Below are 115,343 nucleotides of genomic sequence, written 5' to 3'. Positions count from 1 at the left end.
CCTTTTATGGCGGTTACGACACCATGTGGGGCAATGATGGTAACGATGTTTTCAACGTAAACAACCAAGGCACCGTGTATGGCGGAACAGGCGACGATAAAATAACCGTAACCAATAGCAATGCTAAATTAAACTCATGGCTGGAAGGCGGCTTTGGCTCCGATACTATTATCTCGGGCGCTGGCAATGACACTTTATTTTCCGGTTATGGCTTTGACACCTTACAAGGCGGCGCAGGCAACGATAATTACGTGATGACCTTTGACGGCATGAAGGACACGCTTATTGAAAAACCCGCCGGAGGTACCGACACCGTCTATTTCATCCGCGATTTTAAAGACGATGGCCGTGATGATGATAAAGATGATACCGGTAAAGAACTTGATCCACCTGATTCCGGCACTACCGCTTATAACTTTAATGTCTTCTTGCCCACCAATATTGAAAACGGCGTACTGGATGACCAGACCTATATGTTTAATCCCAACCAGGTGCATTATGAGGTTGCCTGGCTGACCGGAAATGCACTCAATAATCGCCTGCAAGGAAGCTCGCTGGATGACATATTGGACGGTGGCGCAGGCAATGACACTATTATGGCAGGGGATGGCGATGATGTTATTTTTGTGGGCAAAGGTACTGATATCGTTAATGGCGGCGCGGGGGTTGATCTTGTCGCTTCCAGGGTTAGTTTTAACTTGTCTGGCCAAGCCACAGGCGTTGAAGACATTGATCTGCTCGATAGCGCCGGTGCAGCAAAAGCCATCGGAACCACGGGTAATAATCTCATTATAGGCAACCAGTTTGCCAATATCCTGGAAGGGGGTGCAGGCGACGATATATTGGATGGTTTTTATTCCAAAGACTTCGAACTTAAGGCTGATACGCTTAAAGCCACCGGAATCGACAAGCTGACTGGCGGTACGGGCAGCGATCTTTACCGTATTGATTCGGTGGAAGATAAGGTTATCGAAAATGCACCGCTTGAAGGCGTTGATACCGTCGAATTTAAAGGCGCGGGTTCTACGCCTACCGATACGTATGTTCTCCCTGCTGGCGTAGAGAACTTGAAAATACTGGGCAATTTAAAAGAAGGTGACGGTAACAATCTCAATAACCGCATTATTGGTGATGGTACGAATAACATCCTTAAAGGCGGTTATGGTGATGATTTTCTGGATGGTGGTTCAGGTGATGACCGCTTTGAAGGCGGTTATGGCGACGATACCTTTTTGGTTGATGATCTAGATGAAATTATTAAGGAAGTTGCTGGACAAGGCAATGACTGGGTTCAATCGGATAAAATCAATCTGGACTTGGGTACTCAGGGCAATTGGGTGGACATTGAAAATGCCCGGCTCACCGGCAGCAGCAATCTTAATGTAACCGGACGGGAAACCGATAATACCTTGATTGGCAACAAAGGCACCAATGTACTAGATGGCGGTAACGGTATTGATAGCTTGGAGGGCGGCCTAGGCAATGATACTTATGTAGTCGATAGCACCACGGATAAGCTGAATGAAGTCAATAATGAGCTGAACAACAAAAAAGAAATTAAGGACGGCTGGATCGATACCGTACAAAGTGAAATTACTTTCGATATATCCAAATTGGTCAATTTCGAAAACTTGTCACTGACCGGCAGCACAGCTATTAATGGCACAGGTAACCTCAATAATAACGAAATTCGCGGCAATGACAGCGTTAATATCTTAAAAGGGCTGGCCGGTAATGATATTCTTGATGGTGCGGGTGGCGTAGATACCTTAATGGGCGGTGTCGGCGATGATACTTATCGTCTATCCAATGATGGCGATATTATTAAAGAATTAACAGGCGAAGGCACGGATACCATTGAAATTCAAAATACTTTTTCCCTGTCGTCAGCTGACCTTAAAAACAATATAGAAAACCTGACCTTGATGGGGACTATCGCTATTGATGGCACAGGTACTGGCGGCAATAACGTATTAACAGGTAACTCAGCAAGCAATATGCTGACGGGGCTTGGTGGTGCTGATACACTCCTGGGTAAAGACGGCGCGGACACCTTAATTGGTGGCAAGGGTGCAGATACCTTAGATTTAACCGAATCGAAAGCGGATAAAGATGTCGTGCGCTTTGCCGCTGGCGATAGCATTGCCAGTGTTACTGAAGCTGACAAAATCATTAAGTTTGCCCTATTTTATGACACCCTGGATTTGGCTGGCAGTATTAAAATTGCAGCCACTTCAGCGGCCATAGACGGTGAAGATGCAGGCACCATAAAAAGCCATAAGATTGACAACGGCATTATCAAATTTGATGATACGGATTCTTTTGTGAGTACCTTGCCCATCTCTACCAATAACTTGAGCAATGCCATTGAATACCTTAAACAAAACATTACCGATAACGCTATTGTGGCTTTTCAGGCGGGCTCTGATATGTGGGTGTTTCAGGATAGCGGTTCAACCGACACACTGATTACTTTAGTGGGTGTATCGGGTGCTAACAGCCTGTCAACCGGCGGTTTTTCAGGTAACGCAATTCATATCGCATAAATTTGCTGCGACAAAATCCGCTTTTCAAGGTAAAGTTTGGTACACACCCCATGTACCAAACCCCGCGAGTTAATACAGGTGCAACGACATTATTTAATTGATAACGCTAAAATTACCTTAATGTTTTTGGTAGTGTTTGGGCATTGTCTTGAGCTAACGCACAATAGCACCATCCTGCATAACTTGTACCTGCTGATTTACAGCTTTCATATCCCTATGTTTGTGCTAATTTCTGGCATGTTGGCTAAAGCTGATATATCCAGTAAAGACCTTTTCAAACAAGTCTCATCACTGCTTATTCCACTGCTGATATTTGAGCTTATGTATGAAGTGCTGGAAGTCGCACGTTTTGGTAGCTTAAGTCATTACTCGCTTAACCTTCAACCTTACTGGCTACTGTGGTTCTTGTGGAGCTTATTTATCTGGAAATTAGGCTTACCGATTATTTCGTGGTTTAGATTTCCGGTGATTTTAAGCTTGATTATTGCCGTGGCCGCGGGTTATTCCACACAAATAGGTTATTTTCTGGGGCTGTCCAGAACACTCACTTTTTTTCCTTTTTTTGTATTGGGATATACACTCAAACCGGTGTTTTTTCAGCACTTGCAAAAGTATCATTGGCTGTTTTTTACAGCCATTATTTTGTTAGCTGGTGCATTATTAAATTATTTTAATAATATTGACGCACGCTGGTTTTATGGGAGTTTGTCCTATTCGGCTTTAGGTGTTGAGCAATGGTATGCGGGCTTTATTCGCCTTTTTATGTATGGATTTTCTTTTCTGGTGGGCATTGCCGTTATTGCGCTGATACCTAATACAGCATTAAAAATATCAGGGTATGGTGAGCGTACCTTGTATGTTTATATGTGGCACGGATTTTTTATTTTATCCATCAAGGCAATTGGCTTAGTTGATACCATAAGTATTTTAGGTCCGTGGACTACGCTGTTAATATTACTACTATTATCCGTGCTGATAACTACTGCGCTGGCTTCAAAACTGCTAAGCTCAATAACTGAAAAATTATTATTTGTACCCGTTAGAAAAATCTTCTTGAAAGTGCCTAACATCAGTTGATATTCAAAGGAGTCAGAGCGGACAGAGCCAACTGCTCTTGTCTGAATTCATTTATCTCATTATTATCAACACGCTCATAAATATCTTCAATAGCCAGCGTTAATTCAATAGAATCAAGGGTAATGGAATCACCCAAACTGTATTCTTCCGGTTTCCAATCATTTTTTTTACGAAGCACTTGCACCCGAACAATATCTTGCTCTATCAATACATATTCCAATAAAGAAGGTAAATTAATATACTGGATAAGTTTTGTTGTAAGGTCACGCTTTCTAGTCGATTTGGATAATACCTCAACAATAATCACTGGAGCATCCGTCAAGCCATCCTTATTGGTGTTATTACAATCAACCAACACATCAGGGTAGACATAATCTTTTGACACTTTTACCCTCAAGTCAGATTGCACTGCCTCACAAGGTGTGCCTTTCAGATGATTTCTCAATTCACCGAGAACATTTGCCGATATGCTGATATGATTTCTTGTTGCCCCAGCCATTGCATAAGCGTAGCCATCAATATATTCACGCCTTATCTCAGAATGCGGCTCACTCGCCAGATATTGTGCTTCGGTCATGCAAATGCCTTCAGATTTAAATTTGGATGGTAAGGCCATGACGTTATTCTCCGGTTTATTAGCTGAATGATGAAGTCTTTTGTATTTTAAATCTAAAAGTACATGTACCTGCCTAAGCTTAGGAACGTGCATGAAATAAGTTGAACAACTTAAACATCGCTTCCGTTCATGCTTGTCGAAGCATGAACTTGGCCAAGTTAATTCGTGCATGTTCCTTAGTAGTATTTGGCGTTATGATGTCGTATCATCTTATCACTTTACAAAACCACCTGTTAACAGCCAGAAACACTGTTTTGAATATTAAAACCCTATGAAGACAACAGAACAGTACAGCGGCGGTTATTCACCGTTAATTATCGACCAATTTAAACAGCGCTCGTTTGCTAAACAAGGTGCGTTTGTACAACCCTATTTAACAGCGGGTTTAAGCGTTTTAGATTGCGGCTGTGGCCCTGGCTCCATGACCTTGGATATTGCCGAATTAGTCAGTCCGGGTACTGTGTCTGGCATTGATTACAGCCCAATTCAAATTGAACAAGCTTTATTATTGCAGCAGCAGCGCGGTATCACCAACGCCAGCTTTACGACCGGCTCAGCGTATCAATTGCCGTTTGATGATGAGCAATTTGATGTGGTCTTTGCCCATGCCGTACTGTATCACCTGCAACAGCCTGAACAGGTGTTGGCAGAATTTCGGCGCGTATTAAAGCCAGATGGCTTAGTGGCTTTACGTGATGCCTGTCACACCGGCGACATGATGATGCCGTGGAATACTGATTTAGCCGCTGCGTGGGACACCATAAACAAAGTATTTTGTCATCAGGGCGGCAATATTTATTTTGGTTCCCGGCATAAGCAGCTATTACTTGACCAAGATTTTAAAGATATTGCCGTAAGTTGCAGTTACGATACCTTCGCTAGCAATGCCGAAAAAGACAGTATCCGCAGCTATTGGCAGCAGTTTTTAAACACCGATCACCGGCAACTTATTTTAGAACAGCAATGGCTGACGGCAGAACAATTGGATCAACAATGTGCGGCATTGGAGCAATGGTGCACTAATCCGGCCAGTTTTTTTGCAAGAGCCCGTTGCGAGGCCATTGCCCGTAAATGAAGCGCGATTACACTACGGTTTTACAGCTCACCGATCTGCATTTATTTGCGCAATCCAATGGCCACTTTAACAACATCAATACCCGCGATAGTTTTAATGAGGTGATAAACCATGTGCAACAGCACTATGATAATCCTGACATCATTATCATTACCGGTGATTTAGCCCACGATGACGAACCGGCCACCTACCAATTTATTGCCGAGGCTTTAAAAATCTTTAACGCGCCGGTGTATTGCGTGTTGGGCAACCACGATCACCAGGAAAATGCCTATACGGTTTACCCATTAGCGCCGGTTACTACAGACTTACATTGTGTGCTGGGCTGCTGGCACATTATTCTGCTTGATTCCAATCATCAGCCTATGCCTGACAATTATCAGGGTGAAGTCAGCCAAGCTGAATTGCAGCGGGTAAATGAGTTAATCGCCAAGCACCCTGACAAATGGGCACTGATTGCCATGCATCATAATTTACCGCATCATGATGATCGTGGCGTCATGCTGGAAGTACGTAATCATGAGCAGGTAATGGATTATTTTGAACAACAGCCCACTATCAAGCTGGTATTGTCGGGTCATGTCCATCAAGAATTTGTTATTGTGCAAAACGGAATTTGCTATTTATCAACACCGGCTACCGGTTATCAATCCACTTCTAAATCCGGTCAGATCACTGGCGAAGCGCCCGGCTATCGCTGGTTAAAACTTTACGATAATGGCCGTTTTGAAACCGATGTCAGGCGGGTGACGTATTGGGTGTCATGAATTATAAAATCGGTAACGGAAATTTTAATAGGACCAATAAAAACAATAATTTGCATGGTTATGCGCCCCCTCTACGGCTTACCCAAAGGGCGTAAGGGAGAGGGCTAGGGTGAGGAGAATACAATCAACACGTTATATTTCCCCTCATCCCAACCTTCTCCCTCTGGAGAAGGAGCTTAAAACTTGTGTAGACACTTATGTCTTGAACACGACTTTTCGCAATTCAAAACTTTATAACCGTTAAGCTCAGCCTATCAATGATGTATACTGATTGCCATTTTTTTAGCAAAGAGACTAACGATTATGGAAGAGCATTTCGCCAAAATTATTGAAGCAGTGGGTGAAGATATAACCCGTGAAGGCTTGATCGATACGCCAAAACGTGCCGCTAAAGCCTTTAAATTTCTTAATAATGGTTACGAAAAAACCTTGGAAGAAGTCTTAAACGGCGCTATTTTTACGGCTGACACGGAAGATATGGTGATCGTAAAAGATATTGAGCTGTACTCTTTATGTGAGCATCATTTACTGCCGTTTATTGGCAAATGTCACATCGGTTATTTACCGCAGGGAAAAGTGCTAGGTCTATCTAAACTTGCCCGTATTGTTGATATGTACGCCCGCCGCTTGCAAATCCAGGAAAAACTGACCAAACAGATCGCGGATGCTATTTCTCTGGCTATTAATGCCAAAGGCGTGGCAGTGGTTATTGAAGCCAAACATTTGTGCATGATGATGCGCGGGGTAGAAAAGCAAAATTCAGTAATGACCACTTCCGTGATGACCGGTATTTTTCGTAAATCCATCAGTACCCGTTCCGAGTTTTTAAATCTAATTAACAGATAACGTTTTAATAGTTCATCTGGTATTCCCTATTCTTAAATAGATAAGAGCTAACGCAATGAAAGAAACAATCTTACAAATGTGGGCTAATCTTCCTTGGCCCGAAGTTAAAGCCAGCCCGTTTATCAGTAAAGAAAACGGGGTACTTGATGAAAGCGCGTTTAATGTGATCGAAGTAGATAAGCTTTTTGATGCTGTAAACCACGCATCAACCACATTGGGCCAAGCTATCTTATATCGTTCGTTATCGCACCCCAGTGCTGATTTGCAAACCCTCAAAGACAAGCAGCAAGCGCTTGAAGAATTGCGTAATAATCCAGAATTAAAGCAGGCAGTTGAGCACATTGTCGAGACTGCGATTGCCGGTGAAAAAAGCCTATATTTGTTATTTTTTGGCAAATTTGTGGGCTCATTTACCTCAGCACGAAACATTGATGAAATTGAAGGCTACGGCTATTTGCAGTACAAAAGAGCCGTAGCTTTTATGCTGAATCTAGTGGCACAAACCAAAGCCCTGCCCTCAGCACAAAGTGTTTATTTGAATGAACTTTTCGACACCCTAAAATCTTTTGCACACACCCGACCTTATGCCCTGATGGAAGGCCCCGTTTATTTCAGCGAAAAAGGCATACAAACCAAACAGGAACGTGTTGGCTTGTTTCCATTTCCAGTCATCTTTAAGCCGCGTATTTTCAAACCGTTGTTGCTGGCATTAATATTTGTCGTGTTTTGCGTGCTGTTGTACTTTGTAGCCTCCGTTATTCCTGGTTCAATGGCATTTTTGTTCCCCTTTCTGCTGATTTATTTTCCTATTGTGGGTGGATATGATCGCGATAATTGCATTATTCCATTACGTAAAGAATTCAAAAACTCTCCTGAACTGGCAAAAACCCTGGATGCGCTCGGCCAACTCGATGAATTATTGGCGTTTATGAAATTTGCCGACAATTTTGGCCATGCGACCGTTTTACCCACATTGCTTGATGCTGATCATCACCGCATCAATCTTGTCGATGCGAAAAATCCAATCCTGGCGAAACAAAATAGTGCGTATGTTGGCAACGATTTTAGCTTGGAAGACGAAAAACTGGTGTTGGTTACCGGCCCCAACAGCGGCGGTAAAACAGCATTTTGTAAAACACTGACTCAAGTGCAACTGTTAGCGCAAATTGGTTGTTATGTGCCCGCCAAAGCAGCAGCGCTGACTGTAGCTGATAAAATATTCTACCAATCACCTGAAATTAGCCATTTAAATGATGGTGAAGGTCGTTTTGGTACCGAATTAAAACGCACCAAAGCTATTTTCTTGGCAACAACCGCCAAAAGTTTAGTTGTTCTGGATGAGTTGTCGGAAGGCACGACCTTTGAAGAAAGAATGGAATCGTCCTCTAACGTGTTAAACGGCTTTTACCGCAAAGGCAATAGCACGATTTTAATTACCCATAACCATCAGTTAGTTGATGATATTGTTAAGGCAGGCATTGGCTTAGCCAAGCAAGTGGAGTTTGCCAATGAGGCGCCTACTTTCAAATTAATACCCGGCATTTCACGGGTTAGTCATGCGGATCGAGTAGCCAAAAAAATTGGTTTTTCCAAAGAAGACATTGATAACTATTTGAATGAGTCCAAATGAAAATAGGCACAGCATTATCTAACTCCGCAACCAAAGCCTTACTTTTAGGCAGCGGCGAGTTAGGCAAAGAATTGACTATCGCATTGCAACGCTACGGCATAGAAGTTATTGCTGTGGATCGCTACGCAAACGCACCGGCTCATCACGTCGCCCATCGCAGCCATGTTATTGATATGACTGACAGTGAGGCTATCAAAAAAATCATTGCCCTGGAAGAGCCGGACTTTATTATTCCAGAAATTGAAGCCATTGCCACACAAGCCTTAGTGGAAATTGAACAACAAGGCATTAGCGTTGTTGTGCCTAACGCAAGAGCTATACAATTGACGATGAACCGTGAAGGCATAAGGGCTTTAGCGGCTGAAAAATTGAATATACCCACCTCAAAATACGCATTTGCGGAAACTTTTACCGAATTAAAAACCGCCGTTGAAAATAATATAGGCTATCCTTGTTTTATAAAGCCAACAATGTCATCGTCCGGTAAAGGACAATCGATGGTTAAAAGTGTTGGCCAACTGCAAGCGGCATGGGATTACGCCAAATCCAGTGGCCGCGTCGATACCGGTAAAGTGATTGCGGAAGCCAAGATCGATTTTGATTTTGAAATCACCTTGTTGGTGGTGCGGGCATTAAACGCTCACGGCAAGATTGAAACACACTATTGTGAGCCCATAGGGCATTACCAGGAAAATGGCGATTATCGGGAAAGCTGGCAACCGCAGGCAATGAATCCGGCAGCACTAAAAACAGCGCAAGACATTGCCTTTAAAGTAACAGAAGAGATTGGCGGCTTGGGCTTATTTGGTGTCGAGTTATTTGTACAGGGTGAAAATGTCTGGTTTAGTGAAGTCAGTCCAAGACCTCATGATACCGGCATGGTGACGATGGTAACACAGCAACAAAATGAATTTGAATTACATGCTAGAGCTATTTTAGGGTTACCGGTAAATACTCGATTACACACGGCAGGAGCCAGTGTACCTATCTTAAGCAACCTAGTAGCAAAAGATGTGGTGTATGAAGGGCTGGATAAAGCACTGGCTGTGCCGAATACTGAAATCAGATTATTTGCTAAACCGGAAGCGCTAATAAACAGGCGGATGGGGGTTGCGCTGGCAACTGCAGATACGGTTGAGGCAGCCAGAAAAAAAGCGGTGTCATCCGCAAAATCCGTAGGTATTCGCCCTGCATATTAGGTAGTCAACATGATAAGAATGACAGTTTTTTTAGGCACATTGCTGGTTTCCAATAATCTGTTAGCCGAGAGCTATTACCGGTATCAAAATGCCACTGGGGGTATTTTATTCACCAATAAATCGGCGGGGCTTAGTAACGATTGGAAGTTGACGGATCATAGAAAAATCAAGACACGCTCAGAAGACTCCAGCATTAAATCCCGGCCTTTTTCTTATAACCGCACGGCAGTGTCGTCAACAGGCACACTGGGCTTTATGCATTACGGTGAGCGCGAACGCTTGAATGCTCCTCGCCAGGATCCCTCGTGCGGCGCGGCCAAGGTATCTCATGATGCCCGCGGTTTAACAACAATATCTATACGCTCCTGTGAACCAAAAACCTCAACTTGGCCGAAAAGCAATCCCTATAGCGCCTCCCGTTCTGCAAAAAAATCTCAGTTTAACGAATTAATTACCCTAGCCGCACAACGCCATCAGGTGGATGAAAAACTGGTGCATGCCGTCATTCAAACCGAATCAGCTTACAATGCCAACGCCATTTCCTCTGCCGGTGCGGTGGGATTAATGCAGCTAATGCCCGGAACCGCAAGGCAATACGGTGTGACCGACCGTCATGACCCAGGACAAAATATTAATGGTGGAACAAAGTACTTACGGTATTTACTGGATTTGTTTAACTCGAATATGGACTTGGCAGTCGCCGCTTACAATGCCGGGGAAAATGCGGTAATGAAACACCATAACTCTATTCCGCCTTACCCTGAAACCCGCAATTATGTACGCCAAGTGTTATCCTTGTATAATAGGTAGACACGCTATCTGGCATAGTGCAAGTCATCAAGGTTTTTTGTCAAATAGTGTCAATAAAATTAACATCTTAGAGTTATAACTCTGTATAGACACCATTTAAACACCTTTGGGTGTTCCATTCTAATATATATCAAAACTCTCTCATTCGTAAGCTAATGAATTAATGTAGGTTACGCAATACTTCCTGCTAATTTTTTCTATTAGCAACCCACAAAAATGTAGTTATTTTTTACACTAATCTGCCAATAACTTCGCTCTTTTACTCCGCAAAACAATTTAAATCAATAACTGATTGATTTGATATAAAAATAAATACAAGGCATGAATTTTGCTTTATATTTTGAGTGTGCATAATTCATTAAACTCTTCGAGTTAAAATAATTTAAAATTCCTAAACCAAGAATTTCGATAACTTGCTCAGCCATTACCGTCATAAATGGAGAAAAAACCCCCTCTATTATTTTTTGAAAATTAGTTAACAATTCCAATCGACTAAAAGCTGTTAGCTGGGCGACAAGCTTGAAAATTATCTCGCTTTTTTAGAGCGATTGAAATAAACATCGCTTTATTTCCATGGATAAGGCGATAATCATCCTTAAATAAAATAACCCCCGGGAAGCTCACTATGTTTGCTGTCTTCTTTCTGAAGAAAATTGTCGTTTGGTGTGTACTCAGTAGTTTTATTATTTTATGCGCAGGCTGTGCATCAAATAGTAAGACCGACCTAAATCTTGTTGCAAATGAACAGGTAAAAGTCCAGCAAGATGCAGTAAAAATTAACCCATCAAAAATTGACGCTACGTTACAGCCAGAAAATATGACGGAGGTAAAATCTTCACAAGCTAAATTCAAAAAAATTTACAGCAAATACAACGCAAGCTCAGAAAGCTTACCCAAACTTCAAAAACAAAATGGCACCGATACTAAACAATTTCTGGCAAACAACCGTAATATTATTGAACAATATCAAAAAATTCATAAATCACTAGGCCAGCAACCGACCAGATTCATAGAAGGCGAATGCCTAGATGGACTTAGAAATACGGCTCTTAGAGGTAAGCATTGGAAACCCATAGCGTATAAAAAAGCCAAAATGCAGATACCTTATTCCACGGCACAAATCCGGTCTTATTTTTATAATCGGCTCCATAGCACTTCAATAAGTAAACTAAACTCACTGCATGCTAGCGGACGGGGCACACTGAATTTTGGCAGAAATATACCCAGAAGCTCAACAAAGCTGCTTAACCATGAAAGAATTTTGACAACTATTTCAACAGGCCCGTGTGCGCCGAAAACAATGTTCCTGACAAAAAGCAGCAGTTTCAACCCATCCCAATCTGAAAAAAAGTCACAATTTAATCACTTAATTGCCCAAGCTGCACAACGACATCAGGTAGATGAAAAATTGGTGCATGCGGTCATTCAAACCGAATCGGCTTACAATGCCAATGCAACGTCTTCTGCGGGTGCAGTGGGTTTAATGCAGTTAATGCCTGGAACAGCTAAACAATATGGGGTAACAAACCGAAACGATCCCACTCAAAATATTAATGGCGGCACCCGCTACTTGCGCTATTTGCTGGATTTGTTTAACTCGAATATGGACTTAGCCGTCGCCGCTTACAATGCGGGTGAGCATACCGTGATGAAATACAACAACTCCATTCCACCTTATCCTGAAACACGCAATTACGTTCGACAGGTGTTATCGTTATACAATCGATAAGCTATAAATCACTTATTGCAGATATTTTTTTCAAATTACTTCTACTGCAATGGTATTTTCAACCTCGACGCCAAGCATGGTATTTAGCCAAAATACGCAGTAAAAGTTGCGGTGCATGCTGGCGCTTCCAAACACCCGCGGCATTTTTGTTGGCTTCGGCAAGCGTCGGGTAAATATGGATGGTTCCCAGAATCTTGTTTAAGCCAATGCCATGCTTCATGGCCAGAACGAATTCGGCCATCAAATCACCGGCATGCTCACCCACAATAGTAACGCCCAGGATTTTATCCTTACCGGGCTGCGTCAAAATTTTCACGAAACCCTGCGCCTCACCGTCGGCAATGGCTCGATCAAGCTCATCAATGCCGTAAGTCGTCACTTCATAAGCAATGCCTTGTTTTTTGGCCTCTTGCTCGTTCAAGCCGACTCGTGCCACTTCCGGATCAGTAAATGTCGACCACGGAATGACTGAATAATCGGTACGGAATCTTTTGAACTGACCGAACAACGCATTGACGGCGGCATACCAAGCCTGATGTGAAGCAGTATGGGTAAATTGGTAAGGCCCTGCAACATCGCCTACGGCATAGATATTAGGATAATTAGTTTCCTGAAAACCATTGGTAGCAATAGTTTTGTGAGCCGATACGGCAATATCCAGCTCTTCTAATCCGTAGTCTTTAATATTGGCACTTCGACCTAGCGCAAACAGCACTTGATCAAACGGTATTTTAACGCTTTGACCTTTATGTTCGGCAATGAGGATTTTTTCGCCGTTTTCAATAATAAATTCTTTGGCGACGTGTTCGAGGCGTAGATCCATGCCCTCTTCCCGAAAACGTATCATTAGCATTTCCGCTGCATCCAAGTCTTCCCGCACCAACAACCGTGAGGCCATTTCCACTTGCGTCACCTGACTGTTGAACCGAGCAAAGCATTGCGCTAATTCACAGCCAATGGGGCCACCCCCCAATACCAACAGGCGTTTGGGTAATTCGCGCAAAGCCCAGATATTTTCTGAAGTAAGCGGTTGAATGTTTTCAATACCCGGTATAGGCGGCACCAAAGGCCTCGAACCTGTCGCAATGACAATAGATCGGGTCGTTAACGTTTTAACGCCCTCAGCCATTTTGACTTCAACTTGCCACGGAGAAATTATCTTAGCTTCCCCGGTAATTACATTGACCCCTAACTCAGTGTAGCGCTGAATAGAATCATGAGGCTCGACAATTTTAATGACCGATTGCACCCGCTCCATGACATCGGCGAAATCAAAATCGGCACTGGCCTGTTTAATACCAAATTCTTTCGAACGTTTTAAATGCGACAACCATTTCGCAGACCGGATCAACGCTTTGGAAGGTACGCAACCGGTATTCAAACAATCGCCACCCATTTTATGTTTTTCAATCAAAGTGACTTTAGCTTTAACGGCTGCGGCGATATAAGCCGTAACCAAACCGCCTGAACCTGCCCCTATGACAATCAGGTTGTTGTCAAATTGCTTGGGTTTTTGCCATTGGTGTGAGTCGCTCATGATTTAATAGCCTCCAGCATTTTTTTGGCTAATAGTGGGAAAACACCTAATAAAACAAAGGAAGCTACCAAGGGCGGGGACAAAATTCCGGATAAGGAATCAACTTTGGCCAACTGTGTACCGGCATTCACATACACCAGCGTTCCGGCCAGCATGCCCACTTGGCTGACCCAGTAAAATGTCCAGGTTTTTATTGCCGTCAAGCCCATTGCCAGATTAATCATAAAAAACGGAAACAACGGAACTAAGCGTAAGGTAAACAAATAAAACGGCCCTTCCCTCTGAATGCCTTCATCAATGGCCTGTAACCGTGTGCCAAAGCGTGAGTTAACGACATCCTGAAACAAAAACCGTGCCGCCAAAAATGCCAGTGTCGCGCCAGTACTGGAGGCAAAGGACACTATCAACGTTCCCCACCACAAACCAAACACTGCGCCACCGGCTAGCGTCAAGATGGTGGCACCGGGTAACGATAAGCCGGTTACCGCTATGTAGATCACGCTATAAATAGCCACTATCAAAACAGGATGGGCATTGCGGTAAGTTTCAATACTGGCTTGCTGGGATTTCAACGCCTCTAAAGTTAAATAGCGCTGAAGATCAAAACTGAAAAAAATGATGATTAAAACGACGATCACTGCAAACAACACAATTTTGGGGGTTTTCATAATACAACTCCTGTTTGCTTGAGTAATTGATTTTACATGTTTGATGCTATTTGGCCGATGTTTTATTCAAAAATATATTATCGATTATTTGAATCAGATAAATCGCATTTGATTTTTTCGCATATCAGATGGATACCGTTTTCTACGGATTGGATATTGCCGATATAATATCCAAGCGCCTCTAAACCCTTAGCTTTCAATTCATCCGCCGAAAAATAATGCCGTCTGGCTAACTCCAGAATATCTTCAACATCTTGCTCCGAAAAGCGCGCTATTTTGGAAAGCGCCAAATCAATTGGGGCTAGACAATACAACTGAATAACACTGTCGTTGTGACTGATGGGTGCTCCTTCAATCTGCGCTTCAGAATAAAGGACAATATCCTCTTCATAATTTTCGTGCATTAACGAAAGTGTGGGCGTGTAATTAGTATCAAAATAAATAAAACCTTCTGAACCGTCTTCCCGAATGTAATTGACCAGCAAATCTTCATAGGGCAATAATATTTTTCGTGAAAATACCGCATCTACATCTTCAGTGTATCGAGTGCCACAATAATAATTCATGGCCATTCCCCCCGCCAAAATCATTTTGACAGGCTCACCCCGGTAACCGTAAGACTGGAGCACCGTTGCTATTTTTTCGACCATGACTTTGAGGGCGTTATGCAAACATACTTGGCTAGCATTCATAGTTTGAACCCTTGTCCATCAAACTGAATTTGTTTTTTTAGCATGCCGGAAAAACGCGCACAATCGAACCGATATTGTTTAACCAGAACCGGCAATTGTTTTAATTCTAAGCCCCATTGATAACATACCATCCCCAATTCCTGATCCCTTTTGTACCAAGTCGTGCCCTTAAGAAACAATGCTGCTACCTTTAACTGTTCGGAAATATGGCTTAATGAAATCCAGTCATCCACTTTAAACTCACGGTATTGTTGTCTGCAAAAATCAATCAATACCTTATCATCCTCTCTCATTAATTTCTCCTGAGCCGTATATAAAACATGAGCTTAAGTTTGGAATGTAACCTTTTGTTGGCGCACCAAAGCTAATCTAAAACTGACCGGTTATTTGTTTTTATCAATGTTCTAAACTTAAAGGCTTGTACAAAATCGTCTCATCCGCACCAAGCTTACAGGCATTCTCACTGAGATGCCGCCGCCACAATCTACCCCCTGGCATACCATGAAACAAGCCCAAAATATGCCGCGACACACTGTTTAAACGCACACCGGCTTTAAGTTGCCGTTGAACATAAGGTATTAATAACTCTAAAATAGCCTCACGTGATGGCGGTTCAGCCTGTACCCCAAAAAATCGCCTATCCACCTCAGCCAATAAATAAGGATTATGATAGGCTTCCCGCCCCATCATTACGCCATCAATATGCCGCAACACTTCTTCAGCCTGATCTAGTGATGTAATCCCGCCGTTAAGGATAATTTCAAGCTGCGGAAAATCCGTTTTTAATTGATACACTACATCGTAGCGTAACGGCGGAACCTCCCTATTTTCCTTAGGCGACAAACCACTTAACCAGGCTTTTCTGGCATGGACAATAAACGTCTCGCAACCCGCCTTGGCAATGGTGCTCACAAACACACACAGCTCTTCATACGAATCCTTATCATCCACACCAATTCTGGATTTAACGGTAACTGGGATAGCAACCGCCTGCTTCATTGCCGCCACACAATCGGCAACCAGATCAGGTTCCACCATTAAACAAGCCCCAAAACGACCATTTTGCACCCGCTCACTGGGGCAACCGACATTCAGGTTCACTTCGTCATAACCGTAATCTTCGGCCATTTTTGCGCAAGTGGCTAAATCTTGTGGATTGCTGCCGCCCAATTGCAAAGCCAGCGGATTTTCCTCAGGATTAAATTGCAAAAATCGGTGGCTGTCGCCATGAATTAACGCACCCGTCGTCACCATTTCGGTGTACAACAGCGCATGTTGTGACATCAGCCGATGAAAATAACGGCAATGCCGATCAGTCCAATCCATCATCGGTGCAACGCAAAAGCTTCTGTTTAGGGGCGGGTTAATCGTCATGCTTTAAAAATTCCAAAAACAAAATATTTTAACACACGGGGTGTGCGGGTTCTTTCATGGAATAAAATGCAACAGCTATGGACTTATCACTAAGCCAATGCCTTTTGGCTTCACACTATAACGCCGTGTGCTAAACAAGCGCTTGTTGTTAGGTTTATTTTTAGCATAGAATCGCTTTTTAATACAGGCAGTGAGATAAACCAATGGCTCATGCAGCAACTGTTGAACCCATGACAACTGATGATTTCTTGAGCTGGGAAGCTAATCAGCCGACCCGACACGAATTTGTTGATAACGAAATTTTTGCAATGGTTGGAGTAACACGCCAACATGCAACGGTGGCGGGTAATGTGTTTGCCGTACTTAAGCAGCATCTTAAAGGCACGCCTTGCCGTGTTTACATGGCGGATATGAAAGTAAAGCTGCAAACGGCCAATGCTTTTTTTTATCCTGATGTGTTTGTAACATGTTCGGAACAAGACCATCAAGCCGAGCTTTTTATGTCTGAACCCCGCTTGATTGTTGAGGTGCTATCGGAATCAACCGAAGCGTATGATCGGGGTGATAAGTTTGAGAAATACCGGCAGTTTGCTTCCTTGCAGGAATATATGCTGATTAACCCGATTAAACGCAAGGTGGATAGCTTCCGTTTGGATAATACCGGCCATTGGGTGCTGTATGAGTTTGATGGCGATGCGCCAATTGAGTTTGAGAGCGTTGGGTTGGTGTTGGATAACATTGTGCTTTATGAGGATGTTTAGCGCAGAATTAGCCAGTGAATTTACCCGCCGTATGGTTGGATAACATTGTGCTTTATGAGGATGTTTAGCGAGCCCAACTTATAAGGTGGTTTCGCGACAGCAAACCGCCATGCCCAATACATTGCAATGGCCAAAATAACGCATTTTCTTGCAAGCACTCAATTTACCCACCAATGATCTCCTAGGTAACTTCAAAGCCTCCCTAAAAAACCGATTGGAAGTTCAAGTAAGACGAGACCATTAGTTTGCCGCCAATTGATTGCAACGGCATCAATAGCCGAATATAGCCAAATCCCCGCATTTTCGATTTACATCCCCCTAAGCCCCGCTATATTGCCCGACTAAAGCTGAATATTCCCCCAAATTTGGATACAATGAAAACACACCTATCCAAAAACCCATAACCGAGCAGCCTTGCATGACCAAACAAACCGTATTAACCGGCATCACCACCACTGGCACACCGCATTTAGGCAATTACGTCGGTGCAATCCGCCCCGCCATCGCCGCCAGCAAAGATGCCAACTTCGCACCGTTTTATTTTCTGGCTGATTACCATGCCCTCATCAAATGCCACGAACCCGAAAAAGTGCGCCAGTCCAGCCTTGAAATTGCCGCTACCTGGCTGGCTTTAGGGTTAGATACCTCCAATGCCGTGTTTTACAGACAGTCCGATGTCCCCGAAACCATGGAATTAACCTGGATGCTGACCTGCGTAACCGCCAAAGGGCTAATGAACAGATCGCATGCCTACAAAGCTTCGGTAGCCGATAATGAAAACAACGCTGAGAATGATCCCGATAAAGGCATTACTATGGGTTTGTTCAGTTACCCTATTTTAATGGCGGCGGATATTCTTATATTTAACGCCCATAAAGTGCCGGTGGGTAAAGATCAAATTCAGCATATTGAAATGGCACGGGATATTGCCGGACGCTTTAACCACATTTACGGTGAACATTTTGTACTGCCAGAGGCCATAATTGATGCCAATACTGCAACTTTAGCCGGTTTGGATGGTCGGAAGATGAGCAAGAGCTATAACAACACCATTCCTTTGTTTGAGCCGGAAAAAAAGTTGAAAAAACTGATTAACAAAATCAAAACCAACTCACAAGAACCTGGCGAACCCAAAGATCCGACATATTGCACGTTGTTCAGTATTTACCAAGCGTTTGCCACGGCCGATGAAGTTGCCGCCGTAAAACTGCGTTACGCTGAAGGCATAGCTTGGGGCGAAATGAAACAGCTGTTGTTTGACTACATTAATGCCCATGTTGCACCGGCAAGAGAGATCTATGATGAACTGATGCAAAAGCCCCAACACATTGAAGAACAATTACAAGAGGGAGCTCGTAAAGCACGCGCCATCAGTGCTCCTTTTATAAAAGAACTGCGCGAAGCCGTTGGAATTTCAAGGATTGCATTGTGAATAAAGTAGAAACATTTGGCGGATGGCTGCAACAGTCATTATTATTTATTAAACTTGCGCCTTGGGTTTGGGGCGGCTACACGGCATTTGTGGCAGTGCTGCTAACGATAGGCAAAGTCTCTATGGCGCTGGGTGTATTAGGTGCAGTGGCCTCCTTATTTGTGGGTGTAGGTGTTAGCAAATACATAGACATGAGGCACAATGGGGAAACCAACCAGCCAGTGTCCTGGGCCATTAACAAAAGCTTGCCTTTAGCTTTATTGGCAGGCGTTGGCATTATGGTCTGCTGGTTTGTGTTTATGGTGTTTGCTAATTTGCTATCGGGTGAATATGACAAAATACTGGATTTTTTCCTTCAGTTAGATTTTTCCGATGTCCATTTAAAACGCAGATCAGTACGGGAAATTGCCAGCTGGCTATACGATTATGCTACGGTTGCCTTGATGTTTACCCTGCTTATGCTGTGTACGCTAGGCAGCTGGTTTAGTTATCCGCTAATGTTATTCCAGGATTACACTTGGAGCCGCGCCAAAAGCTTGGGTAAAAGCACGCTCGCCACCCGTAAAAAGGCACTCTATAACATGCTGGGTTTTATCTTTTTTGAAGCCTTGATGTGTGGGGCTTTTACACCGCTGTTAACCCCTGTTTTGTATATGCTGACATCCACCTTGATGTATGTTTCTTACAAAAACCTGTTTGAAATTAAAGCATAGCGATGCAGTTCGGAAAAGACTGGAATAAGGGATGGGTATTTTCAGCAGGAAGTTGAATGACCAACTGAATTTGTCCACCAAACTCTTGCTTTAAAATAACCCCATCGAGTTTTTTTAACAGAAACTCCAGGGGTTGTAGCTGTTGGTAATCCAGGGTCAACTGAATGCTAGCCAATTCAATATAAGGCGATATTTGCGCAGCCTCAATCACATCTCTGGCAGTATTGCCATAGGCTCGCATTAATCCCCCAGCGCCCAATTTAATACCACCAAAATACCGAATCACGGCAATGGTAAGGTTAATTAGATTTTTGCCTTCAATATGCTGAAATATAGGTTTTCCCGCCGTACCGGTAGGTTCACCGGCATCATAAAAACGATAAATCAAACCGTTTTCTGTTTTAAGCCGGTAAGCAAAAGCGATGTGGCTGGCATCAGCGTATTCAAGCGCTAATTGTTTAAGGCTGTTTTGTACCTCCTGCACATCAATACACGGTATAACGACCCCAATAAAACGGGATTTTTTTATGTTATTTTCAAGGCTATGTTTGGTTTTTATGCAGTACACGCTTATCTTTAAAAGTATTGGGTTTAATCATAGTAACTCAGTGAGCGCACAGCTATAAAAGTTTGGCATTTGGGTTGGGGTTAAACAATTAAGTTACCATACAATCATGTAAATTAAATTTTGCTTCAGCTGAGGTTAAGTTAATTATGCTATAGTCAAGCCGCAAAACTTTGCAAAAGATGTCATTTTAATTTAGCTGTATTCTATTCAGCTGACTATATAAAGCTAAATCGCACCTAGATATTCATAAACTAAAAAGGTAAAAACAATGATAAAAAAAATCTTGCTTGTAGCTATGAGTAGTACATTTCTTTTAACGGCTTGCGTCACCGATCCTAATACTGGGCAATCACGGGTTGGCAATACGGCCAAAGGCGGCGGCATAGGTGCTGTGCTGGGTGCTGCAACTGGAACCGCATTTGGCGGCAACGATCTTAAAAATGCCGGTTGGGGCGCTTTAGCCGGTGGCGCAGTAGGCGCGGCGGTAGGTGCTTATATGGATCACCAACAAAAAGAAATGCAGCAATCTTTGCAAGGTACCGGTATTGTGGTAGAAAGAACGGCCGAAAATACTCTGAATCTTAATATGCCGAGTAGCATTACCTTTGGCTTTGATTCCTCGAATCTTACTTCACAAGCTACAAGCTCATTAGATTCTGTCGCTAACGTATTAAATAAATATCCGGATTCAAATATTACAGTTACTGGCCACACCGACGATAAAGGTGCAGATGCCTATAACCAGAATTTATCTGAAAGACGTGCGGGCAGTGTTGCAGGTTATCTGTCCCAGCACGGCGTTAGCAGTTCGCGTTTAACCCAGCAAGGCATGGGTGAAAGGCAGCCTTTAGAGAATAACACCACCGAAGAAAATCGGGCTAAAAATCGCCGTGTAGAGCTAAAAATTGTTGCTAACAACAATGCAGGCGGGGGGCAAGGTGGTGGAACTCAACAGCAAGGCTATCCACAACAACAACCGCAAAACTACCCGCCACAACAGGGTTATCCGCAGCAGCAAGGCTATCCTCAACAACAAGGTTATCCGCAGCAGCAAGGCTACCCACAGTAAAATCTAATCGCTTTTTTCTGTAGCGCCTTGTGGCGCTACAGTTTTTAAATCATTTGCCCTAAGGCAAACGCCCCCAAATACGTGGTAACAAAATAAAATGAGGCCAGGGCAATACTGGCCGCCATATTGATGATAATGGCTCGCTTAAAAATATACGCGACTACCGCAAAATCCCATAACGCAAGGACGCCTAACAAATAATAACTTAAAGGGTCTTCAGTGACTGTCAACCAAACCATTACTGGAACAATTGCAACTGAAATAACATTGGCAGAAAATAAAACCGCTGTTGTTATTTGAATGTAAACGTAGAGCGTTTTATTTAAAAACAGTACTAAGCCAATAAACATAAGCGTCAAAACAGTTTCAATTCCCACTTCAAAAAACGCTTCGACGGGATCATCCGTCATATTAGCCTGCATCAGGTATTGGACTACAAAAGAAAACAGCAAATTTTGTCTAAAAAAAGCCATCGACCGGGGTAAGTCAAGAGGATTGCTTTTTAGCCAGCAAAGAGGCCAATACTGTTTTAAAAGATCCATAACATAGTTAGTCTGGTTACACGGTATTTATGATTATTTTATCGAATAGCCTTTTAAAATCCGTTTTTATAATTGCACTTGATCTCGGTAATTACTAAAGCTGTCATTTAATGATTGCACTAACTCTTTGGTTTTATCAGACAGCTGCATTAATCGGGCTCTGGTTTTTTTATTCCAGCCTACCGGCTCGGAAAGCGGCAGCATAATACGAGAAAAGGTCAGATTCTTTTCAAAAAGTCCGGATAAGCTTTCTATTAATTTTAATTCTTTCTGGCGCGTATTTAAGCGTTCAATGGTAAATTTTGCATAGAGCCTATTAAACATAAAGTGCAACGGTATCATAATGGCTACTAGCACCGCGAGTACTATAGGGCCTATGATGGGATCAATTAAAAGATCCAGCACGCCAATTTGCACCTCGGCCAGAACCAGCAAACTTGCGATGAAGCCTAGCACAATTAAGCTTGACATGTTCGATCTATCTTTCCAAACAGCAATGCCTTGCTTAACCTCCGGTATAAGCACGCTGTCAAGTTCACGGATGTTTAAGTCCAGCGCATGCAAAATACGATAAGACCGGTTATGGTCAGCATTGGCCATGCGCTGGTCTATTTCGGCAAAATCCAGCCTATTCGTTGCACTACTAAGGCTTTGTTGATTAGGGACAACAATAAACTGTCCGGTATCCAGACCCAACTCGGCGAGCCTTCTTTGCCAGGAGGCAATAAGATCATCGTGTCGTGTAGGGTAAAACGTTGGCGCCGGCCCATCTATCAGGTAAACAAATTTATTAAGATTTTGCTGACGAATAATATGGGCTATTAACTCTTCAATTAACGGCGTGGAGGAATCAAAAACGTCAGTAAATATAAATACCAGATCGGAGTTTTCAAGGACGTGTTGCGTTAATAATGAAATGATCGGATTACTCACGGCAGCACTCATATTGGGTGCATCAATAAATAATCTATTTTTTAAGCGCTCACTATTAAGCGTGCGTAGTTCTAAATAAGCGTTAATACGCTCACCTTCCCCCGCCTGCTGTTCTTCAATCTTATGGCTGATCTGATAAAAAGGATAACGGTAATCGACATCCAACGCCGTGCCGGGCAAAATAGTGGAAGCAGATTGGTTACTGTGTAATAAAGCAGTAAATTTGTGATGAGAGGCCTGAATGCCAGAAAATAATAGCTCTGAACCAAAATAACTATTAATAAACCTCGACTTCGCGGTAGAATTGCCGCCGATCAAACTAACGATAGGCCACCATGAGTTTTTTCTGGCGGTTGTTTCATCCATGTCGATAAGCCCCAAATCATATTCAACCTGATCTAACTCATGAAAAACTTTTGCTGCTTTTAACAAGAGTGGATTATCACTGGCAAAATGTTTTTCGAGATTGATCAGGTATTTGCTTACCGTCTTTTCAGTCATGATTGTGGATCCTTGTTCGTTAGATTTTTATAGCTGTAAACAAATAAGCTGAGGTTTTTACGCTCAAAAGTAACCTGATAATACAAAAAACCCGAACAATGTTAAAGGTATTTTATTGCAGTAGAGCAACAAGCGTTAGCGCAGCTTTTTTTTCTACCCTCTTAAACTCGATAAATAATACCTTAGGCTTATAAAATGTACCGCACTCACCCCATAAAAAACGTTTGGCCTACTCAAAACAAGCACAGTATCAATTATAGACATTTCAGCCTATTACTATTCTGTATCGTCGCAATGCCAGGCTGCTCCTCATTAAGTTTTAATAGTTATGGTGCAAATGGACTGCCTCACAAAGAATTTGTCCGCTACGTGGAAGAAGTCTTTCGATTGGAAAATAGGATGACCAGCGAAATGATGCTCTTATCTGAAGATGGGAATTCAGAGTTAGTGCTATTACAGGCAGAACAACACATGCACAAACTGTGTGCATCACTTAACGAATATGTGTCCCGTGATATTGATGGCTTATATAAAGGATATTTTTTACGCAGGCGCGTTGAAGATTCGGCGATGGACTGTGAAAAAGCGGCTCGTGCGCTTGAAGCATTGTTAAACAGTAGTAAAAGCTGATATTCAGTCATCGAACTTGCAGACCCTGTTTCGCAAGTCAAAATTAACCCAATATGCACGAGTTTTGAGCTGCCCATAGATTCAGTCTGATTTTTGATATCTACTATAATACTTAAGAAACATGCGCTAAATTTAAAATAATTAGCTCAGCTTATCCCTTTCTTAGTTTTTTGAGATGATATGTAATGACTGCAATTGCCGAAGAAATCCCATCACCTTGCAATGATAAATGTTTTGTTAACGATGATGATATTTGCACCGGGTGTTTTCGATCGTTTGTCGAAGTGCTTACCTGGACAAAAGTAGACGAAACCACGCGTGAATTTTTTATGTTAAATATAGAAGAGCGTAGAAAAAAATATAGCGACAGTTAGCACAATGCAGCTGTCGCTTAATAAGCCACCATAACGATGAAAATGGCTTTATTATCTTTCAAGCCATTGATGCAAAGACAGGAAGGTATCATTAGCGGCAGCGACAACTTCAGAAGTTTCAGTCGAGTCCTCATCAAATTGGCTAGCCATAAAATGCTGAAAGCCTTTCCATTCAGTGCCTACATTTTCCCCGTAGCAACTGTAAAAATTCAATTTATCATAAATGCCTTCGCCTAAATGTTCTTTGAGCCGCTTGGAAATAATGCGCCCACCTAAAACAGAACCTTCCAAAACATAAAGAGCTCCCATTCGTTTGGCAAATGAGTTTAATTCAGGTAACTTGTCACACACGGGAAGCTGTTTTAGTTCAGTTTCATCTATGCCCAGAAGATTGAGGTCTTTTATTAACAAATCGGTTTTTACTTTATGGCCTAAAATTGATCTATGCGCCTCAGTCAGATCATCGAATATTAAAGGCTCAATGGCTGAGAAAAAACCATAAAAATAACAGAGTAATGCTTGATAGTCCTCCAGGGAATAAACAGGCTCAAACAACTTGCTAAAACATTTGGTACGTTCTAACTGCTTGTGCGCAACAGTGGTTTCTGTTTTAAGCATTGACATAATCAGCGGCGGCTCTTCGGTAGCTGATCCATTAGTAGGTGTGCTGTAGTTAGGTTTCATAAGATGATTTAATCAGTACAAGAATTTAGAGGAAAAAATTAAACAGTGCGTTTCAAATATCCAAGGATACATAATTAATGGTAGACCATTATTAAATCTTTACAAAATATCTAATATTAATGGAAAGATTTAAATGTGCCCTACCCCCCAGTGTCAACTTATACAGCTCAAACCCTTGCCGTTTGAGTTTTGAGTCCACTTTGTCGGCTACCAACTTAAGACGGGAGAATTTAAAAAAAGCCGTTCGTGGTGAGCTTGTCGAACCATGAACAACAAACCCTTCGACAAGCTCAGGGCGAACGGATGTCCCGTCTTAAGTTGGTAGCCACTTTGTCCAGGAAGTTTTTTTACGTTTTTGGAAATAATTTTTGAAATTTTCTCTGGCAGAGATGATCATAAATTGAGTCAGACAAAATTTCTCATTGTTAGCCCACACAGGAAAACACTATGCTTTTCATTATTATATCCGTTGCCATACAAATGGCTCTTGCTATACATGTCCTTAGAACAAATCGAAAACCTGCGTGGGTACTTATTATTTCTTTTGTACCTATACTGGGCTGTCTTGCTTATATTTTTGTGGAATTAATGCCAGGATGGCTAGACTCTCGTTCCGGCCAGCCGGGGCAAAAGAAAATCCGGTACTCTAAAGATTCCGATAAGGCGCTAAAAGAAGCCATTGCTGATGTTGAACTGGCAGATACGCCGAGAAATCGCATGAAACTGGCAGAACATTATTTGATAAGAGAGCAATTTCAAGAGGCAAAAGAGCAATATCAAAAATGTTTGGTCGGCATTAATAAAACTGACCCGGCGCTTATGCTAGGGCTGGCAAGCGCTGATTTCGGTTTAACACATTATGCACAAACCATAGAGACTCTGGAAGCGCTAAAACTGGCAAACCCTGATTTCAAATCGCCACCAGGCCATCTTATCTATGCCCGAGCGCAAGAACACATCGGTAATATTGATGCAGCCAGTAATGAATACGAAGCCTTAATTCAGTACTATCCAAGCCCCGAGCCTACCTGCCGATTTGCTCTGTTGCTTAAAAACCATGGCGATATAGCGCGTGCGCAAGAATTATTTATGAAAGTTGTCGATTACAGCGAAAATGCGGGTAGGCAATACAATTATGTCCATGAAGAGTGGGTAACAATGGCTAAGCGAGAGGCCCGCAGTTAAGCTTTCGCAAAAAATATCTTCCGGAATTATCACGTCATTCTACGTAGAGACGCAAAATTTTGCGTCTCTACGTGCCATCAAATCCTGCATAAATCTATAGCTTGCTGTGGCTAACCCAGATAGGGCAAATAATTGCGCATTATGTGCGACAGCGTACAGATTAGTAACAAAGTGTTATGTCATAATTTTTCCATAGTAAATTCCTTGGAGCTTTATCATGAACTTTTCTACTACTTCCACCGCTGACGACCTGGACTATGGACGTTCAGAACTCATACAATCATCTCCAAGCGCTGTTTCATGGGGAGCAATTGTGGCAGGCGCCTCCGCTGCAGCGGCTTTATCCTTGATTCTTTTAATATTAGGAACAGGTTTGGGGCTGTCTTCGGTATCGCCTTGGGCCTATAACGGGGTATCGGCAACGACTTTCGGTGTATCGACCATTTTATGGCTCACCTTTACACAGCTCGTTGCTTCTGGTATTGGCGGTTATCTTGCTGGCCGCTTAAGAACCAAATGGATTGCAGTGCATACCGATGAAGTGTACTTTCGTGATACGGCTCACGGCTTTTTAGCTTGGGCTTTAGCATCGCTGGTCACCGCCGCGTTACTGACTTCTGCGGTGGGATCAATTGTTAATACGGGCATTCAAGCGGGAGCTTCTGTAGCAGGTGGCGCAACTACTGCTGCCGTGGGTGCAACTGCGTTCGGTGCAGACATGCCAAAACCTAAAGGCAATAATGAGGTGATGGGCTACTTTGTAGATTCCTTATTTAGAAAGGATATGAGTGCAGCCCCCGCCGGAAGTATCATGGAGCCTGAAGATAGAAGAGCTGGGGAATATGCACCCGAAGTGTCCCGTATCTTTTTAAATACCATTCGTAACCAACCGTTGTCTCCTGAAGATGTTCGTTATGTAGGCCAGTTGGTTGCACAACGTACCGGTCTGTCTCAACAACAAGCAGAAAAACGGGTTACTGATACTTATGCCCGAGCGCAAGCAAAATTGCGTGATGCAGAAACAGCTGCCAAAGAAGCTGCCGACAAAGCCCGCAAAGCTTCGGCTTATGCGGCACTGTGGTTATTCATCTCATTACTTGTGGGCGCATTTGCGGCTAGCTATGCAGCTACCGTAGGCGGCCAACAGCGTGATATGTAATACTTATACTTCTAACCTACCGAGGAAACAATCATGCGATCCATACTTTTATACTTAATTGGTATTCCTATCCCTATCATTATTTTGATTGCGTTATTTACTTAAAGCATTCAAATAATCCTGCTGCTGAGGGACTCAAATCCCTCAGCCTGTCCGAACATTAAAATTTTTGCCACCACAATTCTTAGCTATTTTACTAAGACATTCAATTTTAAAATATACCCTCTAGGGCTTATCCAAATAAGTCTTTTATAAATGATAGTCCTTAAGCTTTACTCATCAAAATGACACAGCCCCTTGAATTGCAAGATACTGCTGATAAACCTACCAGCTCGCCCTTAGGTCAGTTGAATCAGCTATTTCATCAAGAATATCAGCATTGGCAAAATCTAGCGCAGCAAAAAATAGCTACCGGTGAAATACCCGTTGCAATAAGGCTGGATGATCGCTTGGTTTTAGTATTAGCTAACCAGGAACATGTTTATCAAATCAATACAGACCGCTATCACGAACTTAAAGCCTTAAGCCACATTCCGCTTGCAATCTACTTCATTGTAGCCCGATCCCCCAGCGACTTGCACAGCCTATCCGCCATTAAAGAACAACTGGCGGCACTCTCTGATATTCTGGATGCTTTAAATGTGTATACCGATCCTATTCGATGCGCTTTAGATGAACTTGCAGAGTCTGTTTCTGTGAACAGTGGTGTATTAGCTTATGACGCGGTAAAAGACTTTGCTCGCCATCTTAAGCCTAATTTTCAAAAGCTACTGGCGGAAGCCGCTGATGATGAAATTACCCAGTTAATGGCAGCTATGTCGGCCATTAAATTAATCGTTGGCGATACTGAACAATGCGCAGAGATGTTTTTGGTTATCTGCGGTGGCCATCAGCCGCGCTATAAGCAGATCAGCAAACAATTTTTTGAACGTTGGCTGCGCCAGGAAACCAATTCCGACACTGAAACCACGCATCGCGTTATTTATGCGGAAAGTTGCAAAACGTTGGACGAAGCTATCAAGCTTGTTTCAACGCGCATAGTCAGTGCCAATTTAGGCGAAGTTTTTTTACATAGCCCGTTAAGCCTAGATGAAGATGTGTTAGGCAATGCCGGTATTGCGGCCATGGATCGTTTATTAAACAATTAAACCAATGACTGAATGCCAACCAATATGAACTGACAGCTTGCAGATGAACCTATTACCTAGATTGCTATTTTTAGATGACATTTTAAGTGCGATACCGTACAGAGATAAAATCTCATAAGCGTATTGTATGCTCATAGAAGTAATCAAGTGAATGAAAGCCAAGGTAATAATGGCAGATAAATTTAAAAGTACATTAATTGCCCCTGGGTGTCACAAATAATTGATTTAATTTTCAAATGCAGCAGGAAACCTCATGCTAATTAAAAATGCTCTCGCTAGCGTAGCCGTAAAAGACCTGAGTTTATCTATAAAATGGTATGAAAAGTTGTTTGGTTGCCAGGCAGACTCTATGCCCATGCCTGAGGTTGCTGAATGGAAATTTGAGCTCGGTGGCTGGATACAAGTCTATCAAAACAAAGAGCGCATGGGTTCAAGTTCCGTAACTTTCAGTGTAAACAATCTGAGCGAGCAAATTACTGCGCTCAAGAATCTTGGTATTGATCCTGGCCCACAAATGAACAATGATAAGGTAAAAGCAGTAATGATTAAAGATCCGGATGGCAATAGCATTGCGTTTGCCGAGGCACTTGATCCGAATATAGCTAAGTAATACTAAATATAATGTTAATTTCTCGGCCAGCATTAATTGAGTTTTACCAGCGCGTTCGAAAAGCATCGGAAGCCATCTGTGCGCCCTTGTATCCAGACGATTATCAAACTCAAAGCATCGCTGAAACCAGTCCGCCTAAATGGCATTTGGCGCACGTAACCTGGTTTTTTGAAACTTTCTTGCTTAAAAATTTTCTACCTGACTACCAAGCAGTTAACGAAAGTTATAACTATTTGTTTAACTCTTACTACCAAACTATTGGCAGTATGCACGCACGCGCGGAACGTGGCGTACTGTCCCGCCCCACTGTTGAGCAAGTTTACAATTATCGTGCAGAGATAGATAAGCGCATGCTGGATTTACTTGCAAATAGCGCTGAAAATCAATGGCCCGAAGTGGCTTCCAGGGTTATTTTAGGGCTAAACCATGAACAGCAACATCAAGAACTGCTGTTTATGGATATCAAACACAACTTGTGGAGCAACCCTTTACGGCCAGCTTATCTGCAACGCCCAGAACAAAGCATTTATGTTTTCTCAACATTAAACTGGGAAGATCGGCAGGAAGGTTTGGTAAGCATTGGCTCTGATGCAGACAGCTTTGCTTTTGACAACGAACGTTCTCGGCATAAAGTCTGGCTGGATGCACACCGTTTAAGTTCTCGGTTAATCACTAATGCCGAATATCAGAATTTTATCGATGATAACGCTTATCAACGCCCTGAACTATGGCTGGCAGATGGTTGGCATCATATTCAAAAAAACCAATGGCAGTCGCCGCTTTATTGGCAAAAACAGGAAAACCAATGGTATGAATTTACTTTATATGGCCTTGAAGCTTTAAATCCTACAGCACCTGTGGCTCATATCAGTTATTACGAAGCCGATGCTTTTGCCCATTGGGCCGGAAAACGCCTGCCGTCTGAAGCAGAGCTGGAAGGCAAATTGCTGGAAACTCCACTACAAGGACATTTTAGCGACAACAGCGTTTTTCATCCGCAAGCCGGTGTAGGCCAATATTATGGCTCATTATGGGAATGGACAGCTTCTCCTTATACTGCCTATCCACGTTTTAAAGCCTTACCCGGTAGCATGGGTGAATACAATGGCAAGTTTATGTGTAACCAATGGGTATTACGCGGAGGTTCCTGCGTTACCCCTTTAGATCACATCCGACCGACGTACCGTAACTTTTTTTATCCACATGATCGCTGGCAATTTGCCGGTATCCGATTAGCAGAGGATTTATGAACGCACTCAGAAAAAAAATCAGTTTCCACGATTTTCAACCTCAAGTTGAAAGTTTTCGCCAAGCGGTATTTGATGGGCTTTCTCGCAAAAGAAAGCAAATTTCGCCTAAATTTTTTTATGATGAAAGCGGTTCCAAACTTTTTGAAGCCATTCTCGAGCAACCCGAATATTACATTCCCAGCATCGAAAGAGAATTGCTACAAAAACATGCGAACGAGTTTGCCGAGCTGATTCAGCCTGGCGCCATATTGATTGAACCGGGTAGCGGCAGCTGCGAGAAAGTGCAATTACTACTGGACAGTGTTATCCCAGCCGCCTATGTGCCTATGGATATTTCAGGCGATTTTCTTCAGCAATCGGCTTATGATTTAGGTGAAAAATTTCCCTGGTTACCTATTTATGCAACCTGCCTTGATTTTACCCACAAAATGGTTTTGCCGAAAGGTGTGCCACAAGGTCGGCGTGTGGTTTTTATCCCAGGTTCCAGTTTAGGTAATTTTGATCCCCTCGACGTCCAATACTTTCTGGCTGGAATTCACCGGTTAATAGATAAAAACGGTGGATTGCTGGTGGGGATTGACCGCAAAAAAGAACATGCAACCTTGAACGCCGCTTACAATGATTCAGCAGGTATTACCGCACAGTTCAATCTTAACCTGCTAAGCCGCATTAACAATGAACTGGATGGTAACTTTAATCATGCTAAGTTTGAGCATTATGCTTATTACAACGATAAGCTGGGGCGAATTGAGATGCACCTAGTCAGCTTGGAAGATCAGGAAATTACTATTTTTGGGCAAGCTTTCAGTTTTACAAAAGATGAGCGTATCCACACCGAAAATTCTTATAAATACAGTCCGGATGAATTTATAAATTTAGCCAATGCCGCAGGCTTCAAGCATCGGCAAATATGGTCAGATGATAATGATTTTTTCAGTATTTACTTTCTTGAGGCGTATTAAAGCAAATACCGTAATGGGGGGGGGTAAATTGGATTGAAATTTTAAGGGATTTTTCGGTGTTAATAAACGCCTACAGCGTTTTCAGGTAAGTATTCACCTCCCGATCGAGGGGGATTCATTTTAAAAATCTCCCCTAACCCCTCTTTTTCAAAGAGGGAGACTGAATGATTACGTTTTCAGTATCGATTAGTTATATTCGAGGGAATACAAACCTAGGTTTGTACTCCACTACTAATAATTAAGGTTATTTACCTGATATGAAGACGCTGTATGTTTTAATGATGGTTAATCAAAATTATTTTCACCGAGATACAGATCATTGCTATGAGACACCCAGAATTCCCCTTATCTGAGCAATTAATTTACCTTAATCATGCGGCCATAGCGCCTTGGCCGCAAAGAACCAGCACAGCAGTCAGCAAATTTGCCGAGCAAAATACGCTTTTTGGCTCTTATTTTTACTCGGAATGGCTGGAAAAGGAATCTGAATGTCGCACACAATTACAGAGTTTATTAAATGCCCCCTCGGCAGATGACATCGCCTTGGTCAAAAATACCTCAGAAGCCTTATCTTTTGTTGCCTATGGTTTGGATTGGCATAACGGCGACAATATTGTCTCCAGTAGTGAAGAATTCCCCTCCAACAGGTTGCCGTGGGAATCTTTAAAAACGCAAGGCGTAGAGTTTCGCCAAGCTGATCTAAACAGTGCCAAAACACCTGAAGAGGCCTTATTTGCCTTAGTGGATAACCACACCCGCTTATTAACCCTAAGTTCCATACAATTTGCTTCTGGGCTACGTATGGATTTGGAAAAAATAGGCGCATTTTGCAAACGCCATAATATTTTATTTTGTATTGATGCCATTCAAAGCCTGGGTGCTGTTCAATTTGATGTACAGGCCTGTCAGGCAGATTTTGTTATGGCCGATGGGCACAAATGGATGTTCGGCCCTGAAGGTCTGGCGGTTTTTTACACAACACCTGAAGCCAGAGATAAATTAAGCTTAACGCAGTACGGCTGGCACATGATGAAAGATATTCATAATTATGAAAACCAACCGTGGGAAGTCCACCCTAGTGCGCGACGCTTTGAATGCGGCAGTCCAAACATGCTCGGTATTCATGCCTTTTCTGCCAGCCTGTCTTTGTTGCTGGAAATGGGAATGCCGACTATCGAAACCTTGGTTATTGAAAAATCAGATTATTTAATCGAAGAAATTAATAAAAACACCCAGCTGACTTTATTGTCTCAACCACGAAAGTTACTTAAATCGGGCATTGTTACCTTTAAACATAACACTATTGGCAATGATGATGTCTATAAGTATTTACAGAAAAATGGAGTGGTTTGCGCCTTACGCGGCGGCGGTATAAGATTTTCTCCCCATTTTTATAATACTCAAGAAGAAATGGCTGAGGCTTTAGCGTTATTTGCGAAAATAACCGCTTAGCCCAAAATCCACAGCAATGGTATTAGGCAAATAAATAATCCGTTAAATAGGTGTTCGTCCATTGTTCACCAAAACTACGGTTCATTAACCGAATACCCGGTGAATTAACTTTATGGTGTATTTTGTAGTTTTCCAAGTAAGTTTTATGTACTTGAGCTTGTTTTTTATCAAAAATTTCAGCCGATTTAAACAAATTGGTCAAACTTTCAATCAAAGACAAATGTGTCTCTCCTAGCGTAGCAAACGCATTGATGTCATTAGGGCGGATGAAGAACTCATCACCTGATCGACATTCCTCAAACCATAATGGCATAGTCTCTTGCTGGCTAAATTCAGGGTAGGCAGCATGTGCTGAATCCATAATTTTTTTGACTAACCTTGTTACTGACATTTGCTCAATTAAACATGCGGTGTCCATAAGCGCAATAATGGGTTTTTGACCCAACATGACAAATTCCATGCTGTATACCGGTAATTGATAGGTGTATTCGGGGAAAAAAAATACCGCAATAATATTGATTTTTGGCGCATGCGTATGAGCAATGCGCAATTGGCCCCAGTCAGAAATTTGGAAAAAATGATTCTCCAGTGTTAAAACCCCTTCCTGCTCCGTGTGTTCAATTTTGGAAAATTGATCAGGTAAAGCAATTTTTTGATAAGGACAGGCCGCAAAAATAGAGGCCGTTTTTTCTATTAAGTAGTGAAAAGCCATAGTTTTTTTGATTACTCAATGCTGGTCGGATCTTGTAATTGCTCTTTACACCATAACAAGGCAGAAATACTGACGTCTGTGAAGTAAGCCGGTGGATGTAGTTTTTGTACCCTGGCTATAGACTGAAACAAAGACTCGTTATGGACATAATTGATAGCCGCCGCTGCCACTAGCGGGGAGCGCGCCAAGCCGCGATGGCAAAAAATACCGGTTGGAACCTGATTTTCAAATTGCGTAATTAGCGTTTTAACGGCTGCTAATAAAGCTAATCGATGTATCAGTTCCGAAACATTCTCATAAACCTCAATAGGGATATGTTTTAATTCTGAAAAATCCACAAGTTTTTTCCCATCAGTAAAAACATCCGCAAAATTAAATTGCGAAATGGAATATACCGATAAGGCGGGCATCGGGTAGATTTGGTTAATATCTATTCCCGACACATTGATCCAATGTTGGACATGGGTAACATGATGAAACCGCGCTAACTCATGTAAAGACGGCAGACTGGATATATATAATTTAGGGGTAATACACAAAACTAAACAGGACTCAGAACGGGGAAATTATTGAGTAAATCACGCAAAATAGATTCACGCACTTTGTTTTCGGGTAACTGTCTGTTGGGATGATTAAATAAATGAAAACCCTTCCATTTATCTTTGCTTAGGCATTGATCTTTAACCAATGATTCGGTTAATGCCAGCAATGCTGCGTTTGGAAAATCAGCCACATCCCATACAATTGAGAAATCACTCATTAACGAGTAAGCATCGGCAAACTGCGCACCGTCGTTAATATGAATCAACACGGTCACATCATCTACAGGGCTATCTACAGTTGCCACCACAGAAAGCGCCGCCACCAGCGCATCGACTGATGCCTTAGGATTAGGCGCTAAAATAATAGGTGTATTGATATTTTTGGCGCGATAAGCCAATTTGTGCAGCTGCGCATTGGGCTGTAAAAGTTCTATGAGACCTTTATGGCGCTGTTCACTTCGGTCAAAAACTGCGGCAAACTTAGATTCTGTTGACAGTTCCACAAGCAATGGATTTTTGGCTTTTATCAAGCCTAATGCTTCGAGTTGATAAATTGACCAGACGTGCGAATAAAATAAACAATGAACGGATCTTGATAGGGCCATCTTATGAATCCTGGTTATTAAAAATTGTAATAATGGTTTTATTTGCTTCAATAAAATCCACTGTGACGATGTACAAACCGTCGAATGACACAGCAAATTTTGTGGTAGTTTGGGTGAAACTTCCCCTTATTTTGTGCTTAAGATCAGCGCCACAGCAATATAATTCAGCGTGTTCCGTTAACCAAAAAATAGTATTGGCTACACAACTTATTTGTTTTATTTTTTCAGCTAAAACCTGTGCTTTAGTCTCTTGTGAGTCTTGAAAACACCAGATCGAATATTTATTTTGGTCTTTAACATTCAAGGAAGCGCCAAGAAGATAATGGTCTACGCGTTGCGTCATGGCAACGAGAGGACCATCCAGTAGCCATTCGGATAAAATAGTTCCGCTACTGTCCCGTTTGACCAATTTTTCGTTAGCCATGCCTTCGCTCATACAAAAGCCGCCATTCTCAAACACACTTATTTTGGGATCAAATAGATAGGAAGATGAACGAAAATAAAAGTCAGTGTCCTGGCTTAAATCGTAATAAGAAACGTTAAAATCATCGGTAAATAACAAAATATTGTTATCAAAATAAAACTTTTTAGAGCCGTTGATTTTTTCTATGAGCGTAGTTGAAACCATACGCTCTAAATCAAATTGTTGAATGCGCGTTGGGGTTGCATAAACCAGCGATGCCGATCCAGTCACTTGAATCGAATGCGTATGGACTAGCGTTTTTATTACTGAATTGGGATATTTTGGGTCGATGATATCGGTATAGTTTAAATAGGTTAAACCGATTAACATCCGATCAGCGGTATGAAAACAGTGCGCTGCCAACAGATTATCGTCAATGGACAGATTTAACTGTTGCAGCTTAAGCCCGTTTTGTTTTAAAGCACTGGAACAGCTCGCTTTATCTTGTTGCGGTAATGCTGTGGTTTTTAGTGTTGAACGCGTGATGTCATATTGAATTTGTAATTTCTTTAAATATGAACACGCTAAACTGGCGCTCTCGAGTCTTTTTTGCGGCGATTTCGTTAATAAATGATCGATCAAATCCCGTAAAGGTGAGTATTCGATAATTTCCAACGAAGGAATTTGGGATAAATTAGCCTGGGTAATTTCTTCAACGCTGCCTATGAAAGGTCGAAAACCTGTACATAATTCAAAAGCAACCACACCCAAGCTGTATAAATCACTGTTAAAAAAAAACTGATTACGTATGCGTTCAGGAGCGATATAAGCCGGTGTACCTGTAACATGACGGCCTTCTTGCGCTTCACGTAGAAAACAGGCAGCACCTAAATCGCCTAAAACAAACTCAACATTGCCATCTGCGTTGGAGCGCAAAAAAATATTTTCCGGCTTAATATCGCAATGTATGCGGTTAAACCCATGCAGGTAAATAAGTGCTTGCAGAATATCGTGCAAACAGCGAAAAACCAGCGCAATGCTTAAAACCCCTGTCGACTCTAAAAAATCGGCCAGGTTTCCATCCGGAAAATATTCATAAACCAGACAAGAATCCCCGTCGGCGCGATGAAAAGTATTTAAACAACGCACCAAGTGAGGATGTCTTAAGTCATAAACGGCGCCTATTTCCCGTAAATAAGCCCCTTTTATGGTTTGCTTAAAACACTTGATAATCACCTTACACGCCAATTGCTCGTCAAAACATACCAAGACGCTACTGACTGAGCTTTCGCTTAGAATTTCCAGGACGCTGTATTGTTCTGGAAAAAGGCTATTATCAGGTAAAACGCAATCTTGCCAAGGCTTCATTAGGACTTAACTCATGTGCAAAACCGGATTGCTCTAAGGTATCAATACGCGCCTTAGCACTGATCAAAAACTCACTGGAATCGCTGCCAGTGGTTTCATAGCTGACTTGTATGCAGCTTAAATCATGGCCACTGATTGTCGAGAATATACCCTGCAACATCCCGGCTATCATAAATTCAACAGGGGTATTGATGTGTTTTAAGGTTTCTGCAAACAAGCTGTTTTTAAGCTTGGCTCTTATGATGCCCTGGGTTTCAGCATCATCCAGATAAAACTGCATTTTGCCCCAGCCATGACTGGAAAAATAGCTCTCAAGCAACTGAATAAAACTGTCAACATTCAGTTGTCCCATCTTTTGCTGAGCAACGACATTCACTTCTTTATCTAATGAGGCACTGATTCTTTCCCCCCAAATAATACCGCAGTTTTTGAGTATTAATGACCAGGCATCCCCGGCTTCATATTTCAAAACATCGTAAATACTGCGAATAACATCAGAGGATAAATAGATAATTCTGACATCGGTAATACTGAGAACGGTACCTTTATTAAGATCAAAATTCAGCGAACTGTCGCCAAAGAGTTTATCCAGAACCTGTGTGCTCAGCTGCCCACTGTGTTGTGGATTTGAAACAGTATTGCTTGTTGTATTCATGGCATTGATCTCAGTCTGATGAAAGTATGTCAACGGCCAACTGCAGATGGGGCCTAATCATGTTAAATGTCTGTGGAGAAAGCACTTCTTGATAGTTGACGATCAACCGTGAATAAGTTTCGTAAATTGAACGCCGACCTTTAGGAGGGATAGTATCGGCATGTTCTGTTATTTCCGGATGGGGCAACGGCTGACGTGCTGCAGCAGTTGTCGGATCTGTTTCTTCACGTGCGGGATAAGAAAAGGACTGCAAAATAGTTTTTAACCAAATTAACAGCTTATCCCGAAACCAATCAGGATCATCTTGCAGCATGCTGTGGGTTGCATAAACGCTGACATAACCAATATCCCTGAGCGCCTTTTCCAAAGCGTTTTCATGGTGTTTTGGATAAGGATACATGGAAAAAATCTGTTTAACCGTTTTGGACACAACCGCTAGTTGAACGTCCATTATTTCACGGGCAGCGACTTCCCGGCTTTTGAACTGTGGAGCCAACATACTGTATTGGTTAAACTCCTCTGCCGTAAGATGCCTGCTTTCCGCCGTCAAGAAAAGACTTCTTATCCGAGCATCATCTCTGAGTTTTGATCTCATCTCTGTTTCAGCTGTACTCATAAGTTTATTCCTAATTAAATGCTATAAATGATTCGTTGTGTGCTTGGTAACAATTTTTAACGCGGGCCATCCCAGGGTAACGAACTAAAAAATGTATCGATTTTCTTATTGCCCTGCTGGCTATTAAGCAAGTGAGATTTTTGGGCGGCCAGCAAAGCAGACTGACTCGCTGCTGAAAAAATACTGGCGATGTCATCATTACCCCTATCTGCAACCCCTTGAAAGGCAGCGATTGCCACAATAGGTTTATCTTGCCACGGTAAAGACTGAAAATAACGGCCTACCGGTTGGTTTAGTTCAAAAATTTGTGAGGCTGCAAAGAGATCGGTTTGATGATCGGGCTTATCTTGATTCGCACTAAGCTCAGTGTGCTGGCCATTAACCCGAATGACATTGGCATGTAACCAAGGCATGTCGGAAAAAAAACTTTTTGCAGTCTGCCCATATATACCTGTAGCGGCGCTGTCAGCAAGATTAGTCAGATTTAAATCAACAACATTCTTAGGGGTTGCGATGTACGGCTGTGGACTTGTAATACTGGGTGAGAGAGGGCTTCTAACCGGCGGCTGTATCCAAGGCAATTCTTCAAAAAAGCTTCTAGCAGAAAGACCACTATGGCTCAGCGCAGAACTAATCTGAGTTATTGGTGACTGCACGTCTGTTGCACCTAAAGTATCAGCAATAGACTCAACTTTCTGGCCTATAACTTGAGCTGCCCAGGGTAATTCTGAAAAAAAACTACGAGTGATTCGAGTATCTACCGTTGATAGATGAATCTCTTTGGGATGCTCACGGCTTGTTATTTCAACGACATTGCTGACATGATTAACGACCCCTTGTTCTTCAACACCAACGACTAGCTTGCTAGATTGATCGGAACTTACGTCTTTCTTTTTTGAAAACCAGCCGAGTCCAGAAAAAATATGTTTGACTTTAGGTTCATTCGGTTCGATTGAAGATGGAACGCTTTGCGTTGTTGCGTAAGCATCAATTTTTAGCGAAGCCTTGGCATCGGTTTCGTCAAAAATTACATGGGATGATTTCTGGTCGATATTTCCAGTATCGACTGAAGAGATATCCTTAGAAATGACTTGGCCACCTTGTTCTACGCTGTTTGCCAATAATGCCAATGCAGATCGGAAAAAAGCTAACTGAGCAGAGGTATAATATTGCGTCATGATGCTTTATGCCTATGTCTTAATAATTAAAGAAGTTTTTCCATAATTTCTTTGGCATTAGCGCCTTCTTTGCGCCAAAACTCAACCGCATTCACTTGTTTTTGACTGCCTATAAGAAACTTGCAGACATCATTGCCCATGGCATAGCATTGAATTTCAATACCGCCTCTTTCCGCTTTGTCCAGAAAAGAGAATACGCCGGCAAATAAGCCTGCATACATGTGACATACCGGTTTGCCGGCTAGCTCCATGGATTGGGCAATAGCAGAATTTCTTAGCTCGACGACAATTAAACCATGATTTTCAAAGCTGGTATTTAAGCGCCAATCACCAAAACCTTGAATAATCAGCGGCCACCACCAGGTTTCCAAAACAAAACGTCTGTTCATTTGCCAAATATCGGTTTTGCCGCCGCCAAATTCATGGCGCATGCGTTCACTGAAGCGTTTCATATCACGAAGCGCCCATTGATGACCGCAACGGTACATGAGAAGTCCAGCCGAATCACCGACCTCCTCTTCCATGCCTAAATGTAAGCCATTAATAAACGATTCGCTTACCTTGGCCGCTCTTTCGCCATCACGCAGATACAACGCGCCTTTTTCAGGGTCAGCCGTGAAAAACTCTTCTGGAACATAATAATTGTGGTAACCATCAAAACCACCTTCAACAACACTTATAGCCATATTGTGCCTCTCTTTATTTTTAATGTAGTTCGGTTTCTAAAGATCTGTAATAACAGTTTGCAGGTTGCACACTGTCTTTTTGTTGCTTACGCACATAAAGGCTTTAGTGTTGATTTTTAGCATCGGTATATTTAACTTTTGATATTTCAAAATCCAGGTTTTTCAATTCTTCCACAATGGTGCGGATAATAATTTTATTGGCCGCAACAAGAATATCGCCGGTTACAGGATGCAGAATCGGCACTTGAGTGCGCTGCCCAATCAGTTGCTCTAAAGATTCGAAAGAATCGATATATAATCCTTCCGGGAAGGCAAGTTCAATGTCATCACCGATAACATGGGCTTGGCAGGCTAAGCGGCTGTTCGCTCTGGCTCCTGTCAAAACCGCTAACGTTAAAGATTCTTTAGAGGTTGGTGGCGTTAAATGCTCAGGGTTCTTAACAACATAAACATGGCAGGTCGCGCACAGACCTCGGCCACCGCAAAGCATTTTTACTCCCACATCACGGGACAGCAAAGCATCCAATAATCGCGATTGCGAACTGACATCTATTGTTTGCAGACCTTCAGCGTTAAATTTTATTTTCATTTAGCCTCAATGAGCTCTAACTTTAAGGGTATGTTTAAATATACATTTAGCCTATCTTCGATTGATACCACGTCTGCCAAGCCGATTTTTTAGGGCTTTTATTCACAGGAATAACATTAGAATCAATTTTATTAAATACGGCATTGACGCTAGTGGGTTCAATAGCTTTATCAGATAACGGCTTACTAATTACGAATTGTGCGTCGGTATTCCAGGGCTTACTAGTGACCGCTATGGTTTTATTAACATCTCTTATCGCGGCTAAAAAATACCAAACACGTTTGCCCAGCTCATCATCAATATCTATAAGTAAATATTCCGCATCAATGTGCGAACCCATTGTATTTATGGTTTCATTCGCATCGTAATTACTGGTATATAACCACTTACTATTCAGATTTTTTTGACAATTTGCCAAGAGTTTTTTAAAACCTTCGACCTGTTCATCAGGCATTCCAACGCTAGCAATTTTGGTTTTTTCCACATTCGCATGCTGACTACTGAATATAGATTTCATATATCACCATGAATAAAACCAAATAATAGTTATTTAAAATCAATATATTATGATCATTATATTTCAAAACCGTATATTGCCCCGACCATTTTCAATAGAAAAAACCTATGTTTTTTTAGAATAGCCTATTAAGAATAAAAGTAGACGAGACCTTGGTTTTTTTCAAGTCAGTAGCGACATTTTTGTGGTCAATTGTAAATCGAAATTTACAGGCTGCCTGTTAGTGGCTAAAACGATGTTAGGGGATGAATAGACTTTTTGGCTAGATTACCTGTTGCTTGGTAATCCAGTATTTGCAGCGAGTTGAGGGAATTAAAGGCAAGAACCAACGAATATCGCCCCGATGGATCCACGGCGATTTTTATCAGACATTAGGAAAACTCTTGGTGAAAGAGTTAAGTCAGCTATGAACAGTGAGGAGTTGTATATCAGGAAAACCAAGAAAGATTCTGCGCAAATCTTATCTTGTTTATAACCCTATTAATAGGCGATTAACCCAAGGCTGTGTTAAGTCGAAAACTTCAGCCAGTTTAGCCTTCGAAAGTGTTTGTAGCTTTTCTACTAATTCTGTTTGCTCCCATCGACACAGGATTTCTCAAGTTCCCACACTGGAACCATCAATGCTTATTCATATCCTCAGTCCAATCCCGCCAAATAGACATCAACACTGCCATTAACGTAGGGCCTAAAAACAAACCCAGTAAACCAAAGTTTTCAAGGCCGCCAAAAATACCCAGCAGCGTCCATATAAAAGGCAATTGTACGGAGCCGCCAATTAATAGCGGGCGTACATAGTTATCTGCCAGTAAAATAACAACCACCCCAAAAATAGCCAAGGCAACCCCTGCGCCCATGCTACCTTCTGCCACTAACACCAGTACACAAGACAGCACAATTAACTTGGCGGCAAACGGAATCATCGCGAAGACGCCGGTCAATGCACCCAAAATGGCAGGGTGGCTAAAACCTGCAAACGCATACCCTACCCCCAGCAACAGGCCTTCTCCTAAACCGACCAATACCAATCCATTCACTGTGGCACGCACAGCGGCAGCCGCATGTGTGGCGTAATGAATGCCGGTTTCACCGAACAATTTTCGACTGATAGCCAAAATTTGTCGCCCTAAGCTATCACCGTGTCGATATACAAAAAACAATACTACCAAAGTCAGTAAAAACCCCAAAAACCGGTGCATCAGTTGGCTAGCAAAACTTTTGGTATAAGTGATAGCCCCGCCAGTGCTCAACCAATGCAGCGACTCTTCAGCTGCCGCAGGACTGCCGACACTTTTCATCCAAAAGCCGCTCGCCCAATCCCCTAACACCGGCAATGCTTTTAACCATGTTGGGACGGGGATACCGGTATTTTTAATATCAATAGCCAACTGACCCAAAGATTGCGCTTCGTCAATCAATCGACTGAATCCATACCCTAAAGGCACTAAAATAACAGCACCCATCAGCAGCGTTAAGCCTAAAGCTACCCAGGTGACGTTACCGTGAAATTGAGACGCATTTAATAAGCGTCGATAAATAGGCCAAGTGGTGATTGCCAGCACTACCGCCCAAATCAATAATGCCAAAAAACTGTGTAAAACCCAAGCGCCCAGTAACAATAAAACAAAACCGCCAATAAGACGCGCCCTAACTTCCTGATTATTTATCATAGTGTTTGTTGAATAATATACGAGGCTAAATAGTTACAGCGTTTTCAGTATCGATTAGCTATATTCGAGGGAATACAAACCTAGGTTTGTATTCCACTACTAATAATTAATGTTATTCACCTGATATGAAAACACTGTATATTGAATTGTTAATAAATAGAACAGGAAAATACCCGTTAGCTAATCTTAAACCGTTTGGGTTTTAGTCGATATACGCGTCCGCGTTTCAAATAATGCGACTATTAATAGATAAACGGCCATCATCATACTCGCCGATATCCAAGGTGCCCAATTGACCTTCTGCAACAACAATTGCTGCCCCAGATACAAGTCTACCCCTAGCCCGATGTAAGTCAGTACCCGAACCACATCGTAATTAACCGGATAATATTTACGCCCCAATAGATACGACATAACCGCCATACTGGCATAACACAGCAATGTTGCACACGACGAACCCACATACCCGTAATGAGGTATCCAAATAATATTCAATACTATCGTGAGTACTGCACCTAAAAAGGACACAACTGCACCCAGTAGGGTTTTATCGGTAAGCTTGTACCATATCGACAAGTTAACGTAGATCCCTAAAAACAAATTGGCCAACAACAGAATCGGCACTACATTCAGGCCACTGCGAAAATCCTTGCCCAGAAAGTATTTGAAAAAATCAATATACAAAGTGACCAGCAAGAAAATGAACATGCAGAAAATCACAAAGAATTTCAAGACTTTCGCGTAAATAACCCTGGCATCGCTTTTATCAGCATAGGAAAAGAAAAACGGTTCTGCCGCATACCGGAACGCCTGTATAAACAATGACATTAAAATGGACAGCTTGTAACAGGCGCTGTAAATACCCAGCATCTGCATATTGGTTTTCAAGTCGTAAGGCAATAAGTGTTTAAGTAGAACACGCCCCAGCATTTCATCAATGATGCCAGTAAAACCAATAAACACCATGGGCAAGGAATAACGCCACATGCGTGCAAACAGCGCACGATCAAATCCCCAGCGAATATTGAGAAGTTGCGGGGATAACAGTGCAAACTTACAGATACTGGCAATCAAATTGGCAATAAACACATAACCTATACCAATTTCTGGCCGATATAGCTTACTGAGCCAAAAATCTGGGTATTGCGAATAAAGTTTAGGCCAATAAATAATGAAAAATAGGCTAAGCAATACGGTAATCAGAATCTCACAAATTTTGACACCGGCAAAACGTAGCGCCTTATTCTCTGCACGTAAGCGCGCAAACGGTATCGCTGCAATCGCATCGAGAATTAATATAACAGTGAAATACAAGACGTATTCAGGGTGATCGGCGTAATTGAGCGCCGGTGATAATCGGCTATTAATTGCCAATATGGCCAGAAAGAAACCAATATTAACTAAAACAACGAAGATTAACGCGGTTGAATAGGCAGTATCTTTACCGGTATTTTCTTTGTCTCTGAATCGAAAATAGCCGGTTTCAAAGCCAAATAACAAAAATACCGAGAAAAATCCGGCGTACGCGTAAAACTCGGAGACTACGCCGTACTCCGCTGCGGAATAATGGTAGGTAACCAGTGGAACAAGGAGATAGTTAAGAAAGCGCCCAAATATACTGCTCAGGCCATATACCGCTGTTTGAGATACCAGCTTTCTGATGATGCTCATGGTGCGGTTATACTCTTGATGTTGTGAAGATAAGGCTAAACAAAATATTAATTATATAGACAAGTACAAAGGCTTAAAACACCGCCCCCACTGACAATAACTACTTAACCAAGTTTAACAACACACCCGCAGCCACCGCAGACCCAATAACACCGGCAACATTCGGTCCCATCGCGTGCATGAGCAAGAAATTATGCGGATTACTTTCCAAACCGATTTTATTAGCTACTCGCGCCGCCATAGGTACTGCCGACACACCGGCTGCGCCAATCAATGGATTAATTAACGTTGTGCTAAAGCGGTTCATAATTTTGGCCATAATCACGCCCGCTGCGGTGCCAATGGCAAACGCAACAGCGCCCAGCGCCAAAATACCCAGGGTTTCCATTTGCAAAAACGCGTGCGCACTTAATTTAGAACCCACCGACAGCCCTAGAAAAATAGTGACAATATTGATTAGTTCGTTTTGCGCCGTTTGGCTTAAGCGTTCAACCACACCACAAGCATTCATTAAATTACCGAGTGCAAACATACCGATTAAGGGTGTAGACGAAGGTAACAACAGTGTGGAAAGTACCAATAGCATGAGCGGGAAAACAATTTTTTCGGTCTTGCTGACGGCACGCATTTGCTTCATTTCAATCTTGCGTTCCGCTTCTGTAGTCAAAGCCCGCATGATGGGTGGTTGAATTAAAGGTACTAAAGCCATGTAAGAATAGGCTGCTACTGCAATGGCACCCAATAAATCAGGCGCAAGTTTTGAGGCCACATAAATAGCCGTAGGCCCATCTGCACCGCCAATAATACCGATGGCAGCGGCATCTTTTAAGGAGAACTCTAAACCCGGCACTACATTAAGCGCCAATGCCCCCAATAACGACGCAAAAATACCAAATTGCGCAGCAGCACCTAATAACAAAGTTTTTGGATTAGCTATCATGGGGCCAAAATCGGTCATAGCGCCTACCCCCATAAAAATGAGTAACGGAAATATGCCGGATTTAATACCAAAATATAAATAATAAAGTATGCCACCTTCTTCTGCGATACCGGCAATAGGAATATTGCTCAAAACGGCGCCAAAACCAATCGGCAATAATAATAGCGGTTCAAAGTCTTTTTTAATAGCGAGAAATAATAACAAAAAACCAACCAGCATCATAAATACCTGTCCACTGGTAAAATTATAAATGCCGGTGCTATGCCAAAGTAAAATTAAGTTTTCCATGATTTTTTTTATTTTTCTGTATTTATAAGGACACTAAAGCATTACCGCCTGCAACTGCACCGCCCTCCTTGATATGGACAGCACTGACGATACCCGCATATTTGGAGCGTACTTCGGTTTCCATTTTCATCGCTTCCATAACCACGACCACTTCACCTTCAGCCACGAAGCTACCAATATTAACCATAATTTTTAGAATATTACCGGCCATCGGCGCATAAATAACCGCGCCGCTAGCAATCGCCGGCGTACTGGTATTAAGCACGGCAGGAGCGGCTTGAATATTTAAAGCGCCATTACTCGGCCCAACCGATACATTGTAAATTCTGCCATCCACATTAACAGCATAGCTTTCGGTAGCATTATCCGCAGCAAGACTATTGATTTTGGCAGGTGCAGCCGCTATTTCAGTGCTCGGCATAGGTTCAAAGGCAGAAGGATTGCCTCGATTAGCCAAAAACTTCCAGCCTACCTGGGCAAACATGCCGTTAATTAACGCATCTTCTTCCGGATGACCAGTAAGCTTAACGCCTTCGGCCTGGGCTTTTTCTTGAACATCGGCAATCAATTTATCCATTTCCGGCGCAATAAGATCGGCAGGGCGACAGGTAATGGCTTGCTCACCCGCTAACACTTTATCTTGCAGCGCTTTATTGACAGGCGCAGGTGTTGCACCGTATTCGCCTTTTAAAACGCCGGCGGTTTCTTTGGTAATGGTTTTATAGCGCTCGCCATTCATTACATTTATAACGGCTTGCGAACCGACTATTTGTGAAGTTGGCGTGACCAGTGGAATAAAGCCTAAATCTTCCCGTACACGCGGAATTTCTTTAAGCACTTCATCAAATTTATCACTGGCGCCTTGCTCTTTCAGCTGGCTTTCCATATTGGTAAGCATGCCGCCCGGCACTTGTGACACCAAAATTCGACTGTCCACGCCTTTCAGGCTGCCTTCAAACTCCGCGTATTTTTTACGTATTTCTCTAAAGTAAGAGGCAATTTCTTCCAGCTTAATTAAATCCAGGCCTGTTGCACGCCCAGTATCTTCAAGCGCCGCGACAATAGTTTCTGTGGCGCTGTGGCCGTATGTCATGCTCAGTGATGAAATAGCGGTATCGACATTATCAATACCCGCTTCAGCGGCCTTAATTAAAGTCGCGACACTCAATCCGGTGGTGGCGTGGCTGTGCAACTGAATAGGAATGCTGGTACTTTTTTTCAAGCGACTGATTAATTCAAAGGCTTCATAAGGCTTCAGCAAACCCGCCATATCTTTAATGCAAATGGAGTGTGCGCCCATATCTTCAATTTGCTTACCTAAACTCACCCACATATCAATAGTATGTACTGGGCTAGTGGTATAAGACATGGTGCCTTGCGCATGAGCATCGGTAGTTAACACGGCTTTAACAGCGTGTTCGATATTACGCATATCATTCATGGCATCAAAGATACGAAACACATCTATGCCGTTAATTACGCAACGCTCAACAAACTTGTCGACTACATCATCGGCATAATGCCGGTAACCTAAAATATTTTGTCCGCGCAACAACATTTGCTGAGGCGTATTGGGCATGGCCGCTTTTAATAAACGTAATCTTTCCCAGGGGTCTTCACCTAAGTAACGAATACAGGCATCAAAAGTAGCCCCACCCCATGATTCAATAGACCAATAGCCAATTTGATCGAGCTTTTCACAAATGGGCAGCATGTCTTCAACACGCACTCGCGTCGCTAATATTGATTGATGCGCATCCCGCAAGACAACTTCAGTGATTGCTAAAGGCTTTTTTTTATCGTTGGCCATTCTTTCCATTTCTCCAAAAAACCGCGTGGGTATTTTTACTTATGTCTATTTCGGTGTTGATGTATTGCGGCAGTAATAGCGGCAACAACGCTTTTATCAAGGCTAGTGGAAAGTATAGGATTGGACGGCACAGGCGCTTCAGGAAAAAACCGCTGTACTAACGCAGACATGACATTAATAGCAACGACCAGCATAGCTAAAAACAAAAACACAATACCCATTCCGACAAACATTAATTCCAGCCCAAGGCTTAATTCTTCTGTCATTGCTTCGACCTTGATAACACTTAAAATACTTGAATTTATGAACACATTATCCATAAAATTCGACTTCTAAACAAACTAAACATCACAAGTGTCCCCTGAAGTGTAGATTGTCGGAGACTTTGTTTTACGGCCACTCAACGGTAAACGCAAGCAACCAAGTTAATTGGACAATATAAGCAATTGAAATACCAAGCAAAGGTAATATGAAGCCGCTATTTTGATTTTTAGCGCCACTAAAAATTGAAAAAACCTGTTGGTGAAGCCAGTTAAACCCTAAATCGCTAAAACTCATCAGCCGTTAAGGTATCAAGATCGTATTCTGCGGTGGCTTACTGTTATCCAGCTCTGGATAGTCCAAGGTATAATGCAGCCCCCTACTCTCTTTACGTAACTGGGCACAACGCACGATTAACTCAGCAACAATCACTAAGTTACGCAACTCCAGCAAATCACTGGTGACCCGAAAGTTACCGTAATATTCCGCAATTTCTTTTTGAAGCAATTCTATGCGGCTCATGGCGCGGTGCAAGCGCTTGTCAGTTCTGACGATGCCCACGTAATCCCACATAAAGTGACGCAATTCATTCCAATTGTGGGATACCACCACCTCTTCGTCAGAATCACTGACCTGAGATTCATCCCAATCGGCAATGTCACCAATAGGTAAAATGGAAGGAAGCTTTCGTAAAATATCCTCACTGGCTCTTTCTGCAAATACCAGGCATTCAAGCAATGAATTACTGGCCATGCGGTTAGCACCATGCAATCCGGTACTAGCAACCTCGCCAACCGCATATAAATTAGCAATATCAGTACGCGCATGGCTGTCTGTGAGTACGCCGCCACAGGTATAGTGTGCGGCAGGCACTACGGGAATAGGTTGCTTGGTAATGTCTATACCAAATTCCAAGCATTGCTGGTAAATCATGGGGAAATGTTCACGAATAAACGCTTCTGGTTTATAACTGATGTCCAAATAAACACAATCTATACCGCGTTTTTTCATTTCATGATCAATAGCGCGGGCAACAATATCTCTCGGTGCCAATTCGCCTCTGGCATCAAAATGCTGCATAAAAGGCGAGCCGTCCGGTAAAATTAATTTAGCGCCCTCCCCTCGCAACGCCTCGCTAATTAAAAACGAACTGCCTTTAGGATCATAAAGACAAGTAGGATGGAACTGCATGAATTCCATATTACTGACACGACAGCCTGCACGCCACGCCAAGGCAATGCCGTCACCTGTTGAACTCTGTGGATTAGTACTGTAAAGATAAACCTTGCTGGCACCGCCTGTGGCCAAAACCACAACACGCGCAGCTAACGTTTTAACGTGTTGGTGTTCATTATCCAAAACATAAGCGCCCAACACCCTTATCTCAGCGCCATCTGTGGGCTCAGAAGTAATTAACTCAACTGCGTTATGATCTTCCAGTAAATCAATATTGCTATGCTCGCGGGCGCGTTCAATCAGCGAGAGAGAAACCGCTTTACCGGTTGCATCCGCCGCATGTACCACCCGGCGATGCGAATGTCCGCCTTCTCGGGTTAAATGCAGCTTTGTTTCACCGGACTGGGTATGTTCTTCGGTAAAATTGACGCCTTGCTGGCGTAACCAATCGATAGAAGCCTTACCTTGAGTCACGGTCAGCCGCACTATTTCTGGATCACACAGCCCTGCACCGGCATTAAGCGTATCTTCAATATGCGATTCAATCGAATCATCGGCATCAAAAACGGCCGATATGCCGCCTTGCGCATAATGTGTACTGCCTGCTGTTAAAGCGAACTTGGATAAAACCGCAACGCGTGTGTCATATTCAGCAAGTTTAAGCGCTAAACTTAAGCCCGCCGCACCGCTGCCAATAATCAGAATATCGTAATGTGTCAAAGAAGGCATAAAAACAAAAATTACCACCACGCTTGTGGCTTAGTTACACTAGTTCATGGATAATAAAGCTTTTTAAATTGATAGCAATTTTTTTTTGTCTCGATAGAACTTCTGCAATTTAATTCTGTCTCTCTAAATATGAAAAGATAATCGTGAATAGTTACAGTAAAAAAAGTGAACAGCTCGACGAAGACCTAGTGTTAAAAGTGCAACAGGGGGATAAAAAGTCCTATGATCTGTTAGTACTAAAATACCAACACAGAATTATTCAACTGGTTAATCGTTACGTTAAAGATCCCAGCGAAGCCCAAGATGTAGCACAAGAAGCCTTTATTAAAGCTTATAGAGCATTAGGTAGCTTTAGGGGGGACTCTGCTTTTTATACGTGGCTATACCGTATCGCCATTAATACCGCTAAAAATTATTTAGTGGCGCGAACACGGCGTAGTTCTGATTATGAAGTCGACATCCAAGATGCAGAAGCCAGTGAAAATGCGCCTCAACTGCAAGGTATGGAAACACCTGAACGCTTATTAATAAGCCAGGAGATAGTCGACACAATTAAGACAGCAATAGAAAAATTACCTGAGGATATGCGCATAGCCATCATGCTGCGCGAATTTGAGGGTATGAGTTACGAGGAAATTGCTGAAACAATGGATTGTCCTGTAGGCACGGTACGATCGCGCCTTTTTAGAGCGCGTGAAGCGATCGATAGTAAGTTAAACCCTTTGCTTGATTAGCGGTGATTTTTAATGCACGAACATACCCATGAAAAAATTTCTCAGTTTCTTGATAACGAGCTTGCAGCTGACGAGGCGTTAATATTGATGAGACAAATGACGCTTGACGGCGAATTACGCAACACATTTTTACGTTATGAAGCCATCGGTCATGCGCTAAAAACAGAAACTTATATAGCGCCCAGAGCTGATTTTTTAGATCGCATTCATCAAGAAATTGAACACGATGCTGTTTACTTTTTACCCCAACGTAAGCAGGCTAAATTCAAACCCCAACACAAAATATTGGCCTTGGTCGCTTCCGCTGCCCTTGTTGCCGTAATTTTACCAAAAGACGTTACCCGTATAAATGGCGCCCAAATGAAAGCATCTTCCGGTATCAGCCTAGCGCAGCAGACGCAAAAAAGGTCGGAAAATGTTATTAAGCAATTGCCGCATGCTGAATTAATGCCACTCAATGCGCAAATAAATGATTATCTGCAAGCTCACCCGAAAAATACAACTGTTGCCGGTAGTGACAATGCCGCTTCCATTGCAAACATAACAGCTTATGGTCAAAAATAGCCAATCCAACAATTTGCCAAACGATAAAATGAGAGATTAACATCTCTACTGCAATCTGCAAATGTGTAAAAATACCGTTTGCTGATTGCAGGAAATTGTTAGACTGTATTATTTAAAATCAACACTCTTAATCCAAATCACGCTAATTCAATAAACTTTTCTTTACTCCTAAAAACCGACATTAAACTCGGAATCATAGCAATCACCGCCCCCGCATAATAAAATTTTCATTGGTGTTATTTTTTACGACCTATCGCAAAAAACAGACGGTGGACTAAAAATGAATATTCCAAATATAAAAGAAAACAATTATTTCTTCGGGGACAGGGATTAATAAATTACAACAACATGGGAAACTGCCCCCCTTAAATAGATAGCCTTGAAATGTATCGACCCTATTAATAAATCAGCATTATACTGTAGAAGAAGATTAGAGCTTCTGCGTGCGTTACCTGTGTAACATTTATATTTATATTATCACTGCTTGTAGATGAGGAATTTATGCTTAAAAAGCTAAGTTGGTGTTTTTTTCTGGTTATTTTGTTCTCTGAACCGACAATTGCCGATTTGCCCGATTTTACCCAAATGGTAAAAGCGAATGGTACGGCGATAGTCAATATCAGCACAACGCAAAAGGCTGCACCTGAGGTGGATGCAGGGCTAAGGCAACAACTACCTGAAGGTATCCCGCCTGAAATGGAAGAGTTATTTAAACATTTCCTGGAAAACCCTAATGGCGCACCCGGCGGCGGAGGCGGTGGGGGGCTTGGTCCTGAAGAAATGCAATCACTAGGCTCTGGCTTTATTATTTCTCCTGATGGCTTTATTTTAACCAATCACCATGTCGTTAAAGATGCCTCGGAAATTATGGTGAGGTTGACTGACAGAAGAGAATTAATCGCTAAATTAATTGGTTCTGATGCCCGTACCGATATCGCTTTGCTAAAAGTGGATGCAACGGGCTTACCGGTAGTAAAAATAGGCTCTCCTGCTCAACTTCAGGTTGGGGAATGGGTTTTAGCCATCGGTTCACCTTTTGGATTTGAACAATCGGCAACTGCGGGTATCGTCAGCGCCAAAGGACGCAGCTTACCCGGCGGCAACTATGTGCCCTTCATTCAAACCGATGTCGCGATAAACCCCGGAAACTCCGGTGGCCCTCTCTTTAATATGAAAGGCGAAGTTGTCGGCATAAATTCGCAAATTTATAGCCGCACCGGGGGATTTATGGGGTTATCTTTCTCCATTCCTATGGATATCGCTATGAATGTTGTCAATCAGATTAAATCCCACGGTAAAGCATCGCATGGCTGGTTAGGCGTACAAATCCAGGATGTCACAAGGCAATTGGCTGAATCATTTGGCATGAAAAGACCGCAAGGCGCGTTAGTTTCTAAAATATTACCTAGCAGCCCCGCTGAAAAAGCCGGTTTGCAAATTGGCGATATTATTACCGAATTTAACGGCCAACAAATTGAAAAGTCTGGTGATCTACCGCCAATGGTGGGTGTGACCCCTATTAACGAGTCAGCGACTTTAACCATTATTAGGCAAGGCGATACTGAAAAAGTTGACTTTAAAGTGGGCTTATTACCTGAGCAAGATGAAAAAATAATTGAAAGCAAAGTAGAAAAAAAGCCCACCAATAAACTAGGTATCAGCGTTAGCGATTTAACACCTGAGCAAAGAGAAGCCTTGCAGAATATCAATGGCGGTGTGTTAGTTCAAGATGTCACCAAAGGTGCTGCAAGAGATGCTGGCATTATGCGGGGTGATATTATTTTACGTATTCAAAATACTGTTATTGCTGATGTTGATGACTTTAATAAAATGATTAAGAAGTTTGATGCGGGTAAATCGGTAGCACTTTTAGTGCAACGCCGCGGTAGTCCGATATTCCTGGCGTTAAAAATCGCTAAATAAGCTGTATAACTCTGAATTACCCGTTATACGCTCATGTATCTTACTTTAACGGTAAGGTGCATGAGCACTCAAATTTTGCACTGCTCCGACCCGCAACTTTTTGTACCTAATTCAGGCAATTGATGTTAGATTAAGCAAAATATTAAGCTGATCCTAACTTAATTAACTGTTGTTTTTACTGGATGAATTATAATGGCAATTAAACATCTTTTTGCGCCTTGCACACTGATGGTTTTACTAACGGGTTGTGCCAACGACTATTACCAAGCTCAGTATCCTGCACCTGTTTATGGTGGCCAATCCCCTATCAATACCCAGCTACCCCCGCCTGTTGCTAAGCCCTTGCCTGATGAAAGTACTGTTGTTACCAAACCCTTAAAAGAGTTTAAACCTCGGTCGGTTCCTATGGAAATACCTGACCGTGTTATACAGGAGCCAGAACCGGAGCCTGTTCCAGAAGAAAAAGTAGAAGAGCTTCCCCCGCTCGTGGAAGATGCACCGGCACCAGAACCTCAAGTAACACAAGAACCTGAGGCAGATACCTCTTTTACCCCTTTAGAATCCAATGCGCATTTATCAGCACCTGTCAGTGCTTTAGTTTTGGCGGCTAAGCAAAATACTGACAGCGGCAATCCAGAAGCCGCAGGAGCTGCTATTGAACGAGCGATACGTATTGAACCTAGAAATGCGACGCTGTATTACAAACTGGCAGTAGCAAGACTTAATCAATCGCAACCGCGTTTGGCGGAAGATTTAGCTAAAAAAGCCGCGTTGTTGGCATCGAATGATCGGGAATTGAAAAAACACAGCTGGCTATTAATTGCCAAGGCAAGAGAATTACTGAGTAATCCTGAAGGGGCTAAATTGGCAAGGAAGAAAGCAGGCAGTTTTGATTAATAAGCAATTAATTTTATGCCGTTATTTAGTTATCGAAACACAATAAATGTAAATTCAATTAAACAGATTTGATTATTATTGGCCCAAATATTAATCAAATCTGTGTCATTTTTATCGTAAAGCAAGATTTTTTTATCAGCAATAACTGATTACCGCTTATTAGCAATCATATTCCAGGCACAAAGCCACGTTTGAGATTGATACGCATCGGCTTTTTTATTTAACTCACCGGATAATACTAAGCGCAAAGTATTATTTACAATCCCAAAAAAATGCGCATTTACCAGTGCCGAATCAAGATTACGAATTTCTCCTGCTTTAATACCGGCTTGAATTATTTTGATAATCTTAACAAAAGCAGCCGTTTCTACTATCGGCTTTTCATCGGGTAAAAATTCATCAAATTTTGAAAATAACAAAAACCGCATCACATCAGGCGCATCGTCAGTCAATTTAAATAATAAATCGACAATGTCATGTAATTGTTCAGATGATTTTTGATTTCTACGCCGGATATCTTCAATAGATATATTCAAACTATCGATAATGTTTGCGTATAACGCCGACGCAATGGCTTGTTTGCTGGAAAAATGTTGATAGATGATAGGCAAGGTTTTTATACCCGCAGCCTGTTTGATATCAATTAACGAGGTATTAAAATAGCCTTTTTCAGTAAATAACTTTAAAGCAGCTAGTAATATATGATCCTGCGTTTCAACGGTTGTGTGTGTATCTAGTTTTTCTTGATCCATTCTTCTTCTGTCGTATCGTATCCAATGGGCTATATAGGTTTTTATAAAGCCCAAAGGCTTATTTTATCTTTTCCTATACAGTAATTAGGCTTAACGCAAAGGCATCAATCCGAAGCTTTTAATGTGTTAATTATTTTCTGATAACACCAAAAATGCTGCTTTTAAATAGCTAATCATAGACCATAATGTCAGTATGGCCGCGATATACAGCAAAGTATACCCGCAATAATTGATAGGAATACCTAGCAGGTCTTCACGGTACAGCAACATACCAATGGCGAGCATCTGCGCCGAGGTTTTCCATTTACCTAATTGCGAGACCTTAACCGTACCTTGTTGGCCGATTTCTGCCATCCATTCCCGTAGCGATGCAATCGTAATTTCTCTACCGATAATAATCGCCGCAGGAATGGCTAAAGCCGCACTGGCTTGTTGCTGAACCAACAACACCAATACAATCGCAACCATCAATTTATCAGCGACAGGATCTAAAAAAGCACCAAACGGGGTTTCCAGCTGCATTTTTCGGGCAAGATAACCGTCTAGCCAATCGGTAATGCCCGCAGCCAAAAAAATCAACATGCAGGCTACATTGGTATATTGCCAAGGCAGATAAAAAACCACCGCTAACAAAGGTATTAACGCGATCCTTAGGAGTGTTAAATTGGTTGGTAAGTTAAATTCAATTTTCATCTTGGTGAAATAATGCGTAAATGCGTTGTGCCAATTGCCGGCTAATACCGTCTATACTGCAAAGCGCATCAATTCCCGCGCCTGCTACCCCTTGCAGCCCCCCAAACTGTTTCAATAAAAGCTGACGGCGCTTAGGCCCTAATCCGGCCACTTCTTCCAATACCGATTGCTGCATGGCTTTGGCGCGGCGCTGTTTATGGCCGGTTATGGCAAAACGATGCGCTTCGTCGCGGATATGCTGGATTAATAACAGCGCGCTGGCGCGGGGATTAATATCCAGGGGCTGCTGCTGTCCCACCACAATCATTTTTTCCATGCCTGCTTTTCTGTCAGGCCCCTTAGAAACGCCGACTATCATAACACTGTTTATGTCTAATTCTATCAATGCCTTTTGCGCGGCGGCGACCTGTCCTTTACCTCCATCAATAAACAAAATATCCGGCGCGACAATTTCATTTTGCTTAATGCGCTTAAAGCGCCGGTATACTGCCTGATGGATAGCTGCATAATCATCGCCAGCGGTGATGCCTTCAATATTAAAAATCCGATAAGCCGACTTTACTGGGCCTTCGCGATCAAATACCACGCAAGAGGCCACGGTTTGCTGACCCTGGGTGTGGCTAATATCAAAACATTCAAGTCGCTTGGGCAGTTCTTGCATGCCCAACACTTCTTGCAGGCTTAGAAAACGTGCATAACTGTCCTGCTTGTTGGCCAGCTTGCTGAGCAACGTATTTTCGGCATTGGTTATTGTCATCTGCAACCATTTTAACCGCTCTCCGCGCACACGTGCTGAAATCGTCACCGCGTGTTTGGCTTGGCCAGCCAAAACTTCGGCTAATAAGCTGGCTTCTTCCAGCTCATGGCTGACAATAAACTCATGCGGCACGGGCTTGTCAAAGTAATATTGCGCGATAAACGCCTGGATAACAGCAGCAGGATCGTTTTCGTCGGTCATTTTAGGGAAGAAGGCTTTGTTGCCCAAATGCTGGCCGTTGCGAATAAAAAATACCTGAATACAGGCGAGATTGGCTTTGGTCGCACAAGCAATGATATCGACATCGCCTTTCTCGCCCTCGATAAAATTTTGCTCCAACACCAGCCGCAGCTTGATAATTTGATCCCTAAAGCTGGCGGCCAGCTCATAATTCAGTTCCGTCGCGGCATTTTCCATGTTCACTATCAACTGATCAACCAGTACACCGCCCTTGCCTTCTAAAAATAAGATTGTATTATCAACATCATGGCCATAACTTATTTTGTCGATTAAGCCCACGCACGGCCCCGTGCAGCGTTTAATCTGGTATTGTAGACAAGGCCGCGTACGGTTGTTGTACACTGAGTCATCGCACTGGCGGAGCGGGAAAATCTTTTGTAGCATCTTCAGGCTGTCTTTGGCGGCACTGGCGCTGGGATACGGGCCAAAATACTGACCGGATTTTTTCTTGGCACCACGGTGCAGGCCAATTTGCGGAAATTCGTGACTGGATAAATGGATATACGGGTAAGAGCGGTCATCACGCAAACAGATGTTATAGCGTGGCTTGTGCCGCCTGATTTGCTGGGCTTCCAGCAACAGCGCCTCGGTTTCGGTGTGGGTGACGGTGACCTCAATGCTGGTTATCTTGGTGACCATCGCCTGCTGTTTTGGCGAGGTGCTTTGCGCCCTGAAATAATTCGACACCCGATTTTTCAGGTTTTTGGCTTTACCAATATAAATAATGTCGCCCTGAACATTGAGCATTTTATAAATGCCTGGCCGTGTGGTCAGGTTTTTTAAAAATGTCGGAATATCAATCGGCGTTTCTGGGGTTTCAGCGTTCACACAGCCTCACGATTCTTAAACAGATCACTCAAGATATTGGTAATCTTTTACACAGTGTTCTACCATGAGCGGAAAATCGCAACACAGCATCTCGTATTCTTCAGTGACGCAATGACAAATTTAGAAAAAATCTTCAGCGCCGATGGCGCATTATCACACAGCATAGACGGTTATCAGCCCCGCGCAGCACAGACCGAAATGGCAAACGCCGTCGCCTTGGCTATTGATGACAACCACAACTTAATTGCGGAAGCAGGTACTGGCACCGGCAAAACCTTTGCTTATTTAATTCCGGCTATTTTATCCGAAAAGAAAGTCATCATTTCAACCGGCACCAAAAATTTGCAAGACCAATTGTTTAACAACGATGTGCCGATTATCCGCAAAGCGTTGAACGTGCCGTTTAGCGCCGCGTTACTTAAAGGCCGTAGTAATTATCTGTGCAAATACCGCTTAAGAGATGCCTTGGACTATATCCGTGGCTACAATAAAGAAGAAGCAGTCGCGCTGTCGAAAATTAAGCTATGGGCAAAAAAAACCAAGATTGGCGATATAGCCGAAGTCGCCGACATTGCAGAAGGCGATCCGGTGTGGCAACACGCCACCTCCACACAAGACAATTGTTTAGGCCAAGAGTGCCCCGATTATGATGATTGCTTTCTGGTGAAAGCGCGTAGGCGGGCGCAAGAATGCGATGTGCTAGTCATTAACCATCATTTGCTATGCGCCGATTGGTCGATCAAAGACAGTGGTTTTGGCGAATTATTACCCGAAGCCGAAGTGATTATTATCGACGAAGCCCATCAACTGGCTGATACTGCGTCCAATTTTTTAGGCATCAGTATCGGCAGTAAAAAACTGCTGGATCTGGCCAGTGATACCTTGCAAGAATATTTCAAAGATGCCACCGATATGCCGGTATTACGCAGTGCCTCGGAAGATTTGGAAAGTGAGGTGAAAAATTTACGGCTGGCATTTGGTGTGGAACAGAAACGCGGCGACTGGCAAGATATTGCTAATAACCCTAAAATCCTTGCTAGCCTTAATAAAGTCAAAACCCAGTTACAATGCTTAACCAATCAGTTGGAATTGGCTTCAGTGAAAACTAAAGGCCTGGAATCGTGCTTTAAACGCGCCGATGAACTCATGCAGCAGCTCACTGTCATTATGGACGACAAGAGCGGCCAATGGATACGCTGGTACGAAACTTATAAAAAATCCTTTACCCTCAGCCGTACGCCACTGGATATTGCCTCGGAATTTCGCAATTTTATGCAATATTACCAGGCAAGCTGGATATTTACCTCCGCGACCTTAAGCGTGGCCAATACCTTTGATTATTTCGCTAACAGTTTAGGGCTTAGCAACACCGTCAGCAAAAGCTGGGATAGCCCGTTTGATTATCCCAATCAATCGTTGTTTTATCACCCCAAAGGCTTGCCGCTGCCTAATTCAGCGAATTTTGTAGCGGATATTATCGACTTTGCCTTGCCGGTATTGCAAGCCAGCCGTGGGCGGGCGTTTTTTCTGTTCACCAGCCACCGCGCCTTAAAACAGGCGGCGGATATTTTGGCCGACCAACTCGACTACCCGTTATTGATCCAAGGCAGCCAGCCCAAAACCCAGTTATTGGCAGAGTTCAAGCAACTTGGCAATGCGGTCTTGCTAGGCACATCCAGTTTTTGGGAAGGTATCGACGTGCGGGGCGAGGCCTTGTCGTGTGTTATTATAGATAAATTGCCGTTCGCCTCGCCTGGCGATCCGGTGTTAAAAGCGCGGCTGGATACGCTAAGCCAACAAGGCCGTAATGCGTTTTTTGAGCATCAATTGCCGGTGGCCATTATTGCTTTACGGCAAGGCATTGGCCGGTTAATCCGCGATGTCAATGACCGTGGCGTATTGATGATCTGTGACCGGCGCTTGTTGAAAAGCAGCTACGGGCAATTATTTTTAGACAGCATCCCCGCCATGAAACGCACCCGCAATATCGACGAAGTTTATGATTTTTTCCAAAACCAGCCTACCGAATGAAATTATTAGCCGTAGAAACCGCCACCGAAGCTTGTTCCGCTGCCCTTTTTGTTGATGGCGAGATGCTGGAACGTTTTGAAATCGCCCCGCAGCAACACACCAAGCTTATTTTGCCGATGATTGATTCGTTGTTGGCCCAAGCGGGTTTAAAACCTGCTGATCTGGATGCGTTGGCGTTTGGTTGTGGTCCAGGTTCATTTACTGGCGTTAGAATTGCTACCGGTGTTATTCAAGGCATAGCATTTGGGCTGGATATTCCAGTCGTACCGGTATCTACTTTGGCAGCATTGGCGCAAGGCTTTTTCAACCACAATGCTGCGGATTTGGATGTGGTATTTTCGGCAATGGATGCACGTCTTGGTGAGATTTTTTGGGGAGTTTATCAGCGTGATGGCCAAGGTTTTGCACAGTTAATCGGCCAAGAAGCGGTGACACCTGCCAGTTCCGTTATTTCCTCTGAAGTACAAGGCGTGGGAGTTGGCTCTGCTTGGGCTGTGTATCAAGATGAGTTGAAAATTTGCTTAGGCGATAAGGTGAATTATTACGAAACGCAGCATTTACCGAGTGCTGGTAACGTTGCACAATTAGGAGTGTATGGTTTTGAGCAAGGTTTGGCCGTTAGCGCAGAATCGGCTATCCCCGTGTATTTAAGAGATAAAGTGGCAAAAACAGAACTAGAACGCAAAGCCCTTATCCCGTAAAAAAGCTTTAATAAGGTAAATCAATAACGCCGCTACAAATTATGCCGCACACTTTTCTAGCTAATAGCAAGCTTATGGTATAATGTACAAATTTAAATAACTCAAGAGAATACAAATGGCTAAAGAAGATCAAATTGAAATGGAAGGCAAGGTTATTGATACCCTACCTAATACCATGTTTCGTGTCCAGCTTGAAAACGGTCACATTGTTACTGCACATATTTCCGGCAAAATGCGTAAACATTACATACGCATATTAACTGGCGATAGCGTTAAAGTAGAAATGACCCCTTATGATTTATCCAAGGGGCGCATCTCGTTCCGTATGCGCTAAAGCACTTAACTATTTTCAGAGACAATCAACTCCTTGTTTTCAATATCAAGGCTAAGATCGTTATTCTCTACATAAATACGCACGTTACCGCCGCTCACCAACTTGCCAAATAACAAATCATTCGCCAGTGGCTTTTTGATTTTTTCCTGAATCAATCTTGCCATCGGTCTTGCCCCCATGTCTGGACTGCAACCGTGCTCGGCTAGCCACAAACGCGCGTCAGCATCTAACGTTAGAGTGACGTGCTTGTCTGCCAGCAATGCTTCCAGTTCAAAGATGAACTTGTCAACAACAGACCCAACAATCGAAATATCCAAAGGCTTAAACTGAATAATGGCATCAAGACGGTTACGAAATTCCGGAGAAAAGGTTCTTTCGATCACTTTCAAACTGTCTGTAACATGATCTTGGTGCGTAAAGCCAATGGAAGCGCGACTGCCTTCCGCTGCCCCAGCATTCGTGGTCATCACCATAATAATATTACGGAAATCCGCTTTACGGCCGTTAGTATCGGTTAAAGTACCATGATCCATTACTTGTAATAATAGATTAAATACATCAGGGTGGGCTTTTTCTACTTCATCAAGCAGTAAAACGGCATAAGGATGCTTAGTAATCTGCTCCGTTAACAAGCCACCTTGATCAAAACCCACATAACCTGGAGGTGCGCCGATTAACCGGGACACGGTGTGACGTTCCATATATTCGGACATATCAAAACGAATCAACTCCACGCCCAGTACCTTGGCCAGTTGGCGCGTCACTTCAGTTTTACCGACACCCGTAGGGCCTGCAAATAAAAATGCACCAATCGTTTTCTGAGTTTCTCTAAGCCCTGCACGGGATAGCTTAATGGCTGACGTTAATGCAGAAATGGCTTCATCTTGTCCAAAAACCAGCATTTTGAGGTTTTTATCCAAGTTACCCAGCTTATCCACTTCATTAGAAGACACTGACTTGGCGGGCACTCTGGCCATTTTTGACACAATATCCTCGATTTCAGTGACATCAATAACGGGCACACGCTCAGCCTCAAGCTTCATCCGCTGTCTTGCTCCGGCTTCATCAATCACATCAATAGCTTTATCCGGCAAATGTCGGTCGGTGATATATCGATCCGATAATTCCGCAGCTACCCGTAATGCGTCAGGCGAATATTTCACATTATGGTGTTCTTCAAAACGCGTTTTAAGGCCTTTTAAAATCAAAATAGTTTCTTCAACAGAAGGCTCTAATATGTCAACCTTCTGGAATCTACGCACCAAGGCATGATCTTTTTCAAAAATACCGCGATACTCTTGATAAGTGGTAGAACCAATACAGCGCAACTGTCCTGAGGCCAATATCGGTTTAATCAGATTAGACGCATCCATAACCCCGCCTGATGCAGAACCTGCACCAATAATGGTATGGATTTCGTCTATAAACAAAATCGAATCTGGCTCATTTTTTAACTGGTTAACCAAATCTTTCAAGCGTTTTTCAAAATCGCCACGGTATTTGGTTCCGGCAACCAATGCGCCTAAATCCAAGGCATAGATCACACTCTTCATCAAAATTTCAGGGACACTGTTTTCGACAATTCTTTTTGCCAAACCTTCAGCAATTGCGGTTTTACCGACACCCGCTTCTCCGACCAATAACGGATTATTTTTGCGTCTGCGACAGAGAATTTGAATTGTTCTTTCCACCTCAGCTTCTCGACCCACTAAAGGATCGATTCTACCTTTTAAAGCTTCATCGTTAAGATTAGTAGCATATTTTTCCAGCGGAGTACTGGAAGCTTCAGCATCGTTATTATTCATTTTGGGAGCTTGTTCGGGTGATAACGCATGATCCTGATCGTTTTTGGAAATGCCGTGTGCAACATAATTAACCACGTCCAACCTTGATACATCTTGCTTATTTAGTAAATACACGGCATGGGAATCTTGTTCACTGAACAAGGCGACAAATAAATTGGCACCGGATACTTCTTTTTTATCGGAAGCCTGTACATGAAAAACCGCCCGTTGCAATACCCGCTGAAAACCTAACGTGGGTTGCGTCTCACGGTGAATACCTTCAGGGATCAGCGAAATAGTTTCATCAATAAACTGTTCTAACTGCGCACGCAGCACTTTAATATTGCAACCACAGGCTTTCATGATCGCTTCTGCAGAGGAATTATCCGTTAAGGCCAGCAGTAAATGCTCGACGGTAATAAACTCGTGACGCTGATCGTAGGCTTTTTTAAAAGCCATGTTTAAGGTAATTTCCAGTTCTTTACTTAACATACACTCTCCAACTACAGTTCTTCCATTGAGCACAGCAGTGGATGCTGGTGCTGTTTTGAATATTCGTTAACAATGTAGACTTTGGTTTCGGCAACGTCTTTAGAATAAGTGCCACATACGCCGACCCCCTGCGTATGTATTTGTAACATAACTTGCGTTGCTTTATTGGTTGACATCGCAAAAAATTGTATTAGAAGCTCAATTACAAAATGCATCGGCGTAAAGTCGTCATTTAATAAAATAACTTTGTACAAAGGCGGCCTTTTAAGCTTAGGCTGCGCCTCTTGTACACTTACATCGTTATCATCGTCTCTTAGTGGATCAAAATCGGACATAGTCACTCGTAAACATAAAGTATTCTGACCTTTAACATAATGCCAATATAAAAATATTTCAAGACTTTGTGCATAAGAAAATCTAATTACCTCATACGTTAAACAAACCAACAGCATAAACAGCCTATTGTGAAAACTTAATTATTTAGCTTATTTTCAGCAATTTGCCGGTCAATTTAAAGCTATGATCATTTCTTAGTACATTAAGTTGCATGAAATGAAAAGTCACTTAATTATAAATCTTAGCCGCCATAATACCGCTAAATCCAGTAGAATATTCGCTTTATTCATTTGGAATCACATTGATGGTTTGGAAACCCAACGTAACCGTTGCGGCAGTGATTAGACAAGATGACCGATTTCTCTTTGTTGAAGAAGAAACCTCTAGCGGTCTTCAGTTTAATCAACCCGCAGGACACCTTGAAGAAAACGAAGACTTGATTGCGGCGGTCAAACGTGAAGTCAATGAAGAAACCGCGTGGCATTTCGAACCAGAAGCCATTATCTCTGTTCAGCTATGGCGACAAAATCCCGAGGCAACCAGCTTTATTCGCTTTTGCTTTGCAGGCAGTTGCCACAGCCACGACGCCAGCCAAAAACTCGATGACGGCATTGTAGCCACCCATTGGTTAACGCATGAGGAAATCATCGCCAGACAAATGCGCTTACGCAGCCCTTTAGTACGCCTGTGCGTGGAAGAATACCTCAGCGGTCAACGCTATCCTTTAACGTTGCTCAAATCTTTGCTCGATATTAACCATGCGTAAAAACATTATCGTGGGCATGTCTGGCGGAGTTGATTCTTCGGTCACTGCGCTGTTATTACTCGAGCAAGGTCATGAGGTTACTGGCCTATTCATGAAAAACTGGGAAGAGGACGATGGTACAGAGTACTGTACTGCCATGCAAGATTTGGCCGATGCCCAACAAGTCTGCGACAAACTGGGCATTGTGCTTAAAACCGTCAATTTTGCCAGCGAATATTGGGATGAAGTCTTTGAGGTGTTTTTATCAGAATTTAAAGCCGGCAGAACGCCCAATCCGGATATTCTATGTAACAAACACGTCAAGTTTAAAGCCTTCTTAAACTACGCCACTGAGGATTTGGGCGCAGAATACATCGCCACTGGCCACTATGCACGGGTTAATGAAAAAAACGGCGAGTATTTTTTGCTGAAAGGCTTAGATCCTAATAAAGAGCAAAGTTATTTTCTGTATACCATGGGGCAAAAACAGTTAGCGAAAACACTGTTTCCGATTGGCCATTTGCACAAACCGGAAATTCGCGCTCTGGCTACCAAAGCTGGTTTTGCCAACCATAAGAAAAAAGACAGTACCGGCATTTGCTTTATTGGCGAACGTAAATTTACCGAATTTTTGCAACGCTATTTGCCCACGCAGCCAGGGGAAATGCGTACACCGGAAGGTCAGTTAATCGGTAAACATCATGGCTTGATGTATTACACCTTTGGCCAACGCCAAGGTTTGGGTATTGGTGGCGTAAAAGATGCACCCGATGAACCGTGGTATGTTTTGGACAAAGATTTGGACAATAACCGTCTAATCGTAGGCCAAGGACATGACCACCCCTTAATGTTGCACAATACGCTGGAAGCCAGTCAACTCGACTGGTGCAGCAATAAACCGCTCACAAATCCTATAACCTGCTACGCGAAAACCCGCTACCGTCAGGTCGATCAAGCCTGTAGGGTCACACCGTTATCGGATAACCAGGTACGCTGCGTTTTCGATGAACCGCAACGTGCCATCACACCTGGGCAATCCGTGGTTTTTTACGATGGCGAGATTTGTTTGGGCGGCGGCATTATCGAATCAAAAACCAATCAATAATTTAGTAATTTCTGGACACACACATGACCCATTTTGCTTTAACCGCCATCTCTCCTATTGATGGCCGCTACGCCGACAAAGTAGCCGCTTTACAACCTATTTTCAGTGAATATGGACTGATTCGTTTTCGGGTTATTGTTGAAATTCGCTGGTTACAAGCTTTAGCAAAAAATCTGTTAATTGTCGAAGTTAAGCCATTTTCTGGTACGGCAAACCAGTTACTTAACAACATCGTCGCAGAGTTTTCTGAAGCCGATGCCCAGCGCGTCAAAGACATTGAAAAAACCACCAATCATGACGTTAAAGCGGTTGAATATTTCTTAAAAGAAAAGATCACTGGCAACTCAGAATTGGAACAGATCAGTGAATTTATCCATTTTGCCTGTACCTCAGAAGATATTAATAACTTGTCTTACGCCTTAATGTTAAAAGAAGGCCGTGACGTTATCTCAAACCAAATCAGCGATTGCATCAATGCCATTAAAAAAATAGCCACCGATACCGCCGATCAACCCATGTTATCGCGCACCCATGGCCAATCTGCAACGCCCACTACCGTAGGTAAAGAATTTGCCAACGTTGCTGCCAGAATGCAACGCCAGCACGCACAACTGCAAGCGGTTGAGTTGCTCGGTAAAATCAATGGTGCAGTGGGTAATTATAACGCGCACACCGTGGCTTACCCTGATGTCGACTGGGCTGAATTTGCCAAAAACTTTGTCGAGTCTTTAGGATTGCAATTTAATCCTTACACCATTCAAATTGAACCACACGATTATATTGCAGAATTTTTCCATGCCTTATCGCGTTTTAACACTATATTGCTGGATTTTGATCGCGATATCTGGGGTTATATCAGCCTGGGGTATTTCAAACAAAGAACCATCGCCGGTGAAATTGGTTCATCCACTATGCCGCACAAAGTCAATCCGATAGACTTTGAAAACTCCGAAGGTAATTTAGGCATAGCCAATGCTTTGTTTACGTTTTTGGCGGAAAAATTGCCGATGTCACGTTGGCAGCGCGACTTGACCGATTCCACTGTATTGCGCAATATCGGTGTAGGTATTGCCCATACCAGCATTGCCATACAGGCCAGTTTAAAAGGTATTTCCAAGTTACAACTTAATGTCGATGCACTTGAAGCCGATTTAGATAACAATTGGGAAGTGCTTGCCGAACCCATACAAACCGTGATGCGGCGTTATGGCATAGAAAAACCTTATGAAAAGCTGAAAAACCTTACACGCGGACAACGGATTACTCAAGAAGCTATGCTAGCTTTTATTGAAACACTGGAAATTCCGACCGAGGCCAAAACGACTTTGTTGCAGTTAACACCAAGAACTTACACCGGCTATGCGGAAAAACTGGCAAGAAACATTTAATTTTGTGACGTAGTTCACAACACAAAATTTTAATTTGTGCCATAATTAAACCGTGATAGAAAGTTTCTTTGGCGGACTCCTTAGGTTGACTTTTTCATCACATTTAAAGGCCGTACCAGCCCTACGGCCTTTATTCTTTTTAGCTCCCCTATATTAAAAGCATAAAATCCCCTTAGAAACTATTTGTTACACGGCTTGTTTTGGGCTTCATACGAACTTTCATGATCTGCAAATTTTAACCTGATCATCTTAAATGCTCAGATAAATGTCTGGCAAAACGCTCCACTTACCTCTGATTTTTTTGATCATCTTCAATTCTTGCCAGCTCCATCTAAATCACTTTGTCACTCAGTAATAATCTGACGTTTGGCGCTTTATTTTTTGCGCAGCGCTGTTTAATCCATTAAATTTTAATAATTTGTACTAAAATATTTTTTACAAGTTAATGGCAAATATAAATTTCAGTCGCTTCCACCTGACAACAAATTACAATTAAATTAGCAATGACAATATGCTACATTGATCCAGTTGTTTTAATCGGCTACCCACTTTTAAGACGGAACAGTTTAAAAAGCCGTTTGTGGTGAGCCATTCGACAAGCTCATGAGAGCCTTGTCGAACCATGAACAACAAACCCTTCGACAAGGGTGAACGGATGTCCCGTCTTAAATGGGTAGCCTTTTAAGCTAAGCATTTTTCCCTCGTACTAAAAAGGGATTTTATTTAATGATTGTCTTTATACCGCCTAGTTAATCTTTGTATTTTTCAAATTTGATTGTAAGCCACTACGTAAAAGCCTATGAAATTTCCAGCCAGTCTTGAGAAGCGAAGTAAACCCTTTTGGATAATAGTAGGACTTATACTCGCTGCTGAAATAGGCATCCTTGACTTTCTTAGCGGGCATGAACTTGCATTTTCGCTATTCTATTTATTTCCTATTTCTCTCGTTACTTGGTTTGCCAACCGACGAACTGCAATTGTGCTGGCCATTATGTGCGCATGGGTATGGTTTGTCGCTGATGTAGCGGCTGGAAGCTCATATTCACATTACTTTATATATATCTGGAATACCCTTATCTGCCTTAGTTTTTTTATGGTAACTGTATTGCTTTTATCCGCTTTAAAACGGGCGCTGGCTCGCGAAAAACTATTAACGCTTATAGACCACTTAACGGGAGCCGTCAATTCCGGTCGTTTTTATGATTTGGTACAGGTAGAAATTGATCGTTTTCAAAGGCACAAACATCCTTTCACTTTAATCTATATTGATATCGACAATTTTAAGGCAGTGAATGAGAAATTGGGTTATCCGATTGGTGACCAGGTTTTATGCGCTATAGTGAGGTATGCGCAAAAACATTTACGAAAAATAGACGTGATTGCGCGACTTGACGGTGATAAATTTGGATTGTTATTGACTAAAACCAGCCAAGGTTCCGCATGTATTGTTCTGGCAAAATTTCAATGTGGTCTTCTGCAAGAAATGAAACGCAACAATTGGCCGGTAACGTTCAGTATTGGGGTGGTGACTTGCAATACCTCGCCATCAAAAACTAATGAGTTAATGACCATGGTGGATGAGTTAATGTATTCCGTGAAACGCGGCAGTAAAAATGCAGTTAAATACGCAAGCTATACGGGATAAAACTGGTTACGCCGCAAATCATTGGTTGGATTTTGCCTTTGTATTATCCCCCTATAAAATTGTTTTATACTGGAATTTACGATTGATGGTTAAATTCGCCGTGTTATAAAATGGTTTTTATGCAATGATTTATTAAAGGGATTTGATGGCATCCCGTTTTTTATTGCTATCGCACAATGAGAAATAACTATGAAAACAAGTCGGTTAAAAATTCTAAATTTTAAAGTGTGGCTTCTATTAGTGCTAATGTTTACCACGAGTTCTGTATTCGCGTGGTCTGCAACATCTCTCGGTGGTGGAAATTGGGCCATAACCTGTGCAAATGGCACATCATGGAGCTACAGCGGTAGTTCCGCAGGGCTAGACGTAGTGGGACCTGCATTGTGTCCTGCTGGAATAGTGGTCGTAAATCCAAATGGCAATCTGCCAAAAGGCGTAACTCGTGGCGTTTCCCAAAAGGTTAATCAAGATATTATAAGAAATACAAAAGAGATTGGAGACAATAAACCGCAAGGCCTTAGAAGATACCCACCACATGGTTATCCTTGCCTTGGCTGTGTACCCTGCCCTCCGGATTATTGTGATGATGCAAAAAAGAACACAGTGTTTATTGCACCACCATATTCTGTGTTTATTACGCCGCAAGCGAAAGCAATAGTAACAACGCCTGTTAGCCCCGCCAAATAGCGATCAAGTTTTAATTTTTCGTTAGAGTGTGAAGATAACGAGTAAATTTCGTTATCTTCACTTAACAACTATCCGTCGTACGGTCGCTTTGATTGCCGCGCCTTAGTCACTCTGGGTGTTGAACGCGACTGAATCCGCATCACCCCAATCAGCAAAGAGACACTCAGCAATAAAGCCGCAAAGAAAATCGCGAACAAGTTGCCGTTAAACATAACAACGCATGACACCACGATATAAATAACCGGCGAAAGCTCATACCAAACTTTTTCTAACATAATAGTCATCCTTTTTAGTTAAGTTAGAGGTGTGCGGCCATAAATTTATATGGCCTATAGCCATTGTCTATTGCTTTAACTCCTTGCACAATAAGTAAAAATACCTAGAGAGAATGGCAGTCAAACTTTAAGTCAACCGTTTTAATAAACACCCTCCCCTAAGCCTATTTTGCCGAATCGATATACTGTCAAAACTAAAACTTCTTCTGCCAGTGTTACAATTACTATTTTTTGCACACGGATTTTTGAAGATGTCATGTTAGTACACATTAAAACCCTCGGCTGTCGCCTGAATGAAGCCGAACTTGAAACCTGGGCACAGAGCTTTCAAAAGTCCGGCCATCACATCACCCAACAAGCACAAGCGGCCGATCTGATTGTCATTAATTCCTGTGCCGTAACCCACGATGCCGCGAGAAAATCACGCAACCTGATACGCCGCGTACACCGTGACAATCCCAAGGCAAAATTAGTGGTCAGCGGTTGCTATGCTACTTTAGATGAAGAAGAAGCCGCATCCATAATGGGTGTTGATATGGTGGTTCGCAATGCCGATAAAGACCAATTAGTCGAAAGAGCCCTGACTGAACTCAACATGGAAACTATGCCGGAAATGTCTTCAGATCCGGGGGAATCATCGTTATTTACCCGTGGAAGGCAGCGCGCATTTGTTAAAGTACAAGATGGCTGTCGTTACCGCTGTACGTTTTGCATCGTTACCATTGCCCGTGGCGAAGAAGCCAGCCGTCCTATTGATAGTGTCATCGACGACATCAACGCCTTACACGCACAAGGCATTAATGAAATTATCCTTACCGGCGTACATTTGGGCGGTTATGGTAGCGATCTGGGTTACACACTGTGCGATTTAATCAAAGCCATTTTACAACGCACTGCGATTCCAAGATTACGCCTGGGTTCGCTGGAACCGTGGGAATTTTCCGGCGAGTTCTTTGAATTATTCAACAATCCACGGCTGATGCCACACTTGCATTTACCGTTACAAAGTGGCGCTGATTCTGTATTACGCAGAATGGCGCGGCGCTGCAAAACCGAAGAATTTGCCGCTATTGTTCAGCAATTACGCCAACACGTTGCGCACTTTAATATTACTACCGATATTATCGTCGGCTTTCCTGGCGAAACCGAAGACGAGTGGCAACAAAGTTTAAATTTCATCCAAAAAATCGGCTTTGGCCATATTCATATCTTTACCTATTCCAGCCGCAAAGGTACTAAAGCTGCCAGTTTGCCTGATCACATTGGCAGTGATATTAAAAAACAACGCAGCCAGCAGCTACACAAAATAGCCAATGCGATGAAACTTGAGTTTTACCAGGACAATATTGGCCAAGAATTTCCGGTGTTATGGGAAGCTTACAGCGAAGGTTGTGACGACAGTAACAAACGCGTGTTTGGTTATACGCCCAATTATCTTCGCGCTGCGGTTATCATCAACAACCATGAGTCCCTGGAAAATCAGTTAGTCAACACCAGACTAACTCAGGTTAACGAGGATTATATTTTCGGGGAAATGGCCACATCTACTGAATTTAGGCTTATAAATAAGCCAGCCAACGAATTTCAGGATGTTGTTGTTTAAATCGCGCATAGCGACAGCACATTAAATACAGCGGTATTAATAACAAAACCCAGGCTATGTAGACTGTTAGCAGGTTATGTTGGTACTCCGATACCTGAATATTGATCTTAAAACTCACCTCGCGTGCCCCAACAGCAGCCCCGTGTATGAGTATAAGATGAATCAGGTAGAAAAATAACGGTACTTTGCCGAACACAATGAAAGGCTTGCTAAATTGATACCGCTTAGCGGACTCAAAAACTACTAGACCTAATAACATAGGTCCCAAAGTCATCAGTAAATACAATAGCGATGGCGGATATTTTTCGCAGTTTAAAATAGCCAACAAGGTGAACAAAGTATTTTTTTGCACAAACCAGGACGGATTGCCGTAAATATTGTTCAGGCGCAGCACTAAAAAACCAGTGACTAAAACGACTCCCAAGATTAACAATAGCGTTTTTCGAGGTTTTGCTGTCCATAAAAATACCGGAGCTAGCCAATACCCTGCTGCCATCACGCCTAACCAAGGAATGAGCGGGTAAAGGATAAATAAAGAATAGCCCGGCAGGTAGTCAATACGCCCAGGCACATGCAAAATTGTCCATAACCACCCCCATGTTCCCAAATCGGCAGGTTGAATCGTATCAAACAGATTGTGACCTGTAATGATAACCACGGCAAACAAGCCTATAGCCCAGCGCGGCAAAAAAACCACGCCTGCCAAAACAATCATTGACCATCCCAATGCCCAGATCACTGCACCGTATAGATCATGATAATTCCAACTGAACCCCCAACCAAAACGCACTATCGTCAGTTCCAAAACAATCAGCCACGCACCGCGCGTGAGTAAATATTTAGCCAGTTGCCCTGTTGTCAGAGCGTAGCGCACGGTATATAAATACGCACTGAGACCTGTCAAAAATATAAAAATAGGCGCACAAAAGTGAGTGATCCAGCGGGTAAAAAACAGCGCCACCGTAGTTTGGCTTAAATCGGTAGGAGAAAACGGCACACTGGAGAAAAAATCACGGGTATGATCCAACGCCATTAACGCCATTACCAAGCCACGCATTAAATCGATTGATTCAATACGCTGCAAAACCGGCGTGAGTTTAATGTCTATAGGCATCGGGGATAAAGAATCGCTTTTAAGTGTTTGGCTCGTTTCTGTCATCATCAGCAATATAACGTAATACTCTAAAAAATTCGGTATTTAAGCTTGTTCTTCAGGCTTATCCCTTAAGATGTTAATGTGTACGGCGGTATGAGAGTAGCTTTTATATCCAAAAAATGGAATTTAATCTACTCAATTAGCATATTAAAAACAACAATATTACTCTTGGCTGGCAGTTCTGTGGCAAGATGCAGCATACTAATCATTAAATATATTCTTTCAGCTGTCAAAAGCCGACTTCGCTCTTCTCATCAAAAATTTAACAAAAAATTATGCAAATTCAGTGGTATCCCGGACACATGTGCAAAGCCGGCAAAGAAATTAAAGATATGTTGCCGAACGTTGACGTCATCATTGAAGTTATTGATGCACGCATTCCGTTTAGCAGCCAAAATCCTTTGTTAGCAGAACTCCGCGGCAATAAACCCTGCATTAAAGTCTTCACTAAAAGCGATCTGGCTGACGCGGATGTAACCGCGCAATGGCAAGCCTATTTAGAGCAAGAACACGATGTAAAAACCTTGGCAGTCACTACCGATCATCCGGAAAAAATACGCCAGCTTATTGATTTATGCCACAAGATGTACCCGAATGTTTCGGCGGCTAACAAACGCACACAAGTGTTAATTATGGGGATTCCGAATGTCGGTAAATCGACGCTGATTAATATTTTGGCCGAGCGAATTATTGCTAAAACCGGCAATGAACCTGCTATTACCAAAGGCCAACAACGCATTAATATTGGTGAAGATATCGTGCTATGGGATACGCCTGGTATGCTGTGGCCTAATATTGAAAACCGGCACAGCGGTTATAGACTCGCTATTACCGGTGCTATTAAAGACACCGCGATAGATCATTTGGACGTTGTGATGGTGGCGGCAGAATATCTGTTACAACACTACCCTGATGCGCTTATGGAACGATTTCAACTCGATACGCTACCCGAAAATGAGCACGCCTTACTGGTCGCTATTGGCACGCATCGCGGCTGTCTTCGTACCGGCGGTGCTATTGAAATGGATAGAGTTGCTAAAATTTTTCTTACCGAATTTCGCGCGGGTTTATTAGGCAAAATCAGTTTGGAAACACCGGATATGATGGAGCAGGAACTCATTGAAGTTGAGGTTATCCGTGAGCAAAAAGCCGCCAAAAAATTGCTGCGTAAGCAAAAGTTTATAGGCGACAAGACGACTGAAAGTAAGCTAGAAAAATAGACAAGCAAAGGATTGCAGACCCAATTCAGATGACGTTAATAATTTCGGCTACCTACCTAAGTCGGAGCAAGGTGAAGGTGTGCCGTTCGTGGTGAGATTGTCGAACCATGAGTGGCACACCGCCCACCCTTCGACAAAAGCCTCTAGTCATGGGCGCGCCGCTGAAGGATCCGAAGCGTAAAATTATGGGTATGCAATAAACTTAACAGTACAAACAACAACCAACAGAGGCAGAAAATGAACGCAGTCGAATTTCAAACGACCGTCCATAACGGTGCTATTAAATTACCCGACGATCAAAAATCTTGGGATGGCAAAAAAATTAGAGTTATTTTGTTAGACGAAGCCAGTCTTGACACAACAGACCTATCAGCAACCGAAGCCACACCTGTTATTGATTTTTTTAGCTACGCGGGCATTTGGGAAAACAGAGAGATTAATCAGGACACAATACGCACTAAGGCATGGCGAGATACCAAAAGATGATTCTTTGTGATACCAATATCCTCATTGAATTCTATAAAGCCAATCCAAGCGTTACACAAACTTTGCAGCGTATTGGCTCAGCTAATATTGCCGTCAGTGTTATCACGAAAGCTGAGTTATTTTATGGCGCAAGAGACAAACAAGAACTCGCCCAAATTAAACATCACCTATCTGCATGTTATTGTTATGAGCTTAATGATTCCATTTCGACACATTTTATAAAAATGATGAGTCGTTACTCACTGAGCCACAAAGTTTCAATTCCCGATATGTTAATAGCTGCAACAGCTATTAACCATGATCTTGAGCTTTATACTCTGAATATCAAAGACTTTAAGTTTATCCCTGAGATTAATTTGTATCCCATTGAATCATAAATGTACATCACCGCTAAACAAGATTTTCAGGGAACGGTGTCACCTGCCCCGTCTCTCGAAATGTTTTGTAATGACTAAGCACTAGCCCGTGATCAAATGCCAATTTGTCGGGTAATTCATCCAAATTAAAAATCCGGCAATTTTTGGCATCATCGGCAGCCACCGGTGTGCCTGACGCTTCGACAACATAAACAGCGGTAACGGTATGGCCACGGGTGTCACGGGCAGGGTCGGAATAAAGTCCAAGCAAAACAATCAGCTTAACATTTAGCCCGACTTCTTCTTGCGCTTCACGTACCGCTGCCTGTTCAATTCTCTCACCGACATCAACAAAGCCGCCAGGAATCGCCCAGCCATACGGCGGGTTCGCCCGTTCAATCAACACAATGGGGCGACCAGGATAATCGATTAACTCGATAATGGTGTCGGCGGCAAGTAATGGCGTAACAGGTTTGTACATATGATTTTCCAAGATTATGAGTTATGGCTTGCTAACAAAAAAGCAGATATATCATCGTGTTAGTTTTTAAAACCCAGCGCAGGCTTAACATCAAACGCCACACAAACCCGTTCCTGGTCAGCATGAAACGGCACGGTGCGATGAAACAAGGATGAAGGAAACAACACCAAATCACCCACCTGTATATCGACAATCCGGCTGGGGAAATTATCGTGTAAGCGCGGGTAATCATCGCCATCGGTACTGTAGGCAAAACTGCCTTCGTGTGTAGTGTTTTTTTCAGGTAACTTTAAGTAAATACAGCCACTGATCCAGCCTTCTTCATGGATATGAGAGGTCAAATACCCGCCTTGCTTCATGCGTAAATACCAGGAGCTGGCAAATTCAATGTCGCGCGGGAAGCTCAAAATAAGCTCCCAGTCGCTGTCAGCAAAGTGTTGCCGATACGCCAGCACCTTATTACGAATAATCGCGGCCAGTTTTTGAAAGGAAGCTTCGGTACGCATCAACAAATTTCCGGCAGATTGCATGCCATAATACAAACGTCCCTGCTTACGTTCAGCAATCGCCAGATGTTGAATATTATGTAATAGTTCCGCTAAGAAGTGGCTATCGGGTGCAATCAGCTCATCAATACGCGACTGCAACACATAATCCATAGGGTTTTTGCAGAAGTTATAGGTATTTCCCACCCCAAAATTAGTCGCATAATGCGTAGATAACGTACCCAGCAAAACTGAGGTATGCCGATTGTTTGCGGTGAACTGGTCGAATTTGTGCTTAAACACCTCAAATTGCCGAGTTTTATAATAACACTGTAAAGCTCGTTCCTTGGCATCGGCAAAATCGGAATTTTCAAAGTAGGCAATGGCATCCTGCAAACGATTTATTAGACAGAAATATTCACCTAAATTGTATTGGGCACGGCCATGATTAGGCTGCACCGCCAGCGCCTGTTCATAACACCGGATAGCGTCATCCATTGCCCCGCGATCACGCAAAGTTTCACCCAGACTGTTCCAGGCATCGGCAAACTGTGCATCGAGTTGAACAGCCTCCCGAAACGCCGAAATAGCCGCATCGTGCTTACCCTGATCGTACAAAGTAGTGCCCAGATTAAAATAACCCCGCGCATCCGCGCGTAACGCCAAAGCCTTACGGTAACATTGCTCGGCCTCTTCTAATTGGCCGCCTTGCTGCAACACCGTACCCAAATTAGCCAAAGCTTCAACAAATCCAGGCTCCATAGCAATGGCTTTACGGTAATGGCCATCGGCATCTTTTAATTGATTTCGCGCCTGTAACAAAATAGCCAGATTAAAATGCGCCACCGTAAAGTTAGGCTTCATCTGCACGGCTTTACGATAACTGGCGATAGCCTCATTCGAATCGCCCAGCTGCGCCAGGATTACGCCTAGGTTAAAATGGATTTCAGCAATGCGGGGTTCCAACGCCACCATCTTGCGAAAACTGGCCACGGCCTCACGGTATTTACCTTGTGCCTGCTGACTTAAACCTAGAAAATTATACAAAGCCAGCATTTTAGGAGATGCCGCCAGTAACGCTTTAGCTTTAGCTTCTGCTTTAGAAAATTGGCCAGTTTGGAAAAGTTGCTCCACTGCCTGCATATCAGCAGGGCTGGGTTGCCGAGTTGTTTTGAGCTGCATTGTCATGAAAATTGTCTCTTATAAAGCCACGCATTTTACAGGGCTAATCTGCTATCATTATCTCGCAACTTAAAGCTCAGATTGAATGGATTTTATTTTTATAGGCATAATCTGTGTTTCAATTATAAGCTTTGAGTAGTCACTGCAATTTTATAACTCCTAATTAAAAGAAAAAAATGTCAGAATTTAATAATGTATCGGTAGTAAAAAAAGCTAATGTTTATTTTGGCGGCAATGTCAGCAGCCGTACTATTCATTTTGCCGATGGTTCGGTAAAAACTTTGGGCTTCATGTTACCCGGCGAATATACCTTTAATACCGCTGATCCAGAAATCATGGAAATCATTGACGGTGATCTGGATGTCCTGCTACCCGGATCAGAAAACTGGTTAGCCATAACTGGTGGACAATCGTTTGAAGTACCGGCCAACGCAAAATTTACGGTTAACATTAAAACCCCTACCGATTATTGCTGTTCGTTCCTCAAATAAGCCACATTGCAGAACGCTAATGGAACGGGTCGCTATTTTTGTTGATGTACAAAATATTTACTACACGGTAAAGCAATGCTATCAAAAGCATTTTAATTACCAGGCGTTCTGGAATCAGGCCACCCAAAACAGAAAAGTCGTTGCTGCCTTTGCGTACGCCATTGACAAAAATGATCCCAAGCAACAAAACTTTCAACAAATCCTTCGAAGCATTGGTTTTGTCGTTAAACTAAAGCCCTACATCCAGCGCAGTGATGGCTCTGCCAAAGGCGATTGGGATGTAGGGATTACTTTAGATGTCATTGAGTATGCGCCTAAAGTCGATAGCATTATCCTGCTATCCGGTGATGGCGACTTCGACATGCTGCTCGATAAAGTCAGCACTTCATACGCCGTGACTACTGAAGTGTATGGCGTGCCACTACTCACAGCGCCCTCTCTAATTAATGCAGCCAGCGGCTTTATTGCGATTAATGACAATCTTCTCTTGTAACATGAACTTGCAATCCGTACTTAACGGCGCTCATGATGGTCATTATTCATCTGGTAGAATTTTAAATTATTTGTGTTATATTCAACCCCACACTATTTAAGAAGTGCATTTTAAATGCTTTACAAGGCCTGCTTGGGTCACCTACTTAATTTAAAAAATAACGGTTGGCACGTGGTAGTGCAGTAACTTATGCGATGTCCGTTTTGCGGTGTACAAGATACGCGCGTACTCGATTCCAGGCTGGCTAATGAAGGCGACCAAGTACGTAGGCGTCGCGAGTGTAATGTTTGCAAAGAGCGCTTTACTACCTTTGAAGTCGCCGAATTAACCTTACCGCGTGTTGTAAAACGCGAAGGCATACGTGAGCATTTTAACGAAAGTAAACTGCGTTCCGGTATGCTCAAGGCCTTGGAAAAACGGCCTGTCAACAGCGATGCGATTGAAGATGCCGTCAATCGCATTAAAAAAGAATTGATGGCCAGTGGTGAAAGAGAAATCTCAACCCATGAATTAGGTGAAAAAGTCATGAAAGAATTAAGCGGTCTCGATCATGTCGCCTTTGTACGCTTTGCGTCTGTGTACCGTAGTTTTCAGGATGTCAGCGAATTTACCGATATGATTGAACACTTACAAAAAAAATAATGTCTGCACAAGATGCCCTGTACATGGCAAGAGCGCTTGTTCTGGCAAGACAGGGAATTTATAGCACCGATCCTAATCCACGGGTGGGCTGTGTCTTAGTCAAGAATAACGCCATTATTGGTGAAGGCTGGCATGTTAAAGCGGGCTTTCCACATGCAGAAGCTGAAGCCTTAAAAAACACCCAGGATGCCAAAGGTGCTACCGCGTACGTCACCCTGGAACCGTGCAGCCATTATGGCCGAACACCGCCGTGTTGTGATGCGTTAATTGCTGCGGGTATAAGCCGCGTTGTTGTCGCTATGCAAGATCCGAATCCTTTAGTGGCAGGACAAGGCCTTAAAAAGCTCCAGGCAGCAGGTATTGAAGTCATCTGTGGCGTGTTGCAACATGATGCCGAACTGTTAAACCGTGGCTTTATTACCCGGATGACTCAACACAAGCCCTTTGTACGCAGCAAACTGGCCATGAGCCTGGATGGGCGCACGGCTATGGCATCCGGTGAAAGTAAATGGATTACCTCGGCGGAATCACGACGTGATGCGCACAGGCTTAGAGCAGAAAGCTCAGCAGTTTTAACTGGCATTAATACGGTGTTAGCCGATGACCCGGCGCTTAACGCGCGTGTTGATGTTGATGTTGAACAACCGATCAGAGTGGTGCTAGATTCACAGCTCAGAATGCCAGTGACCGCGCAAATAGCCAGTTTGCCAGGCCGGTGTTTAATTTTGACCTGTAGTCAGGATAACCTTAAACGTCAGGCCTTGGAAAAAGCAGGATTTGAAGTTTTTTATTTTGACAACATCAATGCTCAGCCTGATTTACAAACGGTTATGGCTTTTTTGGCCGACCAGCAAATCAACAACCTATTGATAGAAGCTGGGGCTATCCTGAATGGTGCGCTACTTTCAGAGCAATTGATCGACGAATACATCATTTATATGGCACCTTGTGTGTTAGGCGACCAAGGTCGCGGATTATTTTCCCTGCCGAACCTACACCGTATGGCCGATAAAAAAACATTCAAACTGAACGATGTCAGGTCTATTGGCCCTGACTTAAGATTAACGCTAACTCCAACATAACATAGGGTATTCATGTTTACAGGCATCATCTTAGCCATTGGGAAAATAGCACAAATCGAGCCTAATAAAGGCGATTATCGCTTAAAAATTGATACGGGTAGCTTGTCCCTGGATGGCTGCGCGCTTGGCGATAGCATTGCGGTAAACGGCGTTTGTTTAACAGCCGTTGAGCTTGGACAGCATTATTTTTGGGCGGACGTCTCCAATGAAACGCTATCACGCACTACGCTTGCTAACGCCATCCAAGGCAGTCGCGTTAATCTTGAACTGGCGCTTACTCCTTCAACGCGCATGGGCGGTCATATCGTCAGTGGCCATGTGGACGGCATCGGTACTATTATTGACAGAAAAACCGATGCCCGCTCTATCCGCTTTAAAATCAAAACGCCCGATGATCTGGCCAAATACATTGCTGAAAAAGGCTCTATTTGCATCAACGGCATTAGCCTTACCGTCAACGAAGTTAATGGCTCGATGTTTGGCGTCAATATAGTCCCACACACCCTTGAAAAAACAACATTAAATGAAGCCACGACCGGAACCTCTGTCAACCTAGAAGTAGATTTATTAGCGCGGTATATGGAACGCTTACTGCAAAACGAAACGACATCCAAAAACAGCAATAACATAACGGAAGCGTTATTGCGCAGGAGTGGTTTTTAAGGAGTATCCCTTGAGTAACATTATGATTAACCATCGCACCACGCCCGCAAGGGGCGTAAAAGAAAGGAACATGCCCTTTCTTATGGCTTATAAGCCTATAGAAATACTATTTTTACCACTATTATTTTCAGCTTGCTTTTACAGCGGCGACTTGTGGTTATTGCTCAACTTACCGTTTGGCATGACCAATCTGTCTTTGTTTTTGCAGGCCTTTTTAATAATCGCATTGGCAGCACCTTTAGTGGCTTTTTGGGCCATAAATCGCCATGGGACTTTTGTTATTGGTGCTGATAAAAAAGGCATTTATTACAAAAAACTGGACGACAGCTCACAGTTTGTTTTTATCGGCTGGGAATCCATTAATACCCTCAGCATCAGTGAGACCGGCAAAAAAATCCTCGTTATTGAAACCCACTACAACAAATTCAAAAAAAATAAGTTGCCCATACCCTGTAACGGTTCGGTTTATTTCTTAAAATCTGGTACTATTTGTCTGGAATTTAACACCTGTTTTTCCTACAAAACGGCGCATATTCTAAAAAATCTTAATGAATTAAAACGCGGTTACTTTATTAAAAAGGCTGAGCTTAACAATACGTGAATAGCATAGAAGACATTATAGAAGACTTAAGGCTAGGTAAAATGGTTATCATCATGGATGATGAAGACCGCGAAAATGAAGGCGATCTGGTTATGGCGGCCGCTTTCACACGTCCCGAAGACGTTAATTTCATGGCACGTTATGGACGAGGGCTGATCTGTTTAACATTAACTGCCGAACGCTGCTATCAACTGCGTTTGCCGTTAATGACCAATGAAAATAAAACCGCACATTCCACCAATTTTACAGTATCTATAGAAGCTGCCACCGGCGTTACTACCGGCATTTCTGCCGCTGACCGCGCACGCACTATTCAATGTGCCGTGGCATCCGATGCCAAAGCCGATGACCTGGTACAACCGGGACATATCTTCCCTCTAATGGCCAAATCCGGCGGTGTTTTAAACCGCGCCGGCCACACTGAAGCCGGTTGTGATCTAGCCCGTTTAGCGGGTGTTGAGCCTGCGGCAGTGATTGTTGAAATTCTTAATGAAGATGGCTCCATGGCCAGACGGCCGGATCTGGAAATCTTCGCACAGCAACACAATCTAAAAATCGGTACCATTGCCGATTTAATTCATTACCGCATTCAACATGAAAACACCCTGGAACGCATTAGTGAATGCATTTTCCCCACCGAATTTGGCGATTTTCGCTTGTATGCCTATCAGGACAGAAACGACAATAATCTACATCTGGCGCTGGTGATGGGAATAGTTTCTGGCGATGAACCGGTTTTAGTCAGGGTTCACGCCCGCAATTTACTGGATGATGTGTTTGCCTCCAAACGAGGTGATGGCAGTATTTCTGTGCGTATGGCTATGCAGAAAATAGCCGCCGAAGGCCGCGGAGTGTTAGTTATTATCCGGCAGGCGGATGGTAATAAGGCTTTAATAGAATTAATCCATCGCTACCAATTAGAAGATCACGGTGTTATCAATACTAAAACAGCTGCTGATCTTCCCGATGGGCGCATGACCGGCACCGGTGCTAGAATACTTGCCGATTTAGGTGTGCATAAAATGAAAGTCTTAGGTACGCAAAAAAAATACGTCGGCCTATCTGGGTTTGATCTGGAAGTTGCCGAGCATGTGGGGTAAAAAAATTCACTAAACTATAGATTTTTTACCCGAAATTCTCACTTTAACGTAAACTTATAATTTAAGTTAAAGGACAAGAGAAAATTTACCCAGACATGAAAAAAAGACTTCCTAAAAAACTTAATAAAGAACCATTACTTGAGGCATTACTTGAGGTGCGGTTCACATGTGATTTATCTGCATCCACTATTCTACCTGGCTTATTATTCGGTAAGCTTGACGGTAATAAATCCATCGAACAGCTCTCTACTGCGCAAATTCCTACAGCAATACGGGAAGCGGATCCTAATTTGAGATTTGCGCCCGTATATAGGCTAATTTGGAAACAATTTCACATAAATATTGGTGATAAAAGTATTTCTATTGGTTGTCAATCTCCTGATTACCCAGGATGGGTTGAATTTAAAAAGGCAATTCTAGACGTAGTAGATATATTAATAGGCACAAATATCATCCATTCTATAGAACGCTATTCTATTAAATATGTAAACCTTATTCCCGCTGACAGTCTCGAAGAACAAGCCTCCCTAATTAATTGTGATATAGCAATAGCCAGTCATAAGGTTTCAAAAGACGCTTTCCAGCTACGTGTTGAGATTCATGAAGATAACTTTATTAACATAATCAGCGTAATGTCGTCTGCTGAGATATTATTGCCAGATCATTCTATCAAAAAGGGCGTGGTTGTTGATATCGACACTATAGTTGTAATCAGCAATGAACCGCTAGATAAAGTATTTGAGAATTTAGAAAGCACTAGGCAGTTAAATAAAGCAAAGTTTTTTGACTGCTTAACTCAAAAAACTATCGACTCATTGGAGCCAACCTATGAATAAATTTAGCTTAAACCAACAATCAAGCACATTTGGCTCTGTCATCATAATGTGGGGTATATTAGCTTGTCAGTTATTGCCAATTTCAGAAAATAAAACTAATTCAGCTAGAGAATTTAAAAAAGAAAATAATATTTCAGATAACAGTAACTCAACTTACAGTGAATATAATAGCTTTACTAAAAGTAACTTTAAATATGAAATAGTAAATGCTAATTTTGAACAAATTATCAGCGAATTTTATTCCAAATTTCTTATAAACCAAGAGCCTTTGGGAGAAGAGTTTGAAAGTATTTTATTTAATAATTTGTGGGATTTGTACGAAAGCTAAAATGATTGTGAATAATGATTCTATAAGCACTCAAATTCCATATTATTTAACTCAAGAAGCAAAACAAGGGCTCATCAAGGCTCTGAAAGATTTTCCTGAAAAAACGAATTATTTTACAAACCTTTATCCTAACGAACTTTTGCAAGGTGACGGAATAAAATCTCTTGAAGTTCTTCGTTTTGAAGATGGCAGCAGAAAATCTATAAAAGGAATTTTATTAACGAATTCCTGTGATATGGATCTTAAAAATAAGCGTGAATTTCCTATAAAACTTACTTTTGCGCCACTTATCAAGCTGGATAATTATATTAATCTCCTAAAACAGCACAATTTAGATTCAGAGAAAATTGACAACAAAATCTGTTCTATTAAAGAGCAAAAAATAACGTATATTTTTTATCTACCCAAAGACAGTTATCTTGAAGATGACCATATAGCCTTACTTAATGATCTGCATACAATTCCATTATCCGCCCTTGAAAAAGTTGATAAAAATTCAAAACTATTTACATTAAGTCAAGTCGGATTTTACCTATTTATATTCAAACTATCAGTTCATTTTTGTCGATTCCATGAAAATGTAGAGAGATAACTAATAAATTACACTACACGTAAATTTTCAATGCAAATAAATTCAATTGCAACATTATTACAGAGAGAACCATGTCAACAGTAAAGACATTTGAAGGCACATTATCAGCACAAGGCGGCAAATTTTGCTTAGTCGTATCGCGCTTTAACAGTTTTATTGTCGACCAACTGGAAGCCGGTGCTATCGATGCCTTAGTGCGTCATGGTGCCAATAAAGATGATATTCATCTTGTTAAAGCACCGGGCGCTTTTGAATTACCTTTAGTGATACAGCGTGTCGCTGCCAGCAAAAAATATGATGCTATTATTGCCTTAGGCGCTGTTATTCGTGGCGGCACACCGCATTTTGAATATGTAGCGGGTGAGTGCGTAAAAGGCATTGGCCACGCGGCTTTGCAATATAATATTCCGGTTAGCTTTGGGGTATTAACGGTGGATACTATTGAGCAAGCCATAGAACGTGCAGGTACTAAAGCTGGCAATAAAGGTGCAGAAGCTGCTTTATCTGCCATTGAAATGGTCAGTTTGCTTAAAAACCTGGAAGTATAATGAGCCAAGCACGTACCAATGCCAGAAAAGCCGCTGTACAAGCCTTATACCAATGGCAAATGACCGGACAAAATCTCACTGAAATTGAAGTCCAATTTCATGAAGAAGACCGCCTTAAAGACAGCCAAAAAAGCTACTTCGCAGAACTGTTTCACGGCGTACCTGAACATCTGGACACTATTGATAAAGCCTTAACTGAATTTGTCGATAGGCCGGTAGATACCATTGATCCTGTCGAAAGAGCTATCCTAAGACTCAGTGTTTATGAATTATTGCACCGACTGGATATGCCCTACCGTGTGGTCATAAATGAAGGTATTAATCTGGCCAAACTGTTTGGTGCCGATGGCAGCCACAAGTATGTTAATGGCATTTTAGATAAAATTGCCCAGCAAAGCCGAGCGGTTGAAATCAAGATGAAAGCCGCCGCCAAATAATGTCGCTATCCGAGTTTGGCCTGATTGAGCGTTTTTTTTGCCAGCAAACACTAAAAAATAGCACCACTCAATTAGGCATAGGCGATGACTGTGCGCTATTAAACATTCCTTCTGGGTTTGAATTAGCCATCACCACCGATACCATGGTGGAAAACGTGCATTTTTTTGCCGGTACTGATCCTGAACAACTTGGCCACAAATTGCTTGCCGTAAATTTGAGTGATTTGGCCGCCATGGGTGCAAAACCTATCTCGGTAACCCTGGCACTCACCTTACCCAAAGTAAATGAAGACTGGCTTGCAGCTTTTGCCAAAGGTTTTTTAAACTTAGCGCAGCACTATGGTGTTGAGCTAATCGGTGGCGATACCACGTCAGGACCATTGACTTTAACGGTGCAAGCGTTAGGTTTGGTACCACAAGGCAAAGCCTTAAAGAGATCATCAGCCAAAGTGGGCGATTTTATTTACGTTACAGGACATTTGGGCGATGCCGGATTGGGTCTAAAAATAACTCAGGGCTATGCCTGTAACCATCCAGATGAAGCGCTAAAACACTTCAACTGCCCCAATCCTCAAATTGAAACGGGCCTGGTCTTAATCGGAGTTGCCAATGCCTGTATTGATATATCAGACGGTTTGGCGGCTGATTTAGGCCATATCTTGCAAAAAAGCCAGGTCGGGGCATGCCTTGACTGGGAGGCATTGCCGCTGTCATCTGCCGTACAAACTTATATAATTGATACCGATGACTGGCTTTTGCCATTAAATGCAGGCGATGACTATGAGTTATGCTTTACGGTAAGCCCCGAAAAAGCCGCACAATTAAGCGTGCTCTGCCATAAAATTGGTATCATAGAAGCTCAATCGGGGTTACGGCTCCATAAATCAGGTACACTTTCGCCCTTGGAGATGACAGGTTTTGAGCACTTTAATTAATGCAACATACGGTAAAAACCAGCTCACCCCCAAACAGATTCTAACCGACCCGGTTTTATTTTTAGCTTTCGGTTTTGGCTCCGGCTTAGCTAAAAAAGCCCCAGGAACTTGCGGCACGGTAGCCGCCATTCCTGTGTATTTACTTTTCGCACAAACGCCATTATTGGTTTACAGCATTCTGACTATAATCCTAACGCTAATCGGTATTAGCGTGTGTGGTATTGCTGCCGACAAATTGGGCGAACACGATTTTGGCGGCATCGTTTGGGATGAAGTGGCAGGCTACCTGATTACACTATGGTTTGTGCCTTTTAGCTGGCAAGCTACTCTAGTCGGTTTTGTATTATTCAGAATTTTCGATATTATCAAACCCTGGCCCATTAAATGGGTCGATCAAAAAGTACACGGCGGTTTTGGCATTATGCTGGATGATGTGCTGGCGGGAATTTTTGCAGGCTTGATATTGATGTGGATTTTTTAAGCCATTGTTTGCACCCCTAGATTGTCTATCGTATCGTTTGCCGGTTTATGAATAATCTTTTGCCGATCATTATCGCTTTGTTGCTAGTCGCCCTCAACGGCTTCTTTGTGGCCGCTGAGTTCGGTCTTGTCAAGCTGCGGCAAACGCGTCTTCGGGCCATAGTTAAAACCCAAGGATTTCGTGGTCGTATTCTAGGCAAAGTACATGCAAAACTTGATGCCTACTTATCCGCATGCCAGTTGGGTATTACCTTGGCTTCGCTAGGTTTGGGCTGGGTTGGCGAACCCGCCTTTGCCAACCTGTTAGAACCATTATTCATCAGGATAGGTGTCATTTCACCAGAGCTGATACACGGCATTGCATTTACTTTTGCGTTTTCGACAATCTCATTTTTACACATTGTAGTGGGTGAGCTTGCACCTAAATCGATCGCGATTCGTAACCCGGAAAAAATAGGCTTATGGAGCGCTGTGCCGCTATATGCGTTTTATTGGCTCATGTATCCGGCTATTTGGTTACTCAATTCCAGTGCCAATTTGATATTGTACGTATTTCGTTTAAATAATGCCCACGGCAATGATGCGCATTATTCCTCGGACGAACTTAAGATTATTTTGCGTAACAATTGTCCAGATGATCGCTTTAGCCGCGACGAATGGAATATTCTAGCCAAAACACTCGATTTCAGTGAACTGGAGGTATCTGACCTCATGCGCCCCATCCACGAGCTTACTGCCTTACACCGTAACAAGTCCTTGCAGGAAAATCTAAAAACCATAGCTCAAAACCGCTACAGCCGTTACCCTTATTTTGACACTAATAATGTTGACGTTTTAGGAGTGATTCATTTGAAAGATTTGTTTTTCGCCCAGCAAGAAGACAAAACAATTGACGACTTAGATAACTACCTGCGGCCGATTCAATATATTTCACCCAGCACTCCTTCGCTTGAGTTATTCCGTCATTTTCGTATGGGCGCGTCCCATTTTGCCATCATTGGCCAAAAAGGCCACAAACCGCAAGGCTTTATCACATTAGATAATTTGTTAAGTGCCATGGTTGGAGAAATACGCGATGAATTCCGTCAAAATAACCAGGACTGGATACGGCTTGATGACGGCACACTGACGGGCAAAGGCAGTTTACCCATTTTCTCATTGGAACGGATTTTAGGCATCGACATTGAGAACGAAGAACTTGAACTGGAGGATGAGGTTTCTATAGGTGGGCTTATTATGGCTAAATTGCGTGATATCCCTTTGGAAGGCCAAGAGATTGAATTTAAACAATTTAATGTCCTCATCACAAAAATGAATGGTTCACGCGTCGCTTTTGTCAAAATCTACCCCATTGAGACAATGGACTTAGATGACGTTTAAATTTACGCCGATGTAGACAATACCTAAGATAACTCATAGGGCATTTCGTGGTTAGCCTGATAGTGCTATCTTTTTGATAGTCTCAACCCAATCATCACCGCTGTTCAGGCTTTCGACCAATTGAATTTTTTCACCACCATGTTTGTGAAAAATTTCTTGATATTCTATGCCAATCTCATAAAGTGTTTCCAGGCAATCGGCTGTAAATGCCGGCGAAAAAACCAGCAGTTTTTTAGCGCCTTTTACCCCCAGTTCTTCAATAATTTTATCCGTAAACGGCGTTAACCATTTATTATTCAAGCGGCTTTGAAAACTCAAAGTATATTTATCTTGAGGTATATTAAGTTTTTCAACAATGGCCTTGGTAGTTTGGTAACACGCGGCTTTGTAGCAATAATAATTGCTGTCGGTTAAACCGTCTTCGCAGTGGTGATGTTTGCATAAAGCACCATCGTTATAGACTTTATCAACTTGTCTTTCCGGCAAACCGTGATAGCTAAAAATAATATGGTCGTATTGAGTAAGATCATATTTTTTAGCCCGATTGACGATGCAATTGATAAAATCGTCGTTATCAAAATATTGCGAAACCATTTTAATTTCCGGAATCACCCACCATTTGCTGACAATTTCCATAAAACGCTGCAAGGCACTGCCAGTACTGCTGGAGGCATATTGAGGAAACAACGGAAAAACAATAATCTTATGATAGCCTTGCTGGCGCATACGCTCCAATACAACATCCATACCAGGATTCTTGTAGCGCATGGCCATTTCTACGCTAATGCCATCGCCCACGGCTGCCTGTAATTTTTTTTGCAATGCCAGCGTATTCATCAATAAAGGTGAGCCGGTTTCCTTATCCCAAATAGCTTTATAGAGTTTTGAGGAATTACCCGCCCGAAACGGCACAATAATACAGTTGACCAGTATTTTTCTAGCTAACCAGGGAATATCAATAACTCTTGGGTCATTGAGAAATTGGCCTAAATAACGCCTTACATGCCAGCGGCTGGGGCTATCGGGGGTACCTAAATTTAAAAGCAGTATGGCGGTTTTTTGTTTCATTGATGGTTTGCCTTTTCAACGCTGCGTCACAAAGAGGTTTTATTGAAATTATACTCGAATAGCAAGATGCTAAGGGGATGAAACAGATTGGTTTTAAAAACTAAGATTCCCTGCAATCATCAGACAATTACGGCAAAACAATAATCTCCCGCAACAATGCTGTTGCATAACACCCCGCAGGCAAACTAAACTCAAGCTCTAATGTAATATCATCTACAAACTGCCAGTGCAAATCCTGCACATTAATGCGCAAAGCACGCCGAGCCATTTCTACGCCGCAAGCAAGCAAACCCTGAGCAAGCTCCGGATAACAATCAATCACCGCCTGTTCCAGCCTATTCAAAGGCAGCATCGGCTTGGCTATACCCCACAAGATACCCGTCGGATGTATGGCTTGTTCTGCAAGTCGGCGGACAATCTCAGCATCGGGTTGTTCTGCTTTAAAACTGCTGTGCGAACCATCAAACATATAAGTATCATCGGCCAAAGCCTGATTCCAGCTGCCATCAACCACACGAGCACCTAGAATCTGATTGAACAAAAACGACCGTGCCGCAGAAAGATAAAGGCTACGCTGCTCTCGCCCCACTTTTGCGCCTTGAAACATCGCCAAGGCCTTATTGATATTTTGCCCGTCGTGGCCAAACCGCTGCGAACCGTAATAATTGGCAATACCTTGCACCTTCATGGCTTCCAGTTGTTGCAACGTTTTTACTTTATCGCCTTGCCAATCCCGCACGGTGATCTTAAAACTATTGCCGGACAACACGCCGCGCTTTAGTTTTCGTGCATGACGCACTGACTGCAACACCTTAATTTTATCCGATTCCAATAGCATCCAATCTAGATCAGCCTTTCCTGGCAACCAGACACTAAACCATTGTGTGGTCACGGCATGACGATCTTTAAGACCCGCATAACCAATATCACGTTGCCGGACATCGGCAAATCTGGCTAATTGCCTTGCCACAAACTCGGTATTTTCACCGGTTTTTTGTAATTGCAAGAAGGCATGTTCACCGCTACCGGAAGGCACAAACGACAAATTTTCCATCACGACAAAATCTTCCGGCACGATACGGATGTTGCCAGTGCCTGAAGGTGAGCCATTAACATACGGCCAAGTAGGTAAATCAATATTCATAGCGACTCAAAAAGATAAAATCTAGTAACGGCTGGGCCGCTAAAAAGACAACACGAATCAAAGATTGGGCTACCAAGACGGAACAATTTAAAAAAGCCGTTCGTGGTGAGCTTGTCGAACCATGAACAAACAAACCCTTCGACAAGGGCGAACGGATGTCCCGTCTTAGTTGGTAGCCAAAGATTGAATGGCTATGGTTGAAATGCCAATAATCCATGTATCAAGCACGTTCTTGGCTTTTAAATAAAAACGTGGGAAATTATTACAACTGAACTTGAAAATTATTATTTTTTTGAGTCATAACATCGACGCTTTATGATTCCTGACTAAATACCTACTATCACACAGCGATTAAACATCATTGATACCTAACCTGCGCATTTTCTCAAGTGCATACTGCTGTAATGACTCTAAAATACTGTGATCAACACCATCAGCATTTTTTAATGCCTGTAACCGGGCAAAGTAATCTTTAAAAGTACTGCTGGCACTGGGTAAATCACCTATTAAACGGGCGCGACAAAAATTTTGCCATTGTTGCTGCTCATTCGTATTAAGCGTTTCAGGATAATTACGGGCACGATAGCGGAACAACATTTCTTCTAGCCGAGCGTCAGTAAAGCTAAAACCCTTAGTCGCCAGTTGCTCCGGCGCTATCGTGCGAATTTTAGCCATTTCCTGTTTATCAGCTTCAGAAAAAAAGCCACCTGTGTAGATTGCTAAATCAGGATCGGATATATCATCCCATTCGCCATAGCTACTGGTAAATACCGCAGACAACTTTTCTGCCAAACCACTGGCTTGCTGGATTTTATCGATGTGCTTTTGGCACAGCGCCAAATCAATCTCCAAGCGCTGCGCATCTTCTGGCCTGATGACAGAAATCGGCGCCAATACCGGACATTTATTAATATGCACAGTTTTAAGCGGGATGCGCCCAACACCTTCGGGTAAATCTACTTTTGCAGTAAAAATGCGGCGCTGAATTTCCTCCACTGATAACGACAACATCGGTTCCGGATCAACCGAAAGGTCATAAACCACCATGCCATTGGTATTGGTAGGGTGACGACACACCGGCAGCACAATCGCCAGACAATTTTTACGTGCAGGATATTTGCCAGAAATATGTACAACGGGCTTAAAACTGCCGAATTGCAACAAGTTAATCGCTTCTGATTTTAGGCGATGCAGCCAAAGAAATTGGTATAGCTTAGGTTGCGCGGCCTTTACCAATTTGGCGATGGCAATGGTGGCATACACATCGGACAGCGCATCGTGCGCCCTCTCATGGGCAATATTATTTGCTTTAGTCAGCCCTTCCAGTTTAAAGCTGGGGCGGTCTTCCTCGTGATTATATGGCCAAACGATACCCTCAGGGCGCAAGGCTTTGGCAGCCCGAACGATATCAATCAAATCCCAGCGGGAGTTACCGTTTTTATATTCGCGTTCATAGGGATCGTAAAAATTACGGTACAGGCAGTTGCGGGTGAACTCATCATCAAAACGCAGGGTGTTATACCCTAATACACAGGTGTTGGGTTTTGAAAACAGTGCATACACACGCTGAATAAATTCTGCTTCACAGACACCTTGCTGCTCAGCTAACTGTGGCGTAATACCGGTAACCAGACAAGCATCCGGTTGCGGCAAATAATCCGCTGGCGGCTTGCAATAAAAGCTTGTGGGTTCATCAATGATATTGAAATCGGCATCGGTACGAATACCAGCAAATTGCGAAGGCCTATCACGCTGCGGGTCTATACCAAAGGTTTCGTAGTCGTGCCAAAAAAAACTGTGTGCTTCAGCCATTACATTTCAAACACATGAAAGCATGAGGTAATCAAATTTCTACCTGACCTTCCGCTTCTACTTTTTTTCGGGCTGCGCATTTTTTAAGACACACACAAGCCGCACTATTAACACCGCCACAAGAACCTTTAATGGCGCGACGTCCAAACATAACGCCTATCGCCATTAAACCGATAACAATTAGCATGAATACAAAAGTTACAAGAAAATAAGTCATGATGACACCTGAATAAGTAATTAAAACATTGTTATAGTATAACGCATCAATTACGGCCACGCCCCAAGTCTCTAATTTCTTTTAGCTGGTCATTTTCAAAGCGTAGATATTGGCGCAGGCGGGAATGGCCAAAATCATATATCCATTCATCTACCAGTATATCTACTTCCTGCCCGTACGCTTGGCCATAATTGAACCTATTATTTTGAAATTGGCGGTTATTACCGAAACCAAATTGTCTGATGTGAGCATCATTGAAAACTTGCCGTCTTTCCACATGAAATGAAGCAGAGGCAGGCTCACCGCATAAATCGTAAACGAATTGTTTAAAATCACCCGGTTCCACTATTCTGTGTTCGCATTTTAAAGCGAATAGCTGTTGTGAAAACGACATACACAATAAAAAGATAAATCCATGCAAACCCTTCATCGTAGCACCTATTCAGCTGTATTAATTCCGAGCAAAACCCATTTTATTTTACAATACCTAGATCATATTACGTTATTAATATGAATAAGAGCTGAACTTAAAACAAGCGTTCACTCTCTTTTGAAAAATATACAGGGTAAACCCAACAATAAATAACTTTTATTCCCTCTAAAAAAACACCCATGCACCCTTAGTAATTTACCCATAAAAAAAGCCCTGTACTTAAGTACAGGGTTTTCATTAAGCATTCATCTAAAACAATCACTAATTTACATAGCGTCCTGCTTAACCGCCAAAATCATCCAGCATAATGCTTTCAGGTTCCACGCCGTTGTCGATCAACATCTTGATCACAGCGGTGTTCATCATAGGCGGCCCACACAGATAGTATTCACAATCTTCGGGGGCTGGATGGTTTTTCAAATAGTTTTCAAACAACACGTTATGGATAAAACCCTTATAACCTGTCCAGTTGTCTTCAGGCAAGGCATCCGACAAACCGACATGCCAGGTAAAATTGGGGTTTTCCTTGGCCAACATATCAAAATCTTCCACATAGAACATTTCGCGTTTGCTACGAGCGCCATACCAAAAAGACATCTTACGCTTGGATTTAATCCGGCGTAACTGGTCAAAAATGTGCGAACGCATCGGTGCCATACCTGCACCACCACCGACAAAGATCATCTCAGCCTCAGTCTCCTTGGCAAAAAACTCACCATAAGGCCCTGAAATAGTACATTTGTCACCGGGTTTCAAATCAAAGATATATGATGACATAATGCCCGGCGGTACGCTTTCATCAGCACGCGGCGGCGGTGTTGCAATCCGCACGTTAAGCATGATTTCTTTTTCGACTGGGTAACTCGCCATCGAATAAGCACGCAACGCGGGTTCTTTCACTGTGGATACATAGCGCCACAAATTGAATTTATCCCAGTCTTCACGGTACTCTTCTTCAACATCAAAATTGCTGTACTTAGCCACATGCGGCGGACATTCAATCTGAATAAATCCACCGGCACGGTAGTTAATGGCTTCGCCTTCTGGCAAATCCAACACCAATTCTTTAATAAAAGTGGCCACGTTATTGTTGGACTTAACGGTGCATTCCCATTTTTTAATACCGAACACTTCGTCTTCGACTTCAATGTTCATATTGTGCTTAACAGACACCTGGCAAGACAGACGCTCACCGTGGGCAGCTTCTCGCTTGGTGATGTGGCTTAACTCAGTTGGCAAGATTTCGCCGCCACCTGAGTGTATCTTTACTTTACACTGGCCACAGGTACCGCCGCCGCCGCACGCAGAGGACACAAATAAACCGTTATCCGCCAACGCACCCAATAATTTTGATCCTACAGGGACGTGAATTTTCTTTTCATTATTAATGAGAATTTCAACGTCACCTTCTGCCACTAATTTACTCTTTGCACCGATAATACCAAACACCAGTGCAATCACGAATCCCGTGAAAATAATAATCCCTAACAAAATTTCCAGCATGACAGCCCCTTAAAGTTGGATTCCAGAGAAAGCCATGAAGCCAAGCGACATCAGACCTGCGGTAATAAACGTAATACCCAGACCTTGTAAACCTACGGGGATATCACTGTATTTAAGTTTTTCGCGCACGCCTGCCATCACGGTAATTGCCAATGCCCAACCTAGGCCACTGCCAACACCGTAAGTGACGCTTTCGCCAAAGTTATAATCGCGTTCAATCATGAACAAACTGCCGCCTAAAATCGCGCAGTTTACCGTGATTAACGGTAAGAAAATACCCAGAGCAAAATACAAGGCGGGGAAAAACTTGTCTAACACCATTTCTAAAATTTGCACCAGCGCTGCAATCATACCGATGCAGCTTAGCAACGCCAAAAAGCTTAAATCCACACCTTTAATGCCCATCCACGACAGAGCATCTTCTTGCAACAAGGCATGGTAAACAAAGTTGTTGGCCGGTACAGTAATGGCTTGCACCACCATAACCGCTACACCTAAACCCATTGCGGTAGAAATCTTTTTGGACACCGCAATAAACGTACACATGCCTAAAAAGAAGGACAGCGCCAAATTTTCAATAAAAACCGCTTTTACAAATAAACTTACATAAGCTTCCATCAGTGATGTCCCCCTTCACCGTGCGCTATATCCAAAATTTTAAAGTCGATTTTTTCCTGTTGTTCTGGCTTCCACTGACGCACAGACCAAATGATTAAACCAATGATGAAAAACGCGCTAGGTGGTAACAGCATCAAGCCGTTAGGATCATACCAGCCGCCATCTTTGGTCAATTTAAAGACTTCAAACCCCAGCAATTTTCCAGACCCTAAGGTTTCTCTAAAAAACGCTACAATAATTAAGATCAGGCTGTAACCCGCGCCATTGCCGATACCGTCCATAAAACTTTCGATGGGCGGGTTCTTCATGGCATAACCTTCCGCACGACCCATGACGATACAGTTGGTAATAATCAAACCAACGAATACCGACAAAGATTTACTGACATCGTAAGCCACTGCCTTTAGCACCTGATCCACCACAATGACCAAAGAAGCAATAATGGTCATCTGGACAATAATACGGATGCTGCTGGGAATATGATTTCTAATCGCACTGATGGCCGCGCTGGAAAACGCCGTCACCAAGGTTAACGCCAACGCCATAATCAAAGACGTGGTCATCTGCGAAGTTACCGCCAGCGCCGAACAAATCCCCAACACCTGTAAGGTAATCGGGTTGTCGTTGACCAACGGTGCGATCAAGACTTTTTTAGTTTCGTCATTGATCAGTTTATTTTTTAGCTCATCATTTAATATCGCACTCATGATTTGGCCTCCTTAAGCTTAACGGTTCTTACCTTGTTCAAATACTTGGCAAAACCTTCTTCGCTCATCCAGTATCTGACCAAATTAGTAACCCCGGTGCTGGTTAATGTTGCGCCTGCCAAGCCGTCAACTTCATAGATGGCTTCTGGCTTGTTGTTATCCACTACGCCTTTAATCAGATGCAAAGCAGGTTCGCCAAAATCAGCGCCTTCCACCGAGCCTTTATCGAACGAATGTTGCTCAGTTTCCGCATAGACTTTTTTGCCTTTCCATAATGCACGCCATTTTGGATTAACGACTTCACCGCCTAATCCCGGTGTTTCAGCTTGGTCATAAAAGTTGATGCTTTGCACGGTTTGGCCGTCAGAATCCAGCGACAAAAAGCCGTACAGTGTAGACCACAGGCCATAACCACTCACTGGCAAGATGATAGATTTGATTTTTTCGCCGTCTTTTACCAAAAACACTTTGGCCACTTTAGCTTTTACACGAATATGGGCAACGTCTTTAGTTTTAGGGATAGCGATGCTTTGCGCAGGATCTTTAGCCGCTTTGCGTTGGTCGTAAGCGTCAGCATCCATGTTATCGACATAGCTACCGGTTTCTAAATCGACCAGTTTCGGTTCAATACGTTCAGAAAAGGCTTTATCAATATCGGCACCGTCTTCCAGTAAGCCCGCCACATCCAGGATATTCTTCTTCATATCCAAAGACTTGTTGTAGACTTGCATCGGTTTTAACGCCACAGCGCCAAATGATACCAATACTGCACACACTAAGCACAGCGCAACCGCGATAGCGAATGTTTTTTCCAGACTGTCATTGCCTAAGGCAAGTACTTTATCTTTGTAGGCTTTAAACTTTTGATAATGCTCACACTTATCGAGTGTGGCACATAATTTTTGATATTGCTCAGACTTTAGCATGGCGTTTCATCCTCCGTCTAATGTTGGCCTGAATAACGAAGTAATCTATGGTTGGGGCAAACATATTGGAAAATAAAATAGCCAGCATAATGCCTTCTGGAAACGCAGGGTTAACCACGCGAATCAACACAGTCATGATGCCCACCAATGCCCCGTAAACCCAACGACCGGTATCGGTCATCGCAGCACTGACAGGGTCAGTCGCCATGTACACCATACCAAACGCGAAGCCACCCATGGTCAAATGCCAGTACCAGGGGATAGAGAACATGGGGTCGGTATCGCTACCAATCACGTTAAACAACAAGGACATCGCTACCATACCGGCAAATACACCACCGATAATGCGGTACGAAGCCACACGGGTGTAGAGCAAAAACGCTGCGCCGATTAAGATCGCCAAGGTAGATGTTTCGCCCAAACAGCCAGGTTCAAAGCCCAAAAACGATTGCATCCAGCTATAACCTGCCGCATACACGGCATCCAAACCACCGTTAGCCGCCAGTGCCAAAGGTGTCGCTGCGGTATAACCATCCACAGCAACCCACACAGCGTCACCGGAAATAGAAGCAGGATAGGCAAAATACAAAAATGCACGGCCGGTTAACGCAGGGTTCAAAAAGTTTTTACCAGTTCCGCCAAACACTTCTTTACCGATAACAATACCGAAAGAAATACCCAGTGCAACCTGCCATAACGGCATGTCGGGCGGCATAATCAAGGTATACAGCATGGACGATACCAAGAAGCCTTCGTTGACTTCATGGCCACGCACGGTAGCAAATACCACTTCCCACACACCGCCTACCGCTAAGGTAATGATGTAAATAGGTAAAAAGTACAACGCACCATGCACCATATTGGATAACGGATTGGCCGCATTATAGCCAAACACCGACATAATCATGCTGCGCCAGTTGTCTATCTGCGCCAAGCCCATCACTTCCATGGCATGGTTGGCTTGATAACCGGTATTGTACATAGCCATCAATACGCAAAACAGCGTACCAATCACCACAAAAGTCATGGTGCGCTTTAAATCATTGCCATCACGGACGTGCGTTGAACCGCGCGTCACATCGGCAGGTGTGTATATAAAAGTATCCACCATCTCGTAGAGACCGTAATACTTCTCAAGCTTACCGCCTTTTGTAAAATGCGGCTCTATGCTATCTAAAATATCTCTAGCCGACATTTACCCTTCCTTCTCGATTTTAGTTAAATTGGCCCGTAATACCGGTGCAAAATCATGTTTACCGGGATCAACAAACGTAAAGAGAGACATATCCTCTTCATCCAATTCCAGACAACCCAACAATTGCGCCTGATCAGAATCGCCTACCACCAAAGATTTTAATAACGGTGTCGATAAAATATCCAACGGCATCACGGTTTCGTAAATACCCACCGGTACAATCGCACGGTTACTGCCATTTTTGTCTGTCGTCAACGGGAACTTGCGGTCTATGCCTTTTTTGCGATCTATACTGGAGGTGTAAACATCCAATGCCGAATACTTGTCTTTACCAGGCACTATCCAGCCGAACAATTCACGCGCACGGCCTTCTTGCAACGCCGAGACCTGATTACTGTAACAGCCTAAATAATTTGCCCAACCTTCAGCGATATGGCCATACAATACTGAACCAGAAATCACACGATTTTCCACCGCTTCCAGCTCATTAGCGACCAAATCAGTTAAGTTAGCCCCCACACGGGTACGCACTAAACGTGGATTTTTAACCGTAGGCCCTGCTAAAGACACAATTCTTTCAACGTTTAACTTACCCGTGGTAAACAAAGCACCGATAGCGATAACCGCTTGGTAATCAATTGTCCACACGACAGTATCAATACTGACCGGATCAATAAAATGAATGTGTGTGCTAGGCAATCCCGCTGGATGTAAGCCTGAAAACTCAGCCACGACCACTGAAGGCGTGCTGCCTACGGCAATATTAGCGCCGGTTGCTTTACAAACATAGGTCTTGCCATCTGTTAATTTGGCAATAACAGCCAAACCATTAGCAAAATCGTTACCGCGTGCTTTAATGACCACAACCGGATCAGCGGCCAAAGGACGGGTATCGATAGCGGTAACGAAAATGCTCTTAGGCTTGGCAGTCAGCGTTGGAATCTTGCCATAAGGCCGAGTACGCAAAGCCGTCCACAAACCCGAAGCAATCAGATTAGCTTTAATTTGCTCAACCGTTAAGCTGGCCAGTTCAGAATCTTTTACAGTTAAGAAAGTTTCTTGTTCATCGCCTTGCAGCTCAACCACTACCGATTGCAAGACACGTTTGTCACCACGATTGATTGATTTAACAATACCAGCACCGGGCGAAGTAAATAGACATCCAGGATTTTTCTTGTCAGAAAAGAGTGCTTGCCCAAGTTTGACCTTGTCGCCCTCACTGACCATCATCGTAGGCTTCATACCTACGTAATCCATACCCAAGATAGCAACAGATTTAACTGGATTGCCATCCCCAATAACTTGCTTGGGACTTCCCGTAATGGGTAAATCCAAACCTTTTTTAATAAAAAATTGCATTGTAATAAGCCTGCTCTCCAAACTTTGTGCGGCAAAATCAATGCCTTTTATTTAATACAAAACAAAAGGCGTATTAAGACCAAAAACGTCGGTATTACACCATAAAAACGCTGTTTTCTCAACAACAGCAAACCCCAAGTACGTGATAAGAATTGCGAAAAAAATTGATAACTAGCGTAAATTATTATCCGATTCTATTATTTTCATGCTTGAAATCCCACCATTAAACCCATAATATAACGATATAACAGGAAGTTATATTAAAATTCGACAGTTTTACTCCCCGTTAAAAAAATTGCACCAGCACTGCTTTCTTCTAGCCATCCGTAAAACTTAAAAAAGACAATAGTGAAATCATTATAAAAATTAAACTAACAGCAATGTAACATTAAAGACAATAGACTTAAATCTCCTTATTTTAGTGACGCCCTAAATTATCGCATGAGATATTTTGGGTATAGAATTAAGATGCGCTACGCCCCTATTTCTAGCCGTTAACTTGAAGTTTGCAAGTGGATAACAAAAGTATCCGCCAATATAGGTCATTTTGCGTCTATTTCTTTTACATTTAAAATAAACTTTACAAAATCACAAGTTATTAGAAACATATAGCACTAAACCCTAAATCGCCTTTCGAAAATATGTCATTTTTTTTTACAATCATCACAAGCAAAAAAAATAAAATTTAATATAAACAGTATGTTATGTATTGGCACGAACATTGCTTTACTATTCATGGCGTGTAGCATGATTATTGTGTTATTGTTTAACGTAAGGAGTCCACCTAAATGTATACCAAAAAAACGCTTGCTCAGGCGATATTTGTGCTTGGGCTATTGCTCAACACGCCCACTTATGCAAGCATAATTGTTATTGATAATTTTTCTGTCGATCAACAACCCATAAAAGATAGCACAGCAGACAACTCACCCATTTTTGTTACTAATGAAGTGCGCACGCTCAGCCACAATTTGCTTACCTTTAGCCAGCCACCACAAAGCGCAGCGACAATATCTTATGGCGTCCTAAATATAAGTAATGGTATAGGCGAAAATAGTCAAGTTACCGTTTCATGGCTTCTTAAAAGTGATTTATTGTTTGGCGCTAAAAGTGCTACTTTTGATTTTGCCTCTATTAAAGCTGACAATCCAACCAACTTAAAGTTTTTACTCAATAACGCAGAATTAGTAAAGTTTGGTATTTCAGCTAATACTCACAAGCCTATGTCGTTCGCACTTAGTTCCGAGCAACTGCTTGCCATTAAAGGTGGTGGAACACTTGCACTAGAGGTTAATGGCGCGTCTGGCTGGGATTTAAGCGTGGATGCCATTAGCTTTCCTACCGACAATCAAGCCACAAATATTCCCGAACCCGCATTAATGGGATTAGTGGGTATTAGCTTGACAGCGCTTAGTTTTGCGCACAAAAAGAGAAGCTGAATATTAAGCTCTCCGTTAACATTATTTACCAATCTATACCCTATTAATCAATAACTTGAAAAAAAGTCTCACCCTCTTTAATCATTCCTAATTCATCGCGCGCTCTTTCCTCAATGGCTTCCTGGCCTTTTCTTAAATCTAAAACTTCAGCATAAAGCGCCTGATTACGTTCTTGTTTTTCTGTAGCCAGTGTCTTTAACTCATCAAGACGCTGCTGGTAAGTTTTAATCTGCGCAAGGCTCGCATCGCCAACCCATAATCGATATTGGAGATGAACGATGAGCGACAGCATAATAAACATCAAAATTTTCATAGTTTTTGGGTTAACAAGAGGAAATACCTAGAAAGTAATTCCCCTTGTTTCTGAGCTTATATTACAGCATTCTAAAAGCGCTGCGGCCTGCATACACCGCCAAATCGCCTAACTCTTCTTCGATTTTCATCAAGCGATTGTATTTAGCAACACGGTCAGAACGGCTTAATGAGCCAGTTTTAATTTGGCCAGTGCCGGTAGCAACCGCTAAATCAGCAATTGTAGTATCTTCGGTTTCGCCAGAACGGTGTGACACCACAGCTGTATAGCCTGCTGCATGCGCCATATCAATCGCCGCCAAGGTTTCAGTTAAAGTACCGATTTGATTGACTTTAATCAAAATTGAATTAGCAATGCCTTTATCAATACCTTCTTGCAAGATTTTTGGATTGGTCACGAATAAATCATCACCGACCAATTGCACACGATTGCCCAATTTTTCGGTTTGGTCTTTCCAGCCCGCCCAATCATTTTGATCCAAGCCATCTTCTATGGAAATAATCGGGTATTTATTGACCCATTCCACAAAAAAATCATTCATTTCCGCTGAATTAAAGCTACGGCCTTCAGCCGATAATTCATAACGACCGTTTTTGTAATATTCAGAAGCCGCTGCATCCATGCCTAAGAAAATATCGACACCGGCTTTATATCCCGCTTTTTCAATGGCTTCTAAAATAACTTCAATGGCTTCTTCGTTAGAAGACAAGTTAGGTGCAAAACCACCTTCATCGCCTACGGTGGTTGCCAATCCACGGTTTTTTAACACTTTGGCTAAATTATGGAACACTTCCGCGCCGTAACGAATGGCTTCACGGAAGGTTGGCGCGCCGACCGGCAAAATCATAAATTCTTGCAAATCAACGCTGTTATCCGCATGTGAGCCACCGTTGATGATATTCATCATCGGCACAGGCATAATGAATTTACCGGATTGATTCAAGTAACGGTACAAAGGCACGCCAGCATCTTTAGCAGCCGCATGAGCGACCGCCATCGAAACCGATAAAATGGCATTAGCGCCTAAACGGGCTTTGTTGTCTGTGCCATCTAATGCAATCATTGCTTTATCAATGGCTTGTTGATCATTCGCATCCAAGCCCACAATGGCAGCTCGGATTTCGGTGTTAACGTTGTTAATTGCGTTTAACACGCCTTTACCTAAATAACGATTTTTATCACCATCGCGTAATTCAATCGCTTCGCGCTCACCGGTGGATGCACCAGACGGCACCATTGCACTGCCAACAATACCAGAATCCAAAATAACATCGGTTTCTAAGGTTGGGTTACCACGTGAATCTAAAATTTCTCTTGCTTTAATATCAACGATTTTACTCATGTTGCTGTTTTGCTCCGAAGATTAAAAATAAAAACATTCTGTGCCTAAGCACACTTTAAAAATAAGGGATGACATTAACTGTCTTTAAATAAGGCAACTAAATCAATCGCTAAATCAGGAAATACAAACGATACGGCTCGATCATCATCGGCATAACTGTTGATTAATTGATAAGCAGTCTCATCACCTTGTAAAACAAATTGCTGGATAACCTCTTCATAAGGATAGACCAACCAATATTCTTTTACACCGCTTTCTGCATACAGCGCGTGCTTGGTTTTGACTTCCTTTTTAGAATTGCCTTTCGATAAAATCTCAATAATCCAATCCGGCGCACCGTTACAACCTTGTTCATCCAGTTTGCTGTTATCGCAAATTACGCAAATATCGGGCTGTACAACCGTGGTGATGTCTTTATTGGCCAACAAGGATTTTTTACGGTCGTACAAGCGCACATCAAACGGTGCTGAAAAAGCACTACACGATTTATGATTAAAGTAATTAAATAAAGTCCCGCTGAGTTGCCATGAAAGTCTTTGGTGCTTAACATTTGGCGCAGGCGACATCAATTGTATTTTGCCTTTAATTAACTCTACCGCATCTGCAAACTGCCAGGTCAGATAATCGGCATAACTGTAACTGGCCGTTAAATCAAGCTGGGATAATTGGGTAATTTTCATCATGACACCACTATAACAGCACTTACATTACAAAATTGTTTCAATGAACGGCTGACGCTTAACCACGTTATCCAAAGCCATAAGCGTTTCTAATAATTCTCGCATTCTATGTAATGGCCACGAATTTGGCCCGTCACTTTTGGCCTCGCTAGGATTAGGATGCGTCTCCATAAACAACCCTGCGATACCCACTGCCACCGCAGCCCGTGCCAATACGGGGACGAACTCGCGCTGTCCACCTGAGTGTGTACCTTGTCCACCGGGCAATTGTACCGAATGCGTGGCATCAAACACCACGGGGCACGCAGTATCGCGCATTACCGCCAAAGAGCGCATATCCGACACCAAGTTATTATAGCCAAAAGATACGCCGCGTTCGCACACCATAATCTGCTGATTGCCGGTAGCCTTGGCTTTATTGGCAACATGCACCATATCCCACGGTGCTAAAAACTGGCCTTTTTTGATGTTAACCGCAATGCCTTGCGACGCTACAGCTTGGATAAAATTGGTTTGCCGACATAAAAACGCAGGGGTTTGCATCACATCAACCACGCTTGCCACTTCTGCAAGCGGGGTGTCTTCATGTACGTCGGTTAGTACGGGTACGCCGATTTGTTGTTTAACTTTGGCCAGTATGTTTAAGCCTGTTTCAAAACCCAAGCCCCGAAAGGTTTCGTGTGATGAGCGGTTAGCCTTATCAAACGAGGATTTATAGATAAACGGGATGTTTAAGGCTGTGGTTAGCTCTTTAAGATAGCCTGCTGTATCAATGGCCAGTTGTTCACTTTCTATAACGCATGGCCCTGCTATCAAAAAAAAGGGTTGATCTAAGCCTACTTCAAAACCGCATAATTGCATGTTATTCTCGTTTTATTCCATTGGTAATAAATTTGCCAGTAAGGTTTCTGGCGCAATGTCTTGTTCGTTCGGCCAGGTTATTGCACCGAATAAAATATCCACTTGATTAAAATAATGGACATTCTTTAATTCACGGCACACGCCAATATCTAAGTAGGGTTTTACATCAAAAAACCCACAACGGCCATCTTCAATTTCAACATAGAGTTGATAATCAGCCAGTGGTTTAACAAATTTGACATCCCAATACATACGCTTACAGTGGAGTGATTTTGTAAGGAGTTTCACCACTGACAGCTAACTCCCAATCAGCCATGAGTTCATCATGACGTAGTTCAATCCACGCTTGAACAAGACGCAACTGTTTTCGCGGTATTTGTCCAGCTAGAATTTCTCCATCATCAATAGCAATTGAAGCATCGAACTCCGCATATTTGGCATGAATATGCGGTGTGTGGTGATGTTGATTATCCATAAGGTATAACCGAATGATAATCCCGTAAAACATGGAAATAATAGGCATGATGAATTTTATCTAATTTATCTCAACATCAATCAGTTGATTGTTTTCAACGTTTTTTATTGCTTCTAAAAGCTGTGCTTTATTTGCGGGATTACTCAGCAAATAAGCTGTTTCATCGTGTATATCCGCAACTTCAAACCAACCTTCCGCTGCTTCATTTATATTCGCTACCGTTTCTTCAAATGTCTCGCCCTCTGAAACGCAACCCGATAAAGCAGGAATTTCCGCCCAAAAACCACCTTCTTCAGCAGGGTGAACCACAACTTGCAGTTTCATAAATGCCTCCTAATTTTTAGCCTTATTTTCAAACAGGGTAAGCTGGATAACAACAAAAAACAAAATCACTGTCCGCTACGCACTAACCGCACCTGACTACAGAAATCCTTATTGTTCAAATAATCTTTGGGACTGAGAAAACCGAAGTATGATTTGCCGTAACCCTGTGAGTAATTAGATGCATCTAGGGATGATGACCAAAAATTCCCACCACTATTATTGGGGAAAACATCAGAATTAATATATCTATGTATAGTAACCAGAGTTTCCAACTCATTCATTGTGGGTAATCGCCAATCTATATAACCAGCATACCCGCCTTTTTCATTGAAAACTTCCGCAACCTTCAAAGCATTTTCCCAGTTCACTTCTCGTGAGTGACCGTTTGCTGTTTCATTTCCCCAAACTTGCTCATGAGTAAAGCGCAACCACATTAAATCTATTTCTGTATCAATAGCAAGACCATCTATTAACTTAAATTTTCCAACAATTTGCCAAAAACATTTTTTATCTTTCAATCGCTTAAAAATCAACTCAGCAATTTGTTCAGGAGTATTTATTCGCAAATCGATCCAACGATCAATGCTAAAAATACCAGGCATATCGACATCATCAAAACGTAATAGCATGATGTCTTTATCTTCTCGTTTTTTAATTAAATCGCGAATAGCTCGCCACTCCAAGCCACACCATTCTTTACGCTCATAATCGATGCACAAAAACGGTATGATCAGCTGCGAATCTTGGTGGTAAATTTTTTGCAGATAAGTATCAAAATTCATAGAAGGAAATTTATCTTCATGCCAAGCATCATAAAAAACGGCTTCTTTACCCAATTGCTCTGCTAACAATTCAGCGACTTGCAATACATAATCGCGCTTTTCGCCTGGAAACGATAAAGCAACTTTAAAACGTTTATCGGACATTATCCCTTCTAATCGCTTGACTGCTTATGCAACGCCGCCGCCCTAACAAACCCCGAAAACAACGGATGCCCACGCCGTGGCGTTGAAGTAAATTCCGGATGAAACTGACAGGCCAAAAACCATGGATGGTCAGGAATCTCAATCATTTCTACTAGTCGTCCATCAATTGACTTACCGGAAAACCGTAAACCGGCTTGTTCCAAGCGTTCATAATACTGGTTATTAAACTCATAGCGATGGCGATGGCGCTCAGTAATCACATCTTGCTGATAAGTTTGATGCGCCAAAGAACTGGGTTCTAACTGGCATTGCTGACCACCCAAACGCATGGAACCACCCAAATCGGTTTGCTCATCACGGGTTTCTAGCTGGCCGCTGTCATCCATCCACTCGGTAATCAAGCCAATCACCGGATGCGGCGTCGCCTGCACAAACTCAGTACTGTGCGCACCCGCCAAATTCGCCATATTTCTAGCAAACTCAATAACCGCCACTTGCATACCTAGGCATATACCCAAATACGGAATTTTGTTCTCGCGGGCATAACGCACGGTAGCAATTTTGCCTTCCACGCCACGTTCACCAAAACCACCCGGCACCAAAATAGCATCGACATGTTTGAGCTGGGCAATGCCCTCATCTTCAATAGTCTCTGAATCAATGTAAATGATTTTCACCTTGTTCAAGGTAGCAATACCGGCATGAATCAACGCTTCATTCAATGATTTATATGCATCAGAATGATCGACATATTTACCCACAATGGCAATCGTCACCTCAGCTGTCGGATGCGTTAACGCTTCAACGACATTGTGCCACTCGGTTAAATCGGCAGGCGGTACATTCAGGCGCAGCTTATGCACAACAATGTCGTCCAGGCCTTGCGCGTGCAACAACAACGGAATGCGGTAAATTGAATCCGCATCAATTGCAGAAATCACCGCTTTTTCTTCTACATTGGTAAACAAGGCAATTTTGCGGCGATCACTTTCCGGAATGCTTTGTTCAGACCGACAAATCAGAATATCTGGCTGAATACCAATAGAGCGTAATTCTTTAACCGAATGCTGCGTAGGCTTGGTTTTTATCTCGCCTGCCGAACGAATATACGGCACCAAGGTTAAATGGATAAACAGCGATCTTTCCGCGCCCAGCTCAAAACGCATTTGCCGAATAGCTTCCAAAAACGGCAAGGACTCAATATCACCCACCGTGCCGCCCACTTCAATCAATGCCACATCCATGCCTTCGGCGCTTAAATAGATACGGTTTTTAATCTCATCGGTAATATGCGGAATAACCTGAACGGTCGCGCCTAAATACTCACCCCTGCGCTCTCGTTTCAGTACACTGTCGTATACTTGGCCAGTGGTAAAACTGTTTTTCTTGGTCAGTGTGGTTTTAAGAAAGCGTTCATAATGACCTAAATCCAGATCAGTTTCCGCGCCATCCTCAGTGACAAATACTTCGCCATGCTGAAATGGGCTCATAGTCCCCGGATCAACATTGATATAAGGATCGAGCTTAGTCATGGTTATTTTGAGACCACGCGCCTCAAGAATGGCAGCAAGCGATGATGCCGCGATGCCTTTGCCGAGCGAAGACACCACTCCGCCGGTAATGAAAATGTATTTTGTCATGTGGGATTGAATGCTCAGAGTGTATCTGAAGAAAGGTCGTAAAACGTAGACATTTTAATCGACAATACGCTTGTCGTCATGATCTTTCCGGATTTATTTACCAGATCACATAAAAAAACGCATAAACTATTGATTTAATGGGTTAATCAGCAAAAACCAGATCATTTAAGCAATATACTGCAAAATAAGATGTTTTTATTATCCATGGCGTTATTGTAACGCACGCAATACCAGTCGTATGGATTCATTTGTTTCGCTGTAAAAATCGCTGCTTATCCATTTATCACCGACAGCGGCCAGCTTATCATCCAAATAAATGAAAGGCAGCATCAATCGATCCCATGGCGGAATGCCGGCTTCTTGAAATAAATTTTTCAACGAATGATGATCCACTCGCGCAGGTAAAGATATTTTCTCGCACTTTACGCGAAACCTGACAACAATTTTGGCATTTCGCCAATATTCAACAGGTATGCCACTAGATGCGGGCACACAAGACAGTGTGCGATTATCACCCAGAGCTATAGATGTTATGGTATTTGGCCAGATAAAATCAGCTAATAACGGTTGAGGGGAATGCTTTAAGCAATATAATTTATCCCGATAGCGACGAATACTGATGCCCTGCCCTGCCAATATCGGATCACTGTTTTGCCGTGCATGAATCACCTCCTGAAAAATTCGCTGTACAAATGCCTGGGCGGGCATTTTTAAAGCCAGCTGCTGAAACCATGCTCGGATAATATGCTGCTGTTGTGAAGCCTCAAACGCTTGTAACTGGCTTAATAATAGCGTGTTGTCATCGGCATTAAATACTGATGAAAACCATTGCCGGGCAATTTGTGTAATTAAGATTTCCGCACTCGCACAATGCGCAGCTGAACGACTCACAGTTTTATCCAGCGCAGGCCAGCGTTGCTTTAATAGCGGTAAAATGTCATTACGTAAATAGTTACGGTCATAATCGTTTTGGGCATTACTTGGGTCTTCAATCCATCGCAATTGCTGGACCCTCGCATAATCATCAATGTCTTGTTTGGCTACATTCAACAAAGGCCGCAACAGTACACCTTGTCCAAAGGCCATAGTTTCCGGCATTCCCGACAAACCCCGCAAACCACCGCCACGAAACAGTTGCAATAATACCGTTTCCAACTGATCTTCCCTGTGCTGAGCAACTAACAAAGCGCAATCAACGTCAATCAACGCTTTTAGCGCGGTATAACGGGCATTTCTGGCAGCTTCTTCTGGGCTTTCACCGTGCTTAGGCGAAGCATCAACCCGTAACATTTTAAAATCGATCCCCAGTTCGCACGCCGTATGTTGGCAATGTTTCGCCCAATTATCAGCTTCAGGTTGTAACCCGTGATGCACATAAACAGCGGTAATCTTGTGTTTTAAATCAACTATTGATGCACATAAATGCAACAACACATGCGAATCCACCCCCCCACTGTAGCCCACGTAAACACGAGATAGGCAGGGCGAATTTAATTGTGCCGCAATAAACGATGAGGAAAGTAACATAGCGATTATTGTAAGCGCTGATAATCGCTGTGCAAGGAAATTTTAAACAAGACCCCATCTAAAAAACATGTTTTTTACACTAAAAATAAAAAAATTACTGTAAAAATACAGTGACTAAACAAATTAATAAATAATTTTTTTACACAATAAAGTATAATTATCCCAGGTATTAGGATATACCCAAATAACTGCATTTTCGTAATGTCATTTATTTTAAAGCCCTGTCTACAATTATTTTTATGAGTCCAAAAATGAAACATCCAAACAACGCGAGCGCTGCCGCCAAGGTCGCCTCATGCCTGCTGCTACTGCTTTATCTCACTACATTTCTCTCACTGGCTCATGCTAGCCAATCCAATAACTATGCTGCATTTGGAAATAGCAACGGCGACATATACACCCTTGCGAATGATGGCAAGCTGCGCTGGTTTCAACATACTGACCGTATGGTCGGCAAGCATCCGCTAGCCGACAACCAAAAGGCAAAAATCGTAGGCGACATGACAACATTAAGCAACTGGTCCACTACTAAAGTTATTCCGGCCAATGAAGGCGTTATTTACCTGATAGACAATAAGGGACAACTGTTATGGTCACGCTATGACAGCAAATTTACCGGCAGCCAACAGTGGCTTAACCCCAATAAAATGACCGTCATTGGCAACGGCTGGCAAAATTACCAGCATGTTTTTTCAGGCGGCGATGGGGTTATTTATGCGCTAACCACCGATGGAAACATGCGCTGGTTTCGACATACCGGTTGGCAAGATGGCTCAAACAAATGGGCTGCTGGCAGTGGCAAACAGATCAGTAAAGGCTGGCAAGGCACAGCTAAAATATTTTCCGGCGGCGATGGCGTGATCTACTCCATCATTAAAGGTGGCCGGTTGCGTTGGCACAGACATCTGGGTCGATTAACCGGAGAAGATAACTGGTCAAATAAAGGCATACACAAAACCGTTGGCTTTAACTGGCAAAATTTTCGTCACGTATTCTCCAGCGGAGACGGTGTTATCTATGGCACAACAAGTAACGGCGATTTGGCCTGGCATCGACATAATGGCTGGCTAACAGGCATGGACTTGTGGGCACGCGCTCCGCAAACGAATGCCAGTAGAGTGATTGCTAACGGTTTAAGCTTACATTAACGCCCTTTAAATATCACGGCGGATTAGCTCAGCTAATCCGCCCATGTTACTGCGCCACATTTTAGCCGTCTCCTTAACCTTAACGTTGGTAACGTTTACCTGTTTTCCGATCAACCTTTACGATTGCACAGTGGTTACCTTTTAATGTAGGACACAGCAATTATTGTTCCAAATGTCCATACCTGTAAAAATTTATTTACACGACAAAGCCTCGTGAATAACACTATTATTTACATAATATTTTATAGAAAAATACCGGATATACAGTCACTAACAATTTATTTATATTATTATTTTACATAATAAAGTATAGTTAACCACGGTATATAAACATACTAAATTCAATCTAAATTTACAGATATGTAATTTTTTTCATAACTGTATTACCTCTTGTTAACGTTTATTTTTGGAAGCCCTAAAAATGAAACTCATAAACTTTTCTAGCAGTATTTGCAACAAAACCGCTTCATCCTTACTACTAATGCTGTGCCTGACAGGATTTACCTTGCCCGCCCAAGCCATTCAAAGTGCTTATGCCGCTTTTGCTGATGGTGATGGCGATATTTACACTATTGCCAAAAACGGTAAACTGCTCTGGTATCAGCATACGGGGCGCATGACCGGCGCAGATAGTTGGGTAAACTTTGGCACAGCAAAACTTGTAGGCGATAAAGCAACCCGCAACAACCTGCTTAATAAAAAAATTTTTTCCGGTGATGACGGCATCATTTACACCATTACCAATAGCGGCAAACTGTTATGGTCACGCCATGATGGTCGATTTACCGGCAGCCAAGTCTGGGCTAACCCAGGAAAAGCAACCCTCATAGGCAATGGCTGGAATAAATATACACAGGTTTTTTCTGGCGGTGATGGCGTTATTTATGCCATAACCACCGATGGAAAAATGCTATGGTACAGACACTCTGGCTGGCTGGATGGCGTTAACAAATGGGCGGCAGGCAGCGGCAATCAAGTCGGCAAAGGCTGGCAAGATACAACCAAAGTATTTTCTGGCGGTAATGGGGTTATTTACTCCATTATGAAATCAGGACTGTTGCGCTGGCATCGACATAATGGGCGTTTGACAGGAGCTGACGATTGGGCCAACAAAGGTGCACAGCGTCAGGTGGGTTATAACTGGCAAGGCTTCCGACAAGTGTTTACCGGCGGCGATGGCATTATATATGGCATAAAAACCAACGGGGATGTGGTGTGGAACCGGCATATCGGCTGGTTAACAGGGGTAAACGCATGGGCACCTGCACCCAGCACAGAATCAGGTAGCATTATTGCCAATGGCTGGATTTTGCCTTAGCAACGGCAAGTTTGAAACATAATGGCGGATTCCTTAAATCCGCCATTACAAAAGTATTATTTACTGGTATCTTCGTAATAAGCGCCAAAGCCCATTAATTTGTGGTAACGATTTTCCAGGACATTTTCAATCGGCTGTTGTTTCAAATCAGTCAGATGCCTTACCAAGACATCTTTTAAATTCAGCGCCGTGGCTTTAAAATCCCGATGCGCACCGCCCAAAGGCTCTCTAACAACCTCATCCAGTAAACCTAATTCGCGAATACGATCCGAGGTAATCCCCATGGCTTCTGCAGCTAGTTGGGATTTATCAGCACTTTTCCACAAAATAGTCGCACAACCTTCCGGCGAAATCACCGAATACGTACTGTACTCCAGCATAATCAAACGGTCACCTACGCCAATTGCCAGCGCTCCACCGGAACCACCTTCACCGATGATGGTACAAATAATCGGGGTTTTCAAGGTAGCCATTTCAAAGAGGTTGCGGGCAATAGCTTCGCTTTGGCCCCGCTCTTCAGCACCAATACCCGGATAAGCGCCCGGCGTATCAATTAAACAGATAATAGGAACACTAAAGCGCTCGGCTAATTTCATTACCCGCAGGGCTTTGCGATAACCTTCAGGGCGCGGCATACCAAAATTACGGTAGATTTTTTCCTTGGTATCGCGACCTTTTTGATGACCAATAATCATTACCGCTTGCCCGCCTAAACGCGCTAAACCGCACACGATGGCAGGATCGTCGGCATACATGCGGTCGCCATGCAACTCGCTAAAATCGGTAAATATATGCTCAATATAATCAAGCGTGTATGGCCGCCCAGGGTGTCTTGATAACTGGGAAATCTGCCAATCGGAAAGATTACCGAACACGGCTTCTTTTTGTGCCTGGCTTTTTTCCTCTAGCTGCCTGAGCTCATCTGAGATATTAATATCATCGTTAAACTTCACTTTGTGAAGTTCTTTAATCTTCGCTTCTAGTTCGGCGATAGGTTGTTCGAAATCGAGAAATTTTAGATCCATGTAGACCTGACGTAAAAGTGAAAGTGTAGCCAAGGATTCTATAGAAATTTAACCATGAATTCCATAGCATCTTGAACACAATCTAAATTCGCTATCTAGTAAGCTTAACGGCAGGTATTCACCTGGCTTTTAAAAACAGCGGCTTGAGGGGCAGGTTTTCCAATAGATCGCCCTTTAACTGCTTTTATTTAAAGAGCGGACTGAACGAGTACAGTTAATAATATTGTCACATTTTAAAGTCTAAAAATGGCATACAAATTGCTTAGACTTAACAAGTGTGCTGAATTGTCTTGCAATCCATTAAAATAGACACCACTTTAGTGCAGTAGCTTAAAAAACGCACCAACTTGAAACAATCAACTCAACAACTTAAACAATAGAGAATAATATGCAAATAGGAATGATCGGTCTGGGAAAAATGGGCGCTAACATGGCCAGACGATTAATAAAGGGCGGGCATTATTGCGTGGGTTTTGATGTCAATGCCACCAACGTAGACAATTTAAAGCAAGAAGGCGGACAAGGTGTGGGTAGCCTACAAGAATTGGTTGCCAGCTTGCCAGTGCCGCGTATTTTGTGGTGCATGGTACCTGCGGGCGAGTTGACCGAAAATACCGTCACCGCATTATCTGAACTATTAGATGAAGGCGATATCATTATAGATGGCGGCAACTCTTTTTATAAAGATGATGCCCGCCGTGCAAAAACGCTGGCTACTCAAGGCATTCATTACCTGGATGTGGGCACTAGCGGCGGTGTTTGGGGCGTTGAAAGAGGCTATTGCCTGATGATTGGCGGGCCTAAACAGCAAGTAGAGCTGCTGGATCCTATCTTTAAAACCTTGGCACCTGGTAAAGGGGATATTGACCCTACCCCAGGCCGTGATAATTTTACCGGTACTGCCGAACAAGGCTATTTGCATTGCGGCCCTGCAGGCTCTGGGCACTTTGTAAAGATGGTTCATAATGGCATTGAATACGGCATGATGATGGCGTATGCCGAAGGTTTTGACATCATGCGCAACGCTGATTCCGAAAACCTGCCAGAAAACTTACGCTTTGATCTGGACTTGCCTGAAATTGCCGAAGTATGGCGACGCGGCAGTGTCGTCGGTTCGTGGTTACTGGATTTAACGGCCATTGCCTTGGTTGAAAATCCTGATTTATCCAATTATACCGGCTATGTAGAAGATTCCGGCGAAGGTCGCTGGACAGTGCAAGCTGCGATTGAAGAAGCGGTTCCGGCGCATGTATTAACAGCGGCGTTGTTCTCTCGTTTCCGTTCGCGCCAACAAAACACTTTTTCTGACAAAATGATCTCTGCCATGCGCAAGCAATTTGGCGGCCATATTGAAAAAACCAAACCCTCCTAAACAGCAACAATCCATCCTTTAAACATAGCAGGTGAACTTATGACGCATCAAGAACTTTGGCAACGCTACCAGGATTGGCTGTATTTTAACGAAGAGCTGGGGCTGTACGTAGATGTCAGTCGCATGAACTTTAGCGATGAATTTGTTGAATCGTTACAACCCAAATTTGCCAAGGCGTTTCAGGATATGGTGGCGCTGGAAAATGGTGCCATCGCCAATCCAGATGAAAATCGCCAAGTGGGGCATTATTGGTTACGTGCGCCAGAACTGGCTCCTAAAGCGCTACAGCCGGAAATTATTGATACCTTGGCGCACATTGAAAGTTTTGTTGCACAAGTCCATTCAGGCGCTATTCGCCCACCGAATGCGCCTAAGTTTACCGATATTATCTCGATAGGTATTGGCGGCTCTGCACTGGGGCCAAAATTTGTCGACAAAGCCCTCACATCAGATTCCCCTCCGCTCAACATTCAGTTTATCGACAACACCGATCCCGATGGCATGGATCATATTCTCAATGGTTTAAAAGACCGTTTAGCCAGCACCATGGTTATCGTTATTAGTAAATCCGGCGGCACCTCCGAAACCCGTAACGGTTTATTGGAAACTAAACACGCCTATCAAAAACAAGGTTTGGATTTCCCCCATTATGCGGTGGCTATTACGCTGGCGGGCAGTAAAATGGATGTGGTGGAAAATTGTGATAGCTGGTTGGCAAAATTTGCCATGCTGGATTGGGTAGGCGGCCGCACCTCAGAAATGTCATCCGTTGGCTTACTGTCTGCCGCATTGCTGGGTATCGATATTCGTGCCCTGTTAGCCGGTGCTAAAGCAATGGACATCGCCACGCGCGTGCCGAATGTAAAACATAATCCGGCAGCGTTATTAGCACTGTGCTGGTATCACGCTTGCCACGGTGGAAGCCATAAAAACATGGTTATTCTGCCTTATAAAGACAGCTTGGTGTTGTTTTCACGCTATCTGCAACAGTTAGTCATGGAATCGCTCGGCAAGGAAAAAGATCTGGACGGCAATATCGTACACGAGGGCATCACTGTTTATGGCAATAAGGGATCTACCGATCAACACGCTTACGTGCAACAACTGCGAGAGGGTGCTGCGGATTTTTTCGCAACCTTCATAGAGGTATTGGAAGACCGCACCGGCGCGTCTATTGAAATAGAACCGGACGTAACAACCGGCGACTTTCTTTCCGGTGCGCTGCAAGGGACTCGCCAAGCCCTTTACGATAAACAGCGCGAATCCATTACCATCTCTGTACCCAGAGTGGATGCCCGATGCGTGGGGGCTTTAATTGCTTTGTATGACCGAGCAGTCGGTCTTTATGCCTCTTTGGTGAATATTAACGCGTATCATCAACCGGGTGTAGAAGCCGGTAAAAAAGCCGCCACCGAGTTTTTAGAGCTACAAAGACAGATTTTGTCGGCGTTAAAAGCCATCGAACAGCCCATATCGCTGGCGACATTAGCAGAAAAAGTGGGCGCTGCCGATGAAGTGGAAACCATCTACAAAGTAGTCCGGCACTTAGCCATGAATCCACGCGGCATTGTATTACACGGCAACCTTGCTAAACCCGCAGAACTTACCGTCAGTTTAAATCATTAAACTACTCATGACGGCTTACCCCTTAATTTTGGAGACTTTACGTGCCTGACACAAAAGCCATTAACCCGTTGACTGCTGGAATGAATATCACCCAAACGCCACAACCTTGCACATTGGTGATCTTTGGCGGCGGCGGTGATTTAACGCGTCGTAAACTGTTGCCAGCAGTCTACAATCAAGCGCTCGATGGAGAATTGCCTGCTAATTTTGCCGTACTGGGTCTCGCTATTGAAGAGATGGACGACACTAAATACCGTGAGTTTGCCCGCAAAGGCATTGAACAGTTTTCAAGGCAACCCTTGAATACCGCCTTCTGGACGGGCTTTGAAAAACGCATCCATTATTTACAGGGTTCTTTTGATAATCCTGATATTTACGTTCAGCTTAAACAACGTCTGGAAGACATTGAGAGCCAGTTCAGCATTCCTGGCAATCGGGTCTTTTATTTAGCCATTCCTCCATCGCTGATAGAAACCTGCGTCTCTCAACTTAAAGCCGCAGGCTTGGTAATGCCTGTCGATGATAACAGTGCTTTTTCACGTATCATTGTTGAAAAACCCATTGGCAGAGATTTGGAAAGTGCCCGTAAAGTCAATGCAACCTTGTGTAATAACTTCGCTGAGCAGCAAATCTACCGTATCGATCATTATCTGGGCAAAGAAACCGTACAGAATATTCTGGCCATGCGTTTTGGTAATGCCATTTTTGAACCGTTATGGAACTCAAAATACATCGATCATGTGCAAATTACGGTGGCCGAAGAAGAAGGCGTAGGCACACGCGCCGGTTATTACGATAGCGCCGGCGCATTGCGCGATATGATCCAAAATCATATCCTGCAATTACTATCGCTGATTGCTATGGAGCCGCCTTGGACTATGGATGCCGATGTCATCCGTGACCATCGACAAAATATACTCAATTGTCTACGACCCATCACTAGCGAAAATTTTGATCAGCATGTGGTACGTGCGCAATACGGCCCAGGCTTTCATCACGGTGAAGATGTACCGGGTTATCGGCGCGAAGCCGGTGTTGCACAAGATTCTGTAACCGAAACCTATATCGCCCTTAAAGTGTTTATAGATAACTGGCGCTGGGCGGGTGTGCCGTTTTATATCCGCACGGGCAAGCGCTTGGGGGCTCGCGATGCCTCCATTGTGATTAACTTCAGACCCGCACCGCACGCGATTTACCAATCGCCCCCGGGTGCAGCAAACCGCTTGGTGATTAATTTGCAGCCCAAAGACGGTTTGGAGCTGCACTTGTTTTCACAGGGCGCCAACCAACGTGCACCTGCAGGCAGCAGAAGCACGCAAACCTTGGCGCCTGTGCAATTAGACTTGGATTTTGACAAACGCTTTGGTACCGAGCGCGTGGGCGCGTATGAGCGCTTGCTGTTGGACGTGCTGGCGGGTCGCTTGAATTTGTTTGTGCGTAGCGACGAGCAAGAATGTGCTTGGCGCTGGGTCGAACCGATTTTGGACGCTTGGAAAGCTGACGCACAAGGTCCGCGCACCTACGCAGCGGGAAGCTGGGGGCCAAGTGCTTCTAGCGCCATGATTGCGAAAGATAACTTTTGCTGGGCTGAAGAATGTTGACCCCCACGCTTGTCGCTTCGCGTACTGCGCTGCCCCCCGAGGGGGTTAATCTTGCTTGGGGCGGCCCTGCGCTTCGATTGTCATGTTAGAACGCGTCAAAGCCTCGCTACCCTCGCTCGCACCGGCTGAGCAGCGCGTCGGCAAGCTCGTGTTGAACGACCCGCGTGCGTTTGCCAACCTGCCCATCAGTGTGCTGGCGGACCGCGCCCACGTGAGCAAACCCACTGTCGTTCGGTTTTGTCGCAGCATGGGGTATGACGGCTTGTCTGATTTCAAACTCAAGCTCGCCGGCAGCGTGAACGAAGGCGTGCCCTTCATCCACCGCAGCGTGGACGTCGACGACAAAACGGGCGACGTGATGGTGAAAGTCATCGACAACACGGTTGCCGCCTTTTTGAAATACCGCAACGATGCCATCACGGGCGCCATAGAAAAAGCCGTCGTCACCTTGGCAGAAACACATGCAACAGGCAGACGTATTGAGTTCTACGGTGCAGGCAACTCGGGCATCGTGGCGCAAGACGCACAGCACAAGTTTTTTAGGCTGGGCTTGAACACCATCGCCTACAGCGACGGCCACATGCAAGTCATGAGTGCGTCCATGCTGGGAGCCGGTGATTGCGTCGTGATTATTTCCAACTCAGGTCGGACACGCGATTTGATGGACGCCTGCGACATTGCGCGCAAAAATGGGGTTACCACGATTGTGATCACCACCAGCGGCTCACCCTTGGCATCGGCCGGGAATATCCACCTAGCAGCCGATCACCCAGAAGGCTTTGACAAGTACAGCCCCATGGTGTCGCGTTTGATGCATTTGATGATCATCGATATTTTGGCGACCTGCGTGGCGTTGCGCATTGGTGGCTCTAAACTTCAGCCCATGTTGCAAGGCATGAAAAACAACTTGCGCAGCAAACGCTACGCTTGAACCGCTTTATTTTCCACTAAAAAACACCTTGCCATAGGCCGCGGCAATGTGCGTTTTGGTGTTGTCGCTGTCAGTCATGATGCCTACGCTGATTAAATTTCCGGGTACTTCGCCAAACGCCTTTTCAAAATCTGCGTGAATATTGCGTTGGTAATCTAGCCATTGACGCAGGTTTTTAGACCCCGACTCCACCACCACACTGCGGATTCTGTCCGTTCTCGGGTTAATCACCACACTACCTGCTTGACGCTTGTTGCACCACACGTACATCAAAGTGGCGTAGGGCATGGGCTCACCTGTCATCACTTGCGCCAATTCAGACAACATGGCGTTTTTTGCAGAAAATTTGGATTTGTCGCCTTCAAAAGTCAAC

The 115,343-nt window shown here is 43.1% G+C and carries 116 protein-coding genes and 2 pseudogenes (1 of these 118 running past the window's edge); 60 read left to right on the top strand and 58 right to left on the bottom strand.

Features of this window, described 5'->3' with window-relative positions; all coding sequences use genetic code 11:
• Both ACHZC4_RS04280 and ACHZC4_RS04275 read left to right on the top strand, forming a co-directional pair.
• Window positions 1-2,546 carry the 3' portion of a calcium-binding protein gene (locus tag ACHZC4_RS04280; protein ID WP_394752584.1) on the top strand. 475 nt of this gene lie to the left of the window's left edge, so 2,546 of the gene's 3,021 nt are visible here — the last part of the coding sequence; its start codon lies off the left edge, out of view; its stop codon occupies window positions 2,544-2,546.
• A 78-nt stretch (window positions 2,547-2,624) separates the two neighbouring features.
• A complete protein-coding gene (locus ACHZC4_RS04275; RefSeq protein WP_394752583.1) occupies window positions 2,625-3,623 on the top strand; it encodes an acyltransferase family protein in 999 nt (332 codons plus the stop codon).
• On the opposite strand, the gene ACHZC4_RS04270 is transcribed toward ACHZC4_RS04275, so the two are convergent.
• Entirely contained in the window at window positions 3,616-4,200 is a 585-nt protein-coding gene (locus ACHZC4_RS04270) for a Uma2 family endonuclease (RefSeq protein ID WP_394752582.1), read from the bottom strand. The two genes, ACHZC4_RS04275 and ACHZC4_RS04270, sit on opposite strands and share 8 nt — an antisense overlap.
• A 310-nt stretch (window positions 4,201-4,510) precedes the next feature.
• On the opposite strand from ACHZC4_RS04270, the gene ACHZC4_RS04265 reads away from it, so the two are divergent.
• The 7 genes and pseudogenes from ACHZC4_RS04265 to ACHZC4_RS04235 form a co-directional block, all read left to right on the top strand.
• Window positions 4,511-5,314 carry a class I SAM-dependent methyltransferase gene (locus ACHZC4_RS04265; RefSeq protein WP_394752581.1) on the top strand — a complete coding sequence of 268 codons (804 nt, stop codon included), beginning with the start codon at window positions 4,511-4,513 and terminating at the stop codon, window positions 5,312-5,314.
• Window positions 5,311-6,081, top strand: coding sequence for a metallophosphoesterase family protein (locus ACHZC4_RS04260; RefSeq protein ID WP_394752580.1), 771 nt, complete (start codon window positions 5,311-5,313; stop codon window positions 6,079-6,081). The genes ACHZC4_RS04265 and ACHZC4_RS04260 overlap by 4 nt, the downstream gene beginning before the upstream one ends.
• A 303-nt stretch (window positions 6,082-6,384) precedes the next feature.
• Entirely contained in the window at window positions 6,385-6,927 is a 543-nt protein-coding gene (folE, locus tag ACHZC4_RS04255; RefSeq protein WP_394752579.1) for a GTP cyclohydrolase I FolE, read from the top strand.
• 55 nt (window positions 6,928-6,982) lie between these two features.
• On the top strand, window positions 6,983-8,557 hold the full coding sequence (locus ACHZC4_RS04250) for a DNA mismatch repair protein MutS (RefSeq protein ID WP_394752578.1): 1,575 nt from the start codon (window positions 6,983-6,985) through the stop codon (window positions 8,555-8,557).
• Window positions 8,554-9,756, top strand: coding sequence for a formate-dependent phosphoribosylglycinamide formyltransferase (gene purT, locus ACHZC4_RS04245; protein WP_394752577.1), 1,203 nt, complete (start codon window positions 8,554-8,556; stop codon window positions 9,754-9,756). The genes ACHZC4_RS04250 and purT overlap by 4 nt, the downstream gene beginning before the upstream one ends.
• A gap of 9 nt (window positions 9,757-9,765) precedes the next feature.
• Window positions 9,766-10,566, top strand: coding sequence for a lytic transglycosylase domain-containing protein (locus ACHZC4_RS04240; protein WP_394752576.1), 801 nt, complete (start codon window positions 9,766-9,768; stop codon window positions 10,564-10,566).
• A gap of 1,357 nt (window positions 10,567-11,923) precedes the next feature.
• Window positions 11,924-12,295: pseudogene (locus tag ACHZC4_RS04235) on the top strand (lytic transglycosylase domain-containing protein); the annotation flags it as partial.
• Window positions 12,296-12,353: 58 nt separating this feature from the next.
• Here ACHZC4_RS04235 and ACHZC4_RS04230 read toward each other — a convergent pair.
• From ACHZC4_RS04230 to dusA, 4 genes and pseudogenes are all read right to left on the bottom strand, one after another.
• A pseudogene (locus ACHZC4_RS04230) lies at window positions 12,354-14,500 on the bottom strand (FAD-dependent oxidoreductase).
• Between the two features lie 77 nt (window positions 14,501-14,577).
• Complete coding sequence (locus ACHZC4_RS04225; RefSeq protein ID WP_394752575.1) at window positions 14,578-15,192, bottom strand: DUF6036 family nucleotidyltransferase; 615 nt, start codon at window positions 15,190-15,192, stop codon at window positions 14,578-14,580.
• A complete protein-coding gene (locus tag ACHZC4_RS04220) occupies window positions 15,189-15,485 on the bottom strand; it encodes a hypothetical protein (protein WP_394752574.1) in 297 nt (98 codons plus the stop codon). The genes ACHZC4_RS04225 and ACHZC4_RS04220 overlap by 4 nt, the downstream gene beginning before the upstream one ends.
• Window positions 15,486-15,588: 103 nt before the next feature.
• On the bottom strand, window positions 15,589-16,566 hold the full coding sequence (dusA, locus tag ACHZC4_RS04215; RefSeq protein ID WP_394752573.1) for a tRNA dihydrouridine(20/20a) synthase DusA: 978 nt from the start codon (window positions 16,564-16,566) through the stop codon (window positions 15,589-15,591).
• Between the two features lie 203 nt (window positions 16,567-16,769).
• Here dusA and ACHZC4_RS04210 point away from each other — a divergent pair, with 203 nt between their 5' ends.
• From ACHZC4_RS04210 to ACHZC4_RS04200, 3 genes are all read left to right on the top strand, one after another.
• Entirely contained in the window at window positions 16,770-17,327 is a 558-nt protein-coding gene (locus tag ACHZC4_RS04210; RefSeq protein ID WP_394752572.1) for a Uma2 family endonuclease, read from the top strand.
• 418 nt (window positions 17,328-17,745) lie between these two features.
• Window positions 17,746-18,759, top strand: a complete 1,014-nt coding sequence (locus ACHZC4_RS04205; RefSeq protein ID WP_394752571.1) for a tryptophan--tRNA ligase — start codon at window positions 17,746-17,748, stop codon at window positions 18,757-18,759.
• Window positions 18,756-19,472, top strand: coding sequence for a hypothetical protein (locus tag ACHZC4_RS04200; RefSeq protein WP_394752570.1), 717 nt, complete (start codon window positions 18,756-18,758; stop codon window positions 19,470-19,472). Before ACHZC4_RS04205 ends, ACHZC4_RS04200 begins: the two co-directional genes overlap by 4 nt.
• On the opposite strand, the gene ACHZC4_RS04195 is transcribed toward ACHZC4_RS04200, so the two are convergent.
• Window positions 19,462-20,040, bottom strand: coding sequence for an IMPACT family protein (locus ACHZC4_RS04195; RefSeq protein ID WP_394752569.1), 579 nt, complete (start codon window positions 20,038-20,040; stop codon window positions 19,462-19,464). The two genes, ACHZC4_RS04200 and ACHZC4_RS04195, sit on opposite strands and share 11 nt — an antisense overlap.
• 268 nt (window positions 20,041-20,308) lie before the next feature.
• Between ACHZC4_RS04195 and ACHZC4_RS04190 the strand changes: the two genes are divergently transcribed.
• Window positions 20,309-21,109 (top strand): OmpA family protein, encoded by an 801-nt coding sequence (locus ACHZC4_RS04190; protein ID WP_394752568.1) that lies wholly within the window; start codon window positions 20,309-20,311, stop codon window positions 21,107-21,109.
• Between the two features lie 44 nt (window positions 21,110-21,153).
• Here ACHZC4_RS04190 and ACHZC4_RS04185 read toward each other — a convergent pair whose 3' ends face one another.
• Window positions 21,154-21,582, bottom strand: a complete 429-nt coding sequence (locus tag ACHZC4_RS04185; RefSeq protein ID WP_394752567.1) for a hypothetical protein — start codon at window positions 21,580-21,582, stop codon at window positions 21,154-21,156.
• A 135-nt stretch (window positions 21,583-21,717) separates the two neighbouring features.
• Window positions 21,718-23,085: a hypothetical protein gene (locus ACHZC4_RS04180; RefSeq protein ID WP_394752566.1), complete on the bottom strand. Its 1,368-nt coding sequence runs from the start codon at window positions 23,083-23,085 to the stop codon at window positions 21,718-21,720.
• A gap of 411 nt (window positions 23,086-23,496) precedes the next feature.
• Here ACHZC4_RS04180 and ACHZC4_RS04175 point away from each other — a divergent pair, with 411 nt between their 5' ends.
• Both ACHZC4_RS04175 and ACHZC4_RS04170 read left to right on the top strand, forming a co-directional pair.
• Complete coding sequence (locus ACHZC4_RS04175) at window positions 23,497-23,715, top strand: hypothetical protein (RefSeq protein ID WP_394752565.1); 219 nt, start codon at window positions 23,497-23,499, stop codon at window positions 23,713-23,715.
• Between the two features lie 185 nt (window positions 23,716-23,900).
• Window positions 23,901-24,089: a DUF1289 domain-containing protein gene (locus ACHZC4_RS04170; RefSeq protein WP_394752564.1), complete on the top strand. Its 189-nt coding sequence runs from the start codon at window positions 23,901-23,903 to the stop codon at window positions 24,087-24,089.
• A gap of 51 nt (window positions 24,090-24,140) precedes the next feature.
• Here the strand turns inward: ACHZC4_RS04170 and ACHZC4_RS04165 are convergent, their stop codons facing one another.
• Window positions 24,141-24,773: a biliverdin-producing heme oxygenase gene (locus ACHZC4_RS04165; protein WP_394752563.1), complete on the bottom strand. Its 633-nt coding sequence runs from the start codon at window positions 24,771-24,773 to the stop codon at window positions 24,141-24,143.
• A gap of 447 nt (window positions 24,774-25,220) precedes the next feature.
• Between ACHZC4_RS04165 and ACHZC4_RS04160 the strand changes: the two genes are divergently transcribed.
• The 7 genes from ACHZC4_RS04160 to ACHZC4_RS04130 all read left to right on the top strand — a co-directional run bounded on the left by ACHZC4_RS04160 (window position 25,221) and on the right by ACHZC4_RS04130 (window position 32,539).
• The gene (locus ACHZC4_RS04160; RefSeq protein ID WP_394752562.1) at window positions 25,221-25,958 is read left to right on the top strand and encodes a PLDc N-terminal domain-containing protein; all 738 of its coding nucleotides are present in this window, start codon (window positions 25,221-25,223) and stop codon (window positions 25,956-25,958) included.
• A gap of 217 nt (window positions 25,959-26,175) precedes the next feature.
• Complete coding sequence (locus ACHZC4_RS04155) at window positions 26,176-27,117, top strand: hypothetical protein (RefSeq protein ID WP_394752561.1); 942 nt, start codon at window positions 26,176-26,178, stop codon at window positions 27,115-27,117.
• A 284-nt stretch (window positions 27,118-27,401) separates the two neighbouring features.
• Window positions 27,402-28,265 (top strand): hypothetical protein, encoded by an 864-nt coding sequence (locus ACHZC4_RS04150; RefSeq protein WP_394752560.1) that lies wholly within the window; start codon window positions 27,402-27,404, stop codon window positions 28,263-28,265.
• A 253-nt stretch (window positions 28,266-28,518) separates the two neighbouring features.
• A complete protein-coding gene (locus tag ACHZC4_RS04145; RefSeq protein ID WP_394752559.1) occupies window positions 28,519-28,875 on the top strand; it encodes a VOC family protein in 357 nt (118 codons plus the stop codon).
• 11 nt (window positions 28,876-28,886) lie between these two features.
• Window positions 28,887-30,125 (top strand): ergothioneine biosynthesis protein EgtB, encoded by a 1,239-nt coding sequence (gene egtB / locus ACHZC4_RS04140; RefSeq protein WP_394752557.1) that lies wholly within the window; start codon window positions 28,887-28,889, stop codon window positions 30,123-30,125.
• The gene (gene egtD / locus ACHZC4_RS04135; protein WP_394752555.1) at window positions 30,122-31,087 is read left to right on the top strand and encodes an L-histidine N(alpha)-methyltransferase; all 966 of its coding nucleotides are present in this window, start codon (window positions 30,122-30,124) and stop codon (window positions 31,085-31,087) included. The genes egtB and egtD overlap by 4 nt, the downstream gene beginning before the upstream one ends.
• A gap of 324 nt (window positions 31,088-31,411) precedes the next feature.
• Window positions 31,412-32,539 carry an aminotransferase class V-fold PLP-dependent enzyme gene (locus tag ACHZC4_RS04130; protein ID WP_394752552.1) on the top strand — a complete coding sequence of 376 codons (1,128 nt, stop codon included), beginning with the start codon at window positions 31,412-31,414 and terminating at the stop codon, window positions 32,537-32,539.
• A gap of 22 nt (window positions 32,540-32,561) precedes the next feature.
• Here the strand turns inward: ACHZC4_RS04130 and ACHZC4_RS04125 are convergent, their stop codons facing one another.
• The 17 genes from ACHZC4_RS04125 to nadB all read right to left on the bottom strand — a co-directional run bounded on the left by ACHZC4_RS04125 (window position 32,562) and on the right by nadB (window position 48,952).
• Window positions 32,562-33,251 carry a hypothetical protein gene (locus ACHZC4_RS04125; protein ID WP_394752550.1) on the bottom strand — a complete coding sequence of 230 codons (690 nt, stop codon included), beginning with the start codon at window positions 33,249-33,251 and terminating at the stop codon, window positions 32,562-32,564.
• Between the two features lie 11 nt (window positions 33,252-33,262).
• A complete protein-coding gene (locus ACHZC4_RS04120; protein WP_394752546.1) occupies window positions 33,263-33,790 on the bottom strand; it encodes a hypothetical protein in 528 nt (175 codons plus the stop codon).
• Between the two features lie 2 nt (window positions 33,791-33,792).
• The gene (locus ACHZC4_RS04115; RefSeq protein ID WP_394752543.1) at window positions 33,793-34,398 is read right to left on the bottom strand and encodes a hypothetical protein; all 606 of its coding nucleotides are present in this window, start codon (window positions 34,396-34,398) and stop codon (window positions 33,793-33,795) included.
• 1 nt (window position 34,399) lies between these two features.
• Window positions 34,400-36,169, bottom strand: a complete 1,770-nt coding sequence (locus tag ACHZC4_RS04110) for a serine/threonine-protein kinase (RefSeq protein ID WP_394752540.1) — start codon at window positions 36,167-36,169, stop codon at window positions 34,400-34,402.
• Window positions 36,138-36,824, bottom strand: coding sequence for a hypothetical protein (locus tag ACHZC4_RS04105; protein WP_394752537.1), 687 nt, complete (start codon window positions 36,822-36,824; stop codon window positions 36,138-36,140). Before ACHZC4_RS04105 ends, ACHZC4_RS04110 begins: the two co-directional genes overlap by 32 nt.
• A gap of 10 nt (window positions 36,825-36,834) precedes the next feature.
• On the bottom strand, window positions 36,835-37,440 hold the full coding sequence (locus ACHZC4_RS04100; RefSeq protein WP_394752535.1) for a hypothetical protein: 606 nt from the start codon (window positions 37,438-37,440) through the stop codon (window positions 36,835-36,837).
• Between the two features lie 56 nt (window positions 37,441-37,496).
• Window positions 37,497-38,618, bottom strand: a complete 1,122-nt coding sequence (locus tag ACHZC4_RS04095) for a hypothetical protein (protein WP_394752534.1) — start codon at window positions 38,616-38,618, stop codon at window positions 37,497-37,499.
• A gap of 26 nt (window positions 38,619-38,644) precedes the next feature.
• Complete coding sequence (locus ACHZC4_RS04090; RefSeq protein ID WP_394752532.1) at window positions 38,645-39,304, bottom strand: V4R domain-containing protein; 660 nt, start codon at window positions 39,302-39,304, stop codon at window positions 38,645-38,647.
• Between the two features lie 103 nt (window positions 39,305-39,407).
• On the bottom strand, window positions 39,408-39,893 hold the full coding sequence (locus ACHZC4_RS04085) for a 2Fe-2S iron-sulfur cluster-binding protein (RefSeq protein ID WP_394752531.1): 486 nt from the start codon (window positions 39,891-39,893) through the stop codon (window positions 39,408-39,410).
• Between the two features lie 46 nt (window positions 39,894-39,939).
• Window positions 39,940-40,410 (bottom strand): hypothetical protein, encoded by a 471-nt coding sequence (locus ACHZC4_RS04080; RefSeq protein ID WP_394752530.1) that lies wholly within the window; start codon window positions 40,408-40,410, stop codon window positions 39,940-39,942.
• A 617-nt stretch (window positions 40,411-41,027) separates the two neighbouring features.
• Window positions 41,028-42,077, bottom strand: a complete 1,050-nt coding sequence (locus ACHZC4_RS04075) for an AI-2E family transporter (RefSeq protein WP_394752528.1) — start codon at window positions 42,075-42,077, stop codon at window positions 41,028-41,030.
• 186 nt (window positions 42,078-42,263) lie between these two features.
• The gene (locus ACHZC4_RS04070) at window positions 42,264-43,748 is read right to left on the bottom strand and encodes a lipopolysaccharide biosynthesis protein (RefSeq protein WP_394752527.1); all 1,485 of its coding nucleotides are present in this window, start codon (window positions 43,746-43,748) and stop codon (window positions 42,264-42,266) included.
• 100 nt (window positions 43,749-43,848) lie between these two features.
• On the bottom strand, window positions 43,849-44,976 hold the full coding sequence (locus tag ACHZC4_RS04065; RefSeq protein WP_394752526.1) for a sodium ion-translocating decarboxylase subunit beta: 1,128 nt from the start codon (window positions 44,974-44,976) through the stop codon (window positions 43,849-43,851).
• 22 nt (window positions 44,977-44,998) lie between these two features.
• Window positions 44,999-46,786, bottom strand: coding sequence for a sodium-extruding oxaloacetate decarboxylase subunit alpha (oadA, locus tag ACHZC4_RS04060; protein WP_394752524.1), 1,788 nt, complete (start codon window positions 46,784-46,786; stop codon window positions 44,999-45,001).
• 35 nt (window positions 46,787-46,821) lie between these two features.
• Window positions 46,822-47,052 (bottom strand): OadG family protein, encoded by a 231-nt coding sequence (locus ACHZC4_RS04055; RefSeq protein WP_394752522.1) that lies wholly within the window; start codon window positions 47,050-47,052, stop codon window positions 46,822-46,824.
• Between the two features lie 124 nt (window positions 47,053-47,176).
• Window positions 47,177-47,344 carry a hypothetical protein gene (locus ACHZC4_RS04050; RefSeq protein ID WP_394752521.1) on the bottom strand — a complete coding sequence of 56 codons (168 nt, stop codon included), beginning with the start codon at window positions 47,342-47,344 and terminating at the stop codon, window positions 47,177-47,179.
• Window positions 47,345-47,350: 6 nt separating this feature from the next.
• Window positions 47,351-48,952, bottom strand: coding sequence for an L-aspartate oxidase (gene nadB / locus ACHZC4_RS04045; RefSeq protein WP_394752520.1), 1,602 nt, complete (start codon window positions 48,950-48,952; stop codon window positions 47,351-47,353).
• A 143-nt stretch (window positions 48,953-49,095) separates the two neighbouring features.
• Here nadB and rpoE point away from each other — a divergent pair, with 143 nt between their 5' ends.
• From rpoE to ACHZC4_RS04025, 4 genes are all read left to right on the top strand, one after another.
• Window positions 49,096-49,686, top strand: coding sequence for an RNA polymerase sigma factor RpoE (rpoE, locus tag ACHZC4_RS04040; protein ID WP_394752518.1), 591 nt, complete (start codon window positions 49,096-49,098; stop codon window positions 49,684-49,686).
• A 12-nt stretch (window positions 49,687-49,698) separates the two neighbouring features.
• Complete coding sequence (locus tag ACHZC4_RS04035; protein ID WP_394752516.1) at window positions 49,699-50,250, top strand: sigma-E factor negative regulatory protein; 552 nt, start codon at window positions 49,699-49,701, stop codon at window positions 50,248-50,250.
• A gap of 501 nt (window positions 50,251-50,751) precedes the next feature.
• Entirely contained in the window at window positions 50,752-52,173 is a 1,422-nt protein-coding gene (locus tag ACHZC4_RS04030; RefSeq protein ID WP_394752515.1) for a DegQ family serine endoprotease, read from the top strand.
• Window positions 52,174-52,365: 192 nt separating this feature from the next.
• A complete protein-coding gene (locus tag ACHZC4_RS04025) occupies window positions 52,366-53,070 on the top strand; it encodes a tetratricopeptide repeat protein (RefSeq protein WP_394752513.1) in 705 nt (234 codons plus the stop codon).
• Window positions 53,071-53,219: 149 nt separating this feature from the next.
• Here ACHZC4_RS04025 and ACHZC4_RS04020 read toward each other — a convergent pair whose 3' ends face one another.
• The 3 genes from ACHZC4_RS04020 to uvrC all read right to left on the bottom strand — a co-directional run bounded on the left by ACHZC4_RS04020 (window position 53,220) and on the right by uvrC (window position 56,340).
• On the bottom strand, window positions 53,220-53,822 hold the full coding sequence (locus ACHZC4_RS04020; protein ID WP_394752512.1) for a TetR/AcrR family transcriptional regulator: 603 nt from the start codon (window positions 53,820-53,822) through the stop codon (window positions 53,220-53,222).
• 126 nt (window positions 53,823-53,948) lie between these two features.
• Window positions 53,949-54,515, bottom strand: coding sequence for a CDP-diacylglycerol--glycerol-3-phosphate 3-phosphatidyltransferase (pgsA, locus tag ACHZC4_RS04015; protein ID WP_394752511.1), 567 nt, complete (start codon window positions 54,513-54,515; stop codon window positions 53,949-53,951).
• Entirely contained in the window at window positions 54,505-56,340 is a 1,836-nt protein-coding gene (uvrC, locus tag ACHZC4_RS04010) for an excinuclease ABC subunit UvrC (protein WP_394752510.1), read from the bottom strand. The genes pgsA and uvrC overlap by 11 nt, the downstream gene beginning before the upstream one ends.
• A 111-nt stretch (window positions 56,341-56,451) precedes the next feature.
• Here uvrC and ACHZC4_RS04005 point away from each other — a divergent pair, with 111 nt between their 5' ends.
• From ACHZC4_RS04005 to infA, 3 genes are all read left to right on the top strand, one after another.
• Window positions 56,452-58,371 (top strand): ATP-dependent DNA helicase, encoded by a 1,920-nt coding sequence (locus ACHZC4_RS04005; protein WP_394752508.1) that lies wholly within the window; start codon window positions 56,452-56,454, stop codon window positions 58,369-58,371.
• Window positions 58,368-59,072 (top strand): tRNA (adenosine(37)-N6)-threonylcarbamoyltransferase complex dimerization subunit type 1 TsaB, encoded by a 705-nt coding sequence (tsaB, locus tag ACHZC4_RS04000; RefSeq protein ID WP_394752506.1) that lies wholly within the window; start codon window positions 58,368-58,370, stop codon window positions 59,070-59,072. The genes ACHZC4_RS04005 and tsaB overlap by 4 nt, the downstream gene beginning before the upstream one ends.
• 115 nt (window positions 59,073-59,187) lie before the next feature.
• The gene (infA, locus tag ACHZC4_RS03995; protein WP_019866271.1) at window positions 59,188-59,406 is read left to right on the top strand and encodes a translation initiation factor IF-1; all 219 of its coding nucleotides are present in this window, start codon (window positions 59,188-59,190) and stop codon (window positions 59,404-59,406) included.
• A 5-nt stretch (window positions 59,407-59,411) separates the two neighbouring features.
• Here infA and clpA read toward each other — a convergent pair whose 3' ends face one another.
• Together clpA and clpS are read right to left on the bottom strand one after the other, a co-directional pair.
• Complete coding sequence (gene clpA, locus ACHZC4_RS03990; protein ID WP_394752505.1) at window positions 59,412-61,682, bottom strand: ATP-dependent Clp protease ATP-binding subunit ClpA; 2,271 nt, start codon at window positions 61,680-61,682, stop codon at window positions 59,412-59,414.
• An 11-nt stretch (window positions 61,683-61,693) separates the two neighbouring features.
• Window positions 61,694-62,017, bottom strand: a complete 324-nt coding sequence (gene clpS / locus ACHZC4_RS03985) for an ATP-dependent Clp protease adapter ClpS (protein ID WP_394752504.1) — start codon at window positions 62,015-62,017, stop codon at window positions 61,694-61,696.
• Between the two features lie 305 nt (window positions 62,018-62,322).
• Between clpS and ACHZC4_RS03980 the strand changes: the two genes are divergently transcribed.
• The 5 genes from ACHZC4_RS03980 (at window position 62,323) to ACHZC4_RS03960 (ending at window position 67,588) form a co-directional block, all read left to right on the top strand.
• On the top strand, window positions 62,323-62,784 hold the full coding sequence (locus ACHZC4_RS03980) for an NUDIX hydrolase (RefSeq protein WP_394752503.1): 462 nt from the start codon (window positions 62,323-62,325) through the stop codon (window positions 62,782-62,784).
• Window positions 62,777-63,868, top strand: coding sequence for a tRNA 2-thiouridine(34) synthase MnmA (gene mnmA / locus ACHZC4_RS03975; RefSeq protein WP_394752502.1), 1,092 nt, complete (start codon window positions 62,777-62,779; stop codon window positions 63,866-63,868). The genes ACHZC4_RS03980 and mnmA overlap by 8 nt, the downstream gene beginning before the upstream one ends.
• 23 nt (window positions 63,869-63,891) lie before the next feature.
• On the top strand, window positions 63,892-65,256 hold the full coding sequence (gene purB, locus ACHZC4_RS03970) for an adenylosuccinate lyase (protein WP_394752501.1): 1,365 nt from the start codon (window positions 63,892-63,894) through the stop codon (window positions 65,254-65,256).
• A 799-nt stretch (window positions 65,257-66,055) separates the two neighbouring features.
• Window positions 66,056-66,901 carry a GGDEF domain-containing protein gene (locus ACHZC4_RS03965; RefSeq protein ID WP_394752499.1) on the top strand — a complete coding sequence of 282 codons (846 nt, stop codon included), beginning with the start codon at window positions 66,056-66,058 and terminating at the stop codon, window positions 66,899-66,901.
• A gap of 189 nt (window positions 66,902-67,090) precedes the next feature.
• On the top strand, window positions 67,091-67,588 hold the full coding sequence (locus tag ACHZC4_RS03960; RefSeq protein ID WP_394752498.1) for a hypothetical protein: 498 nt from the start codon (window positions 67,091-67,093) through the stop codon (window positions 67,586-67,588).
• Between the two features lie 68 nt (window positions 67,589-67,656).
• Here ACHZC4_RS03960 and ACHZC4_RS03955 read toward each other — a convergent pair whose 3' ends face one another.
• A complete protein-coding gene (locus ACHZC4_RS03955) occupies window positions 67,657-67,863 on the bottom strand; it encodes a hypothetical protein (RefSeq protein WP_394752497.1) in 207 nt (68 codons plus the stop codon).
• A 256-nt stretch (window positions 67,864-68,119) separates the two neighbouring features.
• Here ACHZC4_RS03955 and mtaB point away from each other — a divergent pair, with 256 nt between their 5' ends.
• A complete protein-coding gene (gene mtaB / locus ACHZC4_RS03950; protein WP_394752496.1) occupies window positions 68,120-69,466 on the top strand; it encodes a tRNA (N(6)-L-threonylcarbamoyladenosine(37)-C(2))-methylthiotransferase MtaB in 1,347 nt (448 codons plus the stop codon).
• Here the strand turns inward: mtaB and ACHZC4_RS03945 are convergent.
• Window positions 69,423-70,628: a DUF1624 domain-containing protein gene (locus tag ACHZC4_RS03945; protein ID WP_394752495.1), complete on the bottom strand. Its 1,206-nt coding sequence runs from the start codon at window positions 70,626-70,628 to the stop codon at window positions 69,423-69,425. The genes mtaB and ACHZC4_RS03945 overlap by 44 nt on opposite strands.
• A 269-nt stretch (window positions 70,629-70,897) precedes the next feature.
• Between ACHZC4_RS03945 and ylqF the strand changes: the two genes are divergently transcribed.
• From ylqF to ACHZC4_RS03930, 3 genes are all read left to right on the top strand, one after another.
• Window positions 70,898-71,842: a ribosome biogenesis GTPase YlqF gene (ylqF, locus tag ACHZC4_RS03940; RefSeq protein WP_394752494.1), complete on the top strand. Its 945-nt coding sequence runs from the start codon at window positions 70,898-70,900 to the stop codon at window positions 71,840-71,842.
• 237 nt (window positions 71,843-72,079) lie between these two features.
• The gene (locus tag ACHZC4_RS03935; RefSeq protein ID WP_394752493.1) at window positions 72,080-72,328 is read left to right on the top strand and encodes a hypothetical protein; all 249 of its coding nucleotides are present in this window, start codon (window positions 72,080-72,082) and stop codon (window positions 72,326-72,328) included.
• On the top strand, window positions 72,325-72,705 hold the full coding sequence (locus tag ACHZC4_RS03930; protein WP_394752492.1) for a type II toxin-antitoxin system VapC family toxin: 381 nt from the start codon (window positions 72,325-72,327) through the stop codon (window positions 72,703-72,705). The genes ACHZC4_RS03935 and ACHZC4_RS03930 overlap by 4 nt, the downstream gene beginning before the upstream one ends.
• A 13-nt stretch (window positions 72,706-72,718) precedes the next feature.
• Here the strand turns inward: ACHZC4_RS03930 and ACHZC4_RS03925 are convergent, their stop codons facing one another.
• A complete protein-coding gene (locus ACHZC4_RS03925) occupies window positions 72,719-73,165 on the bottom strand; it encodes an NUDIX domain-containing protein (RefSeq protein ID WP_394752491.1) in 447 nt (148 codons plus the stop codon).
• 59 nt (window positions 73,166-73,224) lie between these two features.
• Window positions 73,225-74,838, bottom strand: coding sequence for a tetratricopeptide repeat protein (locus ACHZC4_RS03920; RefSeq protein ID WP_394752490.1), 1,614 nt, complete (start codon window positions 74,836-74,838; stop codon window positions 73,225-73,227).
• Window positions 74,839-75,008: 170 nt separating this feature from the next.
• Here ACHZC4_RS03920 and ACHZC4_RS03915 point away from each other — a divergent pair, with 170 nt between their 5' ends.
• The 15 genes from ACHZC4_RS03915 to ACHZC4_RS03845 all read left to right on the top strand — a co-directional run bounded on the left by ACHZC4_RS03915 (window position 75,009) and on the right by ACHZC4_RS03845 (window position 85,440).
• Window positions 75,009-75,323 carry a pyrimidine/purine nucleoside phosphorylase gene (locus ACHZC4_RS03915; RefSeq protein ID WP_394752488.1) on the top strand — a complete coding sequence of 105 codons (315 nt, stop codon included), beginning with the start codon at window positions 75,009-75,011 and terminating at the stop codon, window positions 75,321-75,323.
• 19 nt (window positions 75,324-75,342) lie between these two features.
• The gene (locus ACHZC4_RS03910) at window positions 75,343-75,816 is read left to right on the top strand and encodes an NYN domain-containing protein (RefSeq protein WP_394752487.1); all 474 of its coding nucleotides are present in this window, start codon (window positions 75,343-75,345) and stop codon (window positions 75,814-75,816) included.
• A 189-nt stretch (window positions 75,817-76,005) separates the two neighbouring features.
• Window positions 76,006-76,458 carry a transcriptional regulator NrdR gene (nrdR, locus tag ACHZC4_RS03905; RefSeq protein ID WP_394752486.1) on the top strand — a complete coding sequence of 151 codons (453 nt, stop codon included), beginning with the start codon at window positions 76,006-76,008 and terminating at the stop codon, window positions 76,456-76,458.
• Complete coding sequence (ribD, locus tag ACHZC4_RS03900) at window positions 76,458-77,540, top strand: bifunctional diaminohydroxyphosphoribosylaminopyrimidine deaminase/5-amino-6-(5-phosphoribosylamino)uracil reductase RibD (RefSeq protein ID WP_394752485.1); 1,083 nt, start codon at window positions 76,458-76,460, stop codon at window positions 77,538-77,540. The genes nrdR and ribD overlap by 1 nt, the downstream gene beginning before the upstream one ends.
• A 12-nt stretch (window positions 77,541-77,552) precedes the next feature.
• Window positions 77,553-78,203 carry a riboflavin synthase gene (locus ACHZC4_RS03895; RefSeq protein WP_394752484.1) on the top strand — a complete coding sequence of 217 codons (651 nt, stop codon included), beginning with the start codon at window positions 77,553-77,555 and terminating at the stop codon, window positions 78,201-78,203.
• Between the two features lie 10 nt (window positions 78,204-78,213).
• A complete protein-coding gene (locus tag ACHZC4_RS03890; protein ID WP_394752482.1) occupies window positions 78,214-78,804 on the top strand; it encodes a hypothetical protein in 591 nt (196 codons plus the stop codon).
• A complete protein-coding gene (gene ribBA, locus ACHZC4_RS03885; RefSeq protein WP_394752481.1) occupies window positions 78,801-79,904 on the top strand; it encodes a bifunctional 3,4-dihydroxy-2-butanone-4-phosphate synthase/GTP cyclohydrolase II in 1,104 nt (367 codons plus the stop codon). Before ACHZC4_RS03890 ends, ribBA begins: the two co-directional genes overlap by 4 nt.
• 95 nt (window positions 79,905-79,999) lie before the next feature.
• Complete coding sequence (locus ACHZC4_RS03880; RefSeq protein WP_394752480.1) at window positions 80,000-80,740, top strand: TIGR04255 family protein; 741 nt, start codon at window positions 80,000-80,002, stop codon at window positions 80,738-80,740.
• Window positions 80,733-81,068 (top strand): hypothetical protein, encoded by a 336-nt coding sequence (locus tag ACHZC4_RS03875; RefSeq protein ID WP_394752479.1) that lies wholly within the window; start codon window positions 80,733-80,735, stop codon window positions 81,066-81,068. The genes ACHZC4_RS03880 and ACHZC4_RS03875 overlap by 8 nt, the downstream gene beginning before the upstream one ends.
• The gene (locus ACHZC4_RS03870; protein ID WP_394752477.1) at window positions 81,022-81,660 is read left to right on the top strand and encodes a hypothetical protein; all 639 of its coding nucleotides are present in this window, start codon (window positions 81,022-81,024) and stop codon (window positions 81,658-81,660) included. Before ACHZC4_RS03875 ends, ACHZC4_RS03870 begins: the two co-directional genes overlap by 47 nt.
• Window positions 81,661-81,731: 71 nt before the next feature.
• Entirely contained in the window at window positions 81,732-82,208 is a 477-nt protein-coding gene (gene ribE / locus ACHZC4_RS03865) for a 6,7-dimethyl-8-ribityllumazine synthase (RefSeq protein WP_394752476.1), read from the top strand.
• Window positions 82,208-82,645, top strand: a complete 438-nt coding sequence (gene nusB, locus ACHZC4_RS03860; protein ID WP_394752475.1) for a transcription antitermination factor NusB — start codon at window positions 82,208-82,210, stop codon at window positions 82,643-82,645. Before ribE ends, nusB begins: the two co-directional genes overlap by 1 nt.
• Window positions 82,645-83,580, top strand: coding sequence for a thiamine-phosphate kinase (gene thiL, locus ACHZC4_RS03855; RefSeq protein ID WP_394752474.1), 936 nt, complete (start codon window positions 82,645-82,647; stop codon window positions 83,578-83,580). Before nusB ends, thiL begins: the two co-directional genes overlap by 1 nt.
• Window positions 83,564-84,061 (top strand): phosphatidylglycerophosphatase A, encoded by a 498-nt coding sequence (locus ACHZC4_RS03850; RefSeq protein WP_394752473.1) that lies wholly within the window; start codon window positions 83,564-83,566, stop codon window positions 84,059-84,061. Before thiL ends, ACHZC4_RS03850 begins: the two co-directional genes overlap by 17 nt.
• A gap of 47 nt (window positions 84,062-84,108) precedes the next feature.
• Entirely contained in the window at window positions 84,109-85,440 is a 1,332-nt protein-coding gene (locus ACHZC4_RS03845) for a hemolysin family protein (RefSeq protein WP_394752472.1), read from the top strand.
• A gap of 51 nt (window positions 85,441-85,491) precedes the next feature.
• On the opposite strand, the gene hemH is transcribed toward ACHZC4_RS03845, so the two are convergent.
• The 11 genes from hemH to ACHZC4_RS03790 form a co-directional block, all read right to left on the bottom strand.
• Entirely contained in the window at window positions 85,492-86,508 is a 1,017-nt protein-coding gene (gene hemH, locus ACHZC4_RS03840) for a ferrochelatase (RefSeq protein ID WP_394752471.1), read from the bottom strand.
• Window positions 86,509-86,635: 127 nt separating this feature from the next.
• Complete coding sequence (truD, locus tag ACHZC4_RS03835) at window positions 86,636-87,652, bottom strand: tRNA pseudouridine(13) synthase TruD (protein ID WP_394752469.1); 1,017 nt, start codon at window positions 87,650-87,652, stop codon at window positions 86,636-86,638.
• A gap of 351 nt (window positions 87,653-88,003) precedes the next feature.
• Window positions 88,004-89,464 carry an exodeoxyribonuclease I gene (gene sbcB, locus ACHZC4_RS03830; RefSeq protein WP_394752468.1) on the bottom strand — a complete coding sequence of 487 codons (1,461 nt, stop codon included), beginning with the start codon at window positions 89,462-89,464 and terminating at the stop codon, window positions 88,004-88,006.
• A gap of 31 nt (window positions 89,465-89,495) precedes the next feature.
• Complete coding sequence (gene nqrM, locus ACHZC4_RS03825; protein ID WP_394752467.1) at window positions 89,496-89,681, bottom strand: (Na+)-NQR maturation NqrM; 186 nt, start codon at window positions 89,679-89,681, stop codon at window positions 89,496-89,498.
• A gap of 46 nt (window positions 89,682-89,727) precedes the next feature.
• The gene (locus ACHZC4_RS03820) at window positions 89,728-90,111 is read right to left on the bottom strand and encodes a DUF2845 domain-containing protein (RefSeq protein ID WP_394752466.1); all 384 of its coding nucleotides are present in this window, start codon (window positions 90,109-90,111) and stop codon (window positions 89,728-89,730) included.
• A gap of 285 nt (window positions 90,112-90,396) precedes the next feature.
• Window positions 90,397-91,617 (bottom strand): NADH:ubiquinone reductase (Na(+)-transporting) subunit F, encoded by a 1,221-nt coding sequence (nqrF, locus tag ACHZC4_RS03815; protein WP_394752465.1) that lies wholly within the window; start codon window positions 91,615-91,617, stop codon window positions 90,397-90,399.
• 9 nt (window positions 91,618-91,626) lie between these two features.
• Window positions 91,627-92,235 (bottom strand): NADH:ubiquinone reductase (Na(+)-transporting) subunit E, encoded by a 609-nt coding sequence (gene nqrE / locus ACHZC4_RS03810; RefSeq protein WP_394752464.1) that lies wholly within the window; start codon window positions 92,233-92,235, stop codon window positions 91,627-91,629.
• Window positions 92,235-92,942, bottom strand: coding sequence for an NADH:ubiquinone reductase (Na(+)-transporting) subunit D (locus ACHZC4_RS03805; RefSeq protein ID WP_394752463.1), 708 nt, complete (start codon window positions 92,940-92,942; stop codon window positions 92,235-92,237). The genes nqrE and ACHZC4_RS03805 overlap by 1 nt, the downstream gene beginning before the upstream one ends.
• On the bottom strand, window positions 92,939-93,868 hold the full coding sequence (locus tag ACHZC4_RS03800; RefSeq protein ID WP_394752462.1) for a Na(+)-translocating NADH-quinone reductase subunit C: 930 nt from the start codon (window positions 93,866-93,868) through the stop codon (window positions 92,939-92,941). The genes ACHZC4_RS03805 and ACHZC4_RS03800 overlap by 4 nt, the downstream gene beginning before the upstream one ends.
• Window positions 93,855-95,063: an NADH:ubiquinone reductase (Na(+)-transporting) subunit B gene (locus ACHZC4_RS03795; protein ID WP_394752461.1), complete on the bottom strand. Its 1,209-nt coding sequence runs from the start codon at window positions 95,061-95,063 to the stop codon at window positions 93,855-93,857. Before ACHZC4_RS03795 ends, ACHZC4_RS03800 begins: the two co-directional genes overlap by 14 nt.
• On the bottom strand, window positions 95,064-96,422 hold the full coding sequence (locus tag ACHZC4_RS03790; RefSeq protein WP_394752460.1) for a Na(+)-translocating NADH-quinone reductase subunit A: 1,359 nt from the start codon (window positions 96,420-96,422) through the stop codon (window positions 95,064-95,066).
• 788 nt (window positions 96,423-97,210) lie between these two features.
• On the opposite strand from ACHZC4_RS03790, the gene ACHZC4_RS03785 reads away from it, so the two are divergent.
• Window positions 97,211-97,861, top strand: a complete 651-nt coding sequence (locus tag ACHZC4_RS03785; protein WP_394752459.1) for a hypothetical protein — start codon at window positions 97,211-97,213, stop codon at window positions 97,859-97,861.
• Window positions 97,862-97,904: 43 nt separating this feature from the next.
• On the opposite strand, the gene ACHZC4_RS03780 is transcribed toward ACHZC4_RS03785, so the two are convergent.
• From ACHZC4_RS03780 to tilS, 10 genes are all read right to left on the bottom strand, one after another.
• Window positions 97,905-98,174 carry a septum formation initiator family protein gene (locus tag ACHZC4_RS03780; protein WP_394752458.1) on the bottom strand — a complete coding sequence of 90 codons (270 nt, stop codon included), beginning with the start codon at window positions 98,172-98,174 and terminating at the stop codon, window positions 97,905-97,907.
• 61 nt (window positions 98,175-98,235) lie between these two features.
• A complete protein-coding gene (gene eno / locus ACHZC4_RS03775) occupies window positions 98,236-99,516 on the bottom strand; it encodes a phosphopyruvate hydratase (RefSeq protein ID WP_394752457.1) in 1,281 nt (426 codons plus the stop codon).
• Between the two features lie 74 nt (window positions 99,517-99,590).
• Window positions 99,591-100,199, bottom strand: coding sequence for a Uma2 family endonuclease (locus ACHZC4_RS03770; RefSeq protein ID WP_394752456.1), 609 nt, complete (start codon window positions 100,197-100,199; stop codon window positions 99,591-99,593).
• Window positions 100,200-100,223: 24 nt separating this feature from the next.
• Complete coding sequence (kdsA, locus tag ACHZC4_RS03765; protein WP_394752455.1) at window positions 100,224-101,057, bottom strand: 3-deoxy-8-phosphooctulonate synthase; 834 nt, start codon at window positions 101,055-101,057, stop codon at window positions 100,224-100,226.
• Between the two features lie 12 nt (window positions 101,058-101,069).
• Window positions 101,070-101,309 carry a DUF2442 domain-containing protein gene (locus ACHZC4_RS03760; RefSeq protein ID WP_394752454.1) on the bottom strand — a complete coding sequence of 80 codons (240 nt, stop codon included), beginning with the start codon at window positions 101,307-101,309 and terminating at the stop codon, window positions 101,070-101,072.
• A gap of 4 nt (window positions 101,310-101,313) precedes the next feature.
• Window positions 101,314-101,565 (bottom strand): DUF4160 domain-containing protein, encoded by a 252-nt coding sequence (locus tag ACHZC4_RS03755; protein ID WP_394752601.1) that lies wholly within the window; start codon window positions 101,563-101,565, stop codon window positions 101,314-101,316.
• Window positions 101,566-101,592: 27 nt separating this feature from the next.
• Complete coding sequence (locus ACHZC4_RS03750; RefSeq protein WP_394752453.1) at window positions 101,593-101,856, bottom strand: type II toxin-antitoxin system HicB family antitoxin; 264 nt, start codon at window positions 101,854-101,856, stop codon at window positions 101,593-101,595.
• A gap of 65 nt (window positions 101,857-101,921) precedes the next feature.
• Window positions 101,922-102,782, bottom strand: a complete 861-nt coding sequence (locus ACHZC4_RS03745; RefSeq protein ID WP_394752452.1) for a DUF1566 domain-containing protein — start codon at window positions 102,780-102,782, stop codon at window positions 101,922-101,924.
• A gap of 8 nt (window positions 102,783-102,790) precedes the next feature.
• Window positions 102,791-104,422, bottom strand: coding sequence for a CTP synthase (locus ACHZC4_RS03740; RefSeq protein ID WP_394752451.1), 1,632 nt, complete (start codon window positions 104,420-104,422; stop codon window positions 102,791-102,793).
• A 210-nt stretch (window positions 104,423-104,632) separates the two neighbouring features.
• Window positions 104,633-105,949: a tRNA lysidine(34) synthetase TilS gene (gene tilS, locus ACHZC4_RS03735; RefSeq protein ID WP_394752450.1), complete on the bottom strand. Its 1,317-nt coding sequence runs from the start codon at window positions 105,947-105,949 to the stop codon at window positions 104,633-104,635.
• A 251-nt stretch (window positions 105,950-106,200) separates the two neighbouring features.
• Between tilS and ACHZC4_RS03730 the strand changes: the two genes are divergently transcribed.
• Together ACHZC4_RS03730 and ACHZC4_RS03725 are read left to right on the top strand one after the other, a co-directional pair.
• Complete coding sequence (locus ACHZC4_RS03730) at window positions 106,201-107,097, top strand: tachylectin-related carbohydrate-binding protein (RefSeq protein ID WP_394752449.1); 897 nt, start codon at window positions 106,201-106,203, stop codon at window positions 107,095-107,097.
• 421 nt (window positions 107,098-107,518) lie between these two features.
• A complete protein-coding gene (locus ACHZC4_RS03725) occupies window positions 107,519-108,415 on the top strand; it encodes a tachylectin-related carbohydrate-binding protein (protein WP_394752448.1) in 897 nt (298 codons plus the stop codon).
• A gap of 56 nt (window positions 108,416-108,471) precedes the next feature.
• Here the strand turns inward: ACHZC4_RS03725 and accA are convergent, their stop codons facing one another.
• The gene (gene accA, locus ACHZC4_RS03720; RefSeq protein WP_394752447.1) at window positions 108,472-109,440 is read right to left on the bottom strand and encodes an acetyl-CoA carboxylase carboxyl transferase subunit alpha; all 969 of its coding nucleotides are present in this window, start codon (window positions 109,438-109,440) and stop codon (window positions 108,472-108,474) included.
• A gap of 388 nt (window positions 109,441-109,828) precedes the next feature.
• Between accA and gnd the strand changes: the two genes are divergently transcribed.
• The 4 genes from gnd (at window position 109,829) to ACHZC4_RS03700 (ending at window position 114,970) form a co-directional block, all read left to right on the top strand.
• Window positions 109,829-110,812 (top strand): phosphogluconate dehydrogenase (NAD(+)-dependent, decarboxylating), encoded by a 984-nt coding sequence (gnd, locus tag ACHZC4_RS03715; RefSeq protein ID WP_394752446.1) that lies wholly within the window; start codon window positions 109,829-109,831, stop codon window positions 110,810-110,812.
• Between the two features lie 39 nt (window positions 110,813-110,851).
• Window positions 110,852-112,438, top strand: coding sequence for a glucose-6-phosphate isomerase (locus ACHZC4_RS03710; protein ID WP_394752445.1), 1,587 nt, complete (start codon window positions 110,852-110,854; stop codon window positions 112,436-112,438).
• A 41-nt stretch (window positions 112,439-112,479) separates the two neighbouring features.
• Complete coding sequence (zwf, locus tag ACHZC4_RS03705; protein ID WP_394752444.1) at window positions 112,480-114,039, top strand: glucose-6-phosphate dehydrogenase; 1,560 nt, start codon at window positions 112,480-112,482, stop codon at window positions 114,037-114,039.
• 82 nt (window positions 114,040-114,121) lie between these two features.
• Window positions 114,122-114,970, top strand: a complete 849-nt coding sequence (locus ACHZC4_RS03700; protein ID WP_394752443.1) for an SIS domain-containing protein — start codon at window positions 114,122-114,124, stop codon at window positions 114,968-114,970.
• Window positions 114,971-114,976: 6 nt separating this feature from the next.
• On the opposite strand, the gene ACHZC4_RS03695 is transcribed toward ACHZC4_RS03700, so the two are convergent.
• On the bottom strand, window positions 114,977-115,343 hold a 367-nt coding region (locus ACHZC4_RS03695; RefSeq protein ID WP_394752442.1), incomplete at its 5' end, for a DUF3047 domain-containing protein.

The sequence above is a fragment of the Crenothrix sp. genome, assembly GCF_043729335.1.
Lineage (GTDB): Bacteria > Pseudomonadota > Gammaproteobacteria > Methylococcales > Methylomonadaceae > Crenothrix.
Note: the sequence above shows the minus strand (reverse complement) of the source record. Positions and strands in the feature narration are given on the sequence as shown.

What these genes read in the sequence shown, in the direction of transcription:
- ACHZC4_RS04180 (WP_394752566.1), bottom strand. Translation starts at nt 23,085, where the DNA reads ATGACTGAAAAGACGGTAAGCAAATACCTGATCAATCTCGAAAAACAT.
- thiL (WP_394752474.1), top strand. Translation starts at nt 82,645, where the DNA reads ATGTCGCTATCCGAGTTTGGCCTGATTGAGCGTTTTTTTTGCCAGCAA.
- ACHZC4_RS04020 (WP_394752512.1), bottom strand. Translation starts at nt 53,822, where the DNA reads ATGGATCAAGAAAAACTAGATACACACACAACCGTTGAAACGCAGGAT.
- clpA (WP_394752505.1), bottom strand. Translation starts at nt 61,682, where the DNA reads ATGTTAAGTAAAGAACTGGAAATTACCTTAAACATGGCTTTTAAAAAA.
- ACHZC4_RS03895 (WP_394752484.1), top strand. Translation starts at nt 77,553, where the DNA reads ATGTTTACAGGCATCATCTTAGCCATTGGGAAAATAGCACAAATCGAG.
- ACHZC4_RS03980 (WP_394752503.1), top strand. Translation starts at nt 62,323, where the DNA reads ATGGTTTGGAAACCCAACGTAACCGTTGCGGCAGTGATTAGACAAGAT.
- ACHZC4_RS03920 (WP_394752490.1), bottom strand. Translation starts at nt 74,838, where the DNA reads ATGACAATGCAGCTCAAAACAACTCGGCAACCCAGCCCTGCTGATATG.
- ACHZC4_RS03915 (WP_394752488.1), top strand. Translation starts at nt 75,009, where the DNA reads ATGTCAGAATTTAATAATGTATCGGTAGTAAAAAAAGCTAATGTTTAT.
- ACHZC4_RS03820 (WP_394752466.1), bottom strand. Translation starts at nt 90,111, where the DNA reads ATGAAGGGTTTGCATGGATTTATCTTTTTATTGTGTATGTCGTTTTCA.
- ACHZC4_RS04185 (WP_394752567.1), bottom strand. Translation starts at nt 21,582, where the DNA reads ATGGCTTTTTTTAGACAAAATTTGCTGTTTTCTTTTGTAGTCCAATAC.
- ACHZC4_RS04070 (WP_394752527.1), bottom strand. Translation starts at nt 43,748, where the DNA reads ATGAGCATCATCAGAAAGCTGGTATCTCAAACAGCGGTATATGGCCTG.
- ACHZC4_RS03955 (WP_394752497.1), bottom strand. Translation starts at nt 67,863, where the DNA reads ATGTTAGAAAAAGTTTGGTATGAGCTTTCGCCGGTTATTTATATCGTG.
- truD (WP_394752469.1), bottom strand. Translation starts at nt 87,652, where the DNA reads ATGAATATTGATTTACCTACTTGGCCGTATGTTAATGGCTCACCTTCA.
- ACHZC4_RS03710 (WP_394752445.1), top strand. Translation starts at nt 110,852, where the DNA reads ATGACGCATCAAGAACTTTGGCAACGCTACCAGGATTGGCTGTATTTT.
- pgsA (WP_394752511.1), bottom strand. Translation starts at nt 54,515, where the DNA reads ATGAAAATTGAATTTAACTTACCAACCAATTTAACACTCCTAAGGATC.
- ACHZC4_RS03780 (WP_394752458.1), bottom strand. Translation starts at nt 98,174, where the DNA reads ATGAAAATTTTGATGTTTATTATGCTGTCGCTCATCGTTCATCTCCAA.
- hemH (WP_394752471.1), bottom strand. Translation starts at nt 86,508, where the DNA reads ATGAAACAAAAAACCGCCATACTGCTTTTAAATTTAGGTACCCCCGAT.
- ACHZC4_RS03770 (WP_394752456.1), bottom strand. Translation starts at nt 100,199, where the DNA reads ATGATGAAAATTACCCAATTATCCCAGCTTGATTTAACGGCCAGTTAC.
- ACHZC4_RS03745 (WP_394752452.1), bottom strand. Translation starts at nt 102,782, where the DNA reads ATGTCCGATAAACGTTTTAAAGTTGCTTTATCGTTTCCAGGCGAAAAG.
- nadB (WP_394752520.1), bottom strand. Translation starts at nt 48,952, where the DNA reads ATGCCTTCTTTGACACATTACGATATTCTGATTATTGGCAGCGGTGCG.
- mtaB (WP_394752496.1), top strand. Translation starts at nt 68,120, where the DNA reads ATGTTAGTACACATTAAAACCCTCGGCTGTCGCCTGAATGAAGCCGAA.
- tsaB (WP_394752506.1), top strand. Translation starts at nt 58,368, where the DNA reads ATGAAATTATTAGCCGTAGAAACCGCCACCGAAGCTTGTTCCGCTGCC.
- ACHZC4_RS03925 (WP_394752491.1), bottom strand. Translation starts at nt 73,165, where the DNA reads ATGTACAAACCTGTTACGCCATTACTTGCCGCCGACACCATTATCGAG.
- ACHZC4_RS04210 (WP_394752572.1), top strand. Translation starts at nt 16,770, where the DNA reads ATGGCTCATGCAGCAACTGTTGAACCCATGACAACTGATGATTTCTTG.
- dusA (WP_394752573.1), bottom strand. Translation starts at nt 16,566, where the DNA reads ATGACGATTAACCCGCCCCTAAACAGAAGCTTTTGCGTTGCACCGATG.
- mnmA (WP_394752502.1), top strand. Translation starts at nt 62,777, where the DNA reads ATGCGTAAAAACATTATCGTGGGCATGTCTGGCGGAGTTGATTCTTCG.
- ACHZC4_RS03750 (WP_394752453.1), bottom strand. Translation starts at nt 101,856, where the DNA reads ATGAAACTGCAAGTTGTGGTTCACCCTGCTGAAGAAGGTGGTTTTTGG.
- ACHZC4_RS03910 (WP_394752487.1), top strand. Translation starts at nt 75,343, where the DNA reads ATGGAACGGGTCGCTATTTTTGTTGATGTACAAAATATTTACTACACG.
- ACHZC4_RS04080 (WP_394752530.1), bottom strand. Translation starts at nt 40,410, where the DNA reads ATGAAATCTATATTCAGTAGTCAGCATGCGAATGTGGAAAAAACCAAA.
- ACHZC4_RS03875 (WP_394752479.1), top strand. Translation starts at nt 80,733, where the DNA reads ATGAATAAATTTAGCTTAAACCAACAATCAAGCACATTTGGCTCTGTC.
- ACHZC4_RS04005 (WP_394752508.1), top strand. Translation starts at nt 56,452, where the DNA reads ATGACAAATTTAGAAAAAATCTTCAGCGCCGATGGCGCATTATCACAC.
- purB (WP_394752501.1), top strand. Translation starts at nt 63,892, where the DNA reads ATGACCCATTTTGCTTTAACCGCCATCTCTCCTATTGATGGCCGCTAC.
- ACHZC4_RS04270 (WP_394752582.1), bottom strand. Translation starts at nt 4,200, where the DNA reads ATGACCGAAGCACAATATCTGGCGAGTGAGCCGCATTCTGAGATAAGG.
- tilS (WP_394752450.1), bottom strand. Translation starts at nt 105,949, where the DNA reads ATGTTACTTTCCTCATCGTTTATTGCGGCACAATTAAATTCGCCCTGC.
- ACHZC4_RS04190 (WP_394752568.1), top strand. Translation starts at nt 20,309, where the DNA reads ATGATAAAAAAAATCTTGCTTGTAGCTATGAGTAGTACATTTCTTTTA.
- ACHZC4_RS03805 (WP_394752463.1), bottom strand. Translation starts at nt 92,942, where the DNA reads ATGAGTGCGATATTAAATGATGAGCTAAAAAATAAACTGATCAATGAC.
- ACHZC4_RS04105 (WP_394752537.1), bottom strand. Translation starts at nt 36,824, where the DNA reads ATGAATACAACAAGCAATACTGTTTCAAATCCACAACACAGTGGGCAG.
- folE (WP_394752579.1), top strand. Translation starts at nt 6,385, where the DNA reads ATGGAAGAGCATTTCGCCAAAATTATTGAAGCAGTGGGTGAAGATATA.
- ACHZC4_RS03945 (WP_394752495.1), bottom strand. Translation starts at nt 70,628, where the DNA reads ATGATGACAGAAACGAGCCAAACACTTAAAAGCGATTCTTTATCCCCG.
- eno (WP_394752457.1), bottom strand. Translation starts at nt 99,516, where the DNA reads ATGAGTAAAATCGTTGATATTAAAGCAAGAGAAATTTTAGATTCACGT.
- ylqF (WP_394752494.1), top strand. Translation starts at nt 70,898, where the DNA reads ATGCAAATTCAGTGGTATCCCGGACACATGTGCAAAGCCGGCAAAGAA.
- ACHZC4_RS03880 (WP_394752480.1), top strand. Translation starts at nt 80,000, where the DNA reads ATGAAAAAAAGACTTCCTAAAAAACTTAATAAAGAACCATTACTTGAG.
- ACHZC4_RS04065 (WP_394752526.1), bottom strand. Translation starts at nt 44,976, where the DNA reads ATGGAAAACTTAATTTTACTTTGGCATAGCACCGGCATTTATAATTTT.
- ACHZC4_RS04025 (WP_394752513.1), top strand. Translation starts at nt 52,366, where the DNA reads ATGGCAATTAAACATCTTTTTGCGCCTTGCACACTGATGGTTTTACTA.
- ACHZC4_RS04250 (WP_394752578.1), top strand. Translation starts at nt 6,983, where the DNA reads ATGAAAGAAACAATCTTACAAATGTGGGCTAATCTTCCTTGGCCCGAA.
- ACHZC4_RS04050 (WP_394752521.1), bottom strand. Translation starts at nt 47,344, where the DNA reads ATGAGTTTTAGCGATTTAGGGTTTAACTGGCTTCACCAACAGGTTTTT.
- ribE (WP_394752476.1), top strand. Translation starts at nt 81,732, where the DNA reads ATGTCAACAGTAAAGACATTTGAAGGCACATTATCAGCACAAGGCGGC.
- ACHZC4_RS04170 (WP_394752564.1), top strand. Translation starts at nt 23,901, where the DNA reads ATGACTGCAATTGCCGAAGAAATCCCATCACCTTGCAATGATAAATGT.
- oadA (WP_394752524.1), bottom strand. Translation starts at nt 46,786, where the DNA reads ATGGCCAACGATAAAAAAAAGCCTTTAGCAATCACTGAAGTTGTCTTG.
- ACHZC4_RS04100 (WP_394752535.1), bottom strand. Translation starts at nt 37,440, where the DNA reads ATGAGTACAGCTGAAACAGAGATGAGATCAAAACTCAGAGATGATGCT.
- ACHZC4_RS04260 (WP_394752580.1), top strand. Translation starts at nt 5,311, where the DNA reads ATGAAGCGCGATTACACTACGGTTTTACAGCTCACCGATCTGCATTTA.
- ACHZC4_RS04165 (WP_394752563.1), bottom strand. Translation starts at nt 24,773, where the DNA reads ATGAAACCTAACTACAGCACACCTACTAATGGATCAGCTACCGAAGAG.
- egtD (WP_394752555.1), top strand. Translation starts at nt 30,122, where the DNA reads ATGAACGCACTCAGAAAAAAAATCAGTTTCCACGATTTTCAACCTCAA.
- ACHZC4_RS04175 (WP_394752565.1), top strand. Translation starts at nt 23,497, where the DNA reads ATGATGCTCTTATCTGAAGATGGGAATTCAGAGTTAGTGCTATTACAG.
- ACHZC4_RS04035 (WP_394752516.1), top strand. Translation starts at nt 49,699, where the DNA reads ATGCACGAACATACCCATGAAAAAATTTCTCAGTTTCTTGATAACGAG.
- nqrF (WP_394752465.1), bottom strand. Translation starts at nt 91,617, where the DNA reads ATGCTGGAAATTTTGTTAGGGATTATTATTTTCACGGGATTCGTGATT.
- ACHZC4_RS04085 (WP_394752531.1), bottom strand. Translation starts at nt 39,893, where the DNA reads ATGAAAATAAAATTTAACGCTGAAGGTCTGCAAACAATAGATGTCAGT.
- ACHZC4_RS03930 (WP_394752492.1), top strand. Translation starts at nt 72,325, where the DNA reads ATGATTCTTTGTGATACCAATATCCTCATTGAATTCTATAAAGCCAAT.
- ACHZC4_RS04130 (WP_394752552.1), top strand. Translation starts at nt 31,412, where the DNA reads ATGAGACACCCAGAATTCCCCTTATCTGAGCAATTAATTTACCTTAAT.
- ACHZC4_RS03960 (WP_394752498.1), top strand. Translation starts at nt 67,091, where the DNA reads ATGAAAACAAGTCGGTTAAAAATTCTAAATTTTAAAGTGTGGCTTCTA.
- ACHZC4_RS04160 (WP_394752562.1), top strand. Translation starts at nt 25,221, where the DNA reads ATGCTTTTCATTATTATATCCGTTGCCATACAAATGGCTCTTGCTATA.
- purT (WP_394752577.1), top strand. Translation starts at nt 8,554, where the DNA reads ATGAAAATAGGCACAGCATTATCTAACTCCGCAACCAAAGCCTTACTT.
- infA (WP_019866271.1), top strand. Translation starts at nt 59,188, where the DNA reads ATGGCTAAAGAAGATCAAATTGAAATGGAAGGCAAGGTTATTGATACC.
- ACHZC4_RS04030 (WP_394752515.1), top strand. Translation starts at nt 50,752, where the DNA reads ATGCTTAAAAAGCTAAGTTGGTGTTTTTTTCTGGTTATTTTGTTCTCT.
- accA (WP_394752447.1), bottom strand. Translation starts at nt 109,440, where the DNA reads ATGGATCTAAAATTTCTCGATTTCGAACAACCTATCGCCGAACTAGAA.
- kdsA (WP_394752455.1), bottom strand. Translation starts at nt 101,057, where the DNA reads ATGCAATTATGCGGTTTTGAAGTAGGCTTAGATCAACCCTTTTTTTTG.
- ACHZC4_RS04125 (WP_394752550.1), bottom strand. Translation starts at nt 33,251, where the DNA reads ATGGCTTTTCACTACTTAATAGAAAAAACGGCCTCTATTTTTGCGGCC.
- egtB (WP_394752557.1), top strand. Translation starts at nt 28,887, where the DNA reads ATGTTAATTTCTCGGCCAGCATTAATTGAGTTTTACCAGCGCGTTCGA.
- ACHZC4_RS03700 (WP_394752443.1), top strand. Translation starts at nt 114,122, where the DNA reads ATGTTAGAACGCGTCAAAGCCTCGCTACCCTCGCTCGCACCGGCTGAG.
- ACHZC4_RS04265 (WP_394752581.1), top strand. Translation starts at nt 4,511, where the DNA reads ATGAAGACAACAGAACAGTACAGCGGCGGTTATTCACCGTTAATTATC.
- ACHZC4_RS04220 (WP_394752574.1), bottom strand. Translation starts at nt 15,485, where the DNA reads ATGAGAGAGGATGATAAGGTATTGATTGATTTTTGCAGACAACAATAC.
- ACHZC4_RS04075 (WP_394752528.1), bottom strand. Translation starts at nt 42,077, where the DNA reads ATGATAAATAATCAGGAAGTTAGGGCGCGTCTTATTGGCGGTTTTGTT.
- ACHZC4_RS03935 (WP_394752493.1), top strand. Translation starts at nt 72,080, where the DNA reads ATGAACGCAGTCGAATTTCAAACGACCGTCCATAACGGTGCTATTAAA.
- ACHZC4_RS04150 (WP_394752560.1), top strand. Translation starts at nt 27,402, where the DNA reads ATGACACAGCCCCTTGAATTGCAAGATACTGCTGATAAACCTACCAGC.
- ACHZC4_RS04205 (WP_394752571.1), top strand. Translation starts at nt 17,746, where the DNA reads ATGACCAAACAAACCGTATTAACCGGCATCACCACCACTGGCACACCG.
- ACHZC4_RS03755 (WP_394752601.1), bottom strand. Translation starts at nt 101,565, where the DNA reads ATGTTTTACGGGATTATCATTCGGTTATACCTTATGGATAATCAACAT.
- nqrE (WP_394752464.1), bottom strand. Translation starts at nt 92,235, where the DNA reads ATGGAAGCTTATGTAAGTTTATTTGTAAAAGCGGTTTTTATTGAAAAT.
- ACHZC4_RS03725 (WP_394752448.1), top strand. Translation starts at nt 107,519, where the DNA reads ATGAAACTCATAAACTTTTCTAGCAGTATTTGCAACAAAACCGCTTCA.
- nqrM (WP_394752467.1), bottom strand. Translation starts at nt 89,681, where the DNA reads ATGACTTATTTTCTTGTAACTTTTGTATTCATGCTAATTGTTATCGGT.
- sbcB (WP_394752468.1), bottom strand. Translation starts at nt 89,464, where the DNA reads ATGGCTGAAGCACACAGTTTTTTTTGGCACGACTACGAAACCTTTGGT.
- ribD (WP_394752485.1), top strand. Translation starts at nt 76,458, where the DNA reads ATGTCTGCACAAGATGCCCTGTACATGGCAAGAGCGCTTGTTCTGGCA.
- ACHZC4_RS04090 (WP_394752532.1), bottom strand. Translation starts at nt 39,304, where the DNA reads ATGGCTATAAGTGTTGTTGAAGGTGGTTTTGATGGTTACCACAATTAT.
- ACHZC4_RS03795 (WP_394752461.1), bottom strand. Translation starts at nt 95,063, where the DNA reads ATGTCGGCTAGAGATATTTTAGATAGCATAGAGCCGCATTTTACAAAA.
- ACHZC4_RS03965 (WP_394752499.1), top strand. Translation starts at nt 66,056, where the DNA reads ATGAAATTTCCAGCCAGTCTTGAGAAGCGAAGTAAACCCTTTTGGATA.
- ACHZC4_RS04095 (WP_394752534.1), bottom strand. Translation starts at nt 38,618, where the DNA reads ATGACGCAATATTATACCTCTGCTCAGTTAGCTTTTTTCCGATCTGCA.
- ACHZC4_RS04155 (WP_394752561.1), top strand. Translation starts at nt 26,176, where the DNA reads ATGAACTTTTCTACTACTTCCACCGCTGACGACCTGGACTATGGACGT.
- ACHZC4_RS04115 (WP_394752543.1), bottom strand. Translation starts at nt 34,398, where the DNA reads ATGGCCCTATCAAGATCCGTTCATTGTTTATTTTATTCGCACGTCTGG.
- ACHZC4_RS03790 (WP_394752460.1), bottom strand. Translation starts at nt 96,422, where the DNA reads ATGCAATTTTTTATTAAAAAAGGTTTGGATTTACCCATTACGGGAAGT.
- ACHZC4_RS03740 (WP_394752451.1), bottom strand. Translation starts at nt 104,422, where the DNA reads ATGACAAAATACATTTTCATTACCGGCGGAGTGGTGTCTTCGCTCGGC.
- nrdR (WP_394752486.1), top strand. Translation starts at nt 76,006, where the DNA reads ATGCGATGTCCGTTTTGCGGTGTACAAGATACGCGCGTACTCGATTCC.
- ACHZC4_RS03800 (WP_394752462.1), bottom strand. Translation starts at nt 93,868, where the DNA reads ATGCTAAAGTCTGAGCAATATCAAAAATTATGTGCCACACTCGATAAG.
- ACHZC4_RS04110 (WP_394752540.1), bottom strand. Translation starts at nt 36,169, where the DNA reads ATGAAGCCTTGGCAAGATTGCGTTTTACCTGATAATAGCCTTTTTCCA.
- ACHZC4_RS03785 (WP_394752459.1), top strand. Translation starts at nt 97,211, where the DNA reads ATGTATACCAAAAAAACGCTTGCTCAGGCGATATTTGTGCTTGGGCTA.
- ACHZC4_RS03730 (WP_394752449.1), top strand. Translation starts at nt 106,201, where the DNA reads ATGAAACATCCAAACAACGCGAGCGCTGCCGCCAAGGTCGCCTCATGC.
- clpS (WP_394752504.1), bottom strand. Translation starts at nt 62,017, where the DNA reads ATGTCCGATTTTGATCCACTAAGAGACGATGATAACGATGTAAGTGTA.
- ACHZC4_RS03845 (WP_394752472.1), top strand. Translation starts at nt 84,109, where the DNA reads ATGAATAATCTTTTGCCGATCATTATCGCTTTGTTGCTAGTCGCCCTC.
- ACHZC4_RS04055 (WP_394752522.1), bottom strand. Translation starts at nt 47,052, where the DNA reads ATGACAGAAGAATTAAGCCTTGGGCTGGAATTAATGTTTGTCGGAATG.
- ACHZC4_RS03760 (WP_394752454.1), bottom strand. Translation starts at nt 101,309, where the DNA reads ATGTATTGGGATGTCAAATTTGTTAAACCACTGGCTGATTATCAACTC.
- ACHZC4_RS04145 (WP_394752559.1), top strand. Translation starts at nt 28,519, where the DNA reads ATGCTAATTAAAAATGCTCTCGCTAGCGTAGCCGTAAAAGACCTGAGT.
- ACHZC4_RS04240 (WP_394752576.1), top strand. Translation starts at nt 9,766, where the DNA reads ATGATAAGAATGACAGTTTTTTTAGGCACATTGCTGGTTTCCAATAAT.
- nusB (WP_394752475.1), top strand. Translation starts at nt 82,208, where the DNA reads ATGAGCCAAGCACGTACCAATGCCAGAAAAGCCGCTGTACAAGCCTTA.
- ACHZC4_RS04225 (WP_394752575.1), bottom strand. Translation starts at nt 15,192, where the DNA reads ATGAATGCTAGCCAAGTATGTTTGCATAACGCCCTCAAAGTCATGGTC.
- gnd (WP_394752446.1), top strand. Translation starts at nt 109,829, where the DNA reads ATGCAAATAGGAATGATCGGTCTGGGAAAAATGGGCGCTAACATGGCC.